The 115,343-nt window shown below is 63.1% G+C and carries 61 protein-coding genes and 1 rRNA gene (1 of these 62 running past the window's edge); 24 read left to right on the top strand and 38 right to left on the bottom strand.

All coding sequences use genetic code 11. The features are described 5' to 3' along the window. Positions 1-60 precede the first annotated feature (60 nt). Both rrf and mrdA read left to right on the top strand, forming a co-directional pair. A 5S ribosomal RNA gene (gene rrf, locus HZ99_RS00005) occupies positions 61-176 on the top strand. Positions 177-421: 245 nt separating this feature from the next. Continuing rightward, positions 422-2,314 carry a penicillin-binding protein 2 gene (gene mrdA / locus HZ99_RS00010; protein ID WP_038440346.1) on the top strand — a complete coding sequence of 631 codons (1,893 nt, stop codon included), beginning with the start codon at positions 422-424 and terminating at the stop codon, positions 2,312-2,314. Between the two features lie 44 nt (positions 2,315-2,358). Here mrdA and HZ99_RS00015 read toward each other — a convergent pair whose 3' ends face one another. The 5 genes from HZ99_RS00015 to HZ99_RS00035 all read right to left on the bottom strand — a co-directional run bounded on the left by HZ99_RS00015 (position 2,359) and on the right by HZ99_RS00035 (position 7,711). Next, on the bottom strand, positions 2,359-3,330 hold the full coding sequence (locus tag HZ99_RS00015; protein WP_038440347.1) for a cyclase family protein: 972 nt from the start codon (positions 3,328-3,330) through the stop codon (positions 2,359-2,361). A gap of 28 nt (positions 3,331-3,358) precedes the next feature. Then, the gene (locus HZ99_RS00020; RefSeq protein ID WP_038440348.1) at positions 3,359-4,117 is read right to left on the bottom strand and encodes an SDR family oxidoreductase; all 759 of its coding nucleotides are present in this window, start codon (positions 4,115-4,117) and stop codon (positions 3,359-3,361) included. Positions 4,118-4,149: 32 nt separating this feature from the next. After that, complete coding sequence (locus HZ99_RS00025) at positions 4,150-5,598, bottom strand: aldehyde dehydrogenase family protein (protein WP_038440350.1); 1,449 nt, start codon at positions 5,596-5,598, stop codon at positions 4,150-4,152. Between the two features lie 2 nt (positions 5,599-5,600). Then, entirely contained in the window at positions 5,601-6,707 is a 1,107-nt protein-coding gene (locus HZ99_RS00030; RefSeq protein ID WP_038440352.1) for a tartrate dehydrogenase, read from the bottom strand. A 116-nt stretch (positions 6,708-6,823) separates the two neighbouring features. Beyond that, positions 6,824-7,711 (bottom strand): LysR family transcriptional regulator, encoded by an 888-nt coding sequence (locus HZ99_RS00035; protein ID WP_038440355.1) that lies wholly within the window; start codon positions 7,709-7,711, stop codon positions 6,824-6,826. A gap of 351 nt (positions 7,712-8,062) precedes the next feature. Between HZ99_RS00035 and HZ99_RS00040 the strand changes: the two genes are divergently transcribed. From HZ99_RS00040 to HZ99_RS00065, 6 genes are all read left to right on the top strand, one after another. After that, positions 8,063-10,420, top strand: coding sequence for a DNA polymerase II (locus HZ99_RS00040; protein ID WP_038440357.1), 2,358 nt, complete (start codon positions 8,063-8,065; stop codon positions 10,418-10,420). A gap of 51 nt (positions 10,421-10,471) precedes the next feature. Then, a complete protein-coding gene (locus HZ99_RS00045) occupies positions 10,472-11,104 on the top strand; it encodes a glutathione S-transferase N-terminal domain-containing protein (protein ID WP_038440359.1) in 633 nt (210 codons plus the stop codon). A gap of 164 nt (positions 11,105-11,268) precedes the next feature. Beyond that, positions 11,269-11,817, top strand: coding sequence for a DUF4174 domain-containing protein (locus tag HZ99_RS00050; RefSeq protein ID WP_038440361.1), 549 nt, complete (start codon positions 11,269-11,271; stop codon positions 11,815-11,817). A gap of 147 nt (positions 11,818-11,964) precedes the next feature. Beyond that, positions 11,965-12,480 (top strand): sigma-70 family RNA polymerase sigma factor, encoded by a 516-nt coding sequence (locus HZ99_RS00055; protein ID WP_038440362.1) that lies wholly within the window; start codon positions 11,965-11,967, stop codon positions 12,478-12,480. Then, positions 12,477-13,436: a FecR domain-containing protein gene (locus tag HZ99_RS00060; protein WP_038440364.1), complete on the top strand. Its 960-nt coding sequence runs from the start codon at positions 12,477-12,479 to the stop codon at positions 13,434-13,436. The genes HZ99_RS00055 and HZ99_RS00060 overlap by 4 nt, the downstream gene beginning before the upstream one ends. A gap of 82 nt (positions 13,437-13,518) precedes the next feature. Further along, positions 13,519-15,939, top strand: coding sequence for a TonB-dependent siderophore receptor (locus HZ99_RS00065; protein ID WP_051902957.1), 2,421 nt, complete (start codon positions 13,519-13,521; stop codon positions 15,937-15,939). A 290-nt stretch (positions 15,940-16,229) separates the two neighbouring features. Here the strand turns inward: HZ99_RS00065 and HZ99_RS00070 are convergent, their stop codons facing one another. The 16 genes from HZ99_RS00070 to HZ99_RS00145 all read right to left on the bottom strand — a co-directional run bounded on the left by HZ99_RS00070 (position 16,230) and on the right by HZ99_RS00145 (position 36,637). After that, positions 16,230-17,636 (bottom strand): lipid II flippase MurJ, encoded by a 1,407-nt coding sequence (locus tag HZ99_RS00070; RefSeq protein ID WP_038440366.1) that lies wholly within the window; start codon positions 17,634-17,636, stop codon positions 16,230-16,232. Beyond that, a complete protein-coding gene (locus HZ99_RS00075; RefSeq protein ID WP_038440367.1) occupies positions 17,636-18,457 on the bottom strand; it encodes an acyltransferase in 822 nt (273 codons plus the stop codon). Before HZ99_RS00075 ends, HZ99_RS00070 begins: the two co-directional genes overlap by 1 nt. Further along, entirely contained in the window at positions 18,454-19,851 is a 1,398-nt protein-coding gene (locus HZ99_RS00080) for an O-antigen ligase family protein (RefSeq protein WP_038440369.1), read from the bottom strand. Before HZ99_RS00080 ends, HZ99_RS00075 begins: the two co-directional genes overlap by 4 nt. Then, on the bottom strand, positions 19,851-20,954 hold the full coding sequence (locus HZ99_RS00085; protein WP_038440370.1) for a glycosyltransferase family 4 protein: 1,104 nt from the start codon (positions 20,952-20,954) through the stop codon (positions 19,851-19,853). Before HZ99_RS00085 ends, HZ99_RS00080 begins: the two co-directional genes overlap by 1 nt. Further along, positions 20,945-22,159 carry a glycosyltransferase family 4 protein gene (locus HZ99_RS00090; RefSeq protein WP_038440371.1) on the bottom strand — a complete coding sequence of 405 codons (1,215 nt, stop codon included), beginning with the start codon at positions 22,157-22,159 and terminating at the stop codon, positions 20,945-20,947. The genes HZ99_RS00085 and HZ99_RS00090 overlap by 10 nt, the downstream gene beginning before the upstream one ends. 25 nt (positions 22,160-22,184) lie before the next feature. Next, positions 22,185-23,525 (bottom strand): beta-xylosidase, encoded by a 1,341-nt coding sequence (locus HZ99_RS00095; RefSeq protein ID WP_038440372.1) that lies wholly within the window; start codon positions 23,523-23,525, stop codon positions 22,185-22,187. Further along, positions 23,525-24,703 carry a glycosyltransferase gene (locus HZ99_RS00100; protein ID WP_038440373.1) on the bottom strand — a complete coding sequence of 393 codons (1,179 nt, stop codon included), beginning with the start codon at positions 24,701-24,703 and terminating at the stop codon, positions 23,525-23,527. The genes HZ99_RS00095 and HZ99_RS00100 overlap by 1 nt, the downstream gene beginning before the upstream one ends. Next, on the bottom strand, positions 24,703-26,682 hold the full coding sequence (locus HZ99_RS00105; protein ID WP_038440374.1) for a GumC family protein: 1,980 nt from the start codon (positions 26,680-26,682) through the stop codon (positions 24,703-24,705). The genes HZ99_RS00100 and HZ99_RS00105 overlap by 1 nt, the downstream gene beginning before the upstream one ends. Positions 26,683-26,758: 76 nt before the next feature. Further along, complete coding sequence (locus tag HZ99_RS00110; RefSeq protein WP_038440375.1) at positions 26,759-27,580, bottom strand: polysaccharide biosynthesis/export family protein; 822 nt, start codon at positions 27,578-27,580, stop codon at positions 26,759-26,761. A gap of 6 nt (positions 27,581-27,586) precedes the next feature. After that, positions 27,587-28,498, bottom strand: a complete 912-nt coding sequence (locus HZ99_RS00115) for a glycosyltransferase family 2 protein (RefSeq protein WP_038440377.1) — start codon at positions 28,496-28,498, stop codon at positions 27,587-27,589. Continuing rightward, positions 28,498-29,961 (bottom strand): mannose-1-phosphate guanylyltransferase/mannose-6-phosphate isomerase, encoded by a 1,464-nt coding sequence (locus HZ99_RS00120; protein ID WP_038440378.1) that lies wholly within the window; start codon positions 29,959-29,961, stop codon positions 28,498-28,500. Before HZ99_RS00120 ends, HZ99_RS00115 begins: the two co-directional genes overlap by 1 nt. Then, positions 29,961-31,400, bottom strand: a complete 1,440-nt coding sequence (locus HZ99_RS00125) for an undecaprenyl-phosphate glucose phosphotransferase (protein ID WP_038440379.1) — start codon at positions 31,398-31,400, stop codon at positions 29,961-29,963. Before HZ99_RS00125 ends, HZ99_RS00120 begins: the two co-directional genes overlap by 1 nt. A gap of 399 nt (positions 31,401-31,799) precedes the next feature. Beyond that, positions 31,800-34,283, bottom strand: a complete 2,484-nt coding sequence (locus HZ99_RS00130; RefSeq protein WP_038440380.1) for a TonB-dependent siderophore receptor — start codon at positions 34,281-34,283, stop codon at positions 31,800-31,802. Positions 34,284-34,381: 98 nt separating this feature from the next. Beyond that, positions 34,382-35,350 carry a FecR domain-containing protein gene (locus tag HZ99_RS00135; RefSeq protein ID WP_038440382.1) on the bottom strand — a complete coding sequence of 323 codons (969 nt, stop codon included), beginning with the start codon at positions 35,348-35,350 and terminating at the stop codon, positions 34,382-34,384. Continuing rightward, entirely contained in the window at positions 35,337-35,852 is a 516-nt protein-coding gene (locus HZ99_RS00140; RefSeq protein ID WP_038440384.1) for a sigma-70 family RNA polymerase sigma factor, read from the bottom strand. The genes HZ99_RS00135 and HZ99_RS00140 overlap by 14 nt, the downstream gene beginning before the upstream one ends. 80 nt (positions 35,853-35,932) lie before the next feature. Next, complete coding sequence (locus HZ99_RS00145) at positions 35,933-36,637, bottom strand: DJ-1/PfpI family protein (protein ID WP_038440385.1); 705 nt, start codon at positions 36,635-36,637, stop codon at positions 35,933-35,935. A gap of 90 nt (positions 36,638-36,727) precedes the next feature. On the opposite strand from HZ99_RS00145, the gene HZ99_RS00150 reads away from it, so the two are divergent. Beyond that, complete coding sequence (locus tag HZ99_RS00150) at positions 36,728-37,696, top strand: GlxA family transcriptional regulator (protein ID WP_038440386.1); 969 nt, start codon at positions 36,728-36,730, stop codon at positions 37,694-37,696. Here the strand turns inward: HZ99_RS00150 and HZ99_RS00155 are convergent. The 3 genes from HZ99_RS00155 to HZ99_RS00165 all read right to left on the bottom strand — a co-directional run bounded on the left by HZ99_RS00155 (position 37,666) and on the right by HZ99_RS00165 (position 41,450). Next, the gene (locus HZ99_RS00155; RefSeq protein ID WP_038440387.1) at positions 37,666-38,598 is read right to left on the bottom strand and encodes an alpha/beta fold hydrolase; all 933 of its coding nucleotides are present in this window, start codon (positions 38,596-38,598) and stop codon (positions 37,666-37,668) included. The two genes, HZ99_RS00150 and HZ99_RS00155, sit on opposite strands and share 31 nt — an antisense overlap. A 232-nt stretch (positions 38,599-38,830) precedes the next feature. Beyond that, positions 38,831-40,657 carry a glycoside hydrolase family 15 protein gene (locus tag HZ99_RS00160; protein ID WP_038440389.1) on the bottom strand — a complete coding sequence of 609 codons (1,827 nt, stop codon included), beginning with the start codon at positions 40,655-40,657 and terminating at the stop codon, positions 38,831-38,833. Then, positions 40,650-41,450, bottom strand: coding sequence for a glucose 1-dehydrogenase (locus HZ99_RS00165; protein WP_038440391.1), 801 nt, complete (start codon positions 41,448-41,450; stop codon positions 40,650-40,652). The genes HZ99_RS00160 and HZ99_RS00165 overlap by 8 nt, the downstream gene beginning before the upstream one ends. Before the next feature lie 161 nt (positions 41,451-41,611). On the opposite strand from HZ99_RS00165, the gene HZ99_RS00170 reads away from it, so the two are divergent. The 4 genes from HZ99_RS00170 (at position 41,612) to HZ99_RS00185 (ending at position 46,609) form a co-directional block, all read left to right on the top strand. Beyond that, the gene (locus HZ99_RS00170; RefSeq protein ID WP_038440392.1) at positions 41,612-42,358 is read left to right on the top strand and encodes an AraC family transcriptional regulator; all 747 of its coding nucleotides are present in this window, start codon (positions 41,612-41,614) and stop codon (positions 42,356-42,358) included. Positions 42,359-42,472: 114 nt separating this feature from the next. Next, positions 42,473-43,951: an efflux transporter outer membrane subunit gene (locus tag HZ99_RS00175; protein ID WP_051902958.1), complete on the top strand. Its 1,479-nt coding sequence runs from the start codon at positions 42,473-42,475 to the stop codon at positions 43,949-43,951. Then, positions 43,948-45,099, top strand: coding sequence for an HlyD family secretion protein (locus HZ99_RS00180; protein ID WP_038440393.1), 1,152 nt, complete (start codon positions 43,948-43,950; stop codon positions 45,097-45,099). The genes HZ99_RS00175 and HZ99_RS00180 overlap by 4 nt, the downstream gene beginning before the upstream one ends. After that, the gene (locus HZ99_RS00185) at positions 45,089-46,609 is read left to right on the top strand and encodes an MDR family MFS transporter (RefSeq protein WP_038440395.1); all 1,521 of its coding nucleotides are present in this window, start codon (positions 45,089-45,091) and stop codon (positions 46,607-46,609) included. Before HZ99_RS00180 ends, HZ99_RS00185 begins: the two co-directional genes overlap by 11 nt. A 75-nt stretch (positions 46,610-46,684) precedes the next feature. Here the strand turns inward: HZ99_RS00185 and HZ99_RS00190 are convergent, their stop codons facing one another. Further along, positions 46,685-47,269, bottom strand: coding sequence for a TetR/AcrR family transcriptional regulator (locus tag HZ99_RS00190; RefSeq protein WP_038440398.1), 585 nt, complete (start codon positions 47,267-47,269; stop codon positions 46,685-46,687). A gap of 142 nt (positions 47,270-47,411) precedes the next feature. Here HZ99_RS00190 and HZ99_RS00195 point away from each other — a divergent pair, with 142 nt between their 5' ends. The 5 genes from HZ99_RS00195 (at position 47,412) to HZ99_RS00215 (ending at position 72,829) form a co-directional block, all read left to right on the top strand. Then, positions 47,412-48,584 (top strand): MFS transporter, encoded by a 1,173-nt coding sequence (locus HZ99_RS00195; RefSeq protein ID WP_038440400.1) that lies wholly within the window; start codon positions 47,412-47,414, stop codon positions 48,582-48,584. A 241-nt stretch (positions 48,585-48,825) separates the two neighbouring features. Continuing rightward, a complete protein-coding gene (locus tag HZ99_RS00200; protein WP_051902959.1) occupies positions 48,826-61,122 on the top strand; it encodes a non-ribosomal peptide synthetase in 12,297 nt (4,098 codons plus the stop codon). Next, entirely contained in the window at positions 61,115-66,853 is a 5,739-nt protein-coding gene (locus HZ99_RS00205; protein WP_051902960.1) for a non-ribosomal peptide synthetase, read from the top strand. Before HZ99_RS00200 ends, HZ99_RS00205 begins: the two co-directional genes overlap by 8 nt. Further along, positions 66,850-70,017, top strand: coding sequence for a non-ribosomal peptide synthetase (locus HZ99_RS00210; protein WP_038440402.1), 3,168 nt, complete (start codon positions 66,850-66,852; stop codon positions 70,015-70,017). The genes HZ99_RS00205 and HZ99_RS00210 overlap by 4 nt, the downstream gene beginning before the upstream one ends. Positions 70,018-70,285: 268 nt before the next feature. Continuing rightward, positions 70,286-72,829 carry a TonB-dependent siderophore receptor gene (locus tag HZ99_RS00215; RefSeq protein WP_051902962.1) on the top strand — a complete coding sequence of 848 codons (2,544 nt, stop codon included), beginning with the start codon at positions 70,286-70,288 and terminating at the stop codon, positions 72,827-72,829. A gap of 68 nt (positions 72,830-72,897) precedes the next feature. On the opposite strand, the gene HZ99_RS00220 is transcribed toward HZ99_RS00215, so the two are convergent. From HZ99_RS00220 to pvdM, 8 genes are all read right to left on the bottom strand, one after another. After that, positions 72,898-73,854, bottom strand: coding sequence for an alpha/beta hydrolase (locus HZ99_RS00220; RefSeq protein ID WP_038440404.1), 957 nt, complete (start codon positions 73,852-73,854; stop codon positions 72,898-72,900). Between the two features lie 68 nt (positions 73,855-73,922). Further along, complete coding sequence (locus HZ99_RS00225; protein WP_038440406.1) at positions 73,923-82,499, bottom strand: non-ribosomal peptide synthetase; 8,577 nt, start codon at positions 82,497-82,499, stop codon at positions 73,923-73,925. Continuing rightward, positions 82,499-85,831, bottom strand: coding sequence for a non-ribosomal peptide synthetase (locus HZ99_RS00230; RefSeq protein WP_051902963.1), 3,333 nt, complete (start codon positions 85,829-85,831; stop codon positions 82,499-82,501). The genes HZ99_RS00225 and HZ99_RS00230 overlap by 1 nt, the downstream gene beginning before the upstream one ends. Then, positions 85,832-93,709: a non-ribosomal peptide synthetase gene (locus tag HZ99_RS00235; protein WP_051902964.1), complete on the bottom strand. Its 7,878-nt coding sequence runs from the start codon at positions 93,707-93,709 to the stop codon at positions 85,832-85,834. It abuts the gene before it with no gap. Between the two features lie 132 nt (positions 93,710-93,841). Continuing rightward, positions 93,842-95,491 (bottom strand): cyclic peptide export ABC transporter, encoded by a 1,650-nt coding sequence (locus HZ99_RS00240; RefSeq protein WP_038440408.1) that lies wholly within the window; start codon positions 95,489-95,491, stop codon positions 93,842-93,844. Between the two features lie 138 nt (positions 95,492-95,629). Next, entirely contained in the window at positions 95,630-96,508 is an 879-nt protein-coding gene (locus HZ99_RS00245) for a formylglycine-generating enzyme family protein (protein ID WP_038440411.1), read from the bottom strand. A gap of 28 nt (positions 96,509-96,536) precedes the next feature. Then, positions 96,537-97,808 carry an aminotransferase class V-fold PLP-dependent enzyme gene (locus tag HZ99_RS00250; protein WP_038440412.1) on the bottom strand — a complete coding sequence of 424 codons (1,272 nt, stop codon included), beginning with the start codon at positions 97,806-97,808 and terminating at the stop codon, positions 96,537-96,539. After that, the gene (pvdM, locus tag HZ99_RS00255) at positions 97,805-99,166 is read right to left on the bottom strand and encodes a pyoverdine-tailoring dipeptidase-like protein PvdM (protein ID WP_038440415.1); all 1,362 of its coding nucleotides are present in this window, start codon (positions 99,164-99,166) and stop codon (positions 97,805-97,807) included. The genes HZ99_RS00250 and pvdM overlap by 4 nt, the downstream gene beginning before the upstream one ends. A gap of 243 nt (positions 99,167-99,409) precedes the next feature. On the opposite strand from pvdM, the gene HZ99_RS00260 reads away from it, so the two are divergent. Then, on the top strand, positions 99,410-101,038 hold the full coding sequence (locus HZ99_RS00260; protein WP_038440416.1) for a hypothetical protein: 1,629 nt from the start codon (positions 99,410-99,412) through the stop codon (positions 101,036-101,038). Between the two features lie 83 nt (positions 101,039-101,121). Here HZ99_RS00260 and HZ99_RS00265 read toward each other — a convergent pair whose 3' ends face one another. Genes HZ99_RS00265 through HZ99_RS00275 form a run of 3 tightly spaced genes read right to left on the bottom strand, consistent with a single transcriptional unit; the run spans position 101,122 to position 105,679 of the window. Beyond that, on the bottom strand, positions 101,122-102,525 hold the full coding sequence (locus HZ99_RS00265; RefSeq protein ID WP_038440418.1) for an efflux transporter outer membrane subunit: 1,404 nt from the start codon (positions 102,523-102,525) through the stop codon (positions 101,122-101,124). Between the two features lie 7 nt (positions 102,526-102,532). Continuing rightward, complete coding sequence (locus HZ99_RS00270; RefSeq protein WP_038440420.1) at positions 102,533-104,506, bottom strand: MacB family efflux pump subunit; 1,974 nt, start codon at positions 104,504-104,506, stop codon at positions 102,533-102,535. Next, complete coding sequence (locus HZ99_RS00275) at positions 104,507-105,679, bottom strand: efflux RND transporter periplasmic adaptor subunit (RefSeq protein WP_038440422.1); 1,173 nt, start codon at positions 105,677-105,679, stop codon at positions 104,507-104,509. A gap of 387 nt (positions 105,680-106,066) precedes the next feature. Here HZ99_RS00275 and HZ99_RS00280 point away from each other — a divergent pair, with 387 nt between their 5' ends. From HZ99_RS00280 to HZ99_RS00300, 5 genes are all read left to right on the top strand, one after another. Then, positions 106,067-107,404 carry a lysine N(6)-hydroxylase/L-ornithine N(5)-oxygenase family protein gene (locus tag HZ99_RS00280; protein WP_038440424.1) on the top strand — a complete coding sequence of 446 codons (1,338 nt, stop codon included), beginning with the start codon at positions 106,067-106,069 and terminating at the stop codon, positions 107,402-107,404. 299 nt (positions 107,405-107,703) lie between these two features. Continuing rightward, a complete protein-coding gene (locus HZ99_RS00285; protein WP_038440426.1) occupies positions 107,704-108,420 on the top strand; it encodes an MgtC/SapB family protein in 717 nt (238 codons plus the stop codon). Positions 108,421-108,746: 326 nt separating this feature from the next. Continuing rightward, positions 108,747-109,373 (top strand): response regulator transcription factor, encoded by a 627-nt coding sequence (locus HZ99_RS00290; protein ID WP_038447725.1) that lies wholly within the window; start codon positions 108,747-108,749, stop codon positions 109,371-109,373. A 1-nt stretch (position 109,374) separates the two neighbouring features. Beyond that, the gene (locus HZ99_RS00295) at positions 109,375-113,013 is read left to right on the top strand and encodes a transporter substrate-binding domain-containing protein (RefSeq protein WP_038440427.1); all 3,639 of its coding nucleotides are present in this window, start codon (positions 109,375-109,377) and stop codon (positions 113,011-113,013) included. A gap of 131 nt (positions 113,014-113,144) precedes the next feature. Next, positions 113,145-113,579: a hypothetical protein gene (locus HZ99_RS00300; protein ID WP_038440428.1), complete on the top strand. Its 435-nt coding sequence runs from the start codon at positions 113,145-113,147 to the stop codon at positions 113,577-113,579. Position 113,580: 1 nt separating this feature from the next. On the opposite strand, the gene dkgB is transcribed toward HZ99_RS00300, so the two are convergent. After that, a complete protein-coding gene (dkgB, locus tag HZ99_RS00305) occupies positions 113,581-114,384 on the bottom strand; it encodes a 2,5-didehydrogluconate reductase DkgB (protein ID WP_038440430.1) in 804 nt (267 codons plus the stop codon). Between the two features lie 114 nt (positions 114,385-114,498). Continuing rightward, positions 114,499-115,343: the 3' portion of an ABC transporter substrate-binding protein gene (locus HZ99_RS00310; RefSeq protein ID WP_038440431.1), read on the bottom strand. 70 nt of this gene lie beyond the right edge of the window; 845 of the gene's 915 nt are visible here — the last part of the coding sequence; its start codon lies beyond the right edge, outside the window; it ends in the stop codon at positions 114,499-114,501.

Raw genomic sequence — 115,343 nt, forward strand, 5'->3', positions numbered from 1 at the left:
CTATTACATACCCAATTTGCTGAAGCGAGGCCGTTTGGTCACGACTCAGTACCCGAATTTCTTGACGACCATAGAGCATTGGAACCACCTGATCCCATCCCGAACTCAGCAGTGAAACGATGCATCGCCGATGGTAGTGTGGGGTTTCCCCATGTGAGAGTAGGTCATCGTCAAGATTAAATTCCGAAACCCCAATTGCGAGAGCAGTTGGGGTTTTGTTTTGGGCGCTCGAAAGTTGCTACAGCTAACTTCAAACGCCTGGCCGCAAGAGATCAAAACCCGGCACTGGCGATTCCATTGCCGCTCGGCCAATTCAATACAAAGTGTTTCGTGATTTTTGGTATGGTGCAGCAGCTTTTCAGGGACAGGCCTTTCAACCGCAGGATGCGGCATCGCCCTTATTCAACGAGATGCTGTAGAAATGCCCGAAGCTATACCGATCAAAGACCACGAAAAAGAGCATCGCCTGGTCAACAAGCGACTGCTGGCCTGCGCAATGCTGGTGCTTGGCGTCACCTGTACCCTGGTCGCCCGCCTGTATTTCCTGCAAGTGGTGGAGTTCGACTATCACTCCACCATCTCCGAAAACAACCGTGTCCACGTTCTGCCCATCACCCCGACTCGCGGCATGATTTATGACCGTAATGGCGTGGTCCTGGCCGATAACCGTCCCAGTTACAACCTGACCGTCACTCGCGAACGGGCTACCGACCTCAAGGGCGAGTTGGACTCGATCATTACCCTCCTGCATCTGCCCGCCGAAGACCGCGCACTCTTCGACAAGGCCCTGAAGCAGGCGCGCCACCCATTTGTGCCCGTGACATTGTTTTATGAATTGACTGAAGAACAGATCGCCATATTGGCCGTCAACGAATTCCGCCTGCCAGGTGTGGATGTGGCGCCACAGTTCGTGCGTCATTACCCGTTGGGTGCGCACTTTGCGCATTCCATTGGCTATGTGGGCCGCATCAACGAAAAAGAGTCCAAGCAGCTGGATTCAGTCGAGTACCGTGGCACGCAATCGATTGGTAAAACCGGCATCGAACGTTTCTATGAGTCGCAGCTGCACGGTCATGTGGGTTATGAAGAGGTCGAGACCAATGCCCAGGGCCGCGTTCTGCGCGTGCTCAAGCACACCGACCCGATCCCCGGTAAAAACATCGTCCTGAGTCTGGATATCAAGCTGCAGGAGGCCGCCGAAGAAGCCTTGGGCGATCGTCGCGGTTCGGTGGTGGCTCTCGACCCGCAAACCGGCGAAGTATTGGCGATGGTCAGCAAGCCCAGCTTTGATCCCAACGCGTTCGTCACCGGTATCAGCTTCAAGGAATATGCCGCGCTGCATGACTCCATCGACCGCCCCTTGTTCAACCGGGTCCTGCGCGGGCTGTATGCGCCGGGCTCTACGATCAAGCCGGAAGTGGCCATCGCCGGCCTCGACAGTGGGGTGGTCACCGCACAGACCCGGGTCTTTGACCCCGGTTACTACCAGCTCCCGGACTTTGATCACAAATACCGCAACTGGAACCACAGTGGTGATGGTTGGGTGGATATGGACACCGCGATCATGCGCTCCAATGACACCTACTTCTACGACCTGGCCCATAAGCTAGGAATCGATCGCCTGCACGACTACATGGCCGAGTTCGGCCTCGGCCAGAAAGTCTCCCTGGACATGTTCGAGGAGTCCGCCGGCCTGATGCCGTCCCAGGCCTGGAAGCGCGCGACCCGTCGCCAGCCCTGGTTCCCGGGCGAAACCGTGATCCTGGGCATTGGCCAGGGCTATATGCAGGTCACCCCGTTGCAACTGGCCCAGGCCACCGCGCTGATCGCCAACAAGGGGGTATGGAATCGTCCTCACCTGGCCAAGACCATTGACGGTGTACCACCCGTGGACGAACACCCCATGCCCAATGTTGTCCTCAAGAACCCGCGTGACTGGGATCAGGTCAACCATGGCATGCAAATGGTCATGCACGACCCACGGGGGATTGCCCGGGCCTCGGCCGCCGGCGCGCAGTACCGGATCGCTGGCAAGAGCGGCACCGCACAGGTGGTGGCGATCAAGCAGGGTGAGCGCTACAACCGCCTGAAGACCCGTGAGCGCAACCGCGACAATGCTTTGTTCGTCGGCTTCGCGCCGGCTGAACACCCCAGGATCGTGATTTCAGTCATGATCGAAAATGGCGAGGCAGGCGGCCGCGTGGCGGGCCCGGTAGTACGCCAGATCATGGATGCCTGGTTGCTTGATCAGCAAGGTCACCTGAAACCGCAATACGCCACGCCCGCCAAGGTTCCGGGAGACCCTCACGTCTAGGGCGCGTGCCACTGCGTTCCTAGCCGTGTCCTGCGATGGGTGAGCTACTTGATTACCACTGGATTCACCGGTGCACCGCTGCCACCGACAATCTTCAACGGTGCAGCGGTGTAGAGGAACTTCCACTGGCCGTCGTCAGCACAATCGGCGGCCAGTTCCTCCAGGAGCACAATCTCGGTAAAGGCGATGCCGAGGTTGCGCATCAGCGCGCAATGCAATGGAATCTGCACCCCTGACACCGGATCGGTGATCACCTCGTTGGCGATGGTATCGGTCACCAGGTTGGGGATTTCCATGGCATGGAACCATTCCACCAATTCCCGGCTGTAGGTCAGCCCGGGCTCCACCAGGTCCTTGAAGAACTCGGTCTTGCCATACTCGTAGAACGCACCCATGGAACCGGTACGGATGATCAGGATGTCGCGTTTTTCGATGGTCACGCCTTGGGCCTTGGCCGCAGCCAGCAGGTCCAGGTGGTTGAAGGTTTCGCCACGACCCAGGTATTTTTTGCCGCGATGGCGGGCCATGTCGATCAGCACCGCGCGCCCGACCACGCCGCGTTCGGCAATCGCCAGCACACTGGCCTTGGCCATGCCGCCGACGGTGCTCATGGCGTCGTAACCGTTCCACAGTTGGTTGTCGTACCAGGCATGCCCCAAGGCGTCGTACTGGGTCGAGCCTTGCAGCTGCATGAAGATTACATCGTCGCAGTATGCCGCGCCGCCGGTCATTTGCGGCTGCTTGCCGAAATGGTAGTGGCTGTGATCCAGGGTATTGAAACGCATCGACGGGTTGCGCGCCGGCCACATCGGATCGCCTCCCGGATGACCGATCTGCACTTGCAGGGTAAATGTCTTGCCCTGGCGGACCGAAGCCACGCCACGCAGCACTTCGGTTTCGGTCAGGTAATTGAGGGCGCCGACTTCATCGTCCGGCCCCCATTTACCCCAGTTCTTTGGCAGGCCATCGAGGAGTTGCCTGGTACTCGGTTCGTTCTTGTTATGCAAGTCGCACATATCGACTCCGATCCCTTTGGTCGTTGAGTTACACGCAGCGCCCACCGTCGACTTCAAGGCAGGTGCCGGTGATAAAGGCCGCTTCGTCCGAGGCCAGGTACAGGCAGGCATTGGCCACGTCTTGCGGGGTGGAAAAACGTCCCAGGGGGATGGTCGCCATGAACTTCTGGCGGTTTTCCGGGGTGTCCGGCACACCCATGAACTCACTGAGCAGCGCCGTTGCGCCAACCACCGGGTTCACGCAATTGACGCGGATATTGTCCGGACCCAGTTCCGCCGCCATGGTCTTGCTTATGACCACCACTGCACCCTTGCTGCCGTTATACCAGACCAGCCCCGGGCGAGGGCGGATCGCCGCAGTCGAGGCAATGTTGACGAACACGCCAGCGCCCTGGCCGCGAAAGTGCGGCACAAAATGCCTGGCGCTGAGGAAGATGCTTTTGACGTTGACCGCGAACACGCGGTCGAACTCGGCCTCGTCCACTTCCAGCATGGGCCGGTTGCGGTGAGTGGTACCGGCGTTGTTGATGACGATATCCAGCCCGCCGAATTGCTCCAGGGTTGCCCGCAGCAGCGCGCCCACGCTTTCGTCGTTGGCCACATTGACCTCGACGAAATGGGCATGGCCGCCGGTGGCTGCAATCTCATTGACCACCCGCTGGCCGCCCGTGGCGTTCATGTCGGCGACGATGACCCGTGCACCCTGCTGGGCGAAGGTCTTGGCGATCCCTTCACCAAAGCCGGAACCGGCACCGGTGACGATGGCAACTTTGTTTGCTAGACGCATGGAGTGTTCTCCTTTCTTGTTGTTGTGATGGCTTAGCCGTGTTTGATCGCAATGGTCTTCAAGGTGGTAAAACCCAGCAGGGCCTCGAAGCCTTTTTCCCGGCCATAACCACTGGCCTTGACGCCGCCGAAGGGCAGTTCAACCCCGCCGCCGGCCCCGTAGTTATTGATAAACACCTGGCCGCAGCGCAGCTTGCGGGCCAGGCGCATTTGCCGGGCCCCGTCGCGGGTCCAGACGCCGGCAACCAGGCCGAAATCAGTGCCGTTGGCCAGGCGGATGGCCTCGGCCTCATCGTCAAAAGGCATGACGGCCAACACCGGGCCGAAGACTTCCTCCCGGGCCAGACGGCTGTCGGGCGGCACGTCGCGAAACAGCACCGCTTCCTGGAAGTAACCGCCACTGCCGGCCTCGGCCACCACCTGGCCGCGGGCGGCCACGCGGATGCCGGCCTGTTCGGCCTCGCGCACGAACTCACGTACCTGGCGTTGCTGCCTCTGGTTGATCAGCGGGCCCATATCCAGGTCCAGCGCCGACGGGCCGGTGCGCAGTTCACGAAAGCGCTGGCTGAGTTTTTCCACCAGCACCTCATAGAGGCTGCGCTCCACCAGCAATCGGCTGCCTGCTGAACAGGTCTGGCCGCAGTTCTGCACAATGGCGTTGACCAGCACCGGCAAGGCTTCCTCCAGATCGGCATCGGCAAATACCAGTTGCGGTGATTTTCCGCCCAGTTCCAGGGTCACCGGGCAATGCCGCTCGGCGGCCGCCTTGGATACCGCCGTGCCGGTCACGCTGGAGCCGGTAAAGGAGATGTGATCGATACCCGGATGGCTGCACAGCGCTGAGCCTGCTTCATAGCCGTAGCCGGTCACCACATTGATCGCGCCGGCCGGGAAGCCCACCTCGGCGGCAATCTGCGCCAGACGCAGCAACGACAGGCTGGCGTCCTCGGCCGGCTTGACCACACAGGCATTGCCCGCCGCCAGGGAGGCGCCGACGCTGCGGCCGAAAATCTGCATCGGGTAGTTCCACGGAATGATATGCCCGGTCACCCCATGGGGCTCGCGTACCGTCAGCACCGTATAGCCGTTCTGATAGGGCAGGGTCTCGCCGTGCAACTTGTCGGCCGCGCCGGCGTAATACTCGAAATAGCGGGCGAGGGCGGTGGCATCGGCACGCGCCACTTTCAGGGCCTTGCCGGTGTCCCGTGCCTCGATCTGCGCGAGCTCTTCATGGTGCTCCAATACGGCCGCGCCCAGTCTGGCCAGCAGGCGGCTGCGCTCCAGGGCCGACAGGGTGCCCCAGGGGCCATCGAAGGTTTCGCCGACGGCCAGGCGTGCGGCGCTGACGGCGGCATCGATATCGGCTGCGGTGCCACGGGCGATGCTGGAATAGGTTTCACCGCTGCTGGGATCGATCACCGGAATATCTTCCAGCGACGTCGAGGCCTGCCATTGGTTGGCGATGTAATGTGCGTTGATCATGTTCAACTCCTGTTTCCGGCAAGGCATTCAGCGATGGCCACGCCTACTTCAATCGTACTGGCGCTGCCGCCCATTTCCCGGGTGCGCGGGCCTTCGGCGAGCACCGTCTCGATGGCCGAGACAATGGCTGCTGCGGCCTGTTGGTAAAGCGGGTCGCCCTGGCCCAGATGCTCGATCATCAACGCGGCCGACCAGATCTGCCCGATGGGGTTGGCCACGCCCAGCCCGGCAATGTCCGGTGCCGAACCGTGCACCGGCTCGAACAGCGACGGGTAGCGCCGCTCGGGGTTGAGGTTGGCCGACGGGGCAATGCCGATGGTGCCGGTACACGCCGGGCCGAGGTCGGAGAGGATGTCGCCAAACAGGTTGGAGGCCACCACCACGTCAAACCAGTCCGGATGCTGCACGAAGTGCGCACACAGAATATCGATATGGAACTTAGCGGTCTTGACGTCCGGGTAGCGCTGGGCGATGAGGTTCACCCGTTCATCCCAGAACGGCATGGTGATGGAAATACCGTTGGATTTGGTGGCGGCCACCAGGTGCTTGCGTGGGCGTTGCTGGGCCAGTTTGAAGGCATAGTCCACCACACGGTCCACGCCTTCGCGGGAGAAGATCGATTCCTGCACCGCAATTTCGCGCGGCGTGCCTTCCCACATCCGCCCGCCGACGCTGGAGTACTCGCCCTCGGTGTTTTCCCGGACCACGATAAAGTCGATATCCCCCGGCACGCGGCCGGCGAGCGGGCAGGGCACACCGGGCATCAGGCGTACCGGGCGGATGTTGACGTACTGGTCGAACTGGCGGCGAATCTTGAGCAACGACTCCCACACCGCCGTATGGTCGGCAATGATGTCCGGTGCGCCCACGGCACCGAAGAAGATCGCGTCATGGCTGCCGATCTGCTCGGCCCAGTCGTCCGGCATCATGGTGCCGTGGGCCAGGTAGTGCTCGCTGCACCAGGCAAAGTGATCGAACTCAAAGGCGATGCCGAAGCGCCGGCTGACGGCCTCCAGTACGCGCAGGCCTTCGGGCACCACCTCGCGGCCGATGCCGTCGCCGGGAATCACGGCAATACGATGGGGGGTACTGGTCGTGGTATTGGACACGCCGTGTCTCCTGTTTTTGTTGTTGTCAGTGAGGCGGGGACATTCTTGGCACAGGTACAACGGTGGGGGAATTGCTGATTATGGAAGTGGCCTTCGCAAAACTCGAAGGCCACTGGTTATGCGCGGTGACAGGCAGCGAGGTAGTCGAATAACGCCAGGCTTGTAGGAGAGGGCTGTTGCTGGCGCATGCAGAGGTACATCTGGCGGTCAGCCCATGGGTCGTCGATTTCGATAAAGCGCAAGGCCATTTCCTTGCGAAAGATCTGCACCGCGCCCTGGGGCAGCACGCCAACCCCTTGCCCGGCGGCAATCAGCCGGCATACGGCTTCAAAGCTGCGCACCTGAACCCGCAGGCGCAGCGGCATGCCAATCGCGGCGGCGGCTTCGGTGATCAGTGCGGTAATGGCGGCGTTGTCCTCCAGGCCGACGAAGTCGTAGCCCAGCAAATCCGCAAAGCGTGCGTGGCGCATCTTGAACGGATGATCATCGGGCACCAGCAGGCACAGGCGGTCCTGGCAGTACGGGATAAAACGCAATTCATCGCCGCCCGGTTGAGTGGTGACGATGCCTACATCGGCCACGCCATCGCGCACCGCCTGGAGGATTTCCCGGCTGCGCTCCTCGCGGATATCCAGGCGGATACCCGGGTGCAGGGCATTCCACTGGGTCAGTTGGCTGGGCAATTGCTGGCTCATCGCTGAACTGTTGGCATACAGGCATACGCGGCCGGTGGCGCCCTTGGCGTAGTCGGCGAGGTCGGCGTGCATCACATCCACCGCACGCAAAATCGATAGCCCATGCTCAGCCAGCACTTCACCTGCCGCTGTTGGCGAGACCCCGGTGGAGGAGCGGTGCAGCAGGACGACCTTGAAATGCTGCTCCAGCAACGACAGGCGCCGGCTGGCCGCGGACAGCGAGAGGTGCGACTGCTCGGCAGCCCGGGACAGATTGCCGAGCTTGACCGTCTTGAGGAACAGTTCGATGGAGGTGAGGTCGGGGGCCATGCCAGAGTCCTTGTGCGCGGTCTGTGAAAGCTACGCAGTTGGGGCCGGCCTGTCACGCCTAACCTCCCATTGTAGGCACTGGCTTGCCAGCGATGACGTCGTGCCAGGCAGACCGCTATCGTCAGCAAGCCGGCTCCCACAGAGGGGGTTAGAACTCGATGCTTGCCGATGGCTTGGCCAGCCGTGGATCGCCCTGGATCAGGTAGCCGCCCATTGCTGAATGTTGGTGTGGTGATCGACAGAGCGTAGTTGGCCGTGCGACTTTTCTGGAAGGTGGGAATTTCTATTAAGGCCTGACGGCGGATGCCGAGTAGAATCGCGCCCTGAAAGCGATTCCTGAGGTGCGGCAAGGTGGATTTACAGCAGGGTTTTGTCCTGACCCGGCATTGGCGCGACACCCCGGCGGGCACGGAGGTCAGCTTCTGGCTGGCGACCGACCAGGGGCCGCGGTATATCCGTCTACCGGTGCAGCCTTCGGTGATGTTTATTCCGCAGGCCCATCGCGAGCATGCGCAACGGGTGATCAAGGGTGAACGGGACGTGGACCTGCGCCCGCTGCAACTGTGTGATTTTCATTACCGCCCGGTCCTGGGCCTCTACACCCGCCAGCATCGCCAGGCGATGGACCTGGAAAAGCGCCTGCGCCAGGCCGGCGTGGATGTCTACGAAGGCGATGTGCGCCCGCCCGAGCGCTACATGATGGAGCGTTTTATCACCGCGCCTGTGGCGTTCGGCGGCTCGCCGGGTGAAGGCGGGATGTTGCTGGACGCGCAGATGAAACCTGCGCCGGACTACCGCCCGGCGTTGAAGCTGGTGTCCCTGGATATCGAAACCACTGCACGCGGTGAGCTGTATTCAATCGCCCTGGAAGGTTGTGGCGAGCGCCAGGTATACATGCTCGGCCCATCGAACAAAACTGACGCCGTGGATTTCAGACTCGAATACTGCGACAGCCGCGCTCAGTTGCTGGAGCGCCTGAACCAATGGCTGGCGCAGCACGACCCCGATGCGATCATCGGCTGGAACCTGGTGCAGTTTGACCTGCGGGTCCTCCACGAGCATGCCAAACGCCTTAACGTGCCATTGTTGCTTGGCCGTGGCGGCGAGGCCATGGCCTGGCGCGAGCACGGCAGCCGCAACCATTACTTTGCCGCCGCTGCCGGGCGGCTGATCATCGATGGCATTGAAGCCTTGCGTTCGGCGACCTGGACCTTTGAGTCATTCAGCCTGGAAAACGTCGCCCAGACTTTGCTCGGTGAGGGCAAATCAATCTCCACGCCCTACCAGCGCATGGACGAGATCAACCGCATGTTCGCCGAGGACAAGCCCGCCCTGGCGCGCTACAACCTCAAGGACTGCGAGCTGGTGACGCGGATTTTCGAAAAGACCGAGTTGCTCAAGTTCCTTCTGGAACGGGCCAGCGTCACTGGCCTGCCGGCGGATCGCAACGGAGGTTCGGTGGCGGCATTCACCCATTTGTACATGCCACTGATGCATCGCCAGGGCTTTGTCGCACCCAATCTTGGGGACAAACCGCCCCAGGCCAGCCCTGGCGGTTTTGTCATGGACTCGCGGCCGGGGCTGTACGAGTCGGTGCTGGTGCTGGACTACAAAAGCCTCTATCCGTCGATCATCCGCAGCTTTCTCATCGACCCTGTGGGCCTGATCGAAGGCCTGCGTCACCCCGACGACAGCCAGTCGGTGGAAGGCTTTCGCGGTGCCCGGTTTTCCCGCACCCGGCATTGCCTGCCGTCGATTGTGGCGCGGGTGTCCGAGGGGCGCGAGGTGGCCAAGCGCGAGCATAACGCGCCGTTGTCCCAAGCCCTGAAGATCATCATGAACGCGTTCTACGGCGTCCTCGGTTCCAGTGGCTGTCGGTTCTTCGACACACGGCTGGCGTCATCGATCACCCTGCGCGGCCACCAGATCATGCGCCAGACCCGCGAGCTGGTCGAAGCCCAGGGCTATGAAGTGATTTATGGCGACACCGACTCCACCTTTGTCTGGCTTGGCAGTGCTCACTCCCAGGAAGATGCCGCACGCATCGGCCAGGGCCTGGTGCAACACGTCAACCAATGGTGGCGTGAACGGCTACACAGCGAATTCGGCCTGCAAAGCGCCCTGGAACTGCAATACGAAACCCACTTCAGCCGCTTCCTGATGCCGACCATTCGCGGTGCGGAGGAGGGCAGCAAGAAGCGTTATGCGGGCCTTGTGACCCGTGCCGATGGCAGTGAAGAGATGATCTACAAAGGCCTGGAGACCGTGCGCAGCGATTGGTCGCCCCTGGCCCGCCAGTTCCAGCAAGAGCTATACCAGCGCATCTTCCACCGCCAGCCCCACCGGGACTATGTACGCGACTATGTGCGCCGTACCCTCAGTGGCGAATTCGATGAGTTGCTGATCTACCGCAAGCGCCTGCGCCGGCAACTGGGCGACTACGAACGCAACGTCCCGCCCCATGTGCGGGCCGCGCGCCTGGCGGATGAGTACAACGACCGCCAGGGCCGCCCACGGCAATACCAGAACGGTGGCTGGATCCGTTACGTGATCACCGTTAACGGCCCCGAACCCCTGGAAGTACGCCAGGCGCCGATTGACTATGACCATTACGTCACCCGGCAATTGCAGCCGGTGGCCGATGCGATCCTGCCGTTTGTCGATGACGATTTCAGCACCCTGGTCGGCGGTCAGATGGGCTTGTTTTAACCAGGGGAAAACGTTTCACTCTGGACGCTGACCTTGTCGGAGGAACGCTCCATGTACACGCTCTACGGCACGCAAAGCTCTGGTTCGTGCATCGTCGAAATCGCCTTGCAACGTTGCGGCGTGCCGTGGCGGCAGGTCGATGCCAGCCCCTGGGGCGATGCGGCGGGGATGGAGGCCCTCGGGCAGATCAACCCGCTGCGGCAAATTCCCACCCTGCAACTGCCCGATGGCAGTGTGCTGACTGAAAGCGCGGCGATCCTGATCCACCTGGGCCTGGAATATCCGACTTGCGGGTTGCTGTCCGGCAACCGCGCGCAGATCATTCGCGGCCTGGTGTATATCGCCGCCAACTGCTATTCGGCAATCACCATCATTGACTACCCGCAACGCTTTCTCGACAACGCCGATGAGGCGGTGCAGGCGCAGTTGATCGCGGGCACGCAACAGAAGCTGCACCGAACCTGGCAGGTATTTGCCGAGCAGTTTGCCGGGCAGTTGTTTACTCCGCAGGGGCGGCCCAATGCCCTGGGCATCATGGCGGCGGCTGTCTCCCGCTGGGAGGGCGTGCGGGAGGTCCTGCAGCACGCTCACCCCGCATGCGCCCAGGCCCTGGCGCAGGTGGATGGTGACCCCCAGGTGGCTCCGGTCTTTGCCTGGCACTGGCCGCAGTGGCCCGAGCAGTGAGCCTTGGCAATCAGAAGAAACAATGAGCTGCGAGGTGCCTCAAGCCCTTGCGTCACGGGCGTCCTAGCCTACTCTTTCTGATAGTCGCGTAGGAATCATCCTTGAAATTGGCTGTCGCAGACATGAAACTCAAAAACTCTGCATGGAATTGGAAGGAGGTACGCATGCTCGTCCGGTCGCTGACCCTGGCTACCTTGATGGCGTTTACGGGGCCGTTGTTGGCTGCGGATAACCGAGGCCCGCTGGAACAGGATCAAGGCAAATTCCGCCCGCTGATCGTGATCGCACCCAGCTCCATCGACCCGACTCAGGTCGATCTCAAAAAAGCCCTTGAACAACCTGAGAACAAACAGAAGTTCGCCGAGCGCAACATGGTGCTCTACACCGTGAACTACACGAGCATCGGCACCGTCGGCCAACGTGATGGTAAGGACCTCGGCGCCCAGGACACCAACGCACTGATCCGCGCCCTGAAGCTTGGCGCCAGTGCCGGGACCAAAGTGATCCTGGTGGGCAAGGACGGCGAGAAGAAGGTCGAAAAGACCGTGCCACCCGATACCCTGGACCTTGCAGAGTTCTTTGCGGCTGTCGACAAGATGCCTCAGGCGGAAAAAGAAGCCGCCGCACCGACCGAGCCTGAACCCGCCGCGCCGGCGGCAGGCAAGCCTGGGGCCAAGCCTGGCAAGCACGCACCGCAACCCTTGGAAGACTGACGCCTGACCCTTGTAGGAGCCGGCGAGCCGGCTCCTGCAGTGGATGCGTTGGCAAGTCCTACAAGCCGTATGCCACTTGCAGGCATTGCGCCATGAAGCATATGATAACCGTTATCATTTACGGCTTACCTTCTATGCGCGCCCTCCATGCCCTCGACCCCTGCGACAAGCCCTACTGACCTGGCCACCCTGTATCAGCAACAACACCGCTGGCTGCAGCACTGGCTATGGCGTCGTCTGAACTGCTCGCAGAGCGCCGCTGACCTGGCCCAGGACACGTTCCTGCGCCTGCTTGCCAAGAATCAACCCCTTGAAGTCCAGGCTCCCCGCAGCTTTCTGGTCAAAGTCGCACAGAGCGTGCTGTCCAATCACTTTCGTCGGCAAAAGCTGGAAAAGGCCTACCTGCAAGCCTTGGCGCTGCTACCGGAAGAAGTGGCGCCCAGCGCCGAGACACAGTGGCTACTCCTGGAAACCCTGATGGCCCTCGATGAAGTGCTCAGCCGCCTGGCATTGCCGGTGCGCCAGGCTTTCCTCTGGTCCCAGCTCGAGGGCTTGAGCCACGGCGAAATTGCCGAGCGCCTGGGCACCAGCATCACTACCGTCAAGCGCTACATCGTCAAGGCCGGTGCCCAGTGCATTGTGCTCGACAGCCAGCGCCCATGAAGCCGTCACCCCTGACCCTGGAAGCCGCCGAGCAAGCCATGCATTGGCAGTTGGAGTTGCAGGCGCCGGACGTCACGGAACAGACCCGCGCGCAGTGCCAGGCCTGGCGTCAGCAAGACCCGCTGAACGAGCAGGCATGGCAGCATTCCCAGCGATTTTTCCAACGTATGCATGAGGTGCGCCATCCGGCGCACCAAGCCCTGGTCAGCGCGACCTTGTTGCCGGCGATATCCCGGCGTCGGGTCCTGAAGAACCTGGCCCTGTTGCTGGCCACCGGCAGCATGGCGTGGAGCGCCCGGGATAGCGGACTGTTGCAACCCTGGACCAGCGATTTCAACACCACGGTGGGTGAGCAATGGCGTATCGATCTGGCAGACAACACCGAGATCCAGCTCAACACCGACACCGCCGTGGATGTGAACTACAGCCCCGACCGGCGTCAGATCCATCTGTTGCGCGGGGAAATCCTGGTGGTGCCCAGCCCGTTGGACGCCCGCCCGCTGTGGGTGAAAACCGCCGAGGGCCTGACCCATGCCACGGGTGGGCGCTTCAGCGTGCGCCAGCGCGATGGTTTTACCCAGTTGGGGGCTGACCAGCAGCCACTGGTGGCGCAGATTCCATCGCACAAGCTGAGCCTGCGCCCCGGCGAAATCATCAGCTTTGACCAGCAGACACTGCTGGCGCGGCGCCCCCAGCGCGCCGGCGAACTGGCCTGGAGTCGCGGCATGATTGTCGCCGAGGGCCTGCGTCTGGAAGATTTCCTCAGTGAGTTGAGTCGCTACCGGCGCGGGCACCTGGACTGTGACCCGAGCTTGCGCGAGCTGCGGGTGTCCGGCACTTATCCGCTGGCCGACACCGACCGCATTCTTGCGGCGCTGCAACAGACCCTCAAGCTGGATGTGCAGCATTTCACGCGGTTCTGGGTCACGCTCAAGCCGCGTCGCGCGCAGGTATGAATTTATTTTGCATGCAGGTGGTCCGTTTCTCCCTCTCACGAGACTTATATCCCCAGACACTCACCTATCTGGGGAACAGGGCATGCACCCGCAACGTACCATTCGGGCAACACTGAAAAAAACACTGGCCGTGGCCGTCGTCCGTGGCATCGCCCGCTTCGGTGTGGCCGCACCGTTGTTGCTGGCGCCGACCTGGGCGGTGGCCGCTCCGCAGCAGGCGTTCGATATTGCCCCAGGCTCACTGGCGAGTGCGTTGAACCAGTTTGGCCAGGCCACGCATATCCTGCTGTCCTATCCGGCGGCGCTCACACAAGGGCAGACCAGCCCAGGCCTGCAAGGGCGGTATGACCTCGACACCGGCCTGGCAATCCTGCTGAGCAACAGCTCGCTGCAAGCCGTGCGCGACAGTGGCGGCAACTACTCCCTGGAACCTCGCCCTACTGGCGGCGCGTTGCAACTGGGCACCGTATCGATTTCCGGCAAGGCGCCTGGGTCGACCACCGAAGGCACCGGCTCCTACACCACCCAGTCTTCCAGCAGCTCCACTCGCCTGAACCTGACCCCCAGGGAAACCCCGCAATCTCTGACGGTGATGACCCGCCAGCGCCTCGACGACCAGCGCCTGACCAATCTGTCCGATACCCTGGACGCTACCCCCGGGATCATCGTGTTACGGGATGGCCTGGGTTCGGAAAGCGATGGCTATTTCTCCCGTGGTTTCCAGATCCAGAACTTTGAAATCGACGGCGTGCCCACCGTCACGCGCATGGACAACTACACCCAGAGCATGGCGATGTACGACCGGGTGGAAGTGGTGCGCGGCGCCACCGGCTTGATCAGCGGCATGGGCAACCCCTCGGCCACCATCAACTTGATCCGCAAGCGCCCGACGGCCGAAGCGCGGGCTAGCGTCACCGCCGCCGCAGGCAACTGGGACCGTTACGGCAGTGGTCTCGACGTGTCCGGTCCGCTGACCGAAACCGGCCATGTGCGCGGGCGCCTGGTGGCCGACTACAAGACCGAACATGCCTGGATCGACCGCTATAAGCAGCAGACCCAGCTGCTATACGGCATCACTGAGGTCGACCTGACCGAAGATACCTTGCTGACCCTGGGCTTCAGCTCCCTGCGTACCGACGTCGACGCCCCGGCGCGTTCCGGCTTGCCTACACGCTTTACCGATGGTTCGCGCAGCAACCTCAGCCGCTCCCTGAACACTGCGCCGGCCTGGTCCTATAACGACCATGAGCAGACCAGCTTCTTTACCGCCATCGAGCAGAAGTTCGACAGCGGCTGGAGCGCCAAGGCCGAGTTCACTCATTCGCAAAACAAGTTCGATGAGGTATTCAACTACGTCAACGGCAGCCTCAACAGCGATGGCAGCGGTACCACGCAGTTGCCGGTGCGTTTCTCTGGCACGCCGCGCCAGGACAATCTCGACCTGTACGCCACCGGCCCGTTTGACCTGATGGGGCGCGAGCACGAGTTGATCGCTGGCGTGACCCTGTCCAAGTACAAGGAAAACGTGCCCAGCCATGGCGGCTGGAACTACACGTATTCCGGCTCACCGGCGGGCGCCATCGACAACCTGTTCAGCTGGGATGGGCACTCGGCCAAGCCGGACTTCCCAGTGACCGGCAAATCCTCGGTGGATGAAAGCCAGTACGCCGCCTACCTCAGCACGCGCCTGCGGATGACCGACGACCTGAGCGTGATCCTTGGCAGCCGGGTCATCGACTGGAAGCGCGAAACCGCAGACAGCCCCTACGGCGCGATTGCCACCCGCACCCGCGAGTCGGAAACCGGCGTGTACATTCCCTATGCCGGCGTGGTCTACGACCTGACCGAAAACTGGTCGGCGTACGCCAGCTACACCAAGATCTTCAATCCCCAGGCCAGTTGGGTACGCGATATCAACAACAAGGCCCTGGAGCCCATGGAAGGCAAGGGCTACGAGTTGGGCCTCAAGGGCAGTTTCTTCGACGAGCAGTTGAACACCAGTCTGGCGTTGTTCAAGCTGGAACAGGATAACCTGGCGATCTGGATCGACACCCCGGGTGGCAACACCTACCGCAACGAGAAGGGCACCACCACCGAGGGGGTCGAGCTGGAACTCAACGGTGAACTGGCCGAAGGCTGGCAAGCGTCGGCGGGTTACGCTTATGCGCTCAGCACTGATGCCGATGACAAACGCATCGTCACCACCTTGCCGCGCCAGAGCCTGAAGACCTTTACCACCTACCGCCTGCCGGGGGTGTTGAACAAGCTGACCGTGGGTGGCGGGGTGAACTGGCAGAGCAAGGTCGGTGAGGACCTGCACACCTTCAGCCAGGGCAGCTACGCCATTACCAACCTGCTGCTGCGCTATGAGGTGACACCGCAGTTGAGTACCTCGGTCAACCTCAACAACCTGTTCGACCGCGAGTACTTCAGCTATGCCGGCAACCACGGGATGTATGGCGCGCCGCGCAACCTGATGACCAGCATCAAGTACGACTTCTAGACCTGCCCACGATCCCCAGTGGGAGCGGGCTTGCCCGCGATGGCGATAGTCCAGCCACTGTTTCTCGCGGCTGACACACCGCCATCGCCGGCAAGCCAGCTCCCACATTTGATTTGTGGTGTGGCACAAAATGCTGTGCCCAACAGCGATCCCCAGTGGGAGCGGGCTTGCCCGCGATAGCGGTGGTTCAGTCGCTGTTTCAGGCGGCTGACACACCGCCATCGCCGGCAAGCCAGTTTCTACAAACAGCAGGTGCGCGCTGGCTTTTGCTGTGCCTTTGCTTTCGCAGTTCAGGCCTTCCAAGGCTTGAACCACAGCCCCAGCCCTGCCAACACCACGATGCCCGCCAAGGTAGTCAGCCCCAACTGCCAGCCATCGTTATGCAGCGGGTGCAGTACGAGCGCGGAGACTCCCAGCAACACCACACTCAGCCCCCACTGCAACGGCCAGCCCAGTTGCCCGAGCAGCTGTTGGCGTTGCATCAGCAGCAGGTTGGTGACGATCACCCCTCCCAAGGCCGCCAAGGCAATGCCCGGCAGGCCGAACACGTACGGCAGCAATACCAGCAGGCCGGCATTGACCAGGCTGCCCAGCAGTTCGCACTTGAGTGGCAGGCGCGTGTCGCCGCTGGCGTAGGCATAGCGGGCGAGCATGGCGTTCCACGCGCCGAACACCAGTGGTGTGGCGAACCAGGCGAGGAGGGCGGGCAGCGGGCCGTCGGCGCTTTGTGCGGGCATCAGCAGGTGAATCAGCACCGGGCTGGCGCCAATCAGGCCGAGGGCTGCAGGCAGACTCAGCAGAGTCGCGGCGTCCAGGCCTCGGCGCAGCAGCGCCAGGCGTTGTTGGCCCTGTTCGCCGCTCATCATCCCCAGCAGCACCTGGTTGAGGCTCATCAGGGCAATCAGCGGCAGGTTGATCAGCTTGCGCGCCAGGTTGACCCAGGTCACCGCGCCTTCGCCCAGGTAGCTGGCGATCAACCGTTCGAGCAAGGCCAGGCCCTGGCTGGCGACGTTGCTCGCCAACAGCGGACCGATACGCCCCAGCAGTTCGCGGCCGGCCAGGGCATCGCCCTTGACTTGCCAGGGGCGCCAGCCGAACGACCAGACCGGCGCCAGCAGCGGCAGACACATCAACACGCTGCCGGCAAAAAAACACATCGCCAGCTCGGCGCTGTCGCTGGCCGTGCCACGGATAAACAGGTACAGCACCGGCGGCAGGTTGAACAGCAACGAACCCAGCCCCGGCAGCACAAAGCGCTGGCGCGCCTGCAACGGAATGCTGAACAGGCCGTGCATCACCAGCCCCGGCGCACAGGCGGCCAGCCAGCGCAGGTTGGCGGCAGCCTGGTCGTGGGCGGCGGCGTCCAGCCCCGGGCCGATCAGCCGTACCCACAAGGGCGCGCCGAGGGCCAGCAGGGCGAACAGCGCCAGACCCACGCCGAGCAGGCGCGGCGACAGGCTGGCCAGCCAGGCCTGCTGGCGCTGCGCATCACGTTGTTGATAGAGGGGCAGGGCAGCGGCGGCAAGCAGCCCGGCGGCCAGGGTCATGCGCAGCGCTTCGGGCAAAAATACCGCCACCAGGAACCCGTCGCTGCGGCTGCCCGCACCCCAGGCCGCGACCAGCAGCCATTCGCGGGCAAAGCCGGCCACCAGCCCGGCAAGGGTCGCCAGGGTCAGCCACAGGGTGCTGCCAAACATCAGTGGAACAGGGTGAACAGGCCCTTGCCACCCACCTTGTAGTTCAGCCCGCGAGCACGTTCGCCCATGACTTTGGCCCCGGTGCCGCCGACAATTTTGTACGGTGCGACGGTTTTGGCCACCACGGTATTGGCGCTCACCACCGAGCCTTCGCACAGATGGGTACCGAAACCGATCAGCGCACGGCTGCCGATCCACACGTAGTCGTCGATGTAAATCGCCCCGGAAATCGACCAGAACTCCGGCGCCTGCAAGTCATGGCTGCCGGCGATGATCAGCACATGGGAGGCAATCGCCACATGGTTGCCGATGATCAGGCCGGAGCGCGCATCCACCTGGCAATGCCAGCCGATCACGGTGTCGTCGCCGACTCTCAGGTTGTGGATGCCCAGCACCTCAGTGTTGCGCCACAGGCTGGAACCCTTGCCGATCTTCGCGCCGCCCAGGCGCAGCCAGCCTATGCGAATGTGGTGGCTGGGGATCTTGTTGATGAGGATGTTGTAGGCCATGTCCCAGGCGCTGCGCCAGCGATCCTTGAGGGTTGCCCAGTTCTTGCCATAGATCGGCAGGAACTGGGCCGGGACATCCTGTTTCATGCGATGGAACAAGCGGCGTGCCACCGGCTGTTCAAGGGTCGGCTCCACGTCAAAGGAGGTCATCCAGAAGCGTTTGTTCTCGCCTTCGCCCTCTTCAAAAACCACCTCGTTGGCCAGGCACCAGTCCAGGCCTTCTTGCAGGTCTTGCAGGCTGACCCCCAGCTCGCTGGCCAGGGCGGGCAGACGGTCACGCAGGTCGGTAGAGTGAATAGTGCGATGTTTCATGGTCGGTCATCCTTTGGCACGGAAACAGGAGCGGTAATGATCGGGCTCAGGCGTACCTGTTGCAGGCTGATGCCCATCAACAGCCAAAACAGCGCGATCAATACAAAGGTAAAGCTGAAGTAGTGGTCGAAAATCCCGGTCAGCAGCGCCGCCAGCACACCGCACACGCTGCCCAGCCACAGGGCGTTGTCGGCGGTGACTTTGCGCACCGATCCCAGCGGCCGCACTTCACGCCACCACAACACGGTGACGGCGATAAACAGCAACATTCCCGGAAGGCCGACCTTGTAGATGAAGTTGAGCCACAGGTTGGAAATCCCCAGCAGGTTAGTGCCCGGCACCGGCGGGTCGATCTTGAAGCCGATCCCCAGTGGGTACCTGCTCATCGCATCAGGGAACCTGGCGTACTCGTCGAAGCGGATCTCGGTACTGGCGTTGCTGGTCGAGAACATCGTCATCAAACGGTCCTGCAACGGTGGGTAGAACATCACCAGGGCAATCACAAACGCCACGCCGATGCCAATGATCCGCCCGCTGTGGGGCACGCGCTTGTAGGTGAGCCAGATCAGGATCAGTGCCAGGGCCACAATCGCGCCGCGGGAGATACTCAGCAGCAGGCCGGCGCACCCGAGCACCGCCACTGCCAGGCCCAGGGCGCGACGCCAGCCGGTGCGGGTCCAGCCATAGAACAGCGCCAGCGGGATAAACAGCACCAGCACGCCACCGGTCAGGTTCGGGTGGACCCAGGGCGAGGCCATGCGCTTGTAGTTGGCCGAGAAGATATCTTTCACCGCCTCAGGGTGGGCGTATTTGAGGTCGGTGAGGATGTCGATCATTGACATCGCGTTGCGCGTCTTGAGGAACATGAAGATCGACAGTGACAGCATCGCCAGGTTGCCCAGCAGCAGGGCGACCACCACTTTGTCACGGTCGGCATCGGTGCGCAGCAGCAGCGGCACGATAAACAGCAGCGACAGGTTCATCAGCCAGCGCACCCAGTTCACCGGCCCGTTGCCTTCGGCGTGGATGATGATCATGCCCCAGATAAACGGAATGGTGCTGAACAGCATCAGCCACATCAGCGCCCGTTCGGTGGGGCGCCAGACCATGAAGCCACGGGTCTTGCCAATAAACGATTGCCAGAACACCCCGGCCCAGGTCAGCCCCAGCACCGCCTCGCTGATGGTGGTGCGGATCCCCAACTGCAAGGTGGTATAGGGAATGCTGGTGGCCAGGACCGCAAAGATCAGCAAGCCCCACAACGGTTTGCGGATCAGGGTCAGCGCCACGCCCAGGCCGACGACGATCATAAAGACCTTCATCGGCGGCAATGCCAGCAGCAAGCCACCGAAGACCAGGCCCAGGAGCAGACTAACGAGTTTTCCTGGCAGCATTAGCGGTTCAATTCCTTGAGCAGTTTATCCAGGTGCAGGCGATAGGCCGGTTCGGCAAATTGCCGGGCCCACGTGCGTTGCAGTTCGGGGTCGACCGTGGCCCCAGGTGCCGCCAGTGACAGCATCAATGCATGCAGTTGCCCGGCGTCGCGGGGGGCAAAGCGCGGCGCCGTGGGGGGCGCCACTTCATCCAGGGCCGAACCACGGGCGACCGCGACTGGCGTGCCGACACTCAGTGCCTCCACTACCGGCAAGCCAAACCCTTCGGCATAGGAAGGCTGCCACAGGTATGCGGCATGCCGGTAGAGCGCCTGCAGCTGGCCGTCGGATAACCCGCTGTGCCAATGCAGGCCGGGCAACTCGCCGAGGGTCGCCGGCACATCGCTGGCGTGGCCCACCAGCACCAGGTCTGGCACGTTCGGGTCCAGGGCGCGGCTGGCTTGCCATTGCGCCAGAAAAAACGCCATGTTCTTGCGTGGCTCACGGGTGCCCACCACCAGCCAATAGCGCGCCGGCACGCCTGCGGGCAGCGGCTCGGGCGCCGCGGTGAACGCCGGCACCAGGTTATTCAACACCCGGAACTTGGCCCGCGCCCAGGGGAACAGGCGCGCGGCTTCATCGCACGAAAACTGCGACGGGCACCACACCCGGTCCGCCTGCCACACCGACCAGGCAATCGACGCGCCATCAATCAGGCGATAGGCCAGGGCCTTGAGCCTGGAGCGATGGAAGTTGCGCTGGGTCAGTTGAAACAGATCGTGCAGCACCAGCACATAGCGGGTGCCCGCGGGTTTGCGGCACAGGGGCAAGCCCATATTGGCCGTGGCGATGTACAGCTCGATCCGCTGTTCGTGGATCGCCCGGGGCAGGAAGCCACGTTCGAAACGCAGCCGTACCTGGGGGCGTTGCAGGCCTTCCAGTGGGCTGGCCCAGGCCGGGCAAACCGCCGTTTCGCGCTGGGGGGGATCCAGTGGCGCCTCGCTCAACAGCACCACGTCAGTGTCATCCCGGGCGCGCAAGGCCTGCTCCAGGGCCAGGACCTGACGGGCAATGCCCGACGAAGGCGCGACCGTGGCGGGGCGATAATCCAGGGCTACGCGCATGCTTGGGGCTCCTGATGGGGGGGCAAGGTGCGGTAGATCTGCTCCAGTTCGTTACCGGCCACCGCCCAGTCGTGATAGTTGCGCGCGTAGTCCCGCGCGGCATCCGCCAGTTGCCTGGCCTGCGTCGGTTCGTCCAGCAGGCGCACGATGGCATCGGCCAGGGCCGCGCTGCTTTCCCCGGCCAGATAGTGCACCTGCGCCTCAACCGCCAGCCCGGACACGCCCTGGGCGGTGCTCACCAGCGGCAGGCCGGCGGCCATCGCTTCCAGCACTTTGAGTTTGGAGCCACCCCCATGGCGCAGCGCGGCGACAAAACCTGCGCAGCGGCGCTGCAAGGCGGTCAGGTCGGGGACAAAACCCTGCCATTCAATACGCTCGTCCGGCCAGCGCTCGCGCCAGGGTTCAGGCAAGCCAAAGCCCGCCACCGCCAGGCGCGCGCCGGGGCACTGCAACCAGACCCTGGGGAAGATGTCGTCGAGCAGCCACTGCACCGCATCAAGGTTGGGCGCGTACTCGTAGTTGCCGACAAACAACAGGCGCTGGCTCTGTGCATCGGCGCGGACCTCGCTGAATGCACGGCTATCAACGCCATTGACCACCACGCTTACCGGTGTGGCGGTCAGTTGGCCGATGGCCTGGGCATCGGCCTGGGTCACGGCCACCACATGGCACGCTGCATCAAACGCCTTGCGTTCCCACTGCCGGCAGCGCCACTGGTCGTAGCGCACGAACGGTGCGGCCCATTTCGGGAAGCGGTCATAGGTGGCGCCGCCCAGGCTCGATTCCAGGTTATGTTCGGTGAGCACGAAATCCCGCGATTGCTGCTGCAAAATATTGAGGTACGGTTGCAGGCTATAGCTGTGCTCGACCTGGATCACATCCCAGGTTTCCTCCAGCAGTTCGCTAAAGCGCGCCTGCAACCCCGGCGACAGGCCGTTGACCGTGGTCAGCAGCGGCCACGGCGCAAACACCCCGGCGAGCAGGGTCATGGGATGCTTCAGGGGCCGGCGCGGTGCCACGATCAGGCGTTCGAGCAAGGGCTCAAGGGCCGCGTGCACGGCGGCATCGGCTGGTGTCTTCGATTGCACCAGCAAGGTGATGCGATGCCCGCGCTCACTCAAGGTGCGCAGCAAATGGTACTGCCGGGTCTTGCCGCCGCTGGTCATCGGCCACGGCAGATAGGGCACAATCCACAGGATTCTCACGTGCAGCTCTCCATGCCTGGGCGTGCTACCACACCAATATCTGCAACGACGGTTTCACCACGGGGCGAATGCCGTTGGCGTCGTTCAGGGTTTGTTTGTCGCCGGTCAGCGGGTCCAACAGCTCGGCGCTCTTGATCTCGGGCAAGGTGATGCGGGTGCCTTCGGCGCTCCAGTACATCAACAGGCGTTTGCCGTCGTCGCGGGTCCAGGCCACGCTGTACAGGGTGTTCGGTACATCCTTGAGCAGCGGCGTCGCACCGGGCTTGAGGCTGGGGCCGGTGATGTCGAGGAAGCGGGCGAGGGCGTTGTAGACCGGCTTGGGCTCGCCGTTGAGGTCCAGCAGGCCGTAGTGCTGGTCACGCACGGAGGCGCGCTGATCCAGGTCGGACAGGGCAAACAGGAAAATCTTCTGGTAGTCCTGGGATGCCATCAGCGCCAGGCGCCGCAAGGTGTAATCGGCCTGGCCGTCGATGCCGATCAGGTCTTGCATCTCCTTGGGCCCGTTGTAGCTGGACCAGCCCCACTCGGTGGCCCACACATCCTTGACCCCGGCGCCGTGCAGCACCGCATTGAGCTGGTCGCCGCGCAGCAGCACTTCATTTTTGCCCGGTTCGTCGGTTTCCGGGGTCATGGAGTAGGGGTGATAGGCCGCTACCATGCCCAGGGTTTGTACGCCCATTTTGCCGAGGGCTTCGAACATCAGGGTCTTGCCACGCGGCGGCATCTGGCTGTAGTAGGCCATGCCGCCCATCACCTGGAGCTTGTCCGGGGCGGCGATCTTCAGGGCCTGGTGACTGGCCAGCAACAAGCGCGCGTATTCCTCGGCATTCACCTGCGGGCGCCAATTGTTCGGCAGGTTCTGTTCGTTCCACACCTGCCAGGCGTCGATGTTCGGGTAGCGCTTGGCCAACAGCGCCAGGCGCAGGGCATACACGTTGGCATCCCGGGGCCGGTACTGGTCCTGGAATGGGGCGCCCCGGGGGGCGGTGGTGATAAACGGCGCCGAGCCCACCAGGTAGAACACCGAGCGGATTTTCTCGGCGGTCAGGGTGCGGTCCAGTTCATCGAAGGTGCTCAGTTGATAGTCTTCTTCCTTGGGTTCCAGGCGGTCCCAATGCAGGTCGACACGCACCCAGTCCAGCCCCAGTTTCTGGTATTGGCGGATCTGCTTTTGGTATTGCTCGGGCTTGAACCACAGAAAGTGCGCGTTCACCCCCAAAAACTCGCGCCAGACCACGGTGCGCTGGGGCGCCAGGTTGACCGGCTCTGCGTCGACCTTTTCACTGAGCAGCAGTGCGCCGCCCACGGCCAGGGCAACAACCAACGGCAGGTAGCGCCATATTCGGCGAGTAGCGGGGGTGTTCATCACAAAGGCTCCTTGACTGCGGCCTGGAACAACTCGGCAAAGCGTTGGGCTGTGCTGGACCACTGGCGCTGCCGGCCGATGTCGGCAGCGTGGTCGGCCCACTGGCGGGCCTGTTGCGGGTCGAGGATCAGGCGGTTCAATGCATCGCTCAACGAGGCGATATCGCCCTGTTGATAGGTGATGCCATTGCCAGCGGCAACCTCTTCGGCAAAGGCCCGGGCATTGGAGGTAATCACCCCGCGCCCGCAGGCGTTGGCCCAGGACAGCGCGCCACTGGTGCCGCGCATCTGTCCCAGGAAACCGAGCTTCTTGGATTCACGGTACGGCAGCACCATCACATGGTGCGCCTGGATGGTGTGCGGGATATCGGCCGAGGGCAGGTCCAGGTGCCAGTCCACCACGTCGCCCAGTTGCAGGGTGGCGATCAGTTGGCGCAGGCCGTCGAGGTAATTGCCGGCCGGATCGAAGGTCATTTCCGGCGCGGTGCCACCGGCGAGGGTCAGGCGCACCTGGCCACGGCATTGCGGGTGGGCGGCCAGGGAGCGGGCCAGGGCCTGCAACAGGTCTTCGATGCCCTTGCCCCGGTAGATAAAGCCGAAGTACAGCAGGCGCAACGGTTGCAACGGCGGCAGGGCCACGGGGGCGATGGGCAGGTTGCCGTGGGCAATCACGGCCACTTGCCCGGGATTGAGGCCCATGCGCTGGCGCAGGCAATCGCCACCCAGGCGGGTGAGGGTGATCAGGCGGCGCATGCTTTTGGCCAGGCGCCGTTCTTCGTAAAGGGTCAATGGATCGGCCAGCAGCGCCGCCGCCTGGGGCAGCGGGTGGGGCAGGCGTTCGAGCAGGGTCAGCGGGAAAAACAGCCTGGCCCGGCGCCAGATCAGGCGTTCCGGGTCGTGTACGGTAGCGGTCAGCGGCAATTGCGGCTGGGTCCGGCGCAAGTAATCCAGGGCCTGGAATTCGGCGAAGCGCCCACCGCCCAGCTCGGCATGGACCAGGTCCACGCCGCGCCAGTCAAAGGCTTGCAGGCGGCCCATCTGTTCTGCCAGGTCCAGGCAACCTTCCAGCGGCGTCAGCACCTCCAGGCCCCGTTCGCGCAACGCGCTGCGCAAGTGCGCAGCGTAGTCGGCGATCCCGGTCTGCTCCGGCGGCAGTGGCGCCAGCAGCGCAATGCGCATCAGGCCGCACCGCGCCAGCTGTTGATCCGCGCCAGGACATTGGCCGGCACTTCAAAACGGCGGCGGTTGAGGATCATCCCATCGACTTTGCCGAACGCGGTGGTCAGCAACGACAGGGCGTTCTCGATGGTGGGGACGGTGCTGGTGCGGGCTTCGATCACCAGCACAATCTGGTCGGCGCGGCGCAGGGTGAGGAATGCCTGCGGGTTGGACGACAGGGCAGAGGCGTCCAGCAGCAGTACTTCACCCGGCTGCGCCGCTTGCGTGCCATTGACCGTGACCCGATGCCCGCGCTCTTCGAGCAGGCGCTTGAGCTGCTCGATGATAAAGCTCACGCCTTCGCCATGCCGTGCCGAGGTCAGGCCCAGGGCAAAGCCGTCGCTGGCGATGCGCTCGGCGGGCAGCAGGCTGTACAAGCGATAGATGCTGGCGGTGAGGGCCGCCGGCGTCGCATGCTGCACATCGGGGATGCTGCTCCACAGCGGTACGCCAAACACTTCCTGCAACCGCGCACCATCGTGGATGCGCTGGTCCAGCAGGTACAGCACGTAGATGGTCAGCAAACCGACGGCCAGGCCGGCCGGAATGGTGAACAGCAGAATCAGCAGGCTCTTGGGAAACACGCGCGCCGGGTTGAGGGTGGCGTGCTCGATCAGGGCGATGTTGCTGATCTGGCTGCTGTCCAGTTCGTGGTCGATGCGCGCCTGTTCGAGGTTTTCCGAGTACAGCGCGTAGCTTTTCTCGGCGGTGCGCAGTTGCTGGGTCAGCTTGTTCAGCTCGGGCTCATCGGTCATCGCCTGGTCACGCTGGGCGCGCAGTTCGGCGAGGGTCTTGTCGTAGTTCTCGATTTCCCCGGCCAGTTTGCGCTCTTGCAACTGGGCGTCGATGATCTGCTGCTTGACGTTGATCACCAGGCTGTTGGGCGCGGTGTTTTGCGAGCGTTCCAGGCGTGTGGCTTCCTGGGCGCTGAGGGCTTCCATGTCGCGGATGTTCTGCTCGATCTGGTTGACCTGCGGCGTGCCTGGCAGGTAGGTGCGCAGCAGGCGCGCGCGCTCCACTTGCAGGGCATTGAGCTGGCGCTTGAGGTCAAGCTGGGTCGGGTTGAGGCTGGTTTCCCGGGCGGTGACCACTTCCGCTGGCTGGCTCTTGATCTGCTGGCTGGCGTTGGCCAGGAAGCTGCGGATCCCGGCGATCTGGTTTTGTGCGCTGACCTTGGCGTCGGTGACGCGATCGATCTGGTTGGTCAGGTTTTTCAGGCGCGCATCCACGCTGATCGAATCGATCTGCTTCAAGCGGCCCTGCAGTTCATCCTTGAGCCCCTGGATGTTGGTGGCGACCTTGGTGCGCTCGGCTTCATAGAAGGTATGCAGGCTCTTGCGCCCAAGAATCCGCGCACGCTCTTCGAGGTAGGCATTGACCCAGGTCTCGACGACCTTTTGCGCGATGACCGGGTCGTCCCAGGTGAAGGAAATCTCGATCACCGAGGAGCCCGGTTCGTGGCCGGCCTCGAAATTCTTCTCCAGCTTGGTCGCCAGGCGTTCCAGCGGGCTTTGTTTCTCGGCCAGGCCGACGAATTGCAGGACGCTGCGCACCACATCCAGCACTTCCCCGGCGGCTTTCTTGACGTAGAACTTGGTGACTTTCCAGAAGCCCTGTGGCGGCTCGGAGGTCATTGCCAGGTAGCGCTCGGCAACGATATGCACGATGGGCCGGCCGGTGAGCATTTTCTCCTCATCCACAATCGGGTCGTGCTGGGTGCTTGGCGCAATCAGCGTCTGGCGGTTGGCGGCTTCGATCGGCAGTGTGGTGTTGTCCCGCCCAGGCTTGACCAGCAAGCGTGCGTCGGACTCGTAGCGAGCCGGCAACAGGAAGGCACCCAGCACGGCCACCACAATCGTGGTGATCACGGCCAGCTTGAATTCGCGGCGGAAAATGAAAAACAGCCGCAAGAGGTCGCGTAGAGAGCGGATTTCGATCACAGGATCACTCCATTGAATATGTGGTGTACGCCAGACGGGAACAGTCGGTTCGAGTGATACGAAGCCTGGTCCATAATCATTGGCCTGCGTTGATGACTGGGTTGTTGTAGATGGTGTTGCCGCTGTTCTTCACGCCGCTGTCGTTGAGGTCGTAGTTCAAGCCCACGCCAATGCCCTTGTTGATCGGGAACAGGCGGGTGAAGTACATATCCACCGCTTCTACCGTGGCGCCGATGCCCGACTGCGGCACATAGATCAGGTCGCCACGCTGCAGAGCGACCCGTGGGTGGTTGGGGTCGGTCAGCATGTTGTTCAAACTGATGAAGTAGGTCTTGTACTTGCCATCCGGGCCGGTACGCATCAAGGCCACGTTGGAAGCATCGGCCGAGGCCAGTACCCCCCCGGAGCTGAGCAGGGCCTGCTCCACACTGACATTGCCCGCGAGGTCGAAGAACGCCGGGTTAGGTACCGCACCGCCGATAAACACCTTGTTGCTCGGGGCGCTGGCGATGTTCACCGTCACTGCCGGTTCACGGTAGATGCGCTTGTACTTGTCGGTGATTTCCTTGCCCAGGTCTTCGGGCGTGCGCAAGGCCGCCTTGATCCGGCCGATGTTGGGGATCGAAATCACACCGTCGGGCCGCACGGCAAATACCGTCATTTCGTCGGCCGCCGCGGGTTCCTGGGCATCGCGCACGATGCGCAACAGGTCGCCACTCTGGATCAGCACCTGCGGGGGCGGCAGGTCGGCCAAGGTCAGCGCCGCCTGGTGGCCGGCCTTGAGCGTGTTGTTATCAGGAAGCGGCACCCGCGCGGGGGTCGAACAACCAGCCAGCCAGATCGAGGCACTCAACAGGCTGAACAGGGTAAGACGGGAACGTCGGTTGGTAGTCTTCATGACGGCTCAAGTCCAGTAGGTGGAAAACATGCCCAGGCGCTGCTTGAGCGATTTGGGCAGGTAGCGTTCAAGGTGGCCGAGGCGATAGCCCAGCAATTTAAAGGCACTGCGCACCAGCACTTCGGGCGCGCGGTGCAAGGCGTTGGCCTCGCGCAAGGCACGTAGTTCGGCCAGTACATAGCGTTTACCTTCACCGCCGGCGTCGCCGAATGCCTGGCGGATCCACGGCTCGCGGCCATAGAACACACCAATGTCGAAGTAGCGGTGAAATTCATCCATGAGTCGGTAATCGTGGGAGTGGTACACCCGGGCGCTGGCGGCGTACTGCACCTTCCAGCCGGCCAGCAGCAGGCGTGCGGCGACGTAGGCGTCCTCGCTGCCGATCACATCGGCCGGGAACCCGCCCACGGCCTGCAGGGCGCTGCGCCGGTACATGGAAAACGAGTCGGAGCTGAAGCAGGTCTTGATCCCCAACTGCGGTGCATCGGCCAGGCTTTTGCGGCGGCTGTGCGCCGGGTAGTTGAAGTGTCGCGACTGCGCACCCAGCACACCTGCGCCAGGGTGTGGCAGTTGCCGGCCATAGGCGACGCCGTTGAGTGGGTCCAGTTGCAGCTCTGCGAGCAGGTTGGCGAAGCTCTCGGGTTCGGCTGGGATCGCGTCCTGGGTCATTACGATCAGGGCGTCGCCGCTCACTTGCTCGCTGGCCCGGCGCCGGGTGCCGCCGTGGTTGAAGTCGCGGGCATCGATCACTTCGACCCGCGCGCCGAACTCGCGAAAGCGCGCCACCGTGTCATCGCTCGACGCGCTGTCGACCACCAGCATTTCGTCGGGTTGCAGGGTCTGCATGCGCAGCGCCGGCAGCAGCCGGTCGAGGTGGCTGGCGGCGTTGCGGGTCGGAATGATCAGGGAGGTACGCATCAGGGGTTGGGCTCGCTGGCGGGCGCACGGCCGTAGATGTCGTCGAAGCGCACGATATCGTCCTCACCCAGGTACTCGCCGCTCTGCACCTCGATCATCACCAGGTCGATGATGCCGGGGTTGGTCAGGCGGTGTTTGTGCCCGGCAGGAATATAGGTGGACTCGTTCATGTTGAGCAGGATCTCGCGCTCGCCATTGGTGATCATGGCCGCGCCGCTGACCACCACCCAGTGTTCGCTGCGGTGATGGTGCATCTGCAACGACAGCGAGCCCTTGGGCTTGACCACGATGCGCTTGATCTTGAAGCGGGTGCTTTCCTCCAGCACCGTGTAGGTGCCCCAGGGCCGGGTGACGGTGCGGTGCAGGCTGAAGGCCGGGTGGTTCTGGCGCTTGAGCTCGGCGACGATATGGCGCACGTCCTGGCTGCGGTTGGCGTCGGCAATCAGCAGGGCGTCGGGGGTGTCGACGATGATCAGGTCACGTACCCCAACGGCCCCCAGCACGCGCTTGGGCGAATCGATATAGCAATTGTGCACGTCGTGCAGGATCGCTTCGCCATTGATCTGGTTGCCGTGGTCGTCGCTGGGGGTCAACTGGCGCAGGGCTTCCCAGGAGCCGATATCGCTCCAGCCAATGTCACAAGGCACCACGGCGACCTGGGCGGATTTCTCCATCAGGGCCACGTCGATGGAGATGTCTGGTGCGGTGCCAAAGCCTTGCGGGTTCAGTTCGCGCTGGCGGCTGTTGCTGTTTTGCAGGCTGGTGCTGTGCTCCAGAGCGGCCTTGGCCGCGTCCAGCACGGCCGGCGCATGGGACGCCAGCTCTTGGAGCAGGGTGGCGGCCTTGAAGCAGAACATCCCGGCATTCCACAGGTGCTTGCCGCCGTCCAGGTAGCCTTGGGCGGTGGCCAGGTCAGGTTTTTCGACGAAACGCTGCACGCAAAAACCTTGGGCCAGGGCGGCGCCTTGTTCGATATAGCCAAAGCCGGTCTCGGGGCGGTCGGGCTGGATGCCGAAGGTCACCAGGTAACCCGCTTCGGCCAATTCGCGGGCCTGGGCCACGGCCTTGGCGAAGGCGTTTTCGTCGAGGATCAGGTGGTCGGCAGGCATCACCAGCAACTGCGCATCACCGCCGAAAAACTCTTGCACGTGCAGGGCCGCGACCGCGATGGCCGCAGCCGTGTTGCGGCCGAACGGTTCGAGCAGCAGATCCAGGCCCAATTGGGCCGTGTTGACCGCGCGGTAATCGTCGAGGGTACGAAACAGCAGGTCGCGGTTGGTCACGGTCAACACGCTGTCGACCCCCGGCAAGTGGCTGGCGCGCAGGAACGTTTTCTGCAACAGGCTCTGGTCGTCGCGCATGCGCATGAACGGCTTGGGCATGTTCTGCCGCGAAACCGGCCACAGCCGCGTGCCCGAGCCACCGGAGATGATGCAGGGAATCAATCCGTTGAGGGTGTTCATCAATAGACTTCCTTGGTGGAAAGGACGGCCGGGACCGTCATGAAAACGATGTACAGGTCAAACCACACCGACCATTTGGCGATGTATTCCAGATCGTATTCGACCCGTTTCTGGATCTTGAACAGGGTGTCGGTTTCACCCCGGTAGCCATTGATCTGGGCCCAGCCGGTGATGCCCGGCTTGACCCGGTGCCGCGAGCTGTACTCGTTGACGGCTTCCTCGAAAGGAATCCCGGCGGCCTTGGTGGCCGTGGCATGGGGGCGCGGGCCGACCATCGACATGTTGCCCAGGAGTACGTTGAACAGCTGGGGCAGTTCGTCGATGCTGGTCTTGCGAATGACTCGCCCGACCCGGGTGATACGCGGGTCGAGGCGGGTGGTCTGGCATTCGGCATTGATGTCCGTCTGGTCGACGTACATGGAGCGGAACTTGAACACGTGGATCAGGTTGTCGTTGTAGCCAAAACGCTTCTGGCGAAACAGCACCGGGCCCTTGGAGTCGAGTTTGATGGCAATGGCCGTCACCAGCATGATCGGCGACAACAGCAACAGGCCGGCGCTGGCCAGCAGCAAGTCCTCGCAGCGCTTGATAAACGGCGACCAGCCGCGCAGCGGCAGTTGCGAGGTGTTGAACATCAGGATGCCGCCGACGTCGGTGATGCGGTTGTGGCCGTAACGCAAAGCGGCCATGTCCGGCACCAGCATGACGTTGACCGACATCTGCCGCAGGCGCTTGACCAGCCCGTTGATGCGCTGCTCGGCAGCCCAGGGCAGGGTGATCATCACTTGGTTGACCTGTTCGGACCTGATCAGTTTTTCCAGGTCACGGGTATTGCCCAGCAACGGCAGGTTGCTCAGTTCCTTGGGGATGCGTTCGGTGCGGTCGTCGATAAAACCGATCAGGCCGGAGCGGATATCACTGTTGCGCGACAGGTGTTCGGCCACATGGATGGCAGTGTCGGTAAAGCCGAGGATCACCGTGCGCTGCAGGAACTTGCCGTTCTTCATCAGGTTGCGGTACAGGCGCAGCATCAGGATCCGTTCCACGCCAAACAGCATCAGGCTCAGGGTGAACCAGAACATCAGGTTGCGTGGGCTCAACTGCGGGAACAACTGCAGGATCTGGTACATGAACAGCAGGATGCAAAACGCCGAGATCCAGGCGACCAACATGACGCGAAAACGCAGGCGATTGCTGAACAGGTCCTCGGAGTACACCCCCAGGGCCTGGAACAGAATAATGGTCAGGATCGCAAAAAACAGCAGCAGGCCAAGGTAGTGGTTGCGCATGTCCTGGGCGACCGGGTCCGGGTAGAACAACAGGATCATCGCCGGCAGAACGGCCGTCAGACCGTGGAGCAATTTGACGAAAACAACAAAAAACTCAACAAAGCCGGTACGAGTCAGAAACAGGCTGTCGACTGACGACTTCTCACGCATAAATCATCCCTCAATACACCACCAGGACTTCCCTGTTCGTCTGCTCATCCATAAGGCAGTTGCTTATAAGCGGCGCAAGGCGAACGACTGCTTTCGCTGGATAACGTGCAATTACCTGTCTGTTCGCAGGTATTTTTGCTCGATAATGCCTAAATGATGGCTCCTTTTGATTTTGTCGTCAAGGTTTTGACTTTTATCAAGGTGGTCGCCGTCTTGTATCATAAGATACTCTTGAAATGACGGTTTGTTGACATGTTTTACCGATATTCTCAGATTTATCGAGAATAAGTGATGGCTTTTTGGAGTGTAGAAACAAAAACGCGAATTATCCTGGCGGGCAGGAAACCTTTTTTGACGGGGGTAGGAGCCGGCAAGCCGGTTCCTACAGGGGAGAGGGGGTCAGAAGTCGCCCTTGAGGCTCACGGTGAAATTACGCGGTTCACCGTAGAAATTACCCCAGGAGGCGGTCCCGACGGTCTGGTAGTAATGTTTGTCGAACAGGTTGTTGCCGTTCAACGCCACGCTCCAGGTGGTGTCGAGCTGATACGCCAGGCGCGCGCTCCACAAGGCATAGCCGGGCTGTTCCAGCTTGATGGTCTGGAGCCGGTAGTTGCTGCTTTGGGCATTGACGCCGCCGCCCACTGTCCATTTCGATAGGGCACCGTCCAGTTGGTAGTCGCCCCACAACCGGAACATATGCCGCGGCACGTAGCTGGTGGAGGCCTTGCCCTCGGCCTGGCGGTCGATGTTGTTGAGGTTCTTGGTCTGGGTGTAGGTATAGCCGCCGAAGACTTGCAGGCGTTCCAGCAGTTCGCCACTGATCTGGGCCTCGACCCCCTGGGCGCGGACCTTGCCGGTGTCGGTGTAGCAGAAGCCATCGGCGGAAGTGCCGCAATGGGCAATGTAGTCGGTTTCAGCGGCGTTTTTCTCGATGGCACGAAACAGCGCCAGGGAGCTGTTGAGGCGCCCGCCGAACCATTCGCCCTTGATCCCCAGCTCGTAGTTCTCGCCGATCTTGGGCTTCAGGGCTGCGCCGCTGACGGTGGCGTAGGCGCTTTGCGGCTGGAAGATATCCGCGTAGCTGGTGTAGACCGAGAGGTGGTCGTTGAGGTCATAGATCAGTGCGGCAAAGGGCGTGACTTCGCCGGTTTCCTTGGTACGCGCATCCTGCACACTCCACTCGCCCCACGCCAGGTTGTTGGATTGGCGGCGGTTTTCGAACCAACTGACGCGGCTGCCGACAACGAGCAGCAATGGTTCGGCCAGACGCAGGCGCAGGGTGGCATAGGTGCCGTATTGGGTGGCGGTTTCCTTGACCGTGCCGCCGCGGTACATGTTTGGCCAGAACGTGTCGTCGCCCGGCTCCGGGAAGTGATGGTTGGGCTGGTAGGTGGTCTGGCGCTGGGGCAGGTTACGGATCGCGTACACATCGTCCTGGCTGCCACGGCTGCCGTTGGCGCCGAGGATCAGTTCATGCTCCAGGCCAAAGGCTTCGAACTTGCCGTCGATGTAGGCGTCCAGGCCATAGTCCTTGTGGTCGTAGTCAAACAGCGCGGCGTAGCTGGTGGCCGTGGGGGCCGGGTCGCCATAGGCCACGGTGCCTTCGCTGGCGGCGTATTTGATGTCTTGCAGGTTACGGCTGTGGACGGCACTGACCTTGAGTTTCCAGTCGTCATTGAGGGCGTGGGTCAGGTCGGCGAACAGCGTGGTGCGCCGGCTTTGCCAGTCGTTCCAGGACTGGCCCAGGCAGGTGGAGCGGCTCAGGCCGATGCTCTTGCCATCGCTGTAGCGTGGGACGCCGCCCCAGCAGGGGGTGGCGTCGATGTCTTCGTAGCTGGCGCCCAGACCCAGGGTGGTGTCGGGGGTTACGTCGATATCCAGGGCGGTATAGAAGGCCTGGTCCTGGCGCTTGGCGATATCCATGTATGAACCACGCTTCTGCTGGCTGACCACCGCCCGGCCACGCACCGTGCCGCTATCGTTCAGCGGGCCGCCGGTATCGACTTCGGCGCGGTAGTTATCCCAGGTGCCGGCTGACAGCGCGAGGCTGGTGGTGGGTTTGTCCTGGGGCCGCTTGCGCACAAAGTTCACTGCACCGCTGGCGGTGCCGGCGCCCTTGAGCATGCCGGCGGCACCCTTGAGCACCTCCACCCGGTCATACAGCGCCATGTTCGCGCTGAAACTGTCGGCCTGGACGTAGTCTTTGCCCATGTCCAGCGGCACGCCATCGTACTGGTACTGCCCGAGCATCTTGAAACCCCGGGAGTAGAAGTACTTGCCGCCCATGGGCGATTCGTAGGTGGTGATCCCCGGCGTGCGCTCCAGCAGTTCGTCGATGGTGTTGATGTTCTGGTCATCCATCAACTTGCGGGTCATCACACTCACCGATTGCGGGGTGTGTCGCAGGCTGTGTTGGCCCTTGCCGATGGTCACCGCGCCGGTGGTGTAGGAGCCGCTGCCCTCGGTGGTGGCGCCCAGGCGCTCGCCGGTGATGGTGGTGGCGCCAAGGTTCAGTGCGGCGGTTTCGCCCACTGCTGGCAGCAGCAGCCAGGTGTTATCGCCCTGGCGCTGGGCTTGCAGGCCCTGGCCCTGGAGCAGGTGGCCGAGGGCTTGCTGGTTGTCGAGCGTGCCCGTCAGGCCTGCGCTGTTTTTGCCGGCCACGCTGTTGGCGTCATAAGACAGGCTGATGTTGGCCTGGCGGGCGAATTGGTCCAGTGCGCCAGCCAGTGGGCCGGGGGCAATAGTCCAGGTGCGGGCCAGGCTGTCGCGGGCCGGCTCCTGGGCGAGGGCTGCACCGGGCAGGGCGCTTGCCAGGCAGGCTCCCAGCAGGGCGGCACCGATGGCTTGGCGCAGGGCCGAATGTTTTGAGGGGAACGCTTGCATGACCGCGGGTTGCTCCTGAAGGAAGTGGACAGAACGGGCCTGTTGATCGGCCTTTCCTTACAGGTCGAACGGCAATGAGAATTCACCTCATTTATTTTTTAGGAGCGTGTGGGGCGCGGGGTCACCGTGACCCAATAGCGGCTGCGGTAGGTGACACTGACCGGCAACGCCTGGGCCACCAACGTCAGTACCTGATCGGTGTCGTCTACCTGATAGGTGCCAGACACACGCAGGGCGGCGACGGCCTCGCTGCAGCGCAATACGCCATGGCGGTAGCGGCCCAGTTCGCTGAGAAAGTCATCCAGGCGCATGTTGCGGGCGCTGATTACGCCGTCGCTCCAGGCCCAGGGGTCGAGGCCGTTGGCGGGAGGGGCATGCAGGCCTTGGCGGTTGAACAGCACCTGTTCGCCGGGTGCGACCACTTCACGGGCATTGCCCGATGTGTGCTCGGCAAACACCGCGACCTGGCCCTGTTGCACCGCGAGCAGCGTGCCCTGGGGGGCTTCGCGCACCATAAAGCGCGTGCCGAGTGCCCGCAGATAACCGTTGTGGGTCTGCACCCAGAAGGGCCGTGGCGAATGGCCGTCGCTGCCCGTATCGATCAGCATCTCGCCCTGGCGCAGTTGCACCAGGCGTCGTTCGCGGTCGAACGAGGTGTCGATGGCGCTGGCGCTATTGAGGTGGATACGGCTGCCGTCATCCAGGCTGATCCAGCGCCGTTCACCGGTCGCGGTGCGGTACTCGGCCAGCAGGCCCGGCAGCGGCGTGTAGTCGCGGCCCAGCCAGGCCAATCCGGCGGCCCCGGCCACCAGGCCCAGCAGTTTCAAACCCTCACGACGGCTGATCTTCCGACGGGCGCCGTCCAGGGTCTGGCGACCGAGCTGCGCGGGCAGGTGGCGCAAATCGTCATTCATCGTCGCGACCCGCTGCCAGGCCTGCTGGTGTTCGGCGCTGCTGGCCAGCCAGCGTTCAAACGCGGCGGTGCTGGCGTCGTCGGCGGTGTTGAAGCGCAGCTTGATCATCCATTCAATGGCCTGGTCCACCAGGCGCGGATCAGCAGTCGGCATAGCGCAACCGATAGCAGGCATGCAGGGCCTTGGCCAGGTCGCGTTCCACGGTGGCCTTGGACACGCCCAGGCGCAGGGCGATCTGTGGGCAGGTCAGGCCATCCAGTTGCGCCAGCAGAAAACCTTCGCGCACCCGGGGCTTGAGCTGGTCCAGCAGGCGGTCAATGCGCTCCAGGCTATCGAGGATCAGCAGGCGGGTTTCTGGCGAAGGGGCCTCGTATTCGGGGAAGTGGGCCAGGCTGTCGAGGTAGGCGCGTTCCAGCTCGCGCCGCCGATACTGGTCGATCATCAGGCTGCGGGCGATGCTGCTCAAGTACGCCCTGGGTTGCAGCAAGCTTTGTTGCTTGCGGCTATTGAGCAGGCGCACGAAGGTTTCCTGGGCAAGGTCGGCGGCATGCTCGCGACAGCCGGTACGCCGGTTCAACCAGCCGCGCAACCAGGAATGGTGGGCCTGGTAGAGCTGGCCGATTGCCGCATGGTCCGGTGGGAAGTCGCTCGACATGGTCGCCCTGGCGCAGGAATCTTAACTGATAACGGTTCGCATTCTAGACGTGGCTTGTGGGATTGGGCAATCACCTGGCTTCAGGATTGGCGCGTGCAAGGTGGTATCGATAGGCGCGCCGCCGCCCGCGCGGCAATTTCACCGCGGGTCTTGCGTGATTCAGCGGTGCGGTTGTTGACCTCGTCCAGCACATGCCGTGGCGCAGTATCTGGCCGGCCGGCATTGAAGGGGGGGGCCGGTGCATATTCGAGCTGCAATTGCACCCGTTGCGCCGTCGCCTCGCTGTACAACTCGGCGGCCAGGGTCAGGGCAAAGTCGATCCCCGCCGTGATGCCACCCCCGGTCAACAGATTGCCGTCGCGCACCACACGTTCCTGCACCGCTATCGCGCCCAGGGTAGCCAGCATCTCGTGGTAGGCCCAGTGGGTAGTGGCCCGTCGCCCGCGCAGCAAGCCCGCCGCGCCCAGCACCAGCGCGCCGGTACACACCGACGTCACATAGCGTGCGGTTTGGGACTGCGCCCGCAGAAAGCCCAGGGTCGACTCATCCTCCATCAATGGCCCCACCCCCGAACCGCCCGGCACGCAGATCACATCCAGCCTCGGGCAGTCGTTATAGGTGATGGTCGGGCAGAGCACCAACCCGCTGCTGGACGTGATCGGCGCCAAGTCTTTCCAGATCAGATGCAGCGTCACATCCGGCAATGAAGCCAGCACGTCGTAGGGGCCGGTGAGATCCAGTTGCTGGATGCCGGGGAACACTACAAAGCCGATCTGCAAGGTCATGGTGAAACTCCAGAAGAGGGGATGGACGGCTCCACTCTAGTCACCTAGGCTTTGGCGTATACGCCATTAAGCCCACGAATCACGCCAATCATGCCAAAAATCATCCATGTGCTCGCCTTTGCCAATGTGCAGGTTCTCGACGTCACCGGGCCCTTGCAAGTATTCGCCTCGGCCAACGACCTGGCGCGCCAGCAAGGGTTGCCGCTGCCTTACGCGGTCAACGTGATCGCCGCCCAGGCCGAACCGGTCATGACGTCCGCCGGTCTGGCCCTGGTGGCCGAGCCGTTGCCAGCCGCCGACACGCCCTGCGACACCCTGCTGATCGCCGGCGGCTGGGGCGTGTATGGCGCTGCCGAGGATCCGGGCCTGGTCGAGTGGGTACGGCATAAAGCCAAGCTGTCGCGGCGCGTGGCCTCGGTGTGTACCGGCGCCTTCCTGCTGGCCGCCGGCGGCCTGTTGGACGGCTGTCGTGTCGCCACCCATTGGACGCGCTGCGAAGAACTGGCGCGCAAATACCCCAGGCTGCAGGTCGAGGCCAACCCGATCTTTATCCAGCAGGGCCGGCTCTGGACCTCGGCGGGGGTCACGGCTGGTATCGATTTGTGCCTGGCCCTGGTGGAAGAGGATCTGGGGCGCGCGGTAGCCCTGGACGTGGCGCGGCACCTGGTGGTGTTTCTCAAGCGCCCCGGTGGCCAATCACAATTTAGCGTGACCCTGTCCCTGCAAAAGGGGGGCAGTCGTTTCAGCCAACTGCATGCGTGGATTGCCGAGCACCTGCACCTGGACTTGAACATCCCGACCCTGGCGGCTGCATGCGGCATGAGCGAGCGCAGCTTTGTACGCCACTACCGTGCCGAAACCGGCCAGACCCCGGCGCGGGCGGTGGAACTGATCCGTGTGGAAACCGCACGCCGGCAACTGGCCGACAGCACCGTGGCGATCAAGCGCATCGCCGCACACTGTGGCTTTGGCAGCGAAGAAACCATGCGCCGCAGTTTTTTGCGGGCGTTGTCGATCACTCCGCAGCTTTACCGCGAGCGGTTTTCGGCGCCGGCCTGAGTCTGCTCCAGCAGTTCAAACAGTGCTTGCAGTGTGGCCTGCGGTGCTTCCTGGGGAATATTGTGGCCCACTCCGGCCAGCACCCGGCGTCGATAGAAGCCGCTGAAATTGCCAATGTCGTCATCCACCTGCGGCGGTGGGCCGACACCGTCGTCGGCGCCGCACAGCGAAATGCTCGGTACCGAGATCGGCGGCGGCTGTACCAACGCCTGTTCAAGCACTTCCAGCGCCGGATCACCCTCGGCATACATGAAGCGATGGCGATAGGAGTGGATCACCACGTCCACAAAGTCCGGGTTGTCGAACGATGGCGCCGTCTGCGGGTAAAGGCTTGGCCCCTCGGCCCAGGAGGGCGACCAGAGCGACCACAACAGCTCACACAATTGGCGGCGGTTGGCCGTCAGGCCATCGACGCCCCGTTGGGTGTGGAAGTAGAACTGGTACCACAGCCGATGCTCGGTGACCGGTGCGCGTGGCTGGATGGATTTGGCGATGTCCTGAATGTTGTAGCCGTCTCCCGTGACCAGGCAGCGTACACGCTCGGGCCAAAGTGCTGCGACGATGCACGCGGCGCGCCCGCCCCAGTCATAACCGACGAGGGCGGCCCGGCCGATGGACAGGGCATCCATGAAGTCCAGCAGGTCCTTGGCCAGCGCCGCCTGTTGGCCGGAGCGCATCACCTGGGCGTGAGCAAAACGGGTCGGGCCGTAACCGCGCAGGTACGGCACCAGCACCCGATATCCGGCCCCGGCCAGCACCGGTGCGACGGCGTCATAGCCGCGCGGGTCATAGGGGAAACCGTGCAGCAGAATCACCACCTCACCCCCGGCAGGGCCATGGGCTTCGTAGGCGATGTCGAGCATGGGCGTGCGGATATACAGCAGCGTGGTCGAGGGGCTCATCGGCACTCCATCCGGGTCACAGCGGTGAGTTTGGACTTTAGCGCGAAACCTTTAAGTGTTCAGGGCACAGGCGTGAAAAGACCTGCAGATCCTGATAACACCCTGCCCGGAACCCGGCCTCGCGCAGCATGCCTTCGCGATTGGCGTCCATCGCTGGCAAGCCAGCGCCTACAGGGGGCGGCTTTTGTGTAGGAGCCGGCTTGCCGGCGATGGCGGCCGCTTGGTCAGGCAATCAAGGCTGCCACACCGTTTTCTCGCCGCTCAACTTGCGATCCAGAAACGTCGCCGCGCTGATCAGCGCCAAATGGCTCAAGGCCTGTGGTGTGTTGCCCAGGTGCCGCGCCTGGCTGTCGAACTCTTCGGCATACAGCCCCAGCGGGTTGGCGTAGCGCAGCAGTTGCTCGAATTCCAGATGGGCCTTTTCCACTTGCCCCGCGCGGGCCAGGCACTCGACGTACCAGAATGAGCAGGCGGTAAACGCACCTTCCGTGCCTTGCAAACCGTCGATCTGGCTGTCGTCATTGCGGTAGCGGTACACCATGCCGTCGCGCACCAGGCTTTTCTGGATGGCCTCCAGGGTCGACAACCAGCGCGGGTCAGTGGCGGCCACGAAGCGCACCAGCGGCATCAGCAGCATCGAACCATCCAGGGCGGTGCTGCCGATGTGCTGCACGAAGTGCCCGCGTTCCTGGTTCCAGAAGTTGCTCCAGATATCTTCATAAATCGCCTGGCGGGTCTGGTCCCAGCGGGCGAACGGTGCTGGCAGCGAGCGTTTGGAGGCCAGGCGGATCGCGCGGTCGAGTGCCACCCAGCACATCAGCCGCGAGTGCAGGAAGTGATGCTGTTCGCCACGCATCTCCCAGATCCCCACGTCCTTCTGGTTCCAGGTCTCGCACACCTGGTCCACCACTTCCAGGGTGTGTTTCCAGCCCTCATGGGAAATGGCTTCGCCGTACTTGTTGACCAGGTACACCGCGTCCATCAGTTCGCCAAAAATGTCCAACTGCACCTGGTCAAAGGCCTCGTTGCCGATGCGCACTGGCTGGGCGCCGCCGTGGCCGCTGAGGTGGGTCAAGGTGGTTTCCGGCAACTGTTGGCGACCGTCGATGCCATACAGAATGTTGATTTTCATCGGCTGCCCGCAACAGTCGCTGACGCGCCCGCGCAACCAACGCATGTAGTCATTGGCTTCCTGGACAAAACCCAGGCGCATAAAGGCGTAGACGGTGAACGAGGCGTCGCGGATCCAGGTGTAGCGGTAATCCCAATTGCGCTCGCCGCCGGGGCTTTCCGGCAGGCCGAAGGTGGCCGCGGCGAGAATCGCGCCGTGTTTGCGCGAGGTCAGCAGTTTCAGGGCCAGGGCCGAGCGATTGACCATTTCCCGCCAGCGCCCTCGGTAGTTGGACTGGGCCAGCCAGCTGCGCCAGAACACCAGGGTGCGCTGCAGGCACAGGTCGGTGCCGCTGCTGTCGACGCGCACATCGTCGAGGCCGCCCAGGACAAATTCGGCACCCTGGTCCTGGTCCAGGGTAAAACAGGCGACGGCGGCATCGTCCTCGATCTGCACGGGCAGGCTGCTGGCCAGGCGCAGGCCGGGCAGGCCCGGGGCCTGGAAACAGACATCAGCGTTATCTGCCGTGGCCCGGGTGGGTGCCCGGGCATAGTCGTGACGTACCGCGCAGCGCAGATGCAGGGTGGCTTTGCCGCTGATCACCCGCACACGGCGGATCAGCAGGGGCAGGTCATCGACATCATCGCTGATGTTCAGCAGGTCGGTGATTTCCACCACTGCCTCATCGCTCAGCCAGCGGGTTTGCAGGACGTTGGTGTCCGGCAGGTAGATCTGTTCCCGGCGAGCCTGGGGCAGGTCCGGGGTCAGTTGGAAGATCCCGGCGGCCGGGGTGTCCAGCAGTGAGCAGAAAATCGACGGGCTGTCGAATTCCGGCCAGCAGAAAAAGTCGATGCTGCCCTGGTCGTTGATCAGCGCGGCACTGCGCATGTCACCAATGATGCCGTGAGCATCGATGGAGCTTTGGGTTTCGTTTTTCAGATCAACCATTGTCTTTGAACTCCGGATAGAGACTCATGCCACCGTCGATAAACAAGGTACTGCCCACCACGTAGTCGGAGGCATCACTGGCCAGCCAGACGACGGCGTTGGCCACATCGTCCACGTCGCCGACGCGGCCATAGGGGATCAGTTTCAGCAACTGCTGCTCGGCATCGCCCTCGGTGGCAGCGCGGTTGATGGCCGTGCGGATCGCCCCTGGTGCAATGCCGTTGATGCGGATTCGCTGGTGGCTGACTTCCTGGGCGAGGCTGCGCATCAGCATCTCGACGCCGCCCTTGGAGGCGGCGTAGTTGACGTGGCCGGCCCACGGGATCAACTGGTGCACCGAACTCATATGGATGATCTTGCCGGCGGCCCGGGAAACACCGGCTCGCACGCCCTGGCGCTGGAAAATGCGCAGGGCCGTGCGGGCGCAGAGGAACTGGCCGGTGAGGTTGACGCCGATCACCGTGCTCCACTGCTCAAGGCTCATGTCGCTGATCGCGGCGTCTTGCTGCAGGCCCGAATTCGCCACCAGGATGTCGAGGTGACCGAAGGCGTCCAGGGTCTGCGCAAACAGGCGTTCGACATCGGCTTCCCTGGACACATCGGCGCCGATGGCCAGGGCCCGGCCACCGGCCTGATTGATCTGCGCCGCCAGGGCCCGGGCGGGCTCTGCCTGGCGGTTGTAGTTCACCACCACTGCCGCGCCGGCGGCTGCCAAGGCCTTGGCTGCCGCTGCACCGATGCCGGAGCTGGCGCCGGTGACCACGGCCACTTGTTGTTCCAACGAGATGCGCATTGTCCACCCAACCTTTTTTCAGGAGTCCATTGAGCTGACTGGCGGGGCTCGGCACAAGTTCAGTGGCTTGTCTGGAATGCGACGATGGCTGTCTATATCTATCGTTTTCGCCAAGGGGCTTTTGGTTAGAATCAGCGGCTTAACGACGTGAGACGCTGCCCATGACAACTGTGCACCGGCCTTGGCTTGAGGCTTATGCCGACAACTACCGCAACGACGAAGTGGTCCACCCCCATTGTCATACCCAGGCGCAATTGATTCACGGGGTCTCCGGGGTGATGGTGGTCAGCACCGCCCAGGGCAGTTGGCTGGTGCCGTCCGGGCATGCGTTGTGGGTGCCCGCAGGGACGCCCCACGAAATCCGCATGGCCGGCGAGGTGCATATGCGCACCTTGTTCCTGATGCCCGAGGTAGAGCCTAGCCTGGGCCGCACTTGCCAGGTGATCGAGGTCTCGGCGCTGCTGCGCGAGCTGATCGTGGCGGCGACGCTGATTGCAGGCGACGTCAACAGCCCAAGGTTGCAGGCCATGGTGGAGGTGATCCGCATGGAATTGCTGGCTGCTCCGGTGGTGGCCATGCATGTGCCCGTTCACGGCGAAGCCCGGCTGGCCAGGCTGTGTACCCGGTTTATCGGGAACCCGGCCGATGACAGCAGCCTGGAGTCCTGGGCCGATACCCTGAACATGAGCCCGCGTACCCTGAGCCGGATTTTCCAGCGGGAACTGGGCATGAGCTTTGGTGAGTGGCGCAAGCGTGCGCGCCTGGCCTTGAGCCTGAAGTTGCTGGCCCAGGGGGCCTCGATCCTGGAAGTGGCGCTGGAACATGGGTATCAGAGCCCCAGTGCATTCAGTGCAATGTTTCGCCGTTCGTTGGGTTATCCACCGAGTCATTTCCGCCCCCGGGCCTGATGTTGCTTCATGTAACCCAATTGTCCATTTGGCGACGATACATGGCCCTGGCGCGGGCGAATCCGCCTGGGCGCATGCCTAATCTGCAACGCTCATTCTTCAGCGAGCTTTGTGATGCCCAGCCTTGTCGTTCATCCCCCCACTAGCACTCGATCTCCGGCAGCCCTGGCCCTGCTTCTGCTGGGCGCGCTGGCCGGATGCAGCGGCCTGCCCGACGAGCCGGCGGCGCCGTTGACGGTCCCGGCGGCACCGCAATTGTCCCGTGGTGCGGCGACCCAGGCGTTACCCGAGCGCTGGTGGCAGCTGTACCGTGACCCGCAATTGGATCTGTGGGTCGAGCAGGCCTTGAACCACAACAAAGACCTTGAGGCCGCCGCCGCCCATGTCGACGCGCTGCTGGCCCGCCTGGAGCAGGTCGACCGCGAGCGCCGACCCTCGACCTTGTTGACTGACGGCGTGGGCTACGGTCGCCGCCGAGATGACCAGACCCTGGCCCAGGCCACGGGTGAGCGAGCGGATGCCGAGTGGAGCCATACCCCTGGATTCTCCCTGAGCTACACCCTGGACCTGTGGGGCGAGGTGCGTTACCGCCTGGCGGCCGCCCGCGCCAATGCCGATGCGGCGCGGGCGCTGGAGGATGAATGGCGGGTGACAGTGGCTGCACAGACCACACGGGCCTATGGCCAGGCCTGCGTCTATGCGTTCAGCCACCAGGTGCAGCGTCATTGGGTGCAGGTGTTGCAACGCAGTGTCGACGTCACGCGCAAGCTGCAGCAGGCCGGGGCGGCGACCGCGCTGGACCTGGCGCGTCTCAATGGCCTGCTGGAAGAAACCCGTGCGCCGTTGCCCATGCTGGCTGCCCGCCATCAGGCCGCGCTGTATGAACTGGCAGTGCTCAGTGGGGTACCGCCGTTGGAGGTGGCCCGGCAAACCTGTTCCCAGCGCCTGCAGTTGCAGGTGCCATTGCCTGTGGGGGATGGCTGGGCGCTGGTGCAGCGGCGCGCCGATATCCGGCGGGCCGAGCGCCAGCTGCAAGCGGCGACGTTGGTCATTGGCGTCGCACGGGCCGAACTGTATCCGCGGGTGACATTCGGTGCCGGGCTGGAGTCCTCCGCCAGCAGCCTGGGCACGTTGGGGGACAGTGAGGCGCTGGTGTACTCCGTGGGGCCGTTGCTGTCCTGGCGTTTCCCCAATCGCGGCGTTGCCCTGGCCCAGGTGGGGCAGCGCCGTGCCCAGGCGCGTGAGGCCCAGGCGCATTTCGACGGCACGGTACTGGGTGCCTTGAAACAGGTCGAGCAAGCCCTGGCGCTGTACCAGGGCGAACAGCAGCGCCGCCAGGCCCTGCAAGCCGCGCTGGACAACAGCCAGCAGGCGTTTGAGCTGGCCACCCGCCGTTATCGGGCCGGCGCCCTGGATGCCCTGCAACTGCTGGACAGCGAGCGCAGCCTGGCCAACCTTGAGGCCACCCTGGCCCGGGCCGACCTGCGCTTGATCAACCGTCAGGTCGACCTGTTCCAGGCCCTCGGTGGCGGCTGGCAACGCGACGATCAACCTCAACCCTTACCCCTTGCCGCGCTTGGAGCCCAGCCATGAACCAGGCTGTTGAACCCGCCATTCTGCAATCCACTCCCTGCTTGATGCAGCGCCATCGCCGCGCACTGCTGGCGGGAGCATCCCTGGCGACACTGCTGGGGTTGGGGCTGTTTGCCGGGTATTGGTGGCAGTGGGGGCGATTCCTTGAAGAGACCGACGATGCCTATGTGCGCGCCGATTGGGTGGCGGTCAGCCCGCGTATCGCCGGTTATGTGGCCCAGGTGCTGGTGGAGGACAACCAGCCGGTCAAGGCCGGGGATGTGCTGGTGCGCCTGGATGAGCGGGATTTTATCGAACAGTTGCGCAGCACCCAGGCCCGGTTGCAGCAAGCCCGTGCGGTGGCTAACGCCCGCCAGTCCAGTCTGGATAGCCTCGACGCGCGACTCGATGAGCAGCAACAGCGCATCGCCCAGGCCAGGGCGGCTTTGCATGGCAGCGAGGCGGAGGCCCATCGTGCGCGTCTGGACTTCCTGCGTTACCGCGATCTGGTGGGGCAGCAGATCGCCACCCGCGAGCGTCTGGAAGCCGCCAGTGCCGGCCAGGCGAAGGCGCTGGCAGCCGTGACCGAAGCCCGTGCCCAAGTGGCTCGGCAGCAAGCCCAGCGCCAAGTGTTGCAGGCGCGCCGCCAACAGGCGCAGGCACGCATCGCCGAATCCCAGGCCCGGGTGGGTGAGGCCCAGGCCAATCTGGCCCTGGCCCGCAATGCCTTGAATGACACGGCGATCCGCGCGCCATTCGACGGGGTTGTGGGCCAGCGCAAGGTCCGTCGCCAGCAGTACGTGATGCCTGGCCTGCCGTTGCTGGCGGTGGTGCCGGTGGAGCAGGCCTATGTGATCGCCAACTACAAGGAAACCCAGTTGCAGCATATGGCGCCGGGGCAATCGGTGGATATCGCGGTGGACAGTTTTTCCGGCCAGCACTGGCGCGGCCAGGTGGAAAGCATTGCGCCCGGTTCCGGGGCGGTGTTCGCCTTGTTGCCGCCGGACAACGCCACCGGCAATTTCACCAAGATCGTGCAGCGCTTTGCGGTGAAAATCCGCCTGGTGGCGGACGAGACGAATGCCCCCGCGATCTTGCCAGGGATGTCAGTGATTGCCACGGTGGATACCCGCCCGGCCAGCCAGCAGGACAGCTCCCATGGCGGCTGATGCACGCACCCCGACGGTATCGTTTCGCGCCTGGGTCGCGGTGATCGGTGGTTTGTTCGGTTGTTTCATGGCCGGCATGAACGTGCACGTCACCAGCGCCGCGTTGCCGGAAATCGAAGGTGCCCTGGGGGCGACGTTCGAGGAGGGATCGTGGATTTCCACGGCCTACCTGGTGGCAGAAATCATCATGATCCCGCTCACCGCCTGGCTGGTGCAGGTGTTCTCGTTGCGGCGGGTGATGCTGTGGGGCTCCGGGGTGTTTCTGGTGGCCTCGGTGGCCTGCTCGATGGCGCCGAACCTGCCGGTGATGATTATCATCCGGGTGATTCAAGGGGCAGCGGGGGCGGTGCTGATTCCGCTGTCGTTCCAGTTGATCATCACTGAACTGCCCGCCAGCAAGATCCCACTGGGCATGGCGCTGTTCAGCCTGGCCAACAGTGTGGCCCAGGCTGCGGGCCCCTCCATGGGGGGCTGGCTGACCGATGCCTATTCATGGCGCTGGATCTTCTACCTGCAACTGTTTCCCGGTATCGCACTGTTGGCGGCGGTGGCCTGGTCCATCGGGCGCCAGCCGATGAACCTTGGGCTGCTGCGCCAGGGTGACTGGCTGGGCATTGCCTGCATGGTCCTGGGGCTGGGGGCATTGCAGATCGTGCTGGAGGAGGGCGGGCGCAAGGATTGGTTCGGCTCCTCCTTTATTGTGTGGATGAGCCTGGCGGCGGCGGTGGGCCTGGCCGGCTTTATCGGCCGGCAAGTGTGGGGCAGCAAGCGCTTTATCAATCTGCGGCTGCTGGCGCACTACAACTTTGGCGTGGCCAGCGTCGCGATGTTTATCTTTGGTGCCAGCACCTATGGCCTGGTTTTTCTGGTGCCCAACTACCTGTCGCAGATGCAGGACTACAACGCCCGCGAAATTGGCGTCAGCCTGATTGCCTATGGCTTGGTGCAGTTGGTGCTGGCGCCGTTCCTGCCACGCCTGATGAAGTGGCTGAGTGCCAAAATCCTGGTGGCCTCAGGTTTTGCGATCATGGCGGTGGGGTGCTGGATGGGCGCGCATTTGTCGGCCGACAGCGCCAGTAACGTGATCATCCCCTCGATCGTGGTGCGGGGCATTGGCCAGCCGCTGATCATGGTGGCGCTCTCGGTCCTGGCGGTGCATGGGCTGGCCAAGGCAGAGTCCGGCTCGGCCTCGGCCGTCTTCTCGATGTTACGCAACCTGGGGGGCGCGGTGGGTACGGCCTTGCTGGCACAACTGGTGGTGGTGCGCGAACAGGTGCATTCGGCACGGATCGGGGAGTCGCTGAATATGTTCGAGCCGGCCTTGCAGCAGCGCCTGCCGGGCGGCGGCCTGCTACAGGAACAATGGCCGGATCATCAGCAAGTGCTGGGGCTGCTGGACCAGGAGGTACGGCACCAGGCTTTCCTGATGGCGTACAGCGATGCGTTCTACCTGGCGTGTGTGGCGTTGACGTTGTGTGCGGTGGCGGCGCTGCTGTTGCGACGCACCTAGCAGGAGCCGGCTTGCCGGCGAAGAACCCAAGAACAGCGCGGGGCTCCCGGTATGTCGCATTAAGTGAACCTGCACTTAGCGCCGTGGCCTCAAGCCCCGCAACAGCAACTCCAGCCCTTGCAGCGCTTGCTCCAGACGTTCATCCGGGCGTTCGTCATGGGCAATCCATTGCGCCGTATCCACCAGGCTGCCATTGATCAGCCGTGCCAGTGCCAGGCTGGGGGCCTGTTCAATCAACCCGGCCTGCATCAACCCCTCCAGCAACCGGCGCAGCGATTCGATGCATTGCTGCTGGGCGCCGATGTTTTCGCCAAGTACCGCCGGTGCATCCTGCAACACAATGCGCTGTATCTCGGGGTCCTGGGCCATGCGCAGATAGGCGCGGCAGCGCTCGCAGAAACCGTCCCAGGGGTTTTCGGCCCTGGCGCTGATCTGTTGCAGGCGTTCATCCATTTCGCTGTCGAGTTGCGCGACGACCGCCGCCAGTAACCCCTTTTTGTCGCCAAAGTGATGGTACAACGCCCCTCGCGTGAGGCCGGCGCGGGCGGTGAAATCGTCCATCGAGGTCTTGGCAAAGCCTTGGACAGCAAAGGCGTGCCGGGCACTGGCCAGCAGGCGGGCACGGGTTTCTTCGATCATCTCGGCGCGGGCTCGGCTCATGGAAAACGCTCGCTATTTGCGGGTGAGTGGTTGACATACGCTGCGTATGTTAATCATGATTTGCCACATACGCACCGTATATTTTTTGCCCGGATTGCAATGAATGGCAAGCTCCAGGGCTCCCAGCAAGAGGTCACGTACCATGGCAAACCCTTACGCCGAGCTGTTCCAGGCGCCAGGCTCCAGGGCTTTTGTATCGGCCGGCATGCTCGCGCGCATGCCCATTTCCATGACCGGTATCGGGCTGATCACCATGCTGTCTCAAGTGCGCGGTGGCTATGGATTGGCGGGCGCGGTGGCGGCCACCTTTGCCCTGGCGACGGCGTTTTGCGCGCCGCAGGTTTCGCGCCTGGTCGATCGTTACGGGCAGGGCCGTGTATTGCCGGTGGCGGCCATGATCGGCGGCGGTGCGTTGTTGTTGCTGTTGCTGTGTACCCGCTTGCAGGCGCCGGACTGGACCTTGTTCATCTTTGCCGCCCTGGCCGGTTGCATGCCCAATATGTCGGCCATGGTGCGTGCACGCTGGACCGAGATCTATCGTGGCCAGCCGCGTTTGCAAACCGCGTTCGCCCTGGAATCGGTGCTTGACGAGGTGTGTTTTATCCTCGGGCCGCCGATATCGGTGGGGCTGTGCGTTCTGCTGTTTCCCGAGGCCGGGCCGCTGGTAGGGGCGATTCTGCTGGCGGTCGGTGTGACCACCTTTGTCCTGCAAAAACAGACCGAGCCTGCTGTTCACGCACAACTTGAGCAGCAGGGCCGCTGGTTGATCACCCAGCCTTCGGTACTGGTGTTGATGATCCTGCTGATGGCCATGGGCACCATTGTCGGTGTGGTGGATGTGGTCAGCGTGGCGTTCGCCCAACATCAGGGCCAGCCGGCTGCCGCCAGTATCGTGTTGTCGGTGTATGCCATTGGTTCGTGCCTGGCGGGGCTGGCCTTTGGTGCGTTGAAATTGCACATGCCGTTGCCCCGGCAGTTCCTGCTCTGTGGCCTGGCCACGGCGTTGACCACACTGCCCTTGCTGTGGGTGGGGGATATTCTCGGGCTGTCCCTGGCGGTGTTTGTATCCGGGCTGTTTTTTGCGCCGACGCTGATTGTGTCCATGGCCCTGGTGGAGCAGGTCGTGCCGCCCAGCCGCCTGACCGAAGGCATGACCTGGCTGATCACCGGCCTGAGCATCGGTGTGGCCATAGGCGCGGCAAGTTCCGGCTGGATGATCGACCAGTTTGGCGCCCCCAGCGGGTTCTGGGTGGCGCTGATGGCCGGGGCGGTGGTGCTGGTGTCCGCCGTGTTGGGCTACCGCCGCCTGGGATGAGTCAGCCCAGGGTGGGGTGACCGTCTGCATCATGATGGCGCAGGAACTCGTTCAACGCCTGGCGCGCCAGGTCGTTGAGCGTGACCGACCCACACATTGAATGAGCCTTTCGCAGACTTCTCCCGGGTTTGATGTGACGCCCGGTGACTGCACTCGCCTGCGCTAATTTTTCTCGCCTGGATTCGTTTTATAGGGACGACGTGCCTTTGTGCTTCCTGCCTATTGCTCCGGATCCCAAGAAATGAACGCTGAAGACTCCTTGAAACTTGCTCGCCGGTTTATCGGGCTGCCCCTGGAAAAACGCCAGATGTTCCTCCAGGCGCTGCAAAAGGAAGGGATCGACTTCTCGCGTTTTCCGATTCCGGCCCAGGTCGAGGCCGAGGATCGCCAAGCGTTGTCCTACGCCCAGCAGCGCATGTGGTTTCTCTGGCAACTGGACCCGGCCAGCGCAGCCTACAACCTGCCGGGAGCGGTGCGCCTCAAGGGTAGGTTGAGCCTGCCGGCTATCGAGCAAGCGTTTGCCAGCCTGATCGCGCGGCATGAGACCCTGCGCACGGTGTTCCAGCGCCAGGCCGATGAGCGCCTGTTGCAAGTGCCCTGCACGCCAGCACTGGCGATTGAGCCCTTGGATCTTTGCAGCTTGCCGCCGGCCGAGCGCGAACAGGCGGTCATGGCCGCCGCCACCGCGCAATCGCTCCAGCCCTTCGACCTGGCCACCGGCCCGCTGCTGCGCGTGCAATTGCTCAAGCTTGCCGAGCAGGAGCATGTGTTGCTGTTGACCCTGCACCACATCGTCTCGGACGGCTGGTCGATGAACGTGCTGATCGACGAGTTCATCCGTTGCTATGACGCCTTCGAGCGCCAGCAGGTGCCGCAGTTGCCGGCGCTGCCGATCCAGTACAGCGACTACGCCCTGTGGCAGCGTCGCTGGCTGGAGGCCGGGGAGCAGGCGCGGCAACTGGATTACTGGCGTGAGCAACTGGGGGATGAGCATCCGGTGCTGGAGTTGCCCCTGGACTTTGCCCGTCCGGCCGTGGCCAGTCACCAGGGCCAGCGCTATGAGTTCGCCGTGCCAGCCTCATTGGCCGACGGCGCGCGCTTGCTGGCGCGCCGGCAGAACGTGTCGTTGTTCACCGTGCTGCTGGCCGCGTTCAAGATCCTGCTGTTTCGCTACACCGGCCAGACCGAATTGCGGGTGGGCGTGCCGATCGCCAACCGGCACCGCGGTGAAACCGAGGGTTTGATCGGCCTGTTCGTCAACACCCAGGTCATGGCCGCTCACGTCGATGGGCAGGCGCGGGCCAGTGATTTGCTGCAGGTGCTCAAGGACGTGATCAACGGCGCCCAGGCCCATCAGGACCTGCCGTTCGAACGCCTGGTGGAGGCCCTCAAGCCGGAGCGCAGCCTGAGCCATACGCCGCTGTTCCAGGTGCTGTACAACCACCAGCCGCAGGTGGCTGATCTTGAAGCGCTGGTGCTGGAGTCCGGCCTGTCCCTGAGCCTGGTGGAGTGGCAAAGCCGCACCACCCAATTCGACCTGAGCCTCGACACCTGGGAGAAGGGCGGCGCCCTGCGGGCGGCGCTGACCTTCGCCACGGACCTGTTCACACCCGCCACCATCGAACGCATGGCCCGCCATTGGCGCCATTTGCTGGGGGGCATGATCGACAACGTGCAGCAGCGTGTGGCCGAGTTGCCAATGCTCGATGCGTCGGACTACCAGCAGCAGATCCATACCTGGAACGCCACTGCCTCGGATTACCCGCAAGAGCGCAGCATTCATCGATTGATCGCCGAGCAGGTGGAGCGTCAGCCGGACGCCCTGGCCCTGACCTATGGCGCCAAGACCCTGAGCTATCGCCAACTGGACGGCCAGGCCAATCAACTGGCGCACACACTGATCGAACTGGGCGTTGGTCCCGAAGTGCGGGTCGGCGTGGCCCTGCAGCGTACCGATGCGTTGGTCGTCGCCTTGCTTGGCGTGCTCAAGGCCGGTGGCGCCTATGTGCCGCTGGACCCGGATTATCCCGCCGACCGCGTTGCCTACATGCTCGAAGACAGTCGCGCCCAGGTGCTGCTGACCGAGGCCGATTTGCTCGCAGGCCTGCCCGAGACCCCGGCGCAGGTGCTGCTGATGGATCAACTGGTCGCTTACCCGGTGACAGCACCGCTCACGGCTGTGGCGCCGGCCAACCTGGCCTATGTGATCTACACCTCCGGCTCCACCGGCAAACCCAAGGGCGTGGCCATTACCCACGGCAACGTACTGGCGCTGATCCACTGGTCGCAGCAGGTCTACAGCCGTGAAGATATCCAGGGCGTGCTGGCTTCCACGTCGGTGTGCTTCGACCTGTCGGTGTGGGAAATCTTCGTCACCCTGGCCAATGGCGGCTCGCTGATCCTTGCCCGCAACGCCTTGGAACTGCCCGACCTGCCGGCCCGCGACCAGGTACGCCTGATCAACACGGTGCCCTCGGCAATCAATGCCTTGCAGCGTGCCGGGCAGATCCCCGAAAGCGTGCGCATCATCAACCTGGCGGGCGAGCCGCTCAAGCAGTCTCTGGTCGACCGTCTCTACCAGCAGCCGTCGATCAAACAGGTCTACGACTTGTACGGCCCGTCCGAAGACACCACCTATTCCACCTGGACGCCCCGCGAAGCCGGGGGCCGGCCGTCTATTGGCCGACCACTGCACAATACCCAGAGTTACCTGCTCGATGCCGACCTGCAGCCCGTCCCCACCGGGGCCGCTGCCGAGCTGCACCTGGCCGGTGCCGGGATCACCCGGGGCTATCTGGGCAAGGCCGCCTTGACCGCAGAGAAATATGTGCCCAATCCGTTCTCCACCACTGGCGAGCGTCTGTACCGCACGGGCGACCTGACCCGTTATCGCGCCGATGGCGTGATCGAGTACGTCGGGCGCATCGACCATCAGGTGAAGATCCGTGGCCTGCGTATCGAACTGGGGGAAATCGAGGCGCGCCTGCTCAGCCACCCGCAGGTCAAGGAAGCGCTGGTGATCGCCCAGGATGGCCGCTTGCTGGTGGCCTATGTGGTGCCGACGGCAATGCCACAGGAGCATGCTGCATTCGAGCAGACCCTGCGCGCGCATCTGGCTGAGACCTTACCCGAATATATGCTGCCGACGGTGACCATGGCCTTGGCGCAGTTCCCCGTCACCCCCAACGGCAAGCTGGACCGCAAGGCCCTGCCGCGGGCCGGCGAGGCCAAGGTGCAGGCGTTCAGCGCGCCACAGGAGCCCCGGCAACGGCTGCTGGCCGGGATCTGGCAGGACATTCTCGGCCAGCCGCAGATTGGCCTGGATGACAACTTCTTCGAGTTGGGCGGCGACTCCATCGTGTCGATCCAGGTGGTCAGCCGCGCCCGCCAGGCCGGCTTGCAACTGGCGCCCAGCGACCTGTTCCGCCACCAGACCCTGCGCAGCCTGGCCGCTGCCGCCCGTGAAGTGTCGACGCTGGCCATCGAGCAAGGCCCGGCCCAGGGGCCGGTGCTGCTGACCCCGGTGCAGCAATGGTTCTTTGCCCAGGAGATTCGCGCACGCCACCACTGGAACCAGTCGCTGCTGCTGACCCCGCGCCAGCCGGTGGAGGTCACCGCACTGACCGTCGCGCTGCAAGCGCTGGTGGCACAACACGATGCCTTGCGCCTGCGTTTCGTCGAGCGCGGGGAGGGCTGGGAACAGGCGCACGCGCACTCTGCAACCGTGGACGTGTGGCAGCGCCAGGCCGCCAGCGTCGAGGCGTTGCGCGAACAATGTGACCTCGCCCAGGCCAGCCTGGACCTGCAACACGGCCCATTGATGCGAGCCTTGCTGGTGGACATGGCCGATGGCAGCCAGCGCCTGTTGCTGGTGCTGCATCACCTGGTGGTGGATGGGGTGTCCTGGCGTGTGCTGTTGGACGATTTGCAGCGCGGTTACGCCCAGGGCGTGGCCGGCGAACCGCTGACCTCGCCACACAAGACCAGCGCCTATCAGCAGTGGGCCGCACGCCTGGACGACTACAGCCGCAGCCTGGCGCTGCTGGCTGAGTTGCCGTACTGGCGCGGGCAGTTGCAGGGCACCGCCAGCGACTTGCCACGGGATAACCCCCAAGGCCGGCAGACCCAGGCAGTGGCCGAGCATATCCGCCTGCGCCTGGACCGCGAACAGACCCGGCAACTGCTGCAACAGGCGCCGGCGGCCTATCGCACCCAGGTCAACGACCTGCTGCTGGCAGCCCTGGCCCGCACGATCTGCCAATGGACCGGCCACCCCTCGGCCTTGATCCAGCTGGAGGGCCATGGTCGCGAAGAGCTGTTCGAGGATATTGACCTGACCCGCACCCTCGGCTGGTTCACCAGCCTGTACCCGTTGCGCCTGACTCCCGGCAACGAATTGGGCGCCACCGTCAAGGCGATCAAGGAACAATTGCGCCAGGTGCCCCGCAAGGGCATTGGCTACGGTGTATTGCGCTACGGCGCAGCCTCTGAAGAATTGGCGGCGCTGGCCCAGCCACGGATCACCTTCAATTACCTGGGGCAATTCGACCAGCAATTTGGCGAAGAAGCCCTGTTCGTGCCAGCCAGCGAAGGCGGCGGCCAGGCCCAGAGCCTGGAGGCGCCGCTGGCCAACTGGCTGAGCGTGGAAGGGCGGGTGTACGCTGGCGAACTGGAACTGGACTGGAGCTTCAGTGGTGAAGTCTATCGCCGCGAGACCATCCAGGCCCTGGTGGATCACTGCGCCCAGACCTTGCATGAACTGATCGAACATTGCCTCGACCCACAACAGGGTGGCGCGACCCCTTCGGACTTCCCCCTGGTCAACCTCGACCAGGCACAACTGGACGGCCTGGGCCTGCCCCTGGCGCAGATCGAGGATCTCTATCCGCTGTCGCCGATGCAGCAGGGCATGCTGTTCCACAGTGCCTTTGACGCCGCCGGCGGGGCTTATATCAACCAACTGCGGTTGACCATCGACGGCTTGGACGTGGAACGGTTCCGTCAAGGCTGGCAAGCCGTGCTGGAGCGCCATGAAGTACTGCGCGCGCGGTTTGTCTGGGAAGGCCAGGCGCAGGCGTTGCAAGCGATCCAGCGCTCGGTGCAACTGCCACTGACGGTGCTGGACTGCGCGCCCGACGACCTCGACCGATTGGCCCTTGAGCAACGCGAGCAAGGCTTTGATCTGCATCAGGCACCCTTGTTGCGCCTGGTCTTGGTACCGCTGGCGGCGCAGTGCTATGAACTGATCTACACCAGCCATCACATCCTGATGGATGGCTGGAGTAACGCGCAGTTGCTTGGTGAAGTCCTGCAACACTACGCCGGGCAGGTACCGGCGCCGGTCACCGGACGCTATACCGACTATGTGGGTTGGCTGCTGGCCCAGGATGCCCATGCCAGCGAACAGTTCTGGAGCGCGCAACTGCACATGCTGCCGGCACCAACCCTGCTTGCCAACGCCCTGCCGGCGCCGCGTGCGGGCAGCGGTCATGCCAGTCACCAGCTGCTGCTGGACGCCAGCACCACCGCACGCCTGGGGGCGTTTGCCCGGCACAACAAAGTCACGTTCAACACCCTGCTGCAAGCGGCATGGGCGATTTTGCTGCAACGTTATTGCGGCCAGTCGAGCGTGGCCTTTGGCGCCACGGTGGCCGGGCGGCCGGCCCATTTGCCGGGGATCGAGCAGCAGGTCGGGCTGTTTATCAATACGCTGCCGATCATTTGCAGCCCGGATGCCACCAGCAGCGTCGCCCATTGGCTGCAACAGGTGCAGGCGCACAGTGTGGTCCTGCGCGAGCATGAACACACACCGCTGTACGACATCCAGCGCTGGGCCGGGCAGCCCGGCAGTGCACTGTTCGATACCTTGCTGGTGTTTGAAAACTACCCGGTGTCCCAGGCCCTGCAAGCCGGTGCCCCGGCCGGCTTGAGCTTTCGCGGGCTGCACAATCACGAACAGACCAGCTATCCGCTGACCCTGGGCATCGAGTTGGGCGAAACCCTGAGCCTGGACTTCAGTTACGCCCGGGCCGACTTCAGCCCGCAGCAGATACACACGCTTGGCACCTGCCTGCTGCAATTGCTTGAGCAATTTGTCGAGGACAACGGCCAGGCACTGGGCAACCTGAGCCTGCGCGCTCCAGCCCTGGAGCAAGCCGCTGTGCAGCCGGCAATTGACCCGCTGCTGGCGCACCAGCGTATCGAACGCCGCGCTGCGGCGACCCCGGATGCCCTGGCCTTGATCTGCGGCGACGAACGCTGGACCTATGCCGAACTCAACGAGCGCGCCAACCGCCTGGCCCATCGCCTGCGCGGGCAGGGGGTAATGCCCGGCCAGCGCGTCGGGCTGGCGGTGCGGCGCGGTGGGGCGATGATTGCCAGCCTGTTGGCGATCCTCAAGGCAGGCGCCGCCTATGTGCCGCTGGACCCCGATTACCCGGCCCAGCGTCTGGCCTACATGATCGATGACAGTGCCATGGACCTGCTGCTGCGCCAGCCCGGCGTGCTCGACGATGTCTTGGCCGAGGCCCGCGTGCCGTGCCTGCTGCTCGACGGGTCGGAGCGCGACTGCCCGTGCACCAACCTCGTCAATCTGGCGCAGGCCGAGCATCTGGCCTATGTGATCTACACCTCCGGTTCCACCGGCCAGCCCAAGGGTGTGTCCATCGCCCATGGCGCGCTGCGCGAATTCTGCACGCTTGCTGCCGAGTACTCGCAACTGACACCTCAGGAGCGGGTGCTGCAATTTGCCACGTTCAGCTTCGACGGTTTTGTCGAACAATGCTTCCCGCCGCTGTGCGAAGGTGCCTGCCTGGTGCTGCGCGGCGATGACACCTGGGACACCGCGACCCTCTACGAGCAGATCATCGAACACGGCGTGACCCTGGCCGACTTGCCGGCGGCGTACTGGTTCCTGCTGGCCCAGGACTGGGCCGCGGCCCCACAGCGCAGTCGCGGGCAGTTGCGCCAGGTGCATGTCGGCGGCGAGGCCATGTCGGTGGAGGGGCTCAGGCTCTGGCACGCCGCCGGCCTTGGCGGCGTGCATTTGCTCAACACCTACGGCCCGACCGAAGCTACGGTGGTGTCCAGCACCCACCTGTGCCAACGGGTGGATGCCGACGGGGCCAATGGCGTACCGATTGGCCGTGCCTTGCCGGGGCGGGCGCTGTATGTGCTCGACCGCGACGCCAACGCGCTGCCCGATGACGTGGTCGGTGAGTTGTGCATCGCCGCCTGCGAGGGGTTGGCCCAGGGGTATCACCAGCGCCCGGCATTGACTGCCGAGCGTTTCATTCCCGACCCATTCGCCGCTGTGGCCGGTAGCCGCGTGTATCGCAGTGGCGACCTGGCACGCCGGGATGAGGCGGGCGTGGTGCATTACTGCGGGCGGATCGACCATCAGGTGAAGATCCGGGGGTTCCGTATCGAACTGGGCGAAATCGAGTCGCGCCTGCTGCAACAGCCCGGTGTGCGTGATGCCGTGGTCCTGGCCCATCAGGGCGCAAGTGCCCAGCAACTGGTGGCCTATATCGTGCCGGTGCAGGCCGAGCCTGAATTGCGCGAGCGCCTCAGAGCCAGTCTCAAGGCGAGCATGCCGGACTACATGGTGCCCACCTACTGGATACTGCTCGACCACTTGCCGCTGACCCCCAACGGCAAGCTCGACCGCAAGGCCCTGCCGGCACCGGACGCCAGCCTGTTGCAACACAGCTACGTGGCTCCGGTCACGGCGTTGCAGCAGCAACTGGCGGGAATCTGGCAAGCCGTGTTGAACCTGCCTCGCGTGGGGCTGAACGACAACTTCTTCGAGCTGGGCGGCGATTCGATCCTGTCGATGCAGGTGGTCAGCCGGGCCCGTCAGGCGGGGCTGCACTTCACTGCCAAGGCCCTGTTCGAGCAGCAGACTATTCAAGGCCTGGCCAACGTGGCCCGCAGCAGTGGCGGCCTGCCGAACATCGATCAGGCGCCGGTGGCCGGCGACATGCCGTTGCTGGCGGTGCAACAGGTGTTCTTTGACGAGGACATTCCCCAGCGCCAGCACTGGAACCAATCCGTGCTGCTGACGCCCCAGCACCCCCTGGACGCTGCACGACTTGCCCAGGCCTTGCAGGCGCTGGTCGCCCATCACGATGCATTGCGCCTGAACTTCCGCCACGATGGCGGGCAGTGGCGCGCAAGCCACGGGCAGGTGTCGACCCCTGAGTTGCTGTGGCAGCACCGGGTCAAGGATGAAACCGAGCTCCAGGCGCTGGCCGATCAGGCCCAGGCCAGCCTGGACCTGCAACAAGGCCCGCTGCTGCGTGCGGTGCTGTTCGACAAGGCCGATGGCAGCCAGCGCTTGCTGGTGGTCATCCATCACCTGGTGGTCGATGGCGTGTCCTGGCGCATCCTCCTGCAAGACCTGCAGGACGCCTACCGCCAGCCTGCCGTGGGCCTGCCGGCCAAGACCACCGCGTTCAAAACCTGGGCCGAGCAACTGCAAGGACTTGCCCGCAGCCCCGCGCTGCAAACCGAGATCGCGTTCTGGCAATCACTGCACGCAACCGACAACCATCTGCCGGGCGCCAAGCCGGGTGCCAGCCTGCGCAGTCGCGATAGCGTTACGCTCGACACCCGCCTGGATGCCGACCTGACCCGGCGCTTGTTGCAGGAGGCTCCCGCGGCCTATCGCACCCAGGTCAATGACCTGCTGCTGACGGCATTGGCGCGGGTTATCACGCGCTGGACCGGGCGCCGTGACGTGCTGATCCAGCTCGAAGGCCATGGCCGTGAGGAGCTGTTCGAGCATCAGGACCTGACCCGCACCGTGGGTTGGTTCACCAGCCTGTTCCCGGTACGCCTGGCACCTGCCGAGGCACTGAGTGACTCGATCAAGCAGGTCAAGGAGCAACTGCGCGCCATTCCCAATCGGGGGGTGGGCTTTGGTGCCTTGCGTTACCTGGGTGAGGCTGGCGTGCAGCAAACCCTGGCGGCACTGCCAGTGCCGCGTATCACGTTCAATTATCTGGGCCAGTTCGACAGCAGCCTTGAAGGCGCGCAAACCGCCTTGTTCGTCCCCAGTGGCGAGCACGCCGGGCTTGAACAGCACCCGGATGCACCGCTGGGCAACTGGCTGACCCTCAACGGCCAGGTGTTCGACGGCGAGTTGTGCCTGGGCTGGACCTTCAGCCAGCAGATGTTCGAGGTCGCGGCCATCCAGGCCCTGGCCGACGCCCTGGCCCTGGAGCTCAAGGCGCTGATTGAACATTGCACGAGCACCGGCCAGCACGGCGTGACCCCCTCGGACTTCCCGTTGGCGGCGCTGACCCAGGGGCAAGTGGATACGCTGGCCGACGCACCTGAAGCCATCGAGGACGTTTATCCACTGTCGGCCATGCAGCAGGGCATGTTGTTCCACAGCCTGCTGGAGCAAGGCGGCGGCGATTATGTCAACCAGATGCAGGTGTCCATTGACGGCCTGGACCCCGAGCGCTTCCGTGCGGCGTGGCAGGCGGTGGTCGATGCGCATCCTGTCCTGCGTACCGCCTTTGCCTGGCAGGGTGGCTTGCAGCAGCCGGTGCAGGTGGTGCACAAACAGCTTGAAGTGCCGTTCAGGGTGCTCGACTGGCGTGAGCGCGCTGATCAACCGGCAACGCTGGAGGCGCTGGCCGCTGCCGAGCTGGCCCAGGGCTTTGACTTGACCCGGCCCGGGCTGTTGCGCCTGGTACTGGTGCGCCTGGATGCGCGTCGTTGCGAGCTGCTCTACACCCACCATCACATCCTGATGGATGGCTGGAGCAACTCCCAACTGTTGGGCGAGGTGCTGCAACGCTATGACGGCCAGGTGCCGACGCCGTCCGTGGGGCGCTATCGCGATTACATCGCCTGGCTGCAACGCCAGGATCAACAGGCCGGCCAACAGTTCTGGAGCGCCAACCTGGCAGTCCTGGAAGAGCCGACCCTGTTGGCCCAGGCGGTCAGTGACCCGGGGCAGGCGCTCGCCAGTGGCCACGGCGATCTTTACCTGAGGCTGGACGCGGAACAAACCCGGCGCCTGGGCGAGTTTGCCCGCCAGCAGAAAGTCACCCCCAACACCCTGGTGCAGGCTGCATGGCTGTTGCTGTTGCAGCGCTATACCGGGCAGGACAGCGTGGCGTTTGGCGCCACGGTCGCCGGGCGTCCGGCGGACCTGGCGGGCATCGAGCAGCAGGTGGGCCTGTTTATCAACACCCTGCCGGTGATCGCCAGCCCGCGTGCCGAGCAAACGGTCAGCCAATGGCTGCACGCTGTGCAGGGGCAAAACCTGGCCCTGCGCGAACATGAGCACACGCCGTTGTTTGATATCCAGCGCTGGGCCGGGCAGAGCGGCGACGCGCTGTTCGACAGCCTGCTGGTCTTTGAAAACTACCCGGTGGCCGAAACCCTCAAGCAGGGTGCGCCCCAGGGGCTGGTGTTCGGTGAGGTGCGCAGTGTCGAGCAGACCAACTACCCGCTGAACCTGCTGGTCAGCCTGGGGGAAACCCTGACGGTGCATTTGCGCTTTTCCCGCGCCCATTTCAGCGTGGGCACCCTCAGTGAGCTCAGCGAGCATTTCAGCCGACTGCTGCTGGGCATGCTCGATCAACCCGAACGAGCACTGGGCGACTTGTCGATGCAAGGTGCGGCCCGCCAGCGACAGGTGGTCGCGCAATGGAATCCGCCGGCGGTCGACTACCCGCGCGAGCAATGCATTCATCAACTGTTCGAGGCCCAGGCCGAGCGGGCCCCCGAAGCCTTGGCGCTGGTATTTGGCCAACAGTCGCTGACCTACGGCGAGCTCAACCACCAGGCCAACCAACTGGCACACCGGCTGCTGGCCGAAGGTGTCGGGCCGGACCGGCTGGTAGGCATCGCGGTGGAGCGCGGCTTGCCGATGATCATCAGCCTGCTGGCGATCCTCAAGGCCGGCGGCGCCTACGTGCCGCTGGACCCGGCATACCCGGCTGATCGCCTGGCGCACATGATGCAAGACAGTGGCCTGCAGTTGCTGATTACCCAGGCGCCGTTGCTCGGTTCGCTGCCGATTCCGGGCGGCGTGCAGGCGCTGGTGCTGGAGGGCGAGGCGGGCTGGTTCGCCGGCTACCCGAGCCACAATCCAGTGGCGTCGGCCGGGCCGGACAACCTGGCCTACGCGATCTACACCTCCGGCTCCACCGGCAAGCCCAAAGGCGTGATGGTGCCCCATGGCGCCCTCGGCAACTTCATTGCGAGCATGGCCCGCGAGCCAGGGCTCGCGGCGGGGGAGCGGATCCTTTCATTGACGACGTTCTCGTTCGATATCTTCGGCCTGGAGATCTACCTGCCGCTGACCGTCGGCGCCTGCGCGGTGCTGGTGGACAAGGACACCACCCTCGACCCCGACGCGATCCTCGCCACCGTCGCGACCCAGCGTGTCAACACCCTGCAAGCCACGCCCTCGACGTGGCGCATGTTGCTCGACAGCCCGCAGGCTGCGGCGTTGCAAGGCTGCACCTTGCTCTGTGGCGGTGAGGCCCTGGCCGATGAGCTGGCGGCGCGCATGCTTGCCCTCGGCGGCACGGTGTGGAACCTCTACGGGCCGACCGAGACCACCATCTGGTCCGCGGCCCATCGCCTCGACGGCCGGCCCTGGCTGGGCCGGCCAATCGACAATACCGCCTTGTATATCCTCAGCCAGGACGGTGCGCTGGCCCCGGTCGGCGTGCCAGGCGAGCTGCTGATTGGCGGTGATGGCCTGGCGCGTGGCTACTTTCAACGCCCGGACCTGACGGCTGAACGTTTCCTGCCAGACCCGTTCGGTGCCCCCGGCCAGCGTCTGTACCGTACCGGCGACCTCGCGCGGTACCGCGCCGAAGGGGTGATCGAATACCTCGGACGCCTGGACCATCAGGTGAAAATCCGTGGCTTTCGTATCGAACTGGGGGAAATCGAGGCGCGCATCCAGGCCCAGGACGCTGTGCGCGAAGCCGCCGTGGTCGCATTGGAGGGCCCCGGCGGGCCGCAACTGGTGGGCTATGTGGTGCTCAGCGAGCCTGCGGAGCACCTCGAACAACAGGTGGCGTTGCGCGAGTCGATCAAGGCGGCCCTCAGGCTGCACCTGGCCGACTACATGGTCCCGGCGCACCTGGTGTTTGTCCCACAGATGCCCCTGACGCCCAACGGCAAACTGGACCGCAAGGCCTTGCCAGCACCGGATGTCAGCCAGATGCAGCAGGCCTATGTGGCGCCGGTTTCGCCGCTTGAGTTGCAACTGGCCGGAATCTGGCAGGACGTGCTCAAGGTCGAGCGCGTGGGGCTTGAAGACAACTTCTTCGACCTGGGCGGGCATTCCCTGCAAGTGGTGGTGATGCTGTCCCGCGTGCGCGCGGTGCTTGGGGTGGACGTGGCGGTGAAGGACTTTTATGCCCAGGGCAGCCTAGGGGCGCTGGCCCAAACGCTGGCCGATGCGGCCCAGGACGATGGCCTGGGAGATGACTTTGACCTGATCTTCGATGCCCTCGATGAGCTGGAGCAGGAAAACCTGGAGGAAAGCAATGCTTAACAAAACGGCGGAACTGGTGGCGCGCATCAAGGACTTGAGCGCACCCAGGCGTGCGCAACTGTTCAGCAAGCTTGAGCAGCAGGGTGTCAATGTGGCGCGCTTCCCCATTGTGCCGGCCAGTGAAACCGGGCCCCAGGTACTGTCGTATGCGCAGCAGCGGCAGTGGTTTCTCTGGCAGTTCGATCCCCAGGGCAGTGCCTACAACATCTGCGCGGCCTTGCGTTTGCAAGGGGAATTGGATATCGGGGCGCTGCAATGCAGCCTGTCGCAGGTGCTGGCGCGCCATGAAGGGTTGCGCGCCGGGTTTGTGCAGCAGGGCGAGCAGGTGCGTTGCCTTCTGCGGCCCATTGAAGCGCTGGAACTGGTGGTGCAGGACGCTGCGCCGGGCGACCCCGAGTGCGTCATCAAGGGGTTTGTCCAGGCGCAGAGCAGCCAGCCGTTCGACCTGGAGCACGATCTGCTGCTGCGTGCCGCCCTGTTGCGCCTGGCGGACGATGAGCATGTGCTGGTACTGACGTTGCATCACATCATCACCGATGGCTGGTCCATGCAGATCATGATTGATGAGCTGCTGGCGCTGTACATCGCCCAGGTCACGGACACGCCTTGTGCATTGCCGGCGCCGGTCATTCAATACGCCGACTATGCGGCCTGGCAGCGGCAATGGCTGGAAGCCGGGGAGGGGCGCCGACAGCTGGATTACTGGCGCGGCAAGCTGGGCAGCGAGCACGTTTTGCTGGCGCTGCCGGTGGATCGTCCGCGCCTGGGACCGCCCGACCAGCACGGGGCGACGCTGGCGCTGGCGTTGGATCGCGCGTTGAGCGATGCCCTCAAGGGCCTGGCGCAGCAGCAAGGCGTGAGCCCGTTCATGTTGTTGCTGGCGTCGTTCCAGGTGCTGTTGCACCGCTACAGCGGCCAATCGGATATCCGTGTCGGTGTACCCACCGCCAACCGCAACCGCGCCGAGACGGAGCGGGTCATCGGCTTTTTCGTCAACACCCAGGTGATGCAGGCCACACTCGACAGCCAGCAGCCGTTTGCCGACTTTGTGCAGACCGTCAAGGCCGCGGCCCACGAAGCCCAGACCTGGCAGGATCTGCCGTTCGAGCAGTTGGTGGAAGCCTTGCAACCCGAGCGCAATAGCCTGCACACGCCGTTGTTCCAGGTCATGTTCAACCACCAGATGGAAGCTGGCCGGTTTGCCGATGGCCAGTCCCTGGGCGGGTTGCGGTGCACCCCAGTCGACTCGGACAACCTCAGTGCGCCGTTTGACCTGACCCTCAACACCTTCGACGGTCCCGCTGGCTTGTCCGCAGCACTGACGTACGCCACCGATATCTTTGACGCCTCCACCGTCGAGCGCATGGCGCGGCACTGGCAGGCGTTGTTGCAGGGTATGGTCGATGACCCCCGGCAGCGCATCGGCCAATTGCCGATGCTCACCGCCGCTGAGCAACGCCTGGCGCTGCACACCTGGAACGCCAGCACCACCGACTACCCCCGCCACAGCGCCATCCATCAGTTGATCGAGGCCCAGGCCGACTGTACTCCGGACGCTGTGGCGCTGGTCTTCGAGACGCAGTCATTGACCTTTGCCCAGCTCAACCAGCAGGCCAACCGCCTGGCCCATCGCCTGATCGAAGCCGGCGTGGGCCCGGATGTGCTGGTGGGCATTGCGGTGCAGCGCAGTGTCGACCTGGTGGTCGGGCTGCTGGCGATTCTCAAGGCCGGTGGCGCGTATATCCCGCTGGACCCGGCGTACCCCGAGGATCGCCTGGCCTACATGATGCAAGACAGCGGCCTGGCCCTGCTGCTGACCCAGGCACCGTTGCTGGCGCGCTTGCCGATCCCGGCCGGGGTCAACGCGCTGGCCCTGGACCAGCCGGGTGCATGGCTCGATGGCTACAGCATCGAAAACCCGCCGCCGCGGACCACGGCTGAACACCTGGCGTATGTGATCTACACCTCCGGCTCCACGGGCAAACCCAAAGGGGTGATGGTGCGCCATGGCGCCCTGACCAATTTCGTGTGCAGCATGGCCCGCCAACCAGGGCTGGACGCCCATGATCGGTTGCTGTCGCTGACCACCTTCTCGTTCGATATTTTCGGCCTGGAAATCTACGGGCCGCTGCGGGTCGGCGCGACCCTGGTGCTGACCGGGCAGGACATCAACCTCGACCCGCAAGCTTTGCTCGCCCTGGTCAAACAGCAGCGCATCAGCGTGTTGCAGGCCACGCCGTCGACCTGGCGCATGCTGCTCGATCATCCCCAGGCCGATGCCCTCATCGGCTGCAAGTTGCTGTGCGGCGGCGAGGCGCTGCCCCTGGAGCTGGCGACCCGCCTTTTGGCCCTATCGCCCCAGGTCTGGAACCTCTACGGGCCGACCGAAACCACCATCTGGTCGGCGCAGTACCCACTCGCGCCAACCCAGCCACAGCCGTGGCTCGGCGGGCCGATTGCCAATACCCGCCTGTATATCCTCGACGATAACCTGGCGCCGGTGGCGGTCGGGGTAGCGGGCGAATTGTTGATTGGCGGCGAAGGCCTGGCACGGGGTTACTTCCAGCGTCCGGCACTCACCGCCGAGCGCTTCCTGCCTGACCCCTTTGGCGCTCCCGGTGCGCGTCTGTACCGCACCGGCGACCTGGCGCGCTATCGCGCAGACGGGGTGATCGAGTACATCGGTCGGGTGGACCACCAGGTGAAAATCCGTGGGTTGCGCATCGAACTGGGAGAGATTGAAGCGCGGCTGCTGGAGCAACCCCAGGTGCGCGAAGCGGCTGTGGTGGTGCGGGACATTGCCGGCCATCCACAGCTGGTGGCGTATGTCGTCGCAGCGCAGGTGGCAGGCGATGAGCAGGCTCTACGTGACGCGTTCAAGCGCCAGCTCAAGGGCGAGCTGCCGGAGTACATGGTGCCCAGCCATTGGGTGTTCCTTGATAGCCTGCCGCTGACCCCCAACGGCAAGCTCGACCGCAAGGTGTTGCCGGCGCCGGATGCCAGCGCCTTGCAGCAGCACTACATCGCGCCGCGCAATGCTCTGGAGCGGCAGATCGCCGAGGTCTGGCAGCAGGTGCTGGGCCTGGCGCAGGTGGGGGTGAGCGACAACTTCTTCGAGCTGGGCGGGCACTCGCTGCTGGCCACCCAAGTGATCGCGCGGCTCAAGCAGACCCTGGCCAGCCGCCCGGGCTTGCGCGACCTGTTCGATGCCCCGGTGCTGGAAGATTTTGCCGCCTTGCTGGCGGGCCGTTCGGTCGCGCAACCGGCGCCGGTCGCCTTGCACGCCCATGGCCCGCGCAGCACTGCGCCCTTGTCCCTGGCCCAACGTCGCCTGTGGGTGGCCGAGCAGTTCTCGGCCGGCAACGGCGCGTATGGCATGCCCTTGGCATTGCGCCTGCGGGGCGAAGTCTCGGTGCCGTTGCTGATCGAAAGCCTCAAGGGCGTGGTGCAACGCCATGAGGTGCTGCGCACGGCCTATGTAGCCGACGATGACGGCGATCCACTGGCGGTGATCGCGCCTGAAGTGACCGTGGATTTCCCGCTGGTCGACCTGTCGCACCTGGACCGTATCGAACAGGAAGCCCAGGTCGCCCAGGCCACGCTGGACAACACCCGACGCCCGATCAACCTGGCGCAGGCGCCATTGTTCCGTGGGCAGATCCTGCGCCTGGGTGCCCATGAACATGTGCTGCTGTATTCGATGCACCACATCATTTCCGATGGTTGGTCGATGGCGGTGTTGGTGGGTGAGCTGGTGCAACACTACGCCGCGCTCAAGCAGGGGCGTGGCATCGACCTGCCGCCGCTGCCCGTGCAATACAGTGACTACGCCCAATGGCAATTGGCGCTGGAACAGGCCGGGGTGTTGCAGCAACAGGCCGGCTACTGGAAGGACGCCCTGGCCGGTCACCCTGGGCAACTGCGGCTACCGACAGACTTTGCGCGGCCGCCGATGCCGTCCTTCGAGGGCTCCAGCGAGTCATTCAGTGTGCCGTCGGCGTTGGGCGAGGCACTGAAAAACCTGTCCGCACGGCAGGGTGTCACGCCTTACACCACGTTGCTGGCCGCGTTCCAGGTGCTGCTGCATCGCCTGGGCGCGAGCGACGACCTGCTGGTGGGCGCCGATGTAGCGGGGCGCCAGCAGGCCGAGCTGGAAGGCTTGATCGGCTTCTTCGTCAATATCCTGCCCCTGCGTTCGCGCTTCGACGCCAAGGCGCGGTTCAGCGATTTCCTCGCCGCTGCCCGGGAAACCACGCTTACGGCCTTCGAGCACCAGGACCTGCCCCTGGACATGATCGCCGAAGCCAGCCACGTGCCGCGCCACAAGGGTTTCAACCCGTTGGTGCAAGTGCTGTTCGTGATGAACAACCTGCCGGTGCACAGCGCGGGCCTGGCGGACATTACCGTGGAAATGGTGCCCAGCCTGGGCGGCTATTCCAAGTTCGACATGGCGCTGTTTATCGACGAAGAGGCTGGACAGTGGCAAGGCACCTGGCAGTACGCCAATGACTTATTCAAACAAGAGCGCATCACCGAACTTGTGAGCGCCTGGATGGGAATTCTTCAACAGATTGTCATGGATCCAGACATCCGATTAGGGGACATCATCATGCCGTCGAACACCGCTGTTGCTCCTGCCGCACCTGCCAGCCCGAAGGCCGACAAGCTGGGCAAGTTCCTCAAGAAACCGTCGGGCCCGGTGGCCCGGGCCCCGCTTGCAGCGATGCGTGAATCGCTGTTGAACGCCGACCAGGTGTTCCCATTGCTGATGGAACCCAACGATCCGGGGCTCGACCTGGTGACGTGGGTCCAGGCCAATCGCGCCCTGGTCGAAGAGAAACTCGCGCGGCATGCGGGGATCCTGTTCCGTGGTTTTGCCATGCGCGATATCCACGATTTCGAGGCCTTTGCCGAAGCGGTCCAGCCGGGCCTGTACGGCCAGTACGGCGACCTGCCGAAGAAAGAGGGCGGCAAGAACACCTACCGCTCCACGCCCTACCCGGAAAAGAAAATGATCCTGTTCCATAACGAGAGCTCGCACCAGGATCGTTGGCCGCGCAAGCAGTTGTTCTTCTGTGAACAACCATCACCCGTGGGTGGGGCCACGCCGGTGGTCGATTGCCGGCAGATGTACCTGCGTTTGCCGCACGCGTTGCGCGACACCTTCGAAAGCAAGGGCCTGCTGTATGTGCGCACCTTCGCCGATAAGCTCGATGTGTCCTGGCAGCATTTCTTCAAGACCCAAGACCGCGCCCAGGTCGAGCAGCGCTGCGCCCTGGCGGGCATCCAGTGGACCTGGCTGGACAACGACGAGCTGCAGATCCGCACCCCGTGCCCGGCGATCATTACCCACCCGACCACCGGCGAGAAAACCTTCTTCAACCAGGTGCAACTGCACCATATCTACTGCCTGGACCCCGATGTGCGCGACGACCTGTTGGGCCTGTTCGGCCCCGAGCGCATGCCGCGCCACGTGTACTACGGCGACGGCAGCCCGATTGAAGACGAGGTGATGCAGCAACTGGGCGAACTCTACGAGGCCTGCGCGGTGCGCTTTGACTGGCGCAAGGGCGATGTGATCCTGCTGGACAACATGCTCGCCGCCCACGCCCGCGATCCCTTTGAAGGCCCGCGCAAGATTGTCGTGGCCATGGGCGAAATGATCGAACGGCGCGACCTGGAGACGGTAGCGCCTTGCACACGGATGCAAACTGAAGGGACTGACGCATGAGTACGCTAAACGATGCAGGCCTGGCGCTGCTCCCGGAGCAGCAACAGCGGGTGCTGGACGCCCAGGACGGCGCGAGCTGGGGTGCGATCGCGCACTTGCTGCATATCCAGATCAACGGCGCGCTTGACGTGCCACGGCTGCAAGCGGCCTTGAGTGGTTTGCGCCAGCGTCACACCGCGTTAGCGGCCCGGTTGGCGACCGCGCCCGGTTACCGTGGCCTGCGGCAGTTCTTTGATGCGGGTGCGGCGAACGTGGCATTGGCGGTGGATGAGTCCAGCGATACCGCGCAGGTCTTGGCGCTGTGGTGCCAGCGCCCGGTGAGCCTGGCGGCCGGGATGTTTTTCGAGGGCCTGTTGCAGCGTATCGACACGCAGCACTGGCAACTGACCCTGGGCCTGGCGGGTTTTGTCGGCGATCAGGCGAGCCTGGGGATCCTCTATCAAGACCTGTGCACCGCCTATGAGCAGGGCAGTTGCAGTGTGGACGAGGAACTGGGGCAGTTTGCCCAGTACCTGGAATGGCACGCAGAAGTGGTGCTGGACGAAGACGCGCACACGGCCAAAGCCTATTGGCAAGCCTACCTGCCGGGAGCGGGCGCGCTGGCGCCAGACTTGCCGGGCCGCTACGCCAATACCGTGCAGGGCAACGCTGCTGCGCAGTCCCTGAGCAGCGACCTCGACCCGGGTGTGTTGGCGCGCCTGGGCTCGCTCGCCACCCAGCACGACACCCAAGTGACCACGCTCTTGCAAGCCGCGTGGTGGGTGCTGCTGGCGCGGATCAGCGGCCGCGAAGGGTTTGTCGCTGGCCTGCGGCATGACGCACGCCAGGACTATGAGTTCTTCGCGCCGACCGTGGGCCTGCTGGAAAGAACCCTGGCGTTGAACCTCAACCTGGCGCCGACGGCCTCGTTCAGCAGCGTATTGACGCAACTGGCGGGCGTGCTGGACAGCCATGGCACCTGGCAGGAGTATGCGCCGCTCGACGCTGGCCTGCCGTTGACCCACGGCTTTGGCGTGCGCCAGCAACCGGCCCCGCGCACGCAGGGCACCAGCGCCTGGCGCTGCGCTTACCGTGCTGATAGTCGGCCGCTGTTCGAACTGGCGTTGATCGTCAGTGTGGAGGAGAGCGGTGCCGTCTGCGGCCTGTCGTTGGACTATGCCGGGGCCGTGTACGGCCAGGCCGCGATGCAGACGCTGCTGGCACAGTATCAAGTGCTGCTGGCCAGTTTGCTGGCGCAGCCGGACGCAGCCATCGCCACCCTGAGTCTTTTGGGTGAGGTGGAACGCCAACGCCTATTGGCCTTGAACCCAGCGCCACAAGTGCTGGAAGAGCGGGTGCTGTTGCCCGAGCATATTCTCACTTGGGCGGAAATCACCCCGGATGCAGTGGCGCTGGTCGCGGGCGATCAGGCATTGACCTATGCCGAGCTGGAGGTCGGCGTGCGTCAACTGGCCAGCCGCCTGCGCGAGCACGGCGTGACTTCGGGGAGCATTGTCGCCCTGGCTTTGCCGCGCGGTGTCGCGCAGGTGCAGACCATTCTCGCCGCCTGGCGCACAGGTGCCGCCTACCTGCCCCTGGACCCAAGCTGGCCGGCGGCGCGCCAGGCCCAACTGGTGGAACAGGCTGGGGCGCAACTGCTCGTCACCCAGGGTACGGCGCTGGCTGGTTTGGGCTGCGCAGTGCTGGACCTCGATCAACCGCTGCAGCAGCCATTGCCGCAAGGGCCCAGCGCCAACCTGCAAGGCCACGATGCGGCTTACGTGCTGTTTACTTCCGGCACCACCGGTGTGCCCAAGGGCGTGGTGGTGGAGCATCGGCAATTGCTCAACTATGTCGCGGGTGCCAGCTGTGAACTGGACCTGGCCGCCTGCCGGCATTTCGCCCAGGGCTCGACGGTCGCTGCAGACCTGGGCAATACCAGCCTGTTCGGCGCGCTGTACAACGGTGCCACCTTGCATATCGCTGATGAAGCCACGATGCAGGACCCGCAGGCCTTTGCAGCATTCATCCAGACCCAGGGCATCGACTGCCTGAAGATCGTCCCGTCCCATCTCGCCGCCTTGCTCGAGGCGCCGCAGCCGCAAGTGCCGGCCACCCTGATCCTCGGCGGCGAAGCAATCGGCCAGGGGGTGGTGGAGCGCATCTTCAACCTGCGCCCCGATTGTCGCCTGTTCAACCACTACGGCCCCAGCGAAACCACTGTCGGCGTCGCTGTGCATGCCATCCGCCCGCAGGACTTGCAGCAACTGGGCGTTCCCCTGACTCGGGTCCTGCCCAACAACCAGCTGTATATCCTCAACGAGGACCAGCAACTGGTGGCCAGCGGTGAACTGGGTGAGCTGTACATCGGCGGGCAGCAGTTGTGCCGTGGCTATCTCAACGACCCGGAGCAGACCGACGCTGCGTTTATCAACAGCCCGTTCGCCCCTGGCGAGCGCCTGTACCGCAGTGGCGACCTGGCCCGCTACCTGCCCCAGGGTGGCATCGTCCTGTATGGCCGGCGCGACCACCAGGTGAAGGTTCGTGGGTTCCGTATCGAGCTGGCGGAGATCGAACAGCAACTGCTGCGCGTGCCGGGTGTGAGCGAAGCCGTGGTGCTGCTGGTGCAGGACGAGCCGGTCGCCTGTGTGCTGCCGAGCCAGGACGCACCTGCCAACTGGCTGCAAACCCTCAAGCAGCAGATGGCCGAGCGCTTGCCGGCGGTGATGGTGCCGCGTCAGTACCAGGTGGTGCAGCACATGCCCCGCCTGGCTAACGGCAAAGTCGACCGCCAGGCCTTGCAGCACCTGGAGCGGGCCGATGAAGACGACAACTTCGTCGAACCCCGGGACGCCCTCGAAGCCTTGCTGGCCAGCCGCATGGCCCAGTTGCTGGGGCGCGAACGCCTCAGTTGCGAGCGTGACTTCTTCGCCGCCGGCGGCCATTCGCTGCTGGTGATCAAGTTGGTGGCGGGGATTCGCAAACTGCTGCACTGCGAAGTCCACCCGGGCATCGTGTTCGACCACCCAAGCCCCGGCGAACTGGCCCAGGCCCTGCGTGCCCGGGAGGACAGCCCTGGCCAACTGGAAAAACTGGCCCAGGCACGCCTGCGCCTGGATGCGATGAGCCCCGAGGAGAAGGCCGCATTGCTGGAGAAGGCGCGCCAGCAGGCAACCACAGGGTGACCCTGCGCGCTGTCTTCTGGTAAACACGACGTGGAATGAAAAGGGACATCGCAAGATGTCCTTTTTTGCTTCTGTTACAAAGTGATTGAGAATCCTTCTAAATTATTTCTATCCCGAACGTTCATTAATGGCTCGATGCCGATTCAAGTCAAAACCGTCCCTCTGCAACAGGGAGTGGGGTCCGGACGGTTTAACTGTATTCAGGTCATTCCGCCCCAAGAGTGGGAGGCCTTCGACATTAATGATCTATCTGGGGCTAAACCAAACAATGAAACGCGAGAGTAAAAGGTTCAGACAAAAACGCTTCAATACTCCCCTTTCTTCCTGCCGCAGTTGCCTGTCGGTGGCGGTCCTGGGGCTGGCTCTCAGTGTCTGTGGCGGGGCTTTCGCCCAGTCCATGCAGGTGAATGTGCCAGCCCAGCCCCTGGACAAGGCCCTGACCGAGCTGGGCAGGCAGACGGGCCTGCAAGTACTGTTTGGGCCTGATATGGTCGCGGGCAAGAAGTCCACTGCCGTCAATGGCAGCCTGGAGCCTGCTGTCGCTCTTGAAGCGCTGCTCAAAGGTGCAGGCCTGATTTTCCGGATTGAAAACAACACGGTCATCCTCAGCCCTGAAAGCGGCGCGAGCGCAGCCCTGGAGCTGGGCGCCACCACCATCCAGGGCCAGGGGATGGGGGAAATGACGGAAAACTCCGGCTCCTACACCAGTGGCCTGGTCAGTGCCGGTTCCAAAACACCCACCAGCCTGAAGGACACGCCGCAGTCAGTGACGGTGATTACCCAACAGCTGCTGGAAGACCGGCGCATTGTTGATTTGTCCGATGCGATGCGACGCGCGCCAGGCATCACTGTAAAAAGCGCCAACTATCGTCTGCCACAGTTCATCTCTCGCGGCTTTCGTATCGATAACATCCAGATTGATGGTACCTCGCCGATGGATATCGGCTCTGGTGTGGGTACGTTCTATGCCAACCAGACCTATGACATGGCCGAGTTTGACCATATCGAAGTGTTGAGGGGGTCGGCAGGGCTGTTTGGTGGTACTGGCGATCCGGGCGGCATTATCAACCTTGTACGAAAACGTCCGCTGGACTTCTTCCAACTCAAGTTCAATACCTCGGCTGGCTCTTGGGACAACTACCGTAGCGAAGTTGATGTAACGGGGCCGATGGCGTTTGACGGCAAGTTGCGGGGGCGTGTCGTGGTGGCCAATACCGATCGCCAGTACTTCATGGATAAGCGCAGTACCGAGAAGCCTTTCATCTATGGGGTGCTTGAGGCGGACGTGACTGATACCGCCAGAGTGACCGTCGGTGGCCGTTACGAGAAGACCCATGAAAATGGCACGGGGGATGGTTTGCCTCGCTTCAGTAGCGGCGAGGATTTGAAGCTCAAGCGCAGCAGTTGGTACACGACCAATTGGGCATATGCCGATGTCAGCACCCAGGAGCTGTTCGCCAAGTACGACCAGGAGCTGTCGGACGACTGGAAACTCAACGTTTCCTTCACCAATACCCTCAACAAATCCGATACCAAAGGTGTGTTTCTATGGGGCGCTCCGGACCCGGTCACCCTTGAAGGCGCCACCTGGGGAGGGAGTTTCGTCAGAAGCTGGAGCGAGCAGTCGTTGTTCGATGCCAACGTTTCCGGAAAATTTACCCTGTTCAATCGTGAGCATGAGCTGTTGGTCGGCGCCGATGCCCAGAAAGTGACCAGTCGCTGGCGCTCGACGTGGGGCATGGCTGGGTTCTATCCGATCGATGTCTACAACCCGGATGTACCGGCTCTGCCACCTTCCAGCATCGGTAGTGCGCTGGAGCGTGACTACAGCCCCAATACGCGCAAGCAATATGGTTTGTACTCGACCTTGCGCCTGCAATTGACTGATCCGCTCAAGTTGATTCTCGGTGCCAGGGTTCAGCGCTACAAGTTTGAACAGACCTACAAGAGCGTCAATGAGAATACGGGCGCATGGGACGTTCAATCCCAGAGCAATCACCGTGAACCGACCAAGTTGGTTCCTTTCGGTGGCTTGGTTTATGCCCTTGATGACCAATGGTCGGCGTACGCCAGCTACTCGGAAATCTTCAAGCCCCAGGCCCAGCAACTGCAAGGCCCAAGTACCTCTGGAAAAGTCCTGGAACCCATGGTCGGCAAGACTTACGAGACCGGTATAAAGGGTGAACTGTACGGTGGGGCGTTGAACGTTTCGGCTGCGTTGTTCTATACCAAACGGGAGAAAGAGGCGATTCAAGACCCGCGGTACGTAGCGGAGTCAGTCTTGTATGGCGGCAGTTGCTGCTACCTGGCCCAGGGCGAAATCATCAGCAAGGGGTTTGAACTTGAAGCCAGCGGTGAGGTGTTGCCTGGATGGATGGTGATGGGTGGCTACACCTTGAACCTTACAGACAATGGGACCAAGGACACTTTCCTCACGACGGTTACACCCAAGCATTTGGCGAAGCTGTGGACGGCGTACACGCTGCCTGATCGCCTTTCCGACTGGAAAGTAGGGGGCGGCGTGAACATCCAGAGCGCCAGCTATGCCAGCGGAACGGCTTACCGGGTTAGAAAAAACCCGGCGGGTAATTTCTACGATACCTACGATGGGCGGCCTTTTGATATGGTTCAGGGCGGCTACGCCGTATGGGACGCCATGGTCGAATACAAAGTCGATGAAAACTGGACCGTTGCCCTTAATGGCAACAACCTGTTTGACCGCAAGTACTTCGAGACCCTGAAGACTTCCGAGTACGGCAACTACTACGGTGAACCGCGCAACTACATGCTGACGGTACGCGGCACGTTCTAGGTTCGCCCCAGGCGCTGCATAAAAAACCACCTCGATCGAGGTGGTTTTTTTGTGCCTGTTCTACTTGATTAAAGCTGTGCCAACCAACTGTCTACGGCGCTGTAAACCCCTGCAATATCCCCAGTGATCCCGGACATGCGCAAAAAGTCATGGGTCAGACCGTTTTGTGTCAGCAAGGTCACTGGGGTGCCTGTGCTTTTCAGGTGTTCTGCATACGCCAGGCCTTCGTCATACAGCGGGTCATATTCGGCCAGGCTGATATAGGCCGGCGCCAGGGCGGTCAGTCCCTGGGCCAGCAAGGGCGAGGTACGCCAGTCGCCACGTTGCTCGGCGTCAGGGGTGTAGTGCCGATAAAACCATTGCAGTGTTTCGCTTTCCAGCAGGAAGCCTTCGGCATAACGCTGGTGAGAGGGGCGGGTACGCTGGGTATCGGCGACCGGGTAGAACAGCAACTGGGCCTGGGGCGTCAGCTCCATCCTCTCTGGCTGTTGCACGGCACTGATGGCCAGGACAGTTGCCAGGGTTGCACCGGCACTGTCGCCGGCGACGGTCACCTGGCGTGAGTCCACCTGTAGCTCGGCCCCCTGATGGGCGAGCCAGTTTGCACTGTCGAGCGCATCATTCACCGCCGTGGGAAAGGGATGTTCAGGCGCCAGGCGATACGCTGGCGCCAGCACTGCGTGACGGCCGCTGGCGGCCAGGCGCCGACAGATCGAGTCATGGGAATCGAGACTGCCGACCACATAGCCGCCGCCATGAAAATACAGGATCACTGGCAGCACACTGTGCTCTGTACCGCTCTTGCGGTAGAGGCGGGCAGCCAGTTGCTGACCGTCGCGAGTCGGGATCTGTAGCGCGCTGACACTGATCGCACCGGGCGGGCTGGGGTCGAGAATCTGCGAGGTCAGATCGAACTCGACACGCGCGGCTTGCGGTGTGAGTTGGTGCATAGGCTGGCTTTTACCGCTAAGGCGGCCCATCTCGGCCAGTTCCAGAAAACCTTCGAGGTCAGGGTCCAGAGGCATTGCGTGTTCCTTGTCAGGTAGTGCCAAACAAAAAACGCCCCGGACAAAAATCCGGGGCGCTGGCAGGTTTAACCGGTAACCGCTTCATGCTGCGCCAATTGCTGGAGCAGGCTGTGCAGAAGTTGGTTGTTGTTGAGCATCTGGTAATGCCCGGCGACGATCCGTTCGTCCAGGACGCTGCCCGCCACCGGGTTGGCGAAGTCTGGGGTACTGGCATCGCAGGCCCACCAGCAACTGGCTGCAGCACGTGTCCGGGGCAGTGCCGTCAGCCCCAGGGACAGGGCCTTGAGTTTCATCGCGACCCTAAACGTATGGGCCAATTCCTCGACACTGATCTCGTTGAACGCACAAGTGCTGGCGACGTGTTGACGGATATCCGTGATCAAGCTCTCCACCCTGGCTTGAGGGCTGTCGGCGGGCAGTTCCACTACCGGCAGCTGTTCGGTGGCTTGGCCGAAGATCACCGCGAGGAAACCACGCAAGTCATCGCCCCAATCCAGATCGGCGGCAACCGGGGTGGCGGATGGGATAAAACTGTCGACCAGCCCCAGGAACTCTACTTCCTGACCCTGCTTTTCCAGTTCCTGAGCCACCAGGACCGCGAGGGTCCCTCCCAGCGACCAACCCACCAGTTGATAAGGCCCCAGGGCCTGTTTCTGGCGGATGTACTGGGCATAGTCGATAGCCATGGATGCCAGCGATTCATCCTGCCAGTCGCGGTCGAGCAGCATTCGGCATTGCAGGCCGTAGACACTGCGCTTGCCCTCCAGGCGGCGGGCGAGGGTGTCATAGTCGAACACCGTGCCAAAGCCGGCATGCAGGCAAAACAGTGGTTGGGCGTGGGGCATGCGGCTATTGAGCAGCAGCAGCGGATCCAGGTCGGTGGCCGGGGCAAAGCCTGACAGTTCGGCAATGGTCGGTTTGCCGATCATGTCCCGCAGTTTCAATTCGAGCCCCAGTTCAGGCTGGCTGCGCACTTTGGACAGGACTTTGAGGATACGCAGCGAGTCGCCGCCCAGTTCAAAGAAGTTGTCGGTCACGCCCACGCTTTCCAGTTCCAGCACGTGCTGCCAGATGGTCGCCAGGGCTCGCTCCACGGCATTGCGCGGGGCCACGAATTCACGGCCCTTGAAGTCAGGATCGGGCAGGGCCTTTCGGTCGATTTTGCCGTTGGGATTAAGCGGCAATGCGGCCAGGCGGATGATCTGCGCGGGCACCATGTAATCCGGCAAGTCAGCCTGAAGCAAACCACGCAGTCGCTCTGCTGGGGCCTCATCGGCCGGTGTCACGACGTAGCCGATCAGTTGCTTGCTGGCCCCTGTCTCGCGGGCGACAACCACGGCATCCTGCACCCCGGGAATGTCCCGCAACCTGGATTCGATTTCGCCGAGTTCGATGCGAAAGCCACGGATTTTCACCTGATTGTCCAGGCGACCCAGGTAGTCAATGACGCCGTCAGGTCGCTGACGTACCAGATCGCCGGTGCGGTACAGGCGTGAGCCATCGGCCGCGAATGGGTCAACCACAAACCGTTCGGCCGTCAGCCCCGGACGCTGGTGGTAACCCCGGGCCACGCCCTCACCACCGATATACAACTCGCCGGCTGCCCCCTCGGGCAAAGGATTGAGATGTTCATCGAGGACATACAGCGTGCGCTCGCCAACGCGTGTCCCAATCGGTGCATACACCGCGCCGCAGGTTTGAGTGGCGGCGACTTTCCACAGCAACGGCGTCACCACGGTTTCGGTAGGGCCATAGCCGTTGGTCAAGTACGCAGGCTTGAGGGCCTGCTTGACCAGCTCAAAGTTGGCATCGGCCACCGCGTCCCCGCCAAAGCAGTAAATGCGCACCGCAGGAGGTGCCTTGCCGCAATCACGGGCGTATTCCGCCAGTTGTTGCAGATAGGCCGGTGGGAAGCAGGCAATGCTGATCTTATGGGCGTGCAAGGCGTGCCAGGTTTCCTCGGGAGTCCATAGGCGGTTTTCGCGCACCACCAGCTGGCCGCCGTGGGCCAATGTGCTCAGCCAGCGCTCCTGGGCCCCGTCGAAGGCAAACGACATGAACAACAGCTCGCGGGTGGCGCTATCCATTTCATAGCGTTGACCGATGGCCTGGCAGTGCATGCGGATCTGCCCGTGACTGACCGCCACACCCTTGGGTTTGCCGGTAGAGCCTGAGGTGTAGATCAGGTAGGCAAGGTTGTCGGCGTCGATCAGTGGTGCGGGGCAGGTATCGGGCTGCGTCGCCAGTGACAGGGTGTCGAGTTCGATCAGCGTGGGCGCCCACGGCTGGTCGAAGCGTTCGCGTAGCGGGCTTTGGGTCAGCAATACCCCCATGGCCGAATCTTCGACAATCCACTTCACCCGGTCTTCCGGATAGTCGATGTCCAGCGGGACGTAAGCGCCGCCAGTCTTCATCACGGCATAGAAGGCGACAACCACATCCACCGAGCGCTCCAGGGCGACGCCAACGAAGGTCTCCGGTCCCACCCCCTGGGCGATCAGGTGATGGCCCAGACGATTGGCACGTTGCTCAAGTTGGCCATAGGTCAAGCGATTGTGTTCGCAAACCACCGCCACGGTATCGGGAGACCTCTCGGCATGCTGGCGGATCTGTTGCGCCAACAGGTGTTGGCCATGGGGTTGGGTCGTCAGTTGATTGCGTTGCTGCAACGCCCGTTGCTCTTGTGCATTGAGCGTGGGCAGGCTGCCCAGGGTCGCCGTCGGGTCACCCAGCATGGCCAGCAACAGGGTTTCAAAGCTGCGGCGCAGTTGCTCAACGGCCTCGACGGTGAAGCGGTTGCGCAGGTACATGAACTCGATGCTCAGGCGACTGCCAAGGTTGACCGCCAGATCCATGGCGAAAGTGGTGACGTCCTGGCTCTTGGTTTCACCGAATCGGAGCTGATCTTGCTCGGCCTCTTGCAGGCGCTCGTCCACCGGGTAGTTCTCGAACACGATGATGCTGTCGAACAGCGCCTGGCCACCTTGGCCGGACCAGCGTTGCACATCGGCCAGTGACGCATGTTCGTGATCGCGTACTTCCAGGTTGTAGGTTTGCAGTTCGAGCAGCCAGTCGGCCACCGTCTGTTGCGGTTGTGGGGTCTGGATGATCGGTAAGGTGTTGATAAACAACCCCAGTATCTCATCCGCGGCCACAAGGCCTGGTGGCCGGCCTGCGACGGTGCTGCCAAAGCACACGCTGTCTTGCCCGGTATAGCGTTGTAGCAACAGCAGCCAGGTCGCCTGGATCAGGGTGTTGGGTGTTACGCGCAGGCGTTGTGCCTGATCTTTCAGGCCCAGGGTTTGTTGCGCATCCCAGTTGAGGTAGAGCGCCTGATGGCCGTCGTTGCCCGGGTCGGGGCGCGGCGACAGGCTATTGGCAAGTACGGTGGGGCCATTGAGTCCTTGCAGCTTGTGCTTCCAGAAGGCTTCCAGGGACGCCTGGGGCTGGGCTTGCAGCCAGGCAATGTAGTCGCGGTACTTGCCGCGTTTGGGCGGTTGGGATTTGCCGTTGTAGACCTCGAACACTTCCGCGAGCAGGCGTGAGCTGCTCCAGCCGTCTAGCAGAATGTGATGGTTGGTCCAGATCAGGTAGAGCTTGTCGCTCGCCAGCTTGACCAGCGTCAGGCGCATCAGGGGCGCGCTGAGCAAGTCGAAGCCTTCACGGCTGTCGGCTTCGACTTGTTCTTGCAGGTCTTGGGCTGAGACTTCCCGGTCTTGCCAGTCCAGAACCCGCAGGGGCAGGACGGCGGTTTTGAACACCAGTTGCAGCGGCTCATTCAGATGGCTGGCGCCCCAGAAACCGGTACGCAGGATTTCATGGCGCTCGATGACGGCATTCCAGGCGGCGGCAAAACGCGTGATATCCAGGCCACTGACCGGGACTGCCGTCTGATTGATGTAAGCCGCAGCCTCTGAGGCTTCAAGGGTGTGGAACAGCATGCCTTGCTGCATCGGCGAGAGCGGGTAGATGTCTTCGATCTGCCGGATCGGCACGCTCAGGGCGTCCAGTTGTGCCTGGTTCAGCCTGGCCAACGGGAAGTCGGACGGCGTGGCCCCCTGATGACGGGGATCACAGCAATAGGCAATCAGTTGCTCCAGCGCTTGCAGGCAGCGGTTGGCAAGGGTCTGGATGACGTCGACAGGGAATACGTCCTGGCTGAAGATCCAGCCCATGCTTAGCTGGTTGTTGTAGACCTGACTGTTGACGGTCAGCCAGTTATCCAGCGGGGCGTCATTATCCTTTTCGCAGCCCTGTGCTTCGCCCGACGGGGCAAACAGCGCCCCTTCGGCACTGTCAAAGCTGCTGTCGAACTGGCCCAGGTAGTTGAAGGTAATGCGCGGCATCGGTAATGCCCCCAGGCGTGCCTGAGCCTGGGCGTCACCCAGGTAGCGTAGAACCCCAAACCCAATGCCTTTGTCAGGAATGGCCCGCAGTTGCTCCTTGACCTGCTTGATGGCGTCGCCCAGGTCTGGGTGGGCGGTCAACCTGACCGGGTACAGGCTGGTGAACCAGCCCACGGTGCGGGTCAGGTCGATGTCATCGAACAGCGCTTCGCGGCCATGGCTTTCCAGTTGGATCAAGACGTCGTCGCGTGTGGTCCATTGGCTGACTGCGCGGGTCAGGGCCGTCAGCAGCAGGTCATTGATTTGCGTGCGATAGGCTGCGGGCGCGACTTGCAGCAGTTGTTGGGTCAGGGTTTTGCTCAGTTGGACATCGACAGTCGTCGCCTGGGTATGCCGCTGGCTGCCTTGCGGGTTGGCTTGGGGCAAGTGGTGACTGGCCGCGTTCAGTTGCTGCTCCCAATAGGCCAGTTCCTGTTGCAGGACGTCGTGGCGACTGTAGGCCTGCAACTTTTCGCCCCAGGTTTTGTAGGCGCTGGTCTTCTCTGGCAAAGCGATAGCCTGGCCCGTTTGCAGTTGGCGGTAGGTGCTTTGCAGGTCATCGAAAAGGATGCGCCAGGACACGCCATCCACCACCAGGTGATGAATCGCCAGCAACAACCGCTGGCTGCCATTGCCCAGGCTGACCAGTACCGCCCTTAGCAGCGGCCCGTCTTGCAGGTTGAGGCTGCGCTGGGCTTCGTCGCCCAAGGATTGCAGGTGTGTGGCGTCGTCAATCCGGGTTTGCCAGAGCACCGGGGCCGTGGTCGGGCGGTATTCGGCGTGCCAGTGGTGTTCATCGTAGGTGAAGCTCAGGCGCAGGGCGTCGTGGTGCTGGATCAGGGCGTCGAGGGCCTGTTCCAGCAGGTGCGGGTCCAGGGCCGTGGCGGGTTTGAGCAGGACCGACTGGTTCCAGTGGTGACGCTCGGGAATATCGGTGTCGAAGAACAGGTGCTGGATCGGCAGCAACGGTGCCAGGCCGGTGACCGGGCCCTGGTCGATCGCAAGGCCCTGGCCCTGGGTTTTCGCCACGCTGGCCAGGCCCTGGATGGTCTGGTGCTGGAACAGGTCCTTGGGGGTGAAGTGGATGCCGGCCTGGCGCGCGCGGCTGACCACCTGGATGGAGATGATCGAGTCGCCGCCCAGCTCGAAGAAGTTGTCGTTCAGGCCGATTTTTTCCAGCTTGAGCACGTCTTGCCAGATGCCGGCGATGCGCTGTTGCACCTCGTTCTGCGGGGCCACGTAGGCGTGCAGGGCCTGGCTCGCGTCGGGGGCGGGCAGGGCCTTGCGGTCGAGTTTGCCGTTGGGAGTCAGGGGCAGGTTGGCGAGGAACACCCAGTGGCTGGGCACCATGTATTCGGGCAGGCTTTCCTTGAGCTGACGCTTGAGCGTGTCACGCAGCAGTGCTTGCGCAGCCTCATCGCCAAGGGGGCCGGTGGTGGTGGCATAAGCGACCAGTTGCAGGTTGTCGGTGACTGTCAGTGCCAGCACGACGGCTTCGCGAAGGCTGTCTTGCGCCAATAGGCGAGCTTCGATTTCCCCCAGCTCGATACGGAACCCACGGATCTTCACTTGGTGGTCAATGCGCCCGATGTACTCGATGACCCCATCGGCGTCATAGCGGGTCAGGTCGCCTGTGCGGTACAGCCGTTCACCCGTTGTGGAAAACGGGTTGGGTACATATTTCTCCGCCGTCATGGCCGCCCGGCCGAGGTAGCCTCGGGTAATTCCTGCACCGGCCAGGTGCAGCTCGGCAGCCACCCCGGTGGGCACCGGTTGCAGGTCGGCATCGAGCAGGTAGCTTTGGGTGTTGTGCAATGGCCGGCCAATGTTGGCCTGGCCGCCGGCCTCGCGGCGAGTCCAGGTGGAGTAGGTGGTGTCTTCGGACGGGCCGTAAAGATCGAAGACGTGTTTGATCGTGGCCTGTTGGTAGAGGCTGTCCACCAGGGACTGCTTCAGCGGTTCGCCGGCCAGGTTGATGATGCGCACGCTGTCGGGGATTTGTCCGGCGCGCTGCAGGGCATTGACCGCCGATGGCACGGTATTGATCAGGCGGACCTGGTCGCGGGCCGGCAAGTCCGGCAGCTCCAGAGCATTGCGGGCAAGAATGATCGAGCCGCCGTTGGCCAGGGTGACAAAGATTTCCCAGACCGACAGGTCAAAACACACCGAAGTGGAGGCCAGTACGCCCTGGATATCCTCGCGACTGTAGACTTGCTGCGACCAATGGATCAGCGCCAGCACGTTGCGGTGGGCAATCGCCACGCCCTTGGGTTTGCCGGTGGAGCCGGAGGTGTAGATCACGTAGGCCAGGTTGTCTGGGCTGACCTGGGTGATCGGGACGGTCTGCGGGTAGTCGGCCAACTGATCCATCAGTAACACTTGCGCGCCGGTGTCGGGCAGGTCGGCGAGCAGCTCGGCTTCGGTCAAGAGGACCTGGGCGCGACTGTCTTGCAGCATGTAGGCAACGCGATCGGCAGGGTAATCGGGATCCAGCGGCACGTAGGCGCCACCGGCCTTGAGCACACCGAGCAAGGCGACAATCAGCGCATCGGAACGTTGCATGGCCACGCCAACCCGTACTTCGGGGCCGACGCCGAGCTCAATCAACTTGTGGGCCAGTTGGTTGGCCCGGGCGTCCAGTTCGCGATAGCTCAGGGTTGCAAGGCCATGGGTCAGGGCAACAGCCTCGGGCCTGCGCTCCACGTGTTGCTCGATCCACTGGTGAGTACAACGCTCACGCGGGTAGGGTGAGGTGGTGGTGTTCCAATCGTGCAGGATCTGTTGTTGTTCCGCCGTGCCAAGCAAGGACAGGCTTGCAATCGGCTGATGTGGTGCGTTGATACAACGTTCGAGCAGGTTCAGCCAATGCTGGCCGAGGCGTTCAATGGTGTTTGCCTCAAACAGGTCGCTGGCATAGTTCAGGGTGGCCGACAGCCCTTGCGTGGACTCGAAGGTATTGAAAGTCAGGTCAAATTGCGCGGTGCGACTGCCCCAGGTCATCCCTTCGATGTGCAGCGAGGACGGTGAGAATCCTTGAGCGGCTGCCATGTCCTGATGCTCACTGAGGTGGTTGTACATCACCTGGAACAGTGGGTTGACGCTCAGGTGACGCTCCGGTTGCAGGGCCTCGACCAGTTGCTCGAAGGGCAAGTCCTGGTGGGCCTGGGCATCCAGTGCGGTTTGCTTGACCTGCGCGAGCAGTTGGCTGAAGGACAGCGGCTCATCGAAGCGCGCCCTGAGCACTTGCGTGTTAACGAAAAAGCCCAGTAGATGTTCGGTTTCCACACGATTGCGGTTGGCTACCGGCACGCCCACACGAATATCGGCCTGGCGACTGTAGCGGTGCAGCAAGGCCTGGAACGAAGCGAGCAACAACATGAACAAGGTCACGCTGTGTTGCTGGGCAAGCTGCTTGAGTTTCTGTTCCAGCGCTGCTGGAAGCGCAACGCTGATGTTCGCTCCGCGAAAGCTCTGCACAGCGGGTCTTGGATGATCGTTGGGCAACTCCAGGACGGGTTGTTCGCCGCCCAACTGGTCTTTCCAATAGTTCAGTTGGCGTTCACTTTCCCCTGCTTCCATCCAGTGGCGCTGCCAGATGGCGTAGTCGGCGTACTGGATTGCCAGCTCAGGTAATGTACTTGGCCGGCCCTGCTGGAAGGCGGAATACAGAGCGATCAACTCCTTGATCATCACCTGCATCGACCAGTCATCGCAGACGATATGGTGCTGGGTCAGTACCAACACATGATCATCGTCGCCCAGGCGCAGTAACGCGACACGCAGCAGTGGGCCTTCGTGCAAATCGAACGGCCGGGAAGCCTGGGCCTGGATAAATGCCTTGATCGCTGCCGTGTCGAGTGCCTTGGCGGTGTTTTGTTGAATCTGCAGCGGCCTGTCCGGATGAATGACTTGCAGCGGTCGCTCTTGGCCCGCGGCAAACGTGGTGCGCAGCGTCTGGTGGCGGGCGATCAAGGCATTGAAGCTTTGCTCCAGTACCGCAACGTCCAGCGGGCCCTTGAGGCGCAGGGCCGTGGGAATGTTATAGGCAGCGCTGTCGGGGTCCAGTTGCCAGAGCACCCACTGGCGCTCCTGAGCAAAAGACAGGGGGACCGACTCGAAGGCTGACTGCACCTCTGGGATCGGCAGGTTGGCGGGTGAGACCCCTTCAGCCAACATTTTTTCCAGGTACAGCTTGCGCTTTTCCAGGGGCAGGGTGATGAAGCGCCGGGCAATGCGGGCGGCAACAGCCTTATCCATCAGAACTCCTCCATTTCATCGAGCAGGGCTTCAAGCGTGTCCAGCTTTTGCGCGCTGACGGGCCCGGCCTGCTGCTCAAGCTGGGCCGCAAACGCGCCCAGGGTCGGGTGTTGGAACATCAACTGCGGCGTCAACTGCATGCCCAGCTCCAATTGCAGGCGCGAGACCACGCTGACGACCAACAGCGAATGCCCACCCAGTTCAAAGAAGTGATCTTCAAGCCCGATGGGCTCGATTTTCAGGACGTCCTGCCAGATCGCCGCTATCTGCTGTTGCAGGGGGCTATTGGGGGCGACGTAGGTTTTTTGTACCTGACTGATGTCCGGTTTTGGCAGTGCCTTGCGCTCCAGCTTTCCATTCGGACTCAACGGCAATCGATCGAGGAAAAGCCAATGTGCCGGCACCATGTAGTCCGGCAGATGCACCTTGAGGCGCGCCTTGAGCAGGTCGCGCAGGGCCAGGCTGTCGCTGCCCGAAGCGGGAACGATGTACCCGACCAGCTGCAAGCCGGTGGCGGTATCAACGGCCAGCACGGCGGCTTCATGCACCTCGTCTTGCGCCAGCAACAGTGCCTCGATTTCACCCAGCTCGATGCGCAAACCACGAATTTTCACTTGATGGTCGATACGCCCGACGTACTCGATAACCCCGTCAGGACGCTGGCGCGCCAGGTCGCCCGTGCGGTAGAGGCGTTCGCCTTTGGCATAGGGGCTGGCGACAAAGCGCTCGGCCGTCAGCGCCGGTCGTTGGTGGTAACCCCGGGCAAGGCCTTCGCCAGCGAGGTACAGCTCGCCGATCACTCCAGGCGGGACGAGCGCCAGCTCTGCGTTGAGGACCCAGGTGCTGAGGTTGGCGATAGGCTGGCCGATCGGGACGCTGCTGCGCCCCTCTTCACGGCAGGTCCAATGGGTCACGTCGATGGCGGCTTCGGTCGGGCCATAGAGGTTGTACAGCCGCGCGCCCGGCAATTTGGCGAACACCTGCCGCTGGGCATCGGCTGACAGTGCCTCGCCGCTGCACACGATACGTTGCAAGCCGCTGCACCGGGACACTTGCGCGTCGGCCAGGAACACTTGAAGCATCGACGGCACGAAGTGCAGGGTGGTGACGTGATGCCGATTGATCAACTCGACCAGTCGGGCCGGATCACGATGGTCGCCAGGGTTGGCAATCGCCAGGCGAGCGCCGGTCATCAACGGCCAGAAAAATTCCCAGACGGATACGTCAAAACTGAATGGGGTTTTTTGCAGTACCGTATCGTGCGCCGTGAGGCCGTAGGCCTGTTGCATCCAGCACAAACGGTTGACCAGTGCGCAATGTCGGTTGGCCGCACCTTTGGGCTTGCCGGTCGAGCCGGAGGTGTAGATCACATAGGCCAGGTTTTGCGGGTTAAGGCAAACCTGGGGGTTGGTGCTGGCGTAAGTGTCCGGGGCCGGTTCATCCAGGCACAGTGTGCGAACGTTTGCAGGCACTGGCAGGGTATCAAGCAAGGACCGTTGGCTGAGCAGCAAGGTAATGCCGCTGTCCTGCATCATGTAGGCCAGGCGGTCGCTCGGGTATTCAGGGTCCAGTGGCACATAGGCACCGCCGGCCTTGAGGATGGCCAGCAGGCCAATGACCATTTCCAGGCTGCGCTCGAGCGCAATGCCCACCAGCCCGTCGGGGCCTGCGCCCTGGTCGATCAGGCGATGGGCCAACGCGTTGGCCTGCTGATTGAGCTCGGCATAGGTCAGCCGCTGCTCGCCAAAAATCAGTGCTGGCGCGTCGGGAGTGCGTTCGACTTGCTGTTCGATCCACTGGTGAACACAGCGCTCAAGGGGGTAGGCCGTGTCGGTATGGTTCCAGCCCAATAGACGCTGCTGCTGCACGTCGCTGAGTAACGACAAGGTGTCGATAGGCTGCTGCGGCGCCGCCATGCAGCGTTCCAGCAAGTTCAGCCAATGTTGCCCGAGGCGCTCAATGGTGCTGGCGTCAAACAGGTCGGTGGCGTAGTTCAGGGTTGCAGACAGACCCTGGGCTGATTCAAAGGTGTTGAGGGTCAGGTCGAATTGCGCGGTAGAGTGCTCCCTGCCCAGGCTCTCGACGTGCAGGGCGGAGGAAGGTGACGGTTGGCCGGCTGCGGCGCCCTGGTGTTCGCTGAGGTGGTTGAACATCACCTGGAACAACGGGTTGAGGCTCAGGTTACGCGCTGGTTGCAGGGCTTCGACCAGTTGCTCGAAGGGCAGGTCCTGATGCGCTTGGGCTTCTAGCGCCGTTTGTTTGACCTGGGCCAACAGTTCGCGAAAGGACAGCGGTTCATCGAAACGTGCCCTGAGCACTTGGGTGTTAACAAAAAAGCCCAGCAGACGCTCGGTTTCTACCCGGTTGCGATTGGCCACGGGCACGCCGACACGAATGTCGGCCTGGCGGCTGTAATGGTGCAAAAGTGCCTGGAACGAGGCGAGCAGCAGCATGAACAGCGTCACATTGCTCTGTTGGGCAAGCTGCTTGAGTTCCTGTGCCAGTGCCGGGGGAACCGTGACCGTGACGTTCGCCCCACGGTAGCTCTGTACGGCGGGTCGCGAACGATCAGTGGGCAACTCCAGGACCGGTTGCTCGCCGCCCAGTTGGCCCCTCCAGTAAGCCAGCTGGCGTTCGCTTTCCCCGGCTTCCATCCAGCGGCGCTGCCAGATAGCGTAATCGGTGTACTGAATCGGCAGTGCTTCCAGCTCGACGGACAGCCCTTGGGAGTAGCCACCGTACAGCTCTACCAATTCCTGGACCATCATGTGCATCGACCAGTCATCGGAGACGATATGGTGCTGAACCAGCGCCAGCACATGATCGTCGTCAGCAACGCGCAGCAACTTCACCCGCAGCAACGGATCGTGGCGCAAATCGAATGGTTGACGGCTCTGGCGTTCGACGAAGTCCTTGATAAAACCAGCGGTGGCGCTGTTTTCACGCGTGACCTCCAGCACCAGCGCGCTTCGCGGCTCGATCACCTGCATCACGCCCTGCGGCTCTTCGACAAATCGGGTACGCAGGCTCTGGTGCCGCTCGATCAGGGTATCGAAGCTGCGTTGCAGCGCATCGATATCCAGCGGGCCACGCAGGCGCAAGGCCGTCGGCAGGTTATAGGCCGCGCTGGCAGGGTCCAGCAGCCATAGAAACCACTGGCGTTCCTGGGCGAACGACAAGGGTATTTGCGCGAAGGCATGCCGGGTTTGTGGAATCGGCAGGCGCGACAAGCTCATACCCTTGGCGCTCATTTGCTCATAAAGGGTTTTGCGCTGGGTAACCGGCAACTTGATAAAACGGTCAATCAAGTCGTTCAGGGCATTGGCTTGCATTTATTGGGTCTCCAGCACATCGAGCAGATCAAACAGATCATTCAATGAGTCATCAGGGGGTTGTTCGCCGGCGGGCTCGATGTGGCGTGCGTAATCTTCCAGCGAGGCACTCTCGAAAATCGCTGCCAGTGGCACCTCGACCCCCAGGTTCAGGTGCACGCGGGAGGTCACTTGAGTGGCCAGCAACGAGTTGCCGCCAAGGGCGAAGAAGTTGTCATCCAGGCCGATGCGCTGGGTTTTCAGCACGGCTCGCCAGATGTCGGCAATGTCGCTTTGCAAGCCACGTTGCGGTTCACGGTATTCCTGGGCTGCGCTTTGCACGTCTACCGTCGCCAGGGCCTTGCGGTCGAGCTTGCCGTTGGGGTTGCGCGGCATTTGCTCCAACAGGTGCACTTGGGCGGGAATCATGTAGGCCGGCAAGCGTGCCTTGAGGAACGCCCGTAGGGCCTCGATGCCCGAGTGGTCGTGGCCTTCCTCCAGGGTCAGGTAGGCAATCAACTGCTTGCCCAGTGGGTTCTCGCCAACCAGTACGGCAGCCTCGCGAACCCCGGGGAACAGCGCGATTTGCGCCTCTATCTCCCCCAGTTCGATACGGAAACCATGGATTTTCACCTGCTGGTCGACACGTCCCAGGTACTCCAGGGCGGCGTCTTCCTTGCGTCGGCGTGCCAGGTCACCGCTCTTGTACAAACGCTCGCCGGGTACCAGGGCAAAGGGGTTGGGCACAAAGCTGGTGGCGGTGCGCACCGGGTCGCCACAGTAGCCGCGCCCCACGCCGATGCCGGCGATGCAGATTTCACCGGTGGCCCCGGTGGGGATCGGCGACAGGTCGTCGTCCAGCACATACAGGCGATTGTTGTCGGTTGGGTAACCGATAGGGATGTAGGTGCGCTGGGTCGAGGCCGGGTCGATGTCGTAGAACGCCACATCATCAGAACACTCGGCAGGGCCATAGGCGTTGATCAATCGGATTTGCGGGTAGCGCGCGAGCCAGTCAGCGGCGGTTTCTGCCGGCAGCGCTTCGCCGGTGGGCAGCAACCAGCGCAGATCGGGAAGCGCGCTGTGTCGTTCGGTCAGAAGCGCCTGGATCAGGGCCGGGACAATTTCCAGCACGGTGATGCGTTGTTCTTCAATGTGCTTGAGCAGGGCGTGTGGGTTTTTCGAAATAGCATCGGCAAAAATACACACCTTGGCGCCGCACAGCAGCGCGGTGAGGAACTGCCAGACAGAAATATCGAAGGATTGGGAAGCGGTCTGGGCAATGATGTCCCGGTCGGTCAGTTGCAGGTACGGCACTTTGCTCAACTGGTTATTGAGCATGCCGGCCTGTTCCACCATGACCCCCTTGGGTTGCCCGGTGGAGCCGGAAGTGAAAATCACATAAGCCAGGTTGTTCGGGCCGCTGTAGCGTCCCGGGCGCTGCCGGTTGGCGTTTTCGGGCGGCTGATCTTCCCACACCAACAGGCTTACGGTGTGGCCGGGAGCGCTGGCGGCCAGCTCGGCCAGCAGGGCCTGGGCCAGCTCACGGTACTTGGCCGTGCAGACCAGCAGCGGTGTCTTGCTCAAGAGCAGGATGTTCTTGATCCGTTCGCCAGGGTGGCTCGGATCCAGCGGCAGGTAGCCGGCACCTGCCTTGAAGGTGCCGACAATCATTGCCAGCAGTTCCAGGTCGCGATCGGCCAGCAATGCCACGGGCTGGTCCAGGCCTACGCCACGCTCAATCAAACGGTGGCCGAGGCTGTTGGCGTGGTGGTCAAGTTGCTCGTAGGTCCAACTGCGGTCCTGGCACACGGCGGCCACGCGTTGTGGGCTGGCATCGACATGCTGTTCGAACTGTTCGATGAACGAGCGTTGCAGATCGTGTGGCACCTGCGATTGGTTGTGTTCAAGCACCCAATCGCCCAGGCGTGCCGGATCAAGCAGCGTGATCTGGGCCAACGGCTGGTGCAGATGATGACGCAGGGCGACCAACCATTGCTTGAACTCCTCCAGCAGGCTGTCCATGGTCGAACGTTCAAAGAAACGGGTGTCGTAGGACAAGTGCAAGCCAACCTTGTCGCTCGGGTAGACCACCACGGTCACCGGGTAGTTGGTGTGGGTCCGTGAGGACTCGGAGATCACGCCCATGTCCTGGGCATCCTGGCCGACGGAATCTTCCATCGGTGCGTTTTCGTAGACGAACAGGCTGTTGAACAGCGGCTGGCCTTTGAGAATCTCGCTGCACTCCTGGATGTCGACCAGGGGCAGGTAGTCATATTCACGCAGCGACACGTTCTTGTGCAGGATGCTTTGCAGCCAGGCGAGGGTGCTGAGTTGACTGTCCGGGGTGGGGATGGCGACCCGCAACGGTACGCTGTTGATAAACAACCCCACCGTATTTTGCATCTCGGGAATATGCGCTGGGCGGCCGGAGACCGTGACGCCAAACACCACGTCCCGCGAGCGACTGTGGTTATGCAGGGTCAAGGCCCAGGCCGCCTGGACAAAGGTGTTGAGGGTGAGGTGGTAGCGCGTCGCGGCTTCTTGCAGGGCGGTACTGTCTTGCTGGCTGAGCCAGGTGTAATTGTCGCCAATCACGGACACCGAGTGAGCCGCCACTTGCGGATGATCCACGGGGAGCGAAGTGGTGTGCTCCAGGCCTGCAAGCTGGTCTTGCCAGAAGGTCGTGGCGGCGTTGCGATCCTGTTGCTGCAACCACTGGATAAAGTCGCGGAAGCGGTAGGGCGTGGCCAGCTCACAGGGTTTGCCCGCCAACATGGCGTGGTAGATCTCGAAGAAGTCCGACATCAGCAACGAGCGGCACCAGGCATCCAGCAGGATATGGTGGTTACTCATGACAAACCGATGGGATTGGTCGGCCAGCAGGATCAGCTTGAACCGAATTGGTGGCTGCGCGGCGAGATCGAAGCCGGCTTCGCGTTCGACCTTGAGCAGGTGTTCGATTTGCGCTTGCACCTGGTTCATTGGCACATGGCTCAAGTCCAGGCGTTCGACCTGCACGCTGCTGTTTTTGTGGATGATTTGCAGCAGCGTGCCGCCGGTGTTCCACAGGAATGACGCCCGAATCGCTTCATAGCGTTGCACCACCTGCTGCCAGGCCGCTTCGAAGCGCGGATAGTCCAGCGTTTCCTTGATGGTGTAGCACTCTTGCATGAAGTAAATGCCGGAGTTTTTTTCCAGCAGTGTGTGCACCAGCAAGCCTTCCTGCATGGGCGACAACGGGTAGATGTCTTCGATCTGCTGGAGCGGGATGCTCAGGGTGTCCAGTTGTGCCTGGCTCAACCCGGCCAATGGGAAGTCAGACGGCGTGGCCCCCTGATGACGGGGATCACAGCAATAGGCAATCAGTTGCTCCAGTGCTTGCAGGCAGTGGCTGGCAAGGGTCTGGATGACGTCGACAGGGAACACGTCCTGGCTGAAGGTCCAGCCCATGCTCAACTGGTTGTCATAGACCTGGCTGTTGATGGTCAACCAGTTACCCAAAGGCGTTTCGCTGTCTTTCTCGGCACCGCGTTCCTCGCCAGTTGGGGCAAACAGCGCCCCTTCGGCACTGTCAAAGCTGCTGTCGAACTGGCCCAGGTAGTTGAAGGTAATGCGCGGCATCGGTAATGCCCCCAGGCGTGCCTGAGCCTGGGCGTCACCCAGGTAGCGTAGAACCCCAAACCCAATGCCTTTGTCAGGAATGGCCCGCAGTTGCTCCTTGACCTGCTTGATGGCGTCGCCCAGGTCTGGGTGGGCGGTCAACCTGACCGGGTACAGGCTGGTGAACCAGCCCACGGTGCGGGTCAGGTCGATGTCATCGAACAGCGCTTCGCGGCCATGGCTTTCCAGTTGGATCAAGACGTCGTCGCGTGTGGTCCATTGGCTGACTGCGCGGGTCAGGGCCGTCAGCAGCAGGTCATTGATTTGCGTGCGATAGGCTGCGGGCGCGACTTGCAGCAGTTGTTGGGTCAGGGTTTTGCTCAGTTGGACATCGACAGTCGTCGCCTGGGTATGCCGCTGGCTGCCTTGCGGGTTGGCTTGGGGCAAGTGGTGACTGGCCGCGTTCAGTTGCTGCTCCCAATAGGCCAGTTCCTGTTGCAGGACGTCGTGGCGACTGTAGGCCTGCAACTTTTCGCCCCAGGTTTTGTAGGCGCTGGTCTTCTCTGGCAAAGCGATAGCCTGGCCCGTTTGCAGTTGGCGGTAGGTGCTTTGCAGGTCATCGAAAAGGATGCGCCAGGACACGCCATCCACCACCAGGTGATGAATCGCCAGCAACAACCGCTGGCTGCCATCGCCCAGGCTGACCAGTACCGCCCTTAGCAGCGGCCCGTCTTGCAGGTTGAGGCTGCGCTGGGCTTCGTCGCCCAAGGATTGCAGGTGTGTGGCGTCGTCAATCCGGGTTTGCCAGAGCACCGGGGCCGTGGTCGGGCGGTATTCGGCGTGCCAGTGGTGTTCATCGTAGGTGAAGCTCAGGCGCAGGGCGTCGTGGTGCTGGATCAGGGCGTCGAGGGCCTGTTCCAGCAGGTGCGGGTCCAGGGCCGTGGCGGGTTTGAGCAGGACCGACTGGTTCCAGTGGTGACGCTCGGGAATATCGGTGTCGAAGAACAGGTGCTGGATCGGCAGCAACGGTGCCAGGCCGGTGACCGGGCCCTGGTCGATCGCAAGGCCCTGGCCCTGGGTTTTCGCCACGCTGGCCAGGCCCTGGATGGTCTGGTGCTGGAACAGGTCCTTGGGGGTGAAGTGGATGCCGGCCTGGCGCGCGCGGCTGACCACCTGGATGGAGATGATCGAGTCGCCGCCCAGTTCGAAGAAGTTGTCGTTCAGGCCGATTTTTTCCAGTTTGAGCACGTCTTGCCAGATGCCTGCGATGCGCTGTTGCACTTCGTTTTGCGGGGCCACGTAGGCGTGCAGGGCCTGGTTGGCATCGGGGGCCGGCAGGGCCTTGCGGTCGAGCTTGCCGTTGGGCGTCAGGGGCAATTGCGCCAGCATCAGCAGGTGGCCAGGGACCATGTAGTCCGGCAGGTGTTCGCCGAGGTGGGCCTTGAGGGTGTCGCGCAAGGCGTCCTGGTGGGTGATCTCCGTTGCCGGTTCTGTCGGCACCACATAGCCCACTAACTGCACGCCGCCCGGGGTTGGGTGGGCGATGACCACGGCTTCGCGCACCGCCTGGTGTTGCAGCAGTTGCGCTTCAATTTCCCCCAGTTCGATGCGCAAACCGCGGATTTTGACCTGATGGTCGATGCGCCCGATGTAGTCGATGACCCCATCGGCGCGGTAGCGGGTCAGGTCGCCGCTGCGATACAGGCGCGCGCCATTGCCGGCAAACGGGTCGGGAATAAAGCGTTCGGCGGTCAGGCCCGGGCGCAGGTGGTAGCCCTGCGCCAGGGAGTCGCCGCCGATCAACAGCTCGGCGTGGGTGCCTACTGGGCACAACTGCAGATCGTGGTCGAGCAGGTAGGTGCGCACGTTGGCGATGGGCCGGCCGATAGGGGCGATGGCGCCCTCTGGCAGGCGGTCGACATCAAACAACGTGGTGTCGATGGTGGCTTCGGTTGGGCCGTAGAGGTTGCACAGACGGCCGTTCCAGCGCTCGCGCAATTGGGCCACCAGCGGGGTGCCCAGGGCTTCGCCGCCGAGCAGCAGCAAGCGCAGGGATTGCATTTGCGTGCCCTGTTCGTCGGCCAGCAAGGCTTGCAGCAGCGAAGGGGCCATTTGTAACACGCTGATGCGCTGGGCGGCCACTTGCGACCAGAGCATCGACAGGTCTGCGGACAGCTCGCTGGATGCGAGGACCAGCTGCGCACCGTTGAGCAATGGCAGCCAGAACTCCCACACCGAGGCGTCGAAGCTGAAGGCGGTTTTTTGCAAGACCCGGTCCGCAGCGCTCAGGCCCAATTCGCCTTGCATCCACAGCATATGATTGGTCAGGGCGCCATGGCGCACTTGCACACCCTTGGGCTGCCCGGTGGAGCCGGAGGTGTAGATCATGTACGCCAGGTTATCGGCGCTGACCGTGACCTGTGGGTTGGCGCTGTCATAACCTTCCAGCCAGTCGCTGTCCTGGTCCAGGCTCAGGGAGGGCAGGCGGTCCGGGACGGGCAATGCCAGGCTGCTTTGGGTCAGCAGCAGGCCGATGCCGCTGTCGTTGATCATGTAGGCCAGGCGGTCGGCGGGGTAGGCCGGGTCCAGCGGGACATAGGCGCCACCGGCCTTGAGCACGGCCAGCAGGGCGATCACCATTTCCAGGCTGCGTTCCAGGCCAAGGCCCACGCAGGTATTGGGGCCCACGCCCAGTTCCAGCAGTTTATGGGCCAGTTGGTTGGCGCGACGGTTGAGCTGGTCCAGGGTCAGTTGCTGTTCGCCGAACTCGACGGCAACGGCACGGGGCAGGCGTTCGGCTTGTTCCGCGAACAAGACATGCACCGGTGCGGCGTTGGGGTAATCGACCGCCGTGGCATTCCACTGCACCAACTGCTGGCCACGCTCCTCGGCGCTGAGCATCGGCAGTTCGCCGATCCGTGCGTGGGGCTGCTCGAGCATCGCCTGCAACAGGTTCTGGAAGTGCCCGGCCAGGGTGGCGATGGTCGCCGGGGCGAAGCAAGCGGCGTCGTATTCAAAATGCGCAGTGATCTGCTGCTGGCTGTATTCCACATCCAGCGACAGGTCGAACTTGGCCTGCAGCGGGTGGCTGTCCATAAATCTCAATTGCAGCGGGCCCAGGTGCAGGGCCGCCTCCTGCACGGCGCCGACACGCCAGTTGAACAGGGTCTGGAACAGCGGGTTGGCCTGGGGGCTACGTTGCAGGTGCAGGTCTTCGAGGATCAGCTCGATGGGGTAGTCGGCATGTTCCAGGGCAGCAAGGGATTGCTGGCGCAGGCCCTGGAGGAACGCGCTGCAGGTTTGTTCGGGCGCCAGTCGCGCGCGATACACCTGGCTGCTGACAAAAAAGCCCACCAGGTCCTGGATCTGCGCCTGGTTACGGGTGGCGTTGGGCACGCCGACGGTGAAGTCGACTTGGCCGCTGTAGCGCCCCAGCAGCAACTGCCAGGCGCCCAGGAGCACCACGAAGGGTGTCAGGCCCTGTTGCTGGCAAAAGATCTGCAGGCGCTCGCTGAAAAGGGCGGGCAGCGCGTGCGCATGATGGCCGGCGCCTGCGTGTTGTTCCAGGCGCTCGCGGGGCAGCTCCAGGGTCGGGATTTCGTCGCCCAGGCAGGCTTTCCAATACTGCGCGGCGGCGTTGTGCTGCGGCGTCAGCGGGTAGTCTTGGCGCTGCCACTGGGCGTAGTCGGCGTACTGGATGGCCGGGCGCGGCAGGGTCTGGCCCGGTTGGCGAAGGGCGCTGGCCAGGTCGTGGATCAGGATCGGGTTGGACCATGCGTCCGAGACGATGTGATGCATATTGAGCAGCAGCACGTAGTCCTGTTCGGCCTGTTTGAGCAGGGTGCTGCGAATCAGCGGCGCCTGGCGCAGGTCGAAGGGGTGCGTGGCGTGCTGGCGGATGCGCTGTTGCAGCTGCAGGTCGCGCTGCTGGCTATCCAGGGTGCTCAGGTCCTCTTCCAGCAGGGTCAGCCGCGCGTCGGGGTCGATGACTTGCAGGAGCGTGCCATCGGTGTCGCGAAAGGCGGTGCGCAGGATATCGTGGCGGTCGATCACCCGGTTCAGGGCCGCCTCCAGGGTGCGCGGGTCCACCGGGCCCTTGAGGGCGATCGCCCGGGGCAGGTTATAGGCGTGGCTCTGGGGATCGAACTGTTGCAGGAACCACAGGCGCTGCTGGGCGAACGACAGCGGCACCGGGTCGTGCCCGGCGAGGTTCTGGATGGACTGCCCGGCGCCTGCTTCATCGGCCAGCAATAAGGCCAGCAGGTCGTCGTCGGGAAGTTGGTTCAATGGGGTCATGATCGATCTCGTCGCCGTCGGCAGAGGAAATAAGCTGTGTCAGGAAGACGAAGTTCGATCGATGAGATTTAGGCGCCATGGCCGGCGGGGAGCGTTGTAGGCGCCGGCTTGCCGGCTCCTACAGGGGGGAGATCAGGCGCAGGCTTTTTCGCTGATGACGCGGCCGGCCTGCATGCGTACCAGTTGGTCGGCGACGTCGAAGTAACGGTCGTCGTGGGAGATGACGATGATGGTCTTGCCCAGGCGTTTGAGGTCTGGCAGCAGTTCGGTGTAGAAAATTCGCCGGAAGGTCGGGTCCTGGTCGGCGGCCCACTCGTCAAACACCAGCACCGGGCGCTCATCGAGCCAGGCGTTGACCAGGGCCAGGCGCTTGCGTTGCCCGGTGGACAGGTCGGTGGTGGTGAACGCGCCGTCGCGCACACTGACCTTGTGGGCGATCTCCAGGCGCTCCAGGTATTGGGTGGCGTCGTCGGGCAGGGCCTTGTCGTTCTGCACCAGGTCGTCGAACAGGAAGTAGTCGGCAAAGATCGTGGTGAACATCTGGCGGTAGTCATCCAGGCCCAGGGCGTCCACGGGCAGGCCGTTGAGGCGGATTTCGCCTTGTTGCGGGGTGTACAGGCCCAGCAGCAGCTTGATCAGGGTGGTCTTGCCGCAGCCGTTTTCGCCGACGATAAACAGGATTTCCCCAGGCTCGATGCTCAGGTTGACCGGCCCCAGCTTGAACGGTTCGCTGCCTTCCACGGGCGGGAAGGCGTACTGCACGTTGCGCAGTTCCAGGTGCTTCATCACTGGCACGCTTTTGTCGGCGTCATCGAGCAGCAGGTGCGGCTCCGGCGAGGAGAAACGCTCCGACAGGTCGGCAATGCGGCGGAAGGCGATCTGTGCGCGGCTGATGATCGGCAGGTTGCCGATCAGGTTTTCCAGCGGGCCTTTCATGTACAGCAGCACCAGGACAAAGCCGCTCATCACCGCCGGATCCGAGCTGGGCCAGAATTGTTGCAGGGTCAGGGCCAGGCCGATCACCACGAAAAACAGCATCGAGCCCAGGCTCTTGGCGACCACGAAAATATTGATCGAGCGGATATGGGTGTCGCAGATATGGTCGGCGGTGCCCTGGATGTTGCGGGTGTGCATGGCATGCCGGCGCGGGCGGTGGATGCGCAGTTCCTTGGCGCCCTCGGCGATCGCCGAGTAGTGTTTTTGCAGGTTGTCTTCGGCGTCGCGGGCGGCGTAGAAGCCTTTGATACCCTTGCTTTGGGCGATGAACTGCACTGCCGAACCAATCCCGATGGCCAGCAGGGTCATCAGGAAGATCGGCCAGGACAGCACTGCCAGGTAGCCCAGGCAGCCAAGGATCACCGTGGTCGAAATCGCCAGCGGCGCAAAGGCGAAGGCGAAGTCGCTGATGGTGTCCACGTCATGGGTCAGCACCGGGATCAGGCGGTGGGTGCGGTAGCGCTCGATCTGTTCGATGGGCGCGGCGAGCACCTTGGCACCCAGGTCCTTGCGCAGTTTGGCAATCACTTTCTGCCCGACGAAGTTGGTGCCGATATCGGCGCCGATGCTGCTGAGCAAGGCCAAAAGGCACAGCCCGGCGAAGGCCAGGACCACGCCGGTGCCCATGCCGTCGGCGCTGTGCAGGCCGCGGTTGACTGTGGCCAGCAGCGCGGTGACGCTGAGGCCGCCGATGATGCCCAGGGTGATGGAAGAAATGACAATCGGCCGATAGGGCTTGAGCAGGCTCAAGAGTTCGCGAATGGCGCTGCGCGGTGCTGCGGTCATGAAACTACCTCGATCGCGACGTGGCTACGTGCTGTGGGCAAGTGAAGGCCTGTGCGCGAAGTGTTACCGCTGGCAGGCCGATAGTAGGAGGACGAGTCGGGCGGGGCGAGATTTAGCCGCGTCCCGGGTGGCGCTGGCTCAAAGATCCCGCGCCACGCGAAAGCCCAGCCAGTCGCCGCGCACGTTGGGGTAGAGGTTGTTGCGGTTGCCGGAGCGGGAAAACACCGGTGCTTCGCCCCAGTCATTGCCGCGAATCTGCCGCACCTCGCATTGCCCGGTCAGCCAGGCACTGCCATCGCTGGGCGCTCCGACATAGCTGTCGTTTTCACAATCTTCGACCCACTCATAGACGTTGCCGTGCATGTCATACACGCCGAACGCATTGGGCGCATAGCTGCCGGCCGGTGCGGTATAGCTGTAGCCATCCGCCGGCCCGTAGGTATTGGCGTGCTTGGCGATGCTGTATTCCTTGCCCTCGTCGAACGGGAACGGGAAGGGGCCGGAGGTGCCGCCACGGGCGGCGTACTCGCGCAGGGACTCGCTGACCATACGGTATTGTTTGCCGGTTTTTTTCGACAGCCAGGCGACATAGGCGTTGGCTTCGGCAAAGTCCATGCACACGGCCGGATGTTTGGGGCTTGTCTTGTAGGTGGGCTTGCCGGCTGTGCATTGGCGGCCTGGGCGGTCGTCACCGTCGGGCATTTTGTAGCCGGTTTCTTGTATATAGCTGTCCCATTCCCCGGCCAATACCTGGAAACGGCTGATAGCCACGGGTTTGGCAAAGGTCACGTCATGGATCGGGCCTTCATCGGGCTGGCGGCCGACTTCATCGTCCGGGGTGCCCATCTTGAAGGTGCCGGTGGGCAGTACCACCATTTCCGGGCAGTGCTTGCAGTCCTTGAACACGGTGCCGGGCTTGGGCGGTGCTGCGGCCTGGGCGGACGGCGCCAGGCCGGTCATCAATGCCGCCAGGGCCAGGGATTTGAGCAGCGTCGGGGTGAGCGGTTCATCGTTCATGAGTCGTCTCGATAGCAGGAAAAAGGCGTCAAAGGGTTTTGTCGAGCAGCGCCAGGAAGCGGTCGACTTCCTCTTCGGTGTTGAGCAGGCCCGGCGCGGTGCGCACCACCGGGCCGACGTCGCGGTTCACCGCGTCGCTGACCACGCGGTTGCGCATCAGGTAGGCGGCCACCTTGTCGCTGTCCTGGTTCTTGACCCGGAAGAAGCTGAAGCCGGCTGACAGCTGTGGGTTGGCCGGGGTGACCAGCTCGATTTGCGATCGCGCCTGCAGGCGGTCCTTGAGGTAGGTGTTGAGGTGGTGGATGCGCTGCTGGACCTCGGCCTTGCCCAGTTGCAGGTGCAGCTTGAAGGCCTCGTCCAGCGCCCAGCGGTGTTCATAGGCGTGATAGCCGCCGGGGGAGAAAGAGGTGGCGAAATCGGTGTCTTCGGAGAACGTCGGCATGCTGGGGGTGAGGCTGGTCACTTGCTCCGACGCGGCACACACCAGGCCGGTGCCCCGTGGCCCGAACATCCATTTATGGGTGCCGGCGATGAAAAAGTCGCAGTGCATGTCCGGGAAGGCCAGGTCTTCGACGCCAAAACCATGCACGCCGTCGACCACGTAGAGAATGCGGTCGTTTTCGTCGCGTCCCTGGTTGTGGCGCTTGACCAGTTGGCCGATTTCGCCGATGGGCAGCTTCACGCCGCTGCCCGACTGCACCCAGGTCATGCCCAGCACCCGGGTGTTGGGACGGATGTTGCGCTCGATGGCCGCCAGTACTTCATCGACTGACACTTGGCTGGCATTGGCGAACAGCTTGATCTTGCGCACCTGGGTGCCATCGCGCTGGGTGCGCAACGCCAGGATGCTGTCGGTGGAAAAGTGTTCGTGTTCGGTGGTGAGAATTTCCTGGCCGGGGCGCACGTGGAGGCCGCCGTAGATCATCGCCAGCCCCTCGGTGGTGCTGCCGGTGAGGGCGATCTGGCCGGGTTTGGCTTGCAGGTAACGAGCGGCCCATTCGCGCACCTGGCCTTCACGTTTCCAGGGCTCCTGCAGGTCCCAATCCATGGTCAGGCCGGGGTTGCGGTCAATGGCGGCGCGGTGGCGCTCAATGGCTTCGCGCACTGGCCTTGGGTGTGAGGTGATCAGGAAGTTGGAGAAGTGGATGTAGTTGGGGTCCTGGTCGAACAGCTGACGCAGGCCGGCCCATTTATCGGTGGGAGCCTTGGCGCTGGTTGCCTGAGCGTGCAGGCTGGCCCCCAGCGGCAGGCTGGCCGCGAGAAGGCCCGCCTGCTTGAGAAAGGTGCGGCGGTCGGTCATGGCAGTTGCTCGCTTGGCAGCACGCCAGGCTTGGCGGCCTTCTGCACCTGTTCCCACACCCGCAGAAAGTTGCCGCCCCATAGCTTGGCGATGTCGGCTTCGGAGTAGCCACGGGTGATCAGCTCGGCGGTCACGTTGCGCACTTCGCTGACATCGTTCCAGCCCTTGACGCCGCCGCCTTCGTTGAAGTCCGAGGCGATGCCGACGTGGTCGATGCCGATCTTGCGCACGGTGTAGTCGATGGCGTCCCCCAGGTCCTTGAGACTGGCCTTGGGTTCCTCTTCGAGAATCGCGTAGAGCTCGCTGGCGTACTCGCCGAACTTCTGCTCCGGCCAGGCGGCAATGATCGGGTCGCCGGGCATCAGCGCCATTGCCAGGTTGGGCAGGGACGGCAGATCGAAACGTGCGCGCAGAGCGTTGAGCTTGTCCTGGATCGGCTGGCTCAGCGGGCGCAGATACCCGCCGAACGCTACCACGTGCACCACGCCGCCACTGTTCTTGATCAGTTGCAGTTCTTTGTCGCTGAGGTTGCGCGGGATATCCACCGAGGCGCGGGGCGCGGAGTGGGAGGCGACCATGGGGGTGCGGCTCAGCTGGGCGACCTGCTCCAGGGCGGTGGTGGACATTTGCGACACGTCGATGATCACGCCCAGGTCGTTCAGGCGCTGCACCGCTTGCTTGCCGATGGCCGAGAGGCCACCAAGGGCGTCCGGCGAGTCATTGAAAAACGGCAGCGGCCGCGAGGAATCGGCCCAGCTGTTATTGCCGATGTAGCTGAAGCCGAACATGCGCATGCCCCGCGCCGTCCACATGTCCAGCAGGTTCAGGTCATGGCCCAGGGGGTAGGCGTTGAGCATGCTGATGAAAATCGCAAACTTGCCCTCGCCATGCAGGCGGCGAAAGTCGGCAGGGGTATAGGCAATGCCCACCTGGTTGGGAAAGTCGCGGACCATGCCGGCGATGATCTTGTAGCGCACTTCTTGCTGGTGCCGGGCTTCGTCGACAAAGCCTGGGGTGGGTTTGTGCGGTGCGTTGGGGCCATTCCACAGCTCGGGCCAGCCGAAAATCGTCAGCGCCGCCCCCGACAGGCGCCCGCGGCTGGCCTTGGCGAGGTCGAACTGGCCACTGCCGTCCTTGTCCGCTTCATGGCCGGCAGTGCCGAAGTCCAGGGGCACGGTGATATGGCTGTCGAAGGAGAGCAGGCGATCCTGCAGTTCATTGGCCTGCTTGATCACTTCCAGCGGGTAGCCGGCATTGCCGCCAAACCAGTGATTCCAGGCCAGGCCAGCACCGGCAGCAATCGCCAGGGCCAAGGGCAGGCCGATATATAGAGCCTTTTTCGAACGTGGTTTTGTCATTGCCATCTCAGTCGGTTCGCCTTTGAGGTGCAGGCGCAAGGGGCCTTTGCTATCTGGGAAGAACGAGCGCAGGTCCGGGAAATTTAAGCCCCCCAACCATCACCTGTTGGAGCCGGCTTGCCGGCAATGGCGCTAGGTCAGGCAGGGAGGCATCGACAGGGCGGCTGCCATCAGTAAATTTGCTGCCCGACTAAACGTTCTAGCTTGGATAAAGCCTGCCCCAAGGCTGACACAGGTAGGAACATGACGATTTCTCGACGAGGGTTTATCGCAGGCCTGGCGCTGACCGGCGCCGCCGTACCTGCAGCCTTTTATGCCCATCGCGAGCTGACGCGTGAGGAGTTTCCCATCACGCCCGAGGAAGCCACGGTGGACCTGGCGGACACCGCTGGCCAGCAGTTGGCGAACAGCCTGCGCGGGATCTGGAGCGTGCGCCTTGAGGGCCGTGATGCCGGGCTGCAAGGCCTGCCCCTCGACGATCTGGAACTGTTTCTTGATATTGCGCCGCGTGGCCGTGGGGTGCGTGGCTACCTGGACACCGCCGGGCAGCTGCGTGGGCAGGGTGAGCCGCGTTACCAGGTGCTGGGTGACCTGGCGCCAGGCGACGCGGCGTTGTTGTACTGGCGGCTGATCGACCGCGACTCGCCCGATGGCATGCCGGCCTATGAATTCAAGATGCGCCTGGACGAGGTCTGGGGCAGCTTCGGCAACGCCGGCAGCGGCACCCTCAGCGGGCAGATCCTCAGCCTCGAGCGACCCCTGGCGTTGCTGGAGCTGGATAACCATTTTGTCGCCACCAAACAGCTGTTCCCCGAGGCCCGCGAACGTATCGGCCTTAACCCGACGCTGCTGGCATGGTTGATTGCCCCCGAACACCGCCTGTTCCATCAGCTCTGGCACGCCTCGCGGGACCAGTGGCACAAGCTTCCCGAAGACAAGCGCAATGCCCTGCGCGGTATTGGCTGGCAGCCCGGGCCACGGGATCAGGAGCGCGACGCCCGTGGTCCGCGCAAGGACCGCAATGGCTCGGGCATCGACTTTTTCTTTATGCATCGGCATATGCTCGGCACGGCGCGCTCCATGCAGGACTTGCCGTCCTGGCCACGTTTCCCGCAGCCGCAGCCCGAGCTTGAGCGTGATCGCCAGGGCTTTGCGCGTTACTTCGACAATCACGATGGCTTTGCACTGCCGCCGACCTGGATGGCCAGTGGTGATGAGCAGTACACCCAGTGGGTCAGTGACATCAAGGCTGCCGAGACCTACCACAGTAATTTCCAGGCCTGGGAGTCGCAGTACCGCGACCCGCGCTACCTGGCCAAGTTGACCCTGGGCCAGTTCGGCTCGGAGGTTGAGCTGGGGTTGCACGATTGGCTGCATATGCGCTGGGCCTCGGTGCCGCGCGACCCGTCCAACGGCGCGCCGGTGCCGTTTGCACGGGATCCGGCGGATTTTGCGGCACGGTGGTATGAGGCTGAGAATGACTTTCTGGGGGACCCGTTTTCCTCCCATGTGAGCCCGGTGTTCTGGTATTTCCACGGCTGGATCGATGACCGGCTGGAGGATTGGTTTCGTGCTCACCAGCGTTTTCATCCAGGTGAACTGAGCCGCCTGGAAGTCAACGGTGTGCCATGGTTTGCACCGGGGCGCTGGGTCGAGGTGGGGGATCCATGGCTGGGGCCGGATACCCATGGTTGCAGCACCACCCCGGGGTTGCAGATGGGGCGCACCGTGGAGATGGATCCGGAGACCATGAAACTGGCCTTGCGCATCACCTTCGGTGCCGATGACGACCGGTTGCAGGACTTGTTCCGCAAGGTGCCGAAGCGGCCGTGGTATGCGCGGCATTTGAAGGTCAAGGAACGCACGATTTGACTGACGGCCCCCCGATCAAGCTGTAGGAGCCGGCTTGCCGGCGATGGCGTACGCAAGACCTGCAGAGGGCTTGCGGGCCTGATCTACAGGCTTGTTGGTGCCTGCCAACCGCCTCCCAGGGCCTTGTACAGGGCAATGCTCGCCTCCAGCCGCGCCTGGCGCAGTTGCACGTTCAAGTCCTGGGCGGCATACAGGGTGCGCTGGGTTTCCAGCACCGTGAGCAAGTCTTCCGCGCCGGCTTCGTAGCGGCTCTGGGCGATACGGAACGCCGTCTGCGCCTGGTCCAATTCCTCATGCTGCCACTGACGCTGTTCGTCCAGCCGGCGAATGCTGCTCAAGGCTTTTTCCACATCGGCGAAGCCGTTGATGATCGCCCCGCGATAGGTTTGCAGCAGTTCATCCTGGCGGGCCGTGGCCCTGTCGCGTTCGGCGCTGAGGCGGCCGTTGTTGAAGATCGGTGCGACCAGAGCGCCTGTGAGGTCATAGAACGGGTTGCGCAGCATATCGCCAGCCCGGTTGGCGCCGGAGCCCAGATTGGCGGTGAGGGTGACGTTGGGCAGCATGGCGGCGCGGGCGACAATGATGTCGGCCTGGGCTGCGGCCAGTTGTGCTTCGGCGCTGGCGATGTCCGGGCGGCGGCTGAGCAGGTCGCTGGGCATGCCGGCGGCGATGCTCGGCCAGCGCAGTTGGTCAAAGGCCTGGGGCGTCAGGTGCAGTGTTTGCACTGGTTGACCGAGCAGGGCGGCCAGGCTGATCCGTGCGGCTTCGGCGCGCTGGCGCACTTCCGGCAATTGGCGTTGCTGCGCGGCGACCAGGCTCTTTTGCTGGGCCAGTTCCAGGTGGGTGGCAGAGCCGGCGTCATGGCGGGTCTGTACCAGCTTGAGCACGCTCTGCGCATTGGCCAGGTTCAGCTCGGCGATGCGTTGTTGTTCGTGCAAGGCCAGGAGCTGGGTGTAGGTGGTGGCCACGCCGCTGAGCAGGGTCAATTCCACCGTGGCGCGCTCGAACTCACTGGCGCGCACTGCCAGTTCGGCACTGTCGCGCGCGGCGCGCTTACCGCCCCAGAAGTCGATCTCGTAGGTGGCTGTCAGGCTGGCATTGAAGTAGTCCACCGCGTCGTTGTTGCTGTTGGTATCCAGCTCGCTGTAGCCGTTGCCGCGCAGCAGTTTCTGCCGGTTGGCGTTGAGCCCGCCAGTGAGTTCGGGCAGCAGCGGAGCGCCGGCCACCACAGCGCCGGCCTGGGCCTGGCGCACTCGCGCCATGGCGCTGGCCAGGTCATAGCTGCCGATACGGGCCTGTTCGATCAGTTGGTCGAGTTGCGGGCTGGCAAAGGCCGTCCACCATTGCTGGTTGACGTGCAGGGCGTCGGCCTGGCTCGCGGTGTCCCAGGCCACGGGTGGCTGCAGACCGCTGTCCGGACGCGACATCGGGTTGCTGCACGCGGCCAGCAGCAGGCTGGCGACGACGAGGGGCAAGTGCGCTTTCATAGGGCGATCATTCACTGGTAAGGGCCGTGACCGGGTCGAGCCGGGCAGCTTTGCGGGCTGGCATAAAGCCGAAAATGACGCCGGTGACCAGCGCACAGGCGAAGGCGCCCAGGGCAGCGGGCAGCGAGAAAGCAACGGCCACGCTGCTCAGGATCAGCGCGCCACCGACCAGCAAGGCCAGGCCGATCCCGGTCACTCCGCCGACCACTGTCAGCATCACCGCTTCGGTGAGGAACTGGCGCAGGATGTCCCGTTGCCGGGCGCCGGTGGCCATGCGGATGCCGATTTCCCGGGTGCGTTCGCGCACGGTCATCAACATGATGTTCATCACGCCGATGCCACCGACCAGCAGCGAGATGGCGGCAATCGAGCCGAGCATCAGCGACAGGGTGTTCTGGGTCCGGGCCTCGGCCTGGATCATCGCGGCGTTGTTGGTCAGTTCGAAATCGCGCTTGCCGTTGTGCAAGCGCAGCAGCAACTGCTCGATGGCTTTTTCGGCTTCATGCACTTTGCGCGCGTCGGCGGCGGCAATCACCACGTATTCCGGGTTGTAGCTGCCGAACAGGCGGATACTCGCGGCGGAGTAGGGGATGGCGATACGGTCGTCGCTGTCCTTGTCGCCGGAACTGGCGCCTTTTTCGGCGAGCACGCCGATCACCTGGAATGGTACGTTTTCGATCAGGATGTATTGCCCGATGGGGCTGGGCAGGTCCTTGAACAGCTTGTCGCGCACTCGCTTGCCAATCACCGCGACGGTGGCGGCGGCACGTTCGTCAGCTTCGGTGAAGTAGCTGCCCTCGACCACCGGCCAGTTGAAGATCGCCGGGAAGTTGGTGTCGTTGCCGCCGACGTAGGCCATGTGGTCGACATTGCCGAAGCGCACCCCGGCCTCCGCGCCATTGACCGGCATGATGCGCTTGACCTGGGGCAGGGCGGCCATGGCCGCGACGTCGTTCATGGTGATAATGCCGGGCGGCGTGCGCGGGTTTGGGGCCGAGCCGCTGACGTAGAGGATATTGGAGCCAAAGGCGCCCATCTGGGCCATGACCTGGCGCTTGCTGCCTTCGCCCACGGCCAGCATCACCACCACCGAGGCCACGCCAATAATGATCCCCAGCAAGGTCAGGGCGGTGCGGAAGCGGTTGATCCACATCACCCGCCAGGCCGCCTGTACCGCATCCAGCAGTTCGCCTTTCCACGCGCCATTGTGCTCGGCGCCGTCGGCCAGGCGCCGGCGCAGGTCCACCGCTTGCAGGGCCTTGGGGTTGGCCTCGGCGGCAGGTTGGTCGTGGGTGTTGGGGGTGTCGCTGATGATCAGGCCGTCGCGGATTTCGATGATGCGCTTGGCCCGGGCCGCCACTTCACGGTCGTGGGTGATCAGGATCACCACGTGGCCCTGGCTGGCCAGCTCGTCGAGCAGGGTCATGACCTCGGCGCCACTATGGCTGTCGAGGGCGCCGGTGGGTTCGTCGGCGAGGATGATATGGCCGCCGTTCATCAAGGCCCGGGCTATCGACACCCGTTGCTGTTGGCCGCCGGACAGTTGGTGTGGGCGGTTGCCGGTGCGCCCGGCCAGCCCCAGGCGGGTGAGCAGGGCGGCGGCGCGGGCGTGACGCTCGGCGGCGGGCGTGCCGGCGTAGATCGCTGGCATCTCGACGTTTTCCTGGGCCGAGCCGGAGGGGATCAGGTGGTAGCCCTGGAACACAAAGCCAAAGGCCTCGCGACGTAGCCAGGCCAGTTCGTCGGTGTCCAACTGGGCAACGTTTTCCCCGGCGAACAGGTAGTGGCCGACGGTGGGGCGGTCGAGGCAGCCGAGGATATTCATCAAGGTCGACTTGCCGGAGCCCGAGGCCCCGACAATCGCCACGAATTCTCCGGCATGGATCGACAGGTCGATCCCGCGCAGCACGTCGACCTGAGGCGCATCACCACCACCATAGGATTTGCGGATGTCCCGAAGTTCGATCAGCGGCGTCAACATTCAGCCTCCACTGCTTTCGGCGGGGCCGATCAGCAGATGATCGCCTTCGTTGAGGCCATCGAGGATCTGGATGCGCAGGCGATCACTGATACCGACCCGCACCTCGCGGTCTTCGATGCTGCCATCCTTGGCCACCACGCGGGCCAGTTGCCTGTCGGGGCGGGTGCTGCCTTGCAGGGCTGCGACGGGGGCGGTCAGCGCATCGGTGACGCGGTTGGCGACGAAAAATACCTGGGCGGTCATTTCCGCCATCAGCGCGTTGTCGGCGTTGTCCACATCCAGCAGCACGGTGTAGAGCACCACCCGACCACTGCCGCTCTTGCTCGAACTGCTGGGGCTGCCGCCGCCCTGGCTGGTTTCGTTGAGGGGCTTGGGGGGCACCGGCAGGATCTGGCGGACGGTGCTGGTCCAGCGCCGGTTGCCACCGCTCAAAGTGGTGAAATAGGCCTGCATGCCGGGTTTGACATGGCCGATATCGGCTTCCGAGACTTCCGCCCAGACGGTCATGGGCGACAGGTTGGCGATGCGTAGGATCAGTGGCGTTTGCTGCTGGCTGTTGAGGGTCTGGCCTTCGCGGGCGTCGACGGCCACGACGGTGCCGGAAATCGGCGCATAGATACGCGTGTAGCCAAGCTCGGCCTGGTCGACCCGCAACGTGGCCTGGGCCTGGCTGATCTGCGCCTTGAACATGTTGATGCGTGCCTGGGTGGCGTCCAGTTCGGCCTGGGCGGTCTGCACGTCTTCGTCGCGAGTGGCGCCCCCGGCGGCCAGGCGTTGCTGGCGCTGGTACTTCTGCCGCGCCAGGCGGTGTTGTGCGTGCTGCTCCTGCAGTTGGGCCTGCAGGTTGGCGATGGAATAACGGGTGGCGTCGAGCTTGGCTTGTTGGGTGGCGGGATCGATCTCTACCAGCAGGTCGCCTTCCTTGACCTGGGCGCCGGCTTCCACGTGGATCTTGCGGATCTGCCCGGACGCCTGGGCGCCGACATCGACGTAACGCCGTGGTTGCAGGGTGCCGAGGGCGGTCACGCTGCTTTCGATATCGCCCCGGTGTACTTGCAGGGTGGCAAATTTATCCCGGCCGGGCGGGATCAGTTGCCAGGCGGCGAAGGCGGCCACGGGGATCAGGCAAAGTGCAGCCAGCAGCGCGCGCCGGGTGTGTCGGGGACGGTTCATGCACGGGTTCCAGCCAGGAAAGTTCGGACCGCCGCTCAATCGCCCGCAGGGGCAGAGACAGGAGCGGGAAGCTGTCAGGTAAACGAGGTATTCGCCCTGAAATTTAAGCGCTTACATATGTCGTTACAGGTGGGCGAAGCGCCAGTATTGGATAGCGGGCGTGAGGCTTTTTAAATCTATATGAGAATCACTATAAATTAGACTGGCCCAAACTGCCATCGTTGTGCGGCCATGGCAGCCGTCGCCGCGCCTGTCAGGGTGAATCCGGTAGCCGTCTTAAATTTTTTTTCATTGTCCTCGTTTCCTATCAACACATGGCCTGTTGTTCAGCAGGCCGCCCAGGCTTTCCCGCCCCACCGCCACGGGGCTTATCCAGAGGACACTGGAATGACACAGGCAATTGCATCGCCCGCGGTTCACGACCTGATCGGTATTGGTTTCGGTCCTTCGAACCTGGCGCTGGCCATCGCCCTGCAAGAGCGCGAGAAAGCCCAAGGCAAGCTCGATGTGCTGTTTCTCGACAAGCAGGCCGACTACCGTTGGCACGGCAACACCCTGGTGAGCCAGAGCGAGCTGCAGATTTCCTTCCTCAAGGACCTGGTGACCCTGCGCAACCCCACCAGCCCGTATTCCTTCGTCAACTACCTCAAGGCCCACGGGCGCCTGGTGGACTTCATCAACCTGGGCACGTTCTACCCGTGCCGCATGGAGTACAACGACTACCTGCGCTGGGTCGCCGGGCAATTTACCGAACAAAGCCGCTATGGCGAGGATGTGCTGGCCATCGAGCCAATCCTGCATCAGCAGCAGGTCGAAGCGCTGCGGGTGATCTCCCGCGATGCCCACGGCGAGCAACTGGTACGCACCGCGCGCTCGGTGGTGGTCAGCGCCGGTGGCACGCCACGGATTCCCGAGGCGTTCAAGGCGCTCAAGGAGGACGGGCGGGTGTTCCACCATTCCCAGTACCTGTCACGCATGGCCCAGCAGCCGTGCGTGGAGGGCAGACCGATGCGCATTGCGATCATTGGCGGTGGGCAGAGCGCGGCGGAGGCGTTTATCGATCTCAATGACAGCTTCCCCTCGGTGCAGGTGGATATCATCCTGCGCGGCTCGGCGCTCAAGCCGGCCGATGACAGCCCGTTCGTCAACGAAGTGTTCTCCCCAGAGTTCACCGACCTGGTGTTCCAGCAGCCCAGCAGCGAGCGCGAGCGCCTGGTCAACGAGTACCACAACACCAACTATTCAGTGGTGGACCTGGACCTAATCGAGCGTATCTATGGGATCTTCTACCGCCAGAAAGTCTCCGGGATCGCCCGTCACGCATTCCGCACCCTGACCACCGTGGAAAAGGCCAGTGCCGGCTCCCTGGGCATCGAGCTGGTGGTGCGTCACAACGCTACCGGTGAAACCGTGATCAACCACTACGATGCGGTGGTCCTGGCCACTGGCTACGAGCGCCAGATGCATCGCCAGTTACTGGCGCCGCTCGAAGCCTATATGGGTGACTTTGAAGTGAGCCGCGACTACCGCGTGGTCACCGATGAGCGCTGCAAGGCGGGCATCTACATGCAGGGTTTCAGCCAGGCCAGCCACGGCTTGAGCGATACCTTGCTGTCGATCCTGCCGATTCGTGCCGATGAGATTGCGGCCTCGCTGCATGAGCATGACCGCAGCCGGGGCCAGGGGCGCTCAGTGCGCGACTTGCTGCTGGCAACGGCAAGCTGACACAGTGGTGGAGCGTTCCCGCGCCCGCGGGAGCGATCCCTGGCTGAACCCTGGCTGAAGAGTCCGCCGATTCGCCGTACTGTCACTTTCCTCCCTCAGACTGCGGGCGTAAGCTGCGCCGGTTTTCATCCTTGCTGGCAAAGAGCCCGAGAACAACGGTGGGGGGATCAGGCAGTTCGCGTTATTGCTGACGTTTTTCGCTGGCAAGCCAGCTTCTACAGTGGGTCTTGTTTGGCCTGACTGACGCGTTCTCCCTTTTTTCGACACCGATTCTGCGGGCAATCAAAGGGAGACTCACCATGCAAGCGCTCAATAACATCAATCTGGATTCCCTGATCGACACCGTGGTCAGCCTCAGCGCGGCCTTTATCCTGGGTGGGCTGATCGGTTTCGAGCGCCAGTTCCGCCAGCGCACGGCGGGGCTGCGTACCAATGTGCTGGTGGCGGTGGGGGCGGCGATCTTTGTCGACATGGCCAACCGCCTGGCCGGGGCCGAAGGCGCCGTGCGGGTGGTGGCGTACGTGGTGTCCGGCATTGGCTTTCTCGGCGCCGGGGTGATCATGCGCGAGGAGGGCAACGTACGGGGGCTCAATACCGCAGCCACGTTGTGGACGTCCGCCGCCGTGGGCGCCTGCGCCGGTGCCGATCTGATCCTTGAGGCGTTCCTGGGCACGATGTTTGTGCTGGCGGCCAATACGTTGCTGCGCCCGATCGTCAACAACATCAACCGCCAGCCCCTGGACGTGGTGTCGGCCGAGGTCACCAATATCCTCTACGTGATCGCCCGGCGTACCCAGCAGCAAGCGGTCATGGCCTTGCTGGAGTCGGAACTGGCGCGCTGCAACTACCCGGCCAGTGATGTTGATGTACGACCTTTTGGCAGTGAGGAGGTTGAGATCGAGGCCACGTTGGCGGCCAATTCGGTCGACGGTGACGAACTCGATGCCCTGGTGACACGGATCTCCCAGTCGACCCTGGTGGTGCAAGCCTTCTGGAGTCCCAGCACCACCGATTGAGGGTGCCTCGCTTGTCCGGCCGCAAAGCCGCCTCCTGTTATGGGGGGCGGCTTTTTTCGTATGTTTGACTACGCTTTTGTGAGGAATAATCCTACATATGAGGCGGATTTTCCCTTCGGGCGAAACATCATTCCGTTGTTAATGTCACGCCGTTGCACCTAACCAAATTCCGTTGAAACGTTCTGTGAAAGCAGTGCCGCTGGTCGGAACTGGTAGTTCTCACAGGTACAGGGGTTTCGTGTGATGTGTAAGGGTATTGGCGCTCCTGAAATGAGCCGTCGCCAATGAAGCAACTAAACAATCGTGGTGTCTTCCAAGGGAGTCGCATGAGCAAAGCGTTAATCGTGGACGATCATCCGTTCATTCGTGCAACCGTCAAGTACCTGTTGCGCCAGGAGGGCTTCGAGACCATTTTCGAGGCCGCCAATGGTGCCGATGCGTTACAGATTGCCAGGGAGGAGCGACCAGACCTGGTCATTCTCGACCTGGCGATGCCCAAGCTGGGCGGGCTGGAGGTCATCAGCCGGATCAAGGCCTTGGGCCTGCCCTGCAAGATCCTGGTACTGACTTCTTATCTGGCGGTGTTTTTCTCGACGCGTTGCATGCGCGCCGGGGCGATGGGGTTTGTCGCAAAAACCGGCGAGCTGGATGAGTTGCAAAAAGCCATTAAAGCCGTCATGTCCAACTACAGCTGCTTTCCCAGCCTGCCCACGAGCTCCGTGCGCAAGGACGACTTGCAGACCACGGAACAGCAACTGGTAGAAGCGCTTTCCGATCGCGAGCTGATGGTCCTGCAGAAGCTGGCGCTGGGCCTGGGCAACAACGAAATCGCCAAGGACATGCTGTTGAGTCACAAGACCATCAGTACTTACAAGACCCGGTTAAAGGAGAAACTGCACATGTCTTCGGTGGTGCATTTATCCAAGTTCGCCCAGCGCAATCATTTGATCTGATATGTCGACAGCCCTGGGCAAGTGGCTCGCCGCCTTCTGGCTGGCGGGCCTGTCACTCACCTTCAACGTGGCTCTGGGTGAGCCACAGTTCCTGCACCTGCTGGGGCATTCGAGTCTTGACATCCCGCAGGTGAACCTCAATGAAGCGGATTGGCGCTGGCTGCGCGAGCGCCGCACGCTGGTAATGGGGGTTTCGGCCCCTGATTATGCCCCCTTCGATCTGACGAACAATAACGACGAGCTGGAAGGCATCACCGCCGATTATGCGGCGTTGGTCGGCCAGGTCCTGAACGTTACGATTCAGGTGCAGCGCTACGAACATCGGGATGAAGTCATTGCAGCCCTCAAGCGCGGCGATGTGGATTTCCTGGGGACGGCCAATGGCTACGAGGCAGCGGACCGCCAGCTGAGGCTGTCGCGTTCGTATGCCAATGACCAGCCGACACTGGTGACACGCGTCGATGACACTCAAGCCTTGAGTGCGGAGCTGGAAGGCAAGCGCCTGGCCATGCTCTATCACTACATGCAGCCCGAGATGGTCGCGGCCTATTACTCCAATGCCTCACTGCAGCTGTATTCATCGACCATCGAGGCGCTTGGCGCCGTGGCCTTTGGCCAGGCGGACGTTTATCTGGGCGATGCGATCAGCGCCAACTATCTGATCAACAAAAACCACCTCAATAATGTGCGCATGGCGGACTTTTCCAGCCTGGAGGTCAACCCTTTCGCGTTTGCCGTGACCGCGGAAAATATCCGCCTATTGCGCATCATCAACGCGGCGCTGGCGGTGATCCCGGCCAACGAACAAATGGAGATCCTGCGGCGCTGGAGCGCCGGCAACCTGGGGGTGGTGGGGCGTGAGCGCCTGCGCTTGAGCGCCAGTGAGCAGCGCTGGCTGGACAAGCATCCACGGGTCAAGGTGACGGCGCTGGATAAATTCCAACCCTTGTCATTTTTCAATGAGCGAGGGCAATTGCAGGGCTTGAGTGCCGAGGTGCTGGCCCAGATCAGCTTGCGTACCGGCTTGAAGTTCGATGTGGTGCGCGGCAGCTCGCTGACTCGGCAAGTCGAGCAGGTCAGCGAGGGGGATGCGGACATGATCGCGTTCATCACGCCGAGCATGGCCCGAGAAGACAAAATCCGCTTTACCCGGCCGTACCTCAACAACCCGTTCGTGCTGGTCACGCGCGACGATGGCGGCAGCCCGATGACCCTGGATGATATGGCGGGCAAGCGCCTGGCCGTGCTGGGCCGCAGCGTGCAGCGGGACATCATCAGCCGGGACTATCCCAAGGTCGTGCTGGTGGACGTCGAGAGCCCGGCGCAGGCCATGGCCTTGGTCGCCAGCGCGAGTGTGGATGCGTCGGTCAACGCACTGATCATTGCGCGCTACATGATTGCCCATCAGTACCGGGATCGCCTGCGTATCACCAGTACGGTGGGTTCGCAGCCGGCGCGACTCGCCTTTGGCGTGGGCCGTGGCCAGTTGGAGTTGTACTCGATCCTGGACAAGGCGCTACTGAGCATCTCCCCCCAGGAGATGGATGAGTTGACCAATCGTTGGCGCAGCGAGTTGGTGAGCAACGACAGCTACTGGCTACGCCACCGCAACACGATTATCCAGGGCTTCTCGCTGGCCGCGTTGTTACTGTTGATCACCCTGGGCTGGGCCATTTACCTGCGCCGCCTGATCCGCAGGCGCGCCCAGGCCGAACGCGCCTTGAGCGACCAGATGCGCTTTATGAGTGTGCTGATCGACGGCACGCCACACCCGATTTACGTGCGCGACCGCCTGGGCCGGCTGATGGCCTGCAACAGTGCCTATCTCAATGTGTTCGGCTTTCGGCTCGAAGACGTTATCGGCAAGACCGTGGTCGAGACTGACACTGGCAATCACCCCCAGGCCCAGTCTTACCACGAGGACTACTTGCGTCTGATGGAGCTCGGCGAGCCGCAGATTCACGACCGTGTACTCAAGGTGCCAGGGGGCGCAACCCTGACCATTTATCACTGGATGCTGCCGTACCGTGATGGCGATGAGAAGGTCGTGGGCATGATTGCCGGCTGGGTAGACGTCAGCGAGCGCCAGCGTTTGCTGGGGCAATTGCAGGAGGCCAAGGAAGAGGCGGATGCTGCCAACCGTGCCAAGACCACCTTCCTGGCGACCATGAGCCATGAGATCCGCACGCCGATGAATGCGGTGATCGGCATGATCGAGCTGGCGCTCAAGAATGCCGAGCAGGGGCGTATCGACCACGATGCCCTGGCAGTGGCCTCCGACGCATCGCGCGGCATGCTGGAATTGATCGGCGATATTCTCGACATCGCTCGCATCGAGTCCGGCCACCTGTCCCTGACCCTGGAGCCCTCGAACCTGCGCGAGCTGCTGCTTTCGGCGGCCCGGATCTTCGAGGGGCTGGCGCGTACCAAGGGCCTGGCCTTGCAGGTGGAACTGGATCCGCTGGTTGACCGCTACGTATTGATCGACCCGCTGCGCTTCAAGCAGGTGGTCTCCAACCTGTTGAGCAACGCGATCAAGTTTACCGCCCAGGGCCACGTGCGCCTGTACGCCAGCGGTTTACCGGCGGTTGCCAACGGTTACCTGAGCCTCAGGCTGGTGGTGGAGGACACCGGTATTGGGATCGGCATGGAAGACCAGATGCGCTTGTTCAATCCTTTTGTGCAAGGGCGCAACACCGACCAGTCGGCTCGCAGTGGTTCCGGCCTGGGGCTGGTGATCAGCCGCAGCCTGTGCGAGATGATGGGCGGCCAGCTGAAGCTGAGTAGCGTGCTGGGGCAAGGCACGCGGGTAGAGGTCACGCTGCTCCTGGCGGTGGCCGCGTCGGCAATCGCACACGCCGAGCCGGTTGTTCTGGAGGCGCCGCCTGCCCATGTGTTGAGCATCCTGGTGGTCGATGACTACCCCGCCAACCGGCAATTGTTGACCCGGCAACTGAGTTTCCTGGGGCACCGGATCACCACCGCCAACGATGGGGTGCAGGGCTTTGAGTGCTGGCAGGCCGAGCGATTCGACGGGGTGATCACTGACTGCAATATGCCGCTGAAAAATGGCTATGACCTGGCGCGGGACATTCGTGCCGATGAGCGTGCCCGTGGCTTGGCACCTTGTCTGCTGCTCGGGTTTACCGCCAATGCCCAACCGGAGGAGACCGAGCGCTGCATCGCTGCCGGCATGGACGGTTGCCTGTTCAAGCCCACCGGGCTTGAGGACCTGCATGCCGCGCTGGCATCACGCACGGCCAGGCCTTCGGTCAATGAGCCGCAGCAAGCCGCTCCAGCCAAGGCACTCGACTTGAGCCGCTTGTTGAAGCTGACCGGCTCCGACACTGACGCCGTCAAGGAATTGCTCATGCAACTGCTCGACAGCCTCGCCGCCGATCGTGCGCAAGTGCAGGCCCTGCTCGAAGCAAACGACTACGCCCAGTTACATGACCTGGCCCATAGGACCAAGGGCGGGGCACGACTGGTCGCGGCACAGGCATTGGTGAATCACTGCGAAGCGCTGGAAGCGGCCTGTGAGCAACGGGATCCCGGGGCGCTGGTCCTGGCAGTGGCGGGGTTGCGGGACGCTATTGATCAATTGCATCAGGCCCTGACGGACTATTGCAAACAGGCATAAGGGGAGAATGTCGGGAGATTTGGGAGAACTCCTACGCGCGGAGGGAACTACGCTGATTTTTTTGTCTAATTATGTCTGGAAGAGTAGGCCGCTCCTTCCTGCCACGAGCAATGCCTGCTCAGGGACCTGCCATGCCAACCAAAGCACTGACCATCCTGATTGCTGATGAACAGCACCTGCAACGGTTGCACATCGAGAAAATGCTCAACCAGTTGGGCTACTACCGGATCGTCCCGGTGCAGACTTTCGATGAAGTACTGATCCTGACCGATATCTCGGCGGAGCCATTCGATGTGTTGATTGTTCATGCCGGACTGGCCACCAGCGCAGTGGGCGCGCTGGCGTTCCAGCAGCAACATCCGCAGGTGCGTCATGTGCTGGTGTATGACGACCAGGACCTGGGGTTGCCGGCCGCGCTGACGCCCCAGGTCCTGGTGCGCTTGCCGGGATCGCCCGACAGCGTCACGTTGGAACACTTCATGGACATCATCGACCCGCCGTCATCCGCCAGCGGCTTGCGGGTCTTGCCGTGGCTGCGGGAACTGTCGCGCAGCCCGGCAGCCTAGCTCAGTCCCACTGCGGTGCGATGCCCTTGGGGCTGGTCAGGCGATGGCCGCGCTCCAGGCCGGCAATCTGTGCCATATCGGCTTCGCTCAAGGTCAGTTGCACGGCCTTGAGGTTGCTTTGCAGGTGGGTGCGCTGGGTCGAGGAAGGAATCACCGCATACCCCGATTGCATGGCCCATGCGAGGGTCACCTGTGCCGGTGTAGCCTGGTAGCGTTCGGCAATTGCCTGGATCACCGGGTCTTTCAGCACTTCGCCGTAGGCCAGGGTCATGTACGAGGTAATCTGGATGCCGTGGTGCTTGGCCAAATCCACCACCTTACGGTTCTGCAGATACGGGTGCAGTTCGATCTGGTGGGTGGCGATATTCTCGGCGCCGACGGCGGCAATGGCTTCTTCCATCAGCGCTACGGTGAAGTTGGAGACACCGATCTGCCGGGTCAGGCCCAGGCGCCTGGCTTCGAGCAACTGTTCCATGAACACGGTGACGGGTACCTGGTTTTGTGGTGACGGCCAATGGATCAGGGTCAAGTCCAGGTAGTCGGTCTTGAGCTTGCGCAGGCTTTCCTTGAGGCTGGGGATCAGCTTGCCTTCGGCAAAATGGGCAATCCATATCTTGCTGGTGATGAACAGCTCATCGCGGGGAATACCGCTGTCGGCGATGGCTTGGCCGACATCGGCTTCGTTCTCGTAGATCTGCGCGGTATCGACGGCCCGGTAGCCCAGGTCGAGGGCGTTGCCGACAGAGTCGACAACCACTTGGCCTTGCAGGCGAAACGTACCAAGGCCGAAGGCGGGAATAGACATGAGTGACTCCAGTGGTGGCGTGAACAATGGCGGCGAGTATCTGCCCAGGGCGCCAGGGGAAACACCCACGATTGTTCAAATGACTCTTGACCACAGGTCACGAGTCGCCGGCTCCTACAGGGTGTGGAGCTGGCGTGCCAGGTCCAGCACCACTTTGCCGCTGCCGACATTGGGCACCAGGTGGGTAAACGGGATATCGATCATGCGGTTTTCCCGTACCGCCCGCAGGCGCGACAGTACCGGGTCGCGGGTCAGCAACTGGCGTTTACGGCTGGCCGGGGACCATACGGCATCGGCCAGCAGAATCACGTCCGGGTCGCTCATTAATAACGTCTCACTGCTGACCGTGACCCGGTGTTGATTGACCCCAGCCAACAGGTTGCGTGCCCCGGCAGCAGCCAGCAGGGCGGTGACAAAACCTTGCCGTCCCTCGCTGTCCAGGCCGTTGACCTCACTGTCGAGGTAAAACACCGACAAGGGTTTTGCCGGCTTGGCCAGTGCCTGGGCCCTGGCCAGGTCGGCATCCAGGGCGTCAATCAGTTCGCGGGCCCGCGGCAGTTTATGCAGCAGGCTGCCCAGGGTCAGCAGGTCATTGCGAATGTGGCCGAAGTAGTCCAGGGAGTGTCCGGCACAGGCCGACTCCAGCAGATACGAAGCCACACCGTTGCCGGCGAGCCCGCTGCGCGAGGTGACGCCGTTGCCAAAGGCGGTGGCAAAGCCGCCCACCACCAGGTCCGGCTTCTGCCCATACAGCACCTCGCTGGCCGGGTAGCGGGGGGCAATCACTGGCACTCCAACATATTCACCCGGCTTGCGCGCGGCCTCGTTGTCATCCAGGTACGCCACGCCTACCAGTGTCGGGCCGGCGTCCAGGGCCAGCAGCAGATCGGCGGCGTGCTGGTTGAGGGCGACAATGCGCGACGGTGGCGTCTGGGGCAGATACCAGTCCTGCTGGCAAT

It is taken from the genome of Pseudomonas fluorescens, assembly GCF_000730425.1.
GTDB lineage: Bacteria > Pseudomonadota > Gammaproteobacteria > Pseudomonadales > Pseudomonadaceae > Aquipseudomonas > Aquipseudomonas fluorescens_X.

What these genes read in the sequence shown, in the direction of transcription:
- mrdA (WP_038440346.1), top strand. Translation starts at nt 422, where the DNA reads ATGCCCGAAGCTATACCGATCAAAGACCACGAAAAAGAGCATCGCCTG.
- HZ99_RS00015 (WP_038440347.1), bottom strand. Translation starts at nt 3,330, where the DNA reads ATGTGCGACTTGCATAACAAGAACGAACCGAGTACCAGGCAACTCCTC.
- HZ99_RS00020 (WP_038440348.1), bottom strand. Translation starts at nt 4,117, where the DNA reads ATGCGTCTAGCAAACAAAGTTGCCATCGTCACCGGTGCCGGTTCCGGC.
- HZ99_RS00025 (WP_038440350.1), bottom strand. Translation starts at nt 5,598, where the DNA reads ATGATCAACGCACATTACATCGCCAACCAATGGCAGGCCTCGACGTCG.
- HZ99_RS00035 (WP_038440355.1), bottom strand. Translation starts at nt 7,711, where the DNA reads ATGGCCCCCGACCTCACCTCCATCGAACTGTTCCTCAAGACGGTCAAG.
- HZ99_RS00045 (WP_038440359.1), top strand. Translation starts at nt 10,472, where the DNA reads ATGTACACGCTCTACGGCACGCAAAGCTCTGGTTCGTGCATCGTCGAA.
- HZ99_RS00050 (WP_038440361.1), top strand. Translation starts at nt 11,269, where the DNA reads ATGCTCGTCCGGTCGCTGACCCTGGCTACCTTGATGGCGTTTACGGGG.
- HZ99_RS00055 (WP_038440362.1), top strand. Translation starts at nt 11,965, where the DNA reads ATGCCCTCGACCCCTGCGACAAGCCCTACTGACCTGGCCACCCTGTAT.
- HZ99_RS00060 (WP_038440364.1), top strand. Translation starts at nt 12,477, where the DNA reads ATGAAGCCGTCACCCCTGACCCTGGAAGCCGCCGAGCAAGCCATGCAT.
- HZ99_RS00065 (WP_051902957.1), top strand. Translation starts at nt 13,519, where the DNA reads ATGCACCCGCAACGTACCATTCGGGCAACACTGAAAAAAACACTGGCC.
- HZ99_RS00070 (WP_038440366.1), bottom strand. Translation starts at nt 17,636, where the DNA reads ATGTTTGGCAGCACCCTGTGGCTGACCCTGGCGACCCTTGCCGGGCTG.
- HZ99_RS00075 (WP_038440367.1), bottom strand. Translation starts at nt 18,457, where the DNA reads ATGAAACATCGCACTATTCACTCTACCGACCTGCGTGACCGTCTGCCC.
- HZ99_RS00080 (WP_038440369.1), bottom strand. Translation starts at nt 19,851, where the DNA reads ATGCTGCCAGGAAAACTCGTTAGTCTGCTCCTGGGCCTGGTCTTCGGT.
- HZ99_RS00085 (WP_038440370.1), bottom strand. Translation starts at nt 20,954, where the DNA reads ATGCGCGTAGCCCTGGATTATCGCCCCGCCACGGTCGCGCCTTCGTCG.
- HZ99_RS00095 (WP_038440372.1), bottom strand. Translation starts at nt 23,525, where the DNA reads ATGAACACCCCCGCTACTCGCCGAATATGGCGCTACCTGCCGTTGGTT.
- HZ99_RS00100 (WP_038440373.1), bottom strand. Translation starts at nt 24,703, where the DNA reads ATGCGCATTGCGCTGCTGGCGCCACTGCCGCCGGAGCAGACCGGGATC.
- HZ99_RS00110 (WP_038440375.1), bottom strand. Translation starts at nt 27,580, where the DNA reads ATGAAGACTACCAACCGACGTTCCCGTCTTACCCTGTTCAGCCTGTTG.
- HZ99_RS00115 (WP_038440377.1), bottom strand. Translation starts at nt 28,498, where the DNA reads ATGCGTACCTCCCTGATCATTCCGACCCGCAACGCCGCCAGCCACCTC.
- HZ99_RS00120 (WP_038440378.1), bottom strand. Translation starts at nt 29,961, where the DNA reads ATGAACACCCTCAACGGATTGATTCCCTGCATCATCTCCGGTGGCTCG.
- HZ99_RS00125 (WP_038440379.1), bottom strand. Translation starts at nt 31,400, where the DNA reads ATGCGTGAGAAGTCGTCAGTCGACAGCCTGTTTCTGACTCGTACCGGC.
- HZ99_RS00130 (WP_038440380.1), bottom strand. Translation starts at nt 34,283, where the DNA reads ATGCAAGCGTTCCCCTCAAAACATTCGGCCCTGCGCCAAGCCATCGGT.
- HZ99_RS00135 (WP_038440382.1), bottom strand. Translation starts at nt 35,350, where the DNA reads ATGCCGACTGCTGATCCGCGCCTGGTGGACCAGGCCATTGAATGGATG.
- HZ99_RS00140 (WP_038440384.1), bottom strand. Translation starts at nt 35,852, where the DNA reads ATGTCGAGCGACTTCCCACCGGACCATGCGGCAATCGGCCAGCTCTAC.
- HZ99_RS00145 (WP_038440385.1), bottom strand. Translation starts at nt 36,637, where the DNA reads ATGACCTTGCAGATCGGCTTTGTAGTGTTCCCCGGCATCCAGCAACTG.
- HZ99_RS00150 (WP_038440386.1), top strand. Translation starts at nt 36,728, where the DNA reads ATGCCAAAAATCATCCATGTGCTCGCCTTTGCCAATGTGCAGGTTCTC.
- HZ99_RS00155 (WP_038440387.1), bottom strand. Translation starts at nt 38,598, where the DNA reads ATGAGCCCCTCGACCACGCTGCTGTATATCCGCACGCCCATGCTCGAC.
- HZ99_RS00160 (WP_038440389.1), bottom strand. Translation starts at nt 40,657, where the DNA reads ATGGTTGATCTGAAAAACGAAACCCAAAGCTCCATCGATGCTCACGGC.
- HZ99_RS00165 (WP_038440391.1), bottom strand. Translation starts at nt 41,450, where the DNA reads ATGCGCATCTCGTTGGAACAACAAGTGGCCGTGGTCACCGGCGCCAGC.
- HZ99_RS00170 (WP_038440392.1), top strand. Translation starts at nt 41,612, where the DNA reads ATGACAACTGTGCACCGGCCTTGGCTTGAGGCTTATGCCGACAACTAC.
- HZ99_RS00175 (WP_051902958.1), top strand. Translation starts at nt 42,473, where the DNA reads ATGCCCAGCCTTGTCGTTCATCCCCCCACTAGCACTCGATCTCCGGCA.
- HZ99_RS00180 (WP_038440393.1), top strand. Translation starts at nt 43,948, where the DNA reads ATGAACCAGGCTGTTGAACCCGCCATTCTGCAATCCACTCCCTGCTTG.
- HZ99_RS00185 (WP_038440395.1), top strand. Translation starts at nt 45,089, where the DNA reads ATGGCGGCTGATGCACGCACCCCGACGGTATCGTTTCGCGCCTGGGTC.
- HZ99_RS00190 (WP_038440398.1), bottom strand. Translation starts at nt 47,269, where the DNA reads ATGAGCCGAGCCCGCGCCGAGATGATCGAAGAAACCCGTGCCCGCCTG.
- HZ99_RS00195 (WP_038440400.1), top strand. Translation starts at nt 47,412, where the DNA reads ATGGCAAACCCTTACGCCGAGCTGTTCCAGGCGCCAGGCTCCAGGGCT.
- HZ99_RS00200 (WP_051902959.1), top strand. Translation starts at nt 48,826, where the DNA reads ATGAACGCTGAAGACTCCTTGAAACTTGCTCGCCGGTTTATCGGGCTG.
- HZ99_RS00205 (WP_051902960.1), top strand. Translation starts at nt 61,115, where the DNA reads ATGCTTAACAAAACGGCGGAACTGGTGGCGCGCATCAAGGACTTGAGC.
- HZ99_RS00210 (WP_038440402.1), top strand. Translation starts at nt 66,850, where the DNA reads ATGAGTACGCTAAACGATGCAGGCCTGGCGCTGCTCCCGGAGCAGCAA.
- HZ99_RS00215 (WP_051902962.1), top strand. Translation starts at nt 70,286, where the DNA reads ATGAAACGCGAGAGTAAAAGGTTCAGACAAAAACGCTTCAATACTCCC.
- HZ99_RS00220 (WP_038440404.1), bottom strand. Translation starts at nt 73,854, where the DNA reads ATGCCTCTGGACCCTGACCTCGAAGGTTTTCTGGAACTGGCCGAGATG.
- HZ99_RS00225 (WP_038440406.1), bottom strand. Translation starts at nt 82,499, where the DNA reads ATGGATAAGGCTGTTGCCGCCCGCATTGCCCGGCGCTTCATCACCCTG.
- HZ99_RS00230 (WP_051902963.1), bottom strand. Translation starts at nt 85,831, where the DNA reads ATGCAAGCCAATGCCCTGAACGACTTGATTGACCGTTTTATCAAGTTG.
- HZ99_RS00235 (WP_051902964.1), bottom strand. Translation starts at nt 93,709, where the DNA reads ATGACCCCATTGAACCAACTTCCCGACGACGACCTGCTGGCCTTATTG.
- HZ99_RS00240 (WP_038440408.1), bottom strand. Translation starts at nt 95,491, where the DNA reads ATGACCGCAGCACCGCGCAGCGCCATTCGCGAACTCTTGAGCCTGCTC.
- HZ99_RS00245 (WP_038440411.1), bottom strand. Translation starts at nt 96,508, where the DNA reads ATGAACGATGAACCGCTCACCCCGACGCTGCTCAAATCCCTGGCCCTG.
- HZ99_RS00250 (WP_038440412.1), bottom strand. Translation starts at nt 97,808, where the DNA reads ATGACCGACCGCCGCACCTTTCTCAAGCAGGCGGGCCTTCTCGCGGCC.
- pvdM (WP_038440415.1), bottom strand. Translation starts at nt 99,166, where the DNA reads ATGACAAAACCACGTTCGAAAAAGGCTCTATATATCGGCCTGCCCTTG.
- HZ99_RS00260 (WP_038440416.1), top strand. Translation starts at nt 99,410, where the DNA reads ATGACGATTTCTCGACGAGGGTTTATCGCAGGCCTGGCGCTGACCGGC.
- HZ99_RS00265 (WP_038440418.1), bottom strand. Translation starts at nt 102,525, where the DNA reads ATGAAAGCGCACTTGCCCCTCGTCGTCGCCAGCCTGCTGCTGGCCGCG.
- HZ99_RS00270 (WP_038440420.1), bottom strand. Translation starts at nt 104,506, where the DNA reads ATGTTGACGCCGCTGATCGAACTTCGGGACATCCGCAAATCCTATGGT.
- HZ99_RS00275 (WP_038440422.1), bottom strand. Translation starts at nt 105,679, where the DNA reads ATGAACCGTCCCCGACACACCCGGCGCGCGCTGCTGGCTGCACTTTGC.
- HZ99_RS00280 (WP_038440424.1), top strand. Translation starts at nt 106,067, where the DNA reads ATGACACAGGCAATTGCATCGCCCGCGGTTCACGACCTGATCGGTATT.
- HZ99_RS00285 (WP_038440426.1), top strand. Translation starts at nt 107,704, where the DNA reads ATGCAAGCGCTCAATAACATCAATCTGGATTCCCTGATCGACACCGTG.
- HZ99_RS00290 (WP_038447725.1), top strand. Translation starts at nt 108,747, where the DNA reads ATGAGCAAAGCGTTAATCGTGGACGATCATCCGTTCATTCGTGCAACC.
- HZ99_RS00295 (WP_038440427.1), top strand. Translation starts at nt 109,375, where the DNA reads ATGTCGACAGCCCTGGGCAAGTGGCTCGCCGCCTTCTGGCTGGCGGGC.
- HZ99_RS00300 (WP_038440428.1), top strand. Translation starts at nt 113,145, where the DNA reads ATGCCAACCAAAGCACTGACCATCCTGATTGCTGATGAACAGCACCTG.
- dkgB (WP_038440430.1), bottom strand. Translation starts at nt 114,384, where the DNA reads ATGTCTATTCCCGCCTTCGGCCTTGGTACGTTTCGCCTGCAAGGCCAA.